Origin of the sequence: Nibrella viscosa (assembly GCF_039541875.1) — a bacterium.
GTDB classification, from domain to species: Bacteria; Bacteroidota; Bacteroidia; order Cytophagales; family Spirosomataceae; genus Nibrella; species Nibrella viscosa.
In genome coordinates this window covers 605,958-721,300 of sequence record NZ_BAABHB010000002.1, presented here as the reverse complement: position 1 = coordinate 721,300, position 115,343 = coordinate 605,958, and the positions used below count along the sequence as shown (strand labels likewise).

The following is a 115,343-nucleotide window of genomic DNA, read 5'->3' as shown; positions in this document are numbered from 1 at the left end:
ATTACCTTCGCCAACACGGGTGTCGAAGCGATATATGGATACCCCTCCAGCGAAGTAATAGGCCGGCCAATTTCCCTTTTTTACTCGCCTGAGGATCTGGCCGGCGGCAAGCTGTTACACGAATTACAGCTTGCCCGGACTATCGGCAACTACGGCGAAGAAGGGTGGCGCAGCCGCAAAGATGGCAGTTTTTTCTGGGCGAACGTGGTGGTTACGCCGATCTATACCGACGAAAAGGAGTTGCTGGGCTTTTCGAAAATTGTTCGTGATCTCACTCAGCGAAAAGCAACCGAACAAGCCCTGAAAGAAAGCGAAGAACGGTATAGGCTAATGGTGGAGGTCGTCAAAGACTACGCTATTTTTATGCTGGACCCCCAGGGGCATATCGCCAGTTGGAACGAGGGAGCCGGGCGATTAAAGGGCTATCGGGCCGATGAGATCCTGGGCAAACACTTTTCGGTCTTTTACACCCCGGAGGATCTGGCGATAAGTAAGCCCAAGTGGGAGCTTGAGATCGCCATAAGCACCGGCAAGTACGAAGAAGAAGGCTGGCGGGTCCGAAAAAACGGCTCGTTGTTCTGGGCGAACGTGCTGATTACGGCCGTTTTTAATTCGGAAAACAAGCTGGTCGGTTTCACCAAAGTTACCCGTGACCTGACGGAGCGCCGGCAAGCCGAGCAGGCCCTTAAAGAAAGCGAAGAACGGTTTCGGTCGCTCGCCGTTGAATTAAGCCATACCAACACCGAACTGGAGCGGGCCAATAAGGAACTGGAAAGCTTTGCCTTTATGGCGTCGCATGATCTGCAGGAACCGCTACGGAAGATTCAGGCCTTTGGCGAGATGCTGCAAACCCAGTTTGCGGAACATCTGCCCCCCGATGGGGCTAACCTGATTCAGCGGATGCAGTCGGCTGCCGGCCGGATGCAGGTCCTGGTACGGGAGCTACTGACCTATTCCCGGTTGAACCGGGGCGATCAACCTCTTGAAGCCGTAACACTCAACCAGGTTGTGACCGATGTGCTGAACGATCTGGAGACGATCATCCGGGAAAAACAGGCGATTGTTCAGGTAGAGTCCCTGCCAACAATTTCCGGCAATGCGATGCAACTGCGTCAGTTGTTTCAAAATCTGTTGTCCAACGCGATAAAATTTACGCGGCCAGGCCAGACTCCTCTGGTACAGATAAAGAGCTATCCGGTGCCTCCCGATCAATTGCCTGTTCAACAATCGATTAATAACAACCAGTGGGTAGCCATTGACGTGACGGATAACGGCATCGGCTTCGACGAAAAATACAGGGAGCGCATTTTTCAGATGTTCCAGCGACTGCACACCCGTAGCGAGTATCCTGGTACCGGTATTGGCCTGGCTATTTGCAAAAAAGTAGCCGAAAATCACGGAGGAACCATTACTGTTGCAAGTGAACCGGGGCACGGAACAACGTTTACGGTATATCTGCCGGCCAGTTAGAACCTGACAGGTAGCTGATTACCTGCCGAAGCTGCTAAACAGGGCCGAGGCATATTTCAGATCCTGCTGATGAGCCGTTACCACATCCATTGTGTCTGGCGACTGTTTTTCGAGGCACTGCTCCAGCACCAGCATGGGGCGTACCCCTATTGCCTGTAGTTCTTTTACGAGCCGTGGATAGTCAATATCGCCTTCGCCGAAGGTTTCGGTCCAGACACCCGCTTTCGACTGCCGCAGGTGCAGTTCGGTGATTCGCTTGCCGTATAGCTTCACAATATCGAACAGGGCCACCTGCGAATTGCCCGCCCCCCGGTAAATCCAGTGTACATCCAGGCAGAGCGACACGTTGGCCGGATCGGTGCCGAGCAGCATGTGGTGAAACTCACGGGCCGAGTTCCGCATCTCCATATCGTGAGTGTGGTAGGCCAGCGTTATACCCCGCTTCCGGAGTTCGGCACCCAGGCGGTTCAGGTTCTGGGCCTGAATTGCCAGATCGGCATCTGACTTATCGGCCGGTGCGCCCCAGCGGAGCGGGCTTGGGTTGGTAACAATAATCTTTACCCCTACCAGTTGGGCGGCATCGGCGATGGCCGTGACGGTCTGGATAGTCTTATCGGCTTCGTCTGTTTTATGCAGGGTGCTGTTCACGTACAGCGAGCGCATCTCCAGCCCGTATTTTTTTAGCAGAGGAACCAGCGTTTTAATATCATCGGCCGCATTGACCGACGGCTCGTAGCCTTTTATACCCGACCGGGCAAAGTCGGCGAGGGAGGCATCCAGATTCGCATACCAGTCTTTGCCGGCACGCTGGTAAAAGGTATGCCAGGTGTAGGCGTTGCAGGCAATGTACAGGGGAGCGGCCGCTAATGCATCGGCCCATACGGGTGAATGGGGCAGGTAAGCCGCCCCGGCCAGGCCGGCCAGCGATTGCATGAAGTTTCGGCGTGTAGACATAAGACGAAAACCGGAAAACGGGTATAAGAAAAGGTCAACCAAGGTAGCCAACTTGCCGGGTATGCACAAGTGGTTATTCGGACAACGCTGTTATAACGGCTGGTGAACAGCCAGAAGGCCTTCTTTCAAGGCATAGGTAGAGACCCTGATCTGCCGGATACCAAACGCTTTCAGCACGTAATCGATCAGGCAGACGGCGACCACAATCATATCGACCCGCAGTTCGATCATTCCGGGCAGTTGCATCCGCTCGTTGTGGTTGCGGGTAATCAGCTGTTGGTAGGAACGGTAAAACTCCGCTAACGGCAGCTCAAACGCCGACTGCCGGGAGTCCGGCCAGTCATTCCGCTCGTGCATATGCTGCATATCCACCAGGGTATCGAACGTGCCCGACGAACCGACCAGCACCGTGGGGCTGTACTGGTGTACGGCATTGGCCAGCGGCAGCAACTGCTCCTGAAAATAGTTGTGCAACCGGCGAATGGCCGTGGAACTGATGGGGTCGGTGGTCATAAACCGCTCCCGCAGCCGCTGACCGCCGATTTCAAAGCTTTGTTTCCAGAAAATACGGTCCCGGTTGCCGATGATAAACTCGACACTGCCCCCGCCAATGTCCATAATCAACGCCGTTTCATCGTCCAGCGCCCCCGACGCCCGAACACCATAATAAATATACTCGGCCTCCTGCTCGCCCGATATGACCTGGATTTCAAAACCGGTTTTTGCCTTTACCGTGCCGATAAAGTCGGTCTGGTTGCCGGCCACCCGGATAGCACTCGTGCCGATGGCCGTTACCTGCTCCGGCAGAATCTCATAGGTATCCAGTACGGTCCGGAAATAGGTAAGTGCCGCCAGCGCCCGGCTAATGGCATCGTCGGCAATAAAACCCTGATTAATACCAGCCTGCCCGATTTTGGCAGGCCGGCTCTCGCGGAAAAGGGTCTGGTAGGTACCGTCGGGTTGCCTGCCGACGATCATCAGGTGAAAGGTATTGGTACCGAGGTCAATGACAGCTTGCTTCACGGTTGATTCTTCTGGATAAAGTGTGCTGCAAGTATAAACCAAGTTTGGGCACAAACCGCGCCGAGGCTTGATTCTTTCGTTTGTATGACGTATCTTTGCTACCCGTTTTGTGTAAAAATTCAATTACTATCCGGATATGATTATTGTTAATGTAAAAGAAAACGAGTCGATTGACAAAGCCCTGAAGCGCTTCAAGAAGAAATTCGAGAAGACTGGCGTTTTGCGCGAACTTCGTTCTCGGACGGCTTTCGAAAAGCCGTCGGTAAAGCGCCGGCATGAGATCATCCGTGCGGTTTACAAAGAGAAGATGTACGGCAAGCACACTGAGCAGTAATCGCCTATCCGTCGGCAAGCGCGCAGCCGGCCATACGCTGATTACCGGTAACAGAAGCATGAGCGGCAGCAGACAGCAATGTCTGCTGCTTTTTTTATGTCTTGAACCCGGATTTTTAGGGGATTAAAAGGATTTTCAGGATAAAAACAGATAGTAGCGGTTGACTTATCCACAATCCTGTTTAATCTTTATAATCCTGTAAAAATCCTGGTTCTTAATCCTGGTTCCGTGAACTTCCTCGACTACATACGCTACGAAAAACGCCTGAGCCACCATACGTTTATGGCGTATAAGAACGACCTGGAGCAGTTTCAGGAGTATCTGCGCGTGCAGTATGAGCTGGACAAACCCGAGCAGGCCGACTACCAGATGATTCGCTCCTGGGTGGTGAGCCTGGTGGAAGAAGGCATGAATAAAACCTCCGTCAACCGCAAGATTGCTACCCTGCGCACCTTCTTTGAGTTTATGCTACGCCATAAAGCTATTGAGGCCAACCCCATGCTGAAAATTCAGGCGCTGAAGGCGAACCGTAAACTTCCCACGTTTGTGGAGGAAAAACCGATGGCTACGCTGCTGGACGACATCGACTTTCCGGACGATTTTGTGGGCCTGCGCGACAAACTGGTACTCGAACTCCTCTACGGCACCGGCATCCGGCTGGGCGAACTCGTTGGGCTGAAAACCACCGACGTAAACCTGTACGAGAAAACCATTGTGGTGCTGGGCAAGCGCAACAAACACCGCCTTATTCCGCTGAGCCAAACGCTGTTTAAACTGGTGCAGGATTACCTACGGCACAAGGAAACATTTTTTGAGGGCAAAGCCGATGCCACCGCCCTGCTCGTGAGTGATCAGGGTATTGCCGCCTATCCGGTGCTGATTCAGCGCATCGTTAAGAAATACCTGACGCTGGTTACCACCCTGGAGAAAAAGAGCCCACACGTGCTGCGGCATACCTTTGCTACCCACCTGCTCAACCGGGGAGCCGACCTCAACGCCATTAAAGACCTGCTGGGGCATACCAGCCTGGCCGCTACGCAGGTTTATACGCACAACAGCATTGAGCAGTTGAAAAAAACCTACGATCAGGCCCACCCGAAAGCGAAGTCCGATTAGATTTGCGGCATGGATACCCTAACCCTCCGCGACACCCTGTTTCGTCTGATTGACCAACAACCGAACGCCGAAAAAGCGGCTGCCTGGCTCGAGCAGCAGGCGCAGGCATTCCGGCAGAATCCGCAAACGGCTTTCTTCTACCGCATCTTTACCTCGCTGCCCCGCTTTACCGGAAAGGCACCCGTAACGGTTCCGGCTGATATTATCGATGAGCTAAATCAGCTCCTGCCTGGTTTCCAGGTACAAAATTGGACGCTGGACCGGCTGGCGCGGGTATGGTGGCTGCTGCAACTCCCGGCCGAAGACGAACCGGCGTACGTGAAAACGATCACCGAACTGTTTAAAGCTGCCGAACTGAACGAACTGGTTGCCTTGTACTCAGCCTTGCCGGTACTGGCGTTTCCGGAAGCCTGGCGCTTTCAGGCATCGGAAGGCGTGCGCAACAACATCGGCGATGTGCAGGAAGCCATTATGCTGCGCAACCCCTACCCCGCCGATTATCTCGACGAACTCGCCTGGAATCAGCTGGTGATGAAAGCTTTCTTTACCGAGAAAGACGTAACGCAGATCATCGGTTTTGATAAACGAGCCAACGAGCGTTTAGCCCAGATCATCATCGACTACGCCCGCGAGCGCAAGGCCGCCGGCCGCACCATTCACCCCCAGCTCTGGCGACTGGTGAAGCCCTTTGTTACCGACCGGAACCAGACTGACCTGGAGCAGCTATTTGACCGGCAAGGGCTGGCGTAGGGGCTATTAAAGCTGCATCGACCCAGCTGTTATCGTCAATTATCATGGTTTCTTGTTATCAGATGAGGCAGAAGAACTTGATAAATATCTTATGTGTGATCTTCTGATTGGCTTGGCAAAAGCTCGTGCCGCCCAGCATTTGGCCTCCTGATGAACCAACACATTTAGGTCAGGATCCACAGACCTAATGTTACGACGCCACGCCGGACACGATGTTGCGCTCCTCCGACACGCGTAATGCCCGCCGGTACGGCGCTAACCCAAAGCCGTAGCAGATCAACGCCAGCAGGCTTCCGGCGGCAATGACGATGGAAAGCGAGTACCGGACGGCCCGTTCATGCTGAAAAACATAGTCCGTCAGTAAGGCAACCGAAGTAGGCCCAAAGCCCATAGCGATCAGGTTCAGCACGAACAGGAAAATGGCCGAGGCCAGCGACCGCGCCCGGTTGGGCATCAACTCCTGAATGGCCGTGGCCGAAGCACCCAGCGCAAAGGCATTGAAAAAAGAGGAAGCAGCCAATACCGCTACAACAACCACAGTATTGTTGAGCAGGGGATGGAACGAAAGCAGCAGCGTTCCTCCGCCCGCGATCAGGCCCACGCGGAGCCGACCATCGGTATAACCTCTGCGGACGAAGCGGTCGGCCAGGCGACCGCCCAGGATGATGCCCGACGTAGCAAATACGGTTATGATGATCCCAAACACCAGCCCGGCCTGGGCCATCGGCCAGTTGAACGTCCGGACAAAAAACGTAGGCACCCACGCAGCCATGCCATACGACACCAGTGACACAAACGTGATGCCCAGGGTAACCGAGAAAAAGGCAGCCCGTTGCCGGCCAATCAATCGCAGCACCTCCCGCACGGTGGGTGTCGCCACGGCTTCACCGGTCGGCGTCAGCAAACCCTGCCGGGCGGGTTCCTTTACCGTCAGCAACAACACGGCAATCAGCAGCCCCGGCAATCCTACGTAAAAGAAGATCTGCTGCCAGGCAAATACCGTTCCCACTACCGGCAAAGTAATCGCCGGTGCATTGCTCAGGGCTCCCACCAGGACCGCTCCGATAAGCATGGCAAAGCCGGAGCCAATAAATACCCCCGCCGAATAGATGCTGATGGCGGTGGCCAGTTTATCCTTCGGAAAATAATCGGCCAGCATCGAGTACGCGGCCGGTGAGAGTGTGGCCTCTCCTACTCCCACACCCATCCGGGCCAGAAAGAACTGGGTGTAGTTGCCGACAATGCCGCACAGGGCCGTCATCAGGCTCCAGAGCGAAATGCCCCAGATGATGAGGTTCCGGCGGTTGGTGCGGTCGGCCAGGCGCCCGAACGGGATACCCAGAAACGTATAGAATAGCGCAAAGCTCAGGCCCATCAGCAGGCTAACCTGCGTATCGGTCAGGAACATATCGCGCTTCATTGGCCCCACGAGCAGGCTCAGGATCTGCCGGTCGATGAATGACGAGATATAGGCTATCTGCAAAATAGCGACGGCATACCAGCCGGCCCGCAAAGAAGGCGTCTGGGTGGATGGAACAGGCATACAGGGCAGGGTTAGGATGTGAGAAACTCGCTTCTTAAAGCTACCGTTTCTCTACATCAAAAGCAATCAACCTTTTACGGTCACCTTCCGGCCTGCTCCACAGGCCTTTTGTAGATCGTGTATTCGGTCAGGCGGAAGACCTCCTGCCGCACTACGTCGAAGGTACGGAGCTGCTGCGTCCGGAGTTTGGCGGCTTCCGGTGCGGGCATGGTGCTCCCGGCCAGATCCGGACTGAGGGCCGCGTTCATGGTAGCCGCGCAGTGGATGACCGCCAGACTATACCCCTTTTCGCTGCCGTTGGGCACCTTCAGGGCCGACAGGCTCCATCCGCCCAGTTGGCTGCTTTTCACCCGATCAGCCGCCAGCCGCTTCGTCGGGCTGACCAGGCTTGCCCAATCGGCCGCCGGGTCGCGGAGCCGTATCAGGTCCAGCACCACAATTGGTGATTTTTCTGGCGTAAAGCCTGGGACGAACACGGCATCTACCGTTTCCCAGATTTCCATTTTCACCACCGGAGCCGTTGCCCGGTCGCGCTTCTGGAGGTCGGCCAGCCGGGCTTGCACACTATCGCCGTAGATTTTAGCCCGGGCGGCCGGTGATGCCCCCTTCAGGGCCATTTCGGAGGAGACCATAACGGTGATGTAGTCATACTCCGCCGGATTTGGGTTGGAGCTCATTTGCTTCACCATCATGTGCCAGCCAATCAGATTGCCTTCATCAACAGCCGCCTGATTCAGCACCTTCCACTCCCGTTCAATGGGAATAGCGTCCTGAATGGTATACCCCGGTGCGAGTTTGTGGTAGATCAGATAGGTGTAGGTCTTCGCCAGGGGATTAGGCTGTTGGCTAAAACCCCTGGCGAAGAACAGGCAAAGCAGCAGGATGAGAAGCTTGTTTTTCATAGATCTGGGACTTTGAAGCAATTTAAGGTAAATGTCTCTTCGTCAGACACATCTATGAGATGAATTAATAAGGCCGGCGCATAGGCTGCCGCTACCCATACGCCAGTCTACGCCAGAGCCATTCCAGCGGCCCGAAGCGGTAGTAACGCAGGCAGAGGGGACTGATGCGGAGGGAATCAGTTGTCAGACAATGTGGCGATTTGCTTATTGATGTGCTCCTCCAATTCCAGTTTCTGCACCCCTTTCTGGAGCCAGTCGGGTGCCGGTTTCCCTTTCAGATGATGGTCGAAGAACTCCATCATGCGCTGGGAGTAATCTTTGCGGTTCGGGAGTTTGGCCAGGCCGTGGTTTTCGCCCTTGTACTGGATCATGACCACCGGCTTTTGCTGACGACGCAGGGCATTGTAAAATTCAACACCCTGGGTAAAATCAACGGCTCCGTCTTTGTCGTTATGCAGCATCAGCAAAGGCGTCTGCACGTTCTTTACATGCTGCATGGGCGAATTCCGGTAATAAGCCTCCCAATTCTCCCAGGGAGCAACCAAACGGCCCTGCGACCCTTCGAAAATGGCCCCGTTACTGCCCCCTGTATTCCAGTAAATGATGTTGTACATGGATACCAGATCGGTAAGTGGGGCACCGGCCGCAGCCGCTTTGAATTGATTGGTTTGCGTGATCAGAAAACTGGTCTGGTAACCGCCCCACGAATGGCCGTGGATGCCCATTTTGGTTTCGTCGATAACACCCGTTTTCAAGGCCGCTTTTACCCCTGGCAGTACGCACCAGACCGCCGACATACCGGGATCATTGAGCTTATACACAATATCGGGAATAAACACGGCGTACCCATGCGAGGTGTACACGGCGGGGTTCCAGCCCGTACCCGAGTAGCCAGGGTTCACGAACGAATGCAGCGTTTGCGACAGCTTTTCGTAGTAATACACAATGGCTGGGTACTTCTTACCCGGCTCATACCCGGCCGGCAAAAACAACGCGCCCTGCAACGTGTCGCCTTTGTCGCTCACGTAATCAATCAGCCGCACACCCGACGACCAGGCATACTTTTCCAGTTGAGGAGCGCTTTTAGTCACCTGCTTCTCACCAGTCAGCCCTGCATTAGTACTCACAAAAATCTCACGGGGCTGGGTAAAGGTCTCGCGGCTAAAGGCGTAGGTAGCGGTTTTCTTCGCTTTCATCAGACCGCCGATCGAGGCATCGGCCCAAGACAGCGGGGTTAGTTTGCCTTTATCAAGCCGGGCTATGCCGCTCTTCTTGGTTCGCTCACCGTATAGGCGAACATAAACCGGCTGGTTCAGGTCAATGCCTTTTTCGTCGGGATCTAACTCAAACCGGTACTGGTAGCGTATTTTGTCCCGCTTGCCGTTCAGGGTTAGGTTAACGGCGGTCTGGGCTTTCCCCCTGGCGTCTGCGGCCTCAGCGGGCACCTGCCAGATGTCCCAGCCGTCGCTGAGCAGCACGTACTTGCTGTCGCTCGACCAGCCGATGACCACACGCGGAGGGGTTGTCTGGTTATGATCATCTTCGGTATTGACAAAGCTGGTTGGAACTCCCCGGGTGATGTTCCTGACCGAGCGGGTCACCATATCGTACACATGAAAATTGATCCCTTCCCAATACAGAAATTTTCGGCCATCGGGCGAAGGCTGGAGCGACGAATTGCCAAACGCTGGAAAGTAGAATTTAGTGAAGAGTTTATCCCGCTTCCCGGTTTTCAGATCATACAGATAGATGTCTTTGTAGTTTTGACCTGTCAGGTTGGCTTCCAGTTCGTAGCTGGAGTCGTCTTCGCCCAGGGCAAATAGCTGTTTGGGAGCGACATTTACCAGGCGAACAGTGCTATCGGCCAGGCGGCTAAATTTGGTAGCGGCTACGTCGTACAGCGCCAGAAAGCTGAAGTTCTTGTCCTGCGTTTCCTGTACCTGCTGCCTCGATTGCAGGCGCTTGTCCTGCCAGTGCCATACCGTCACCTCCGGTTTGTCGGCATCGTCTTTCTTATCGGCAACAGCTTTGGTGGTGTCCGGCTTCAGTTTGGCCAGGGCTTTTTGCAGGTCATCCAGCGACTTGATTGTCGTATCGCCTTTCAGCTTAACCCACGACTCAACGGTCGTAGCCTTGCTGCCCTCCACTTTAGCGGCCGGTTTTGCCTCTTTTTTCTGCGCAGGCTCCAGTTTATGAATTCCGAAAAACAGCCGGCTCAGGTCCTCCGACCAGTAGGGTGTCCGGTTGGGGCTGATAGTCAACTGCTTCGGAAACGTGGTACTATCGGCTTTCGGATCGTAGGTAATCAGTTCGGGCAGGCCGCTCAGGTTTTTAATGCCGAGTACACTGTAGCGTTCGTTTTTGTACTTGTCGTCCTTTACGCCCTTCAGCAAGGCCAGTCCGTCGCTCTTCTCGGTCCAGTTCAGCGACTGGTACCGGGCCTTGTCGCTGTCCATGGTCAGGATTACGCCCGTCGCCATGTTTCGGAGCTGAATACCGTTGCCGACCCGGTCATTGGCGTCGATGGTCATGGCCAGCCAGTTTCCTTTTTTGTCGAACGCCATATCGGCCACGTTGCCGATGTTCTGGGTTTTATTGGTACTCAGATCGTGCAACAACAGGTCTGTTCCGCGAACGGCGTCGCTGCCGGTGGCGCTAACTGGAGCCGCAGCGGCCGGGGCCAGTAAAACGGCCAGGTGCGAGGCTTTTTCGCCGTTGAACGCAAACGACTTAGCCCGGTTGAACTCGATTTTCTTGTTGGTAGTCAGGTCCACCAGATACACGTTGTCGGGCAGCGGCTTACCGCCAGGTTTCGCAGCGGCTTTCTTTTCTTTGTCTTTCGGGAACACTTTAAAGGCAATCCACCGGCTATCGTCTGAAAAGCTTACCTGCGGTGCCGTTACGGAGCCGATTGAATACGTATAGCGGGTGGTGTCGGTGGTTTTCTGCACGATCAGCTCAGCATCGCCTTCGTTGGGAGCCAGCACGTAGGCAAACCACTGGCCATCGGGTGAGAGTTGCGTAACGCCGGGAGCCATTAATTTCCAGGAGGCCACCTCCCGCCAGCTAATAGGGGGTTTTTGTTGTGCCTGCGCCGTGGAAAGGGCCAGCACCAAGAGCAGTAAAAGTAATTTTGCTTTCATAGTGAATGGAGGTTAAAGTAGGCAAAGGTATGTTTCAGGATGATCGAATGCCACCTAAAAAGCTCCGCTATTCATCCAGCACAATAGCAATCCGGTTACCCTGAACAGCCATCCGGGTGATTTTCTTCCGGGGCAGGTTTTCGGGCAAAAGCACCGGTTGCCATTGTTTCGATTTCGGGTCGAACCAGACGATGCCGTTGCCCCAGCTTTCCAGCAGCAGCCCGTCGGATGTCCAGGCATTATAATGGTCAGAGTCGGGCGCACTTTCGGCAAGGTCGGCAAGTCGCTTACTGGCCGGGTCAAACGCCCGAATCATCCATTTACCATCCACCTGCTGAACGAAGCTCAACGCGTTTTGCTGGGGAATCCGGTGCAGCGAACGCCCGATCTGGGTAGCAATCAGGGTATCACGTTTGGTTTTAAAATTCAGGTAATGCAGCGACGCGGGTTCGCCAAGCACAAAAACTACAGCCTCGTCGGTATTCAGCCAGGCCTGGTAGCCAATCTTTCCGGTCTTCTGCGATGCCAGAATCAGTTTCGTATCGGCGGTGTTGCCAATGCGGTATTTGACCAGGTCCTGATCGCCGGAACCTTTCCGCTGGACAATGCAGGAGAGGTAGCGCCGGTCCGGCAACACCGTCGGTGAATACTCCGAGTCGGGGGTGTTGGTCAGTTGCGTCTGAATGCTGGTCCGGAGGTTATACGACCAGATATCAGTTTGATTATCTGCCATCATGGAGGTGTAATACAGCACCGGTTCTGCCGGGTGAAAAAACGGCTGATTGTCGTAGCCTGCCTTTTTCGTTATATTTCTGGGATTACTCAGCACCAGTCGCCCACCCGAAGCAGACAAATCCAGCAGATAAATATCGGTGCCATTTTGGGCGAAAATCGGTATTGACCAGAGCCCAAAAAGTAGTATGTAGCCAATCTTGTTCATCGTTTTTTATCGGAAAGCATTTTCTGCCGCTCTTCCCGCTGCCGGGAAGCAATATACGACTGAATGGCGTCGGCATCGCCATCGCTGAGCAAGTCCGAAAAGCCGGCCATACCGCCGTCTTTCAGCAGGCCGTGCAGCACAATTTGTTTAAAGAGCCGGTGCGTTTCGGGCGTCAGGTACACCAGATTGGGGTAGCCGGTGGTATTATCCCGCACAACTTCGTTATGGCAATGGACACAATGGGTGTAATACAGGTCTTTACCCTTTTTGATGTCCTCGGCGGAAGCGGTAAAAGGGGGCGGCTCCGGAATGGCCGCGAGCGGAGGCTGCTTCGGCGGAAACGGTACAGGTTTACCCCCCAGTTCAAACACCAGGATGCGCCCCAGGTTCTGGTATTCGGCAGCGATGGTACCGGCTTTTACATTCGATTGCCAGGCTCCGCCCAGGCCGGCCATAACGGCAACATATTGTTTTTTACCGACCGTATAGGTCATGGGAGCCGCCATAATGCCGGTGCCGGTCGGAATCTCATGCAGTTTTTCGCCGTTATCGGCCCGGTACACCATGAGTTTTCCGGCGCTGGTTCCCTGAAAGACCAGATTGCCCGCCGTCGACAGGATACCCCCGTTCCAGAGGCCCGGATTTGGTACGCTCCAGACCACCTGCTGCCGTACGGGGTCCCAGGCTTTTAGTTGCTCCCTGACATCAGCGGGTGGCTGCCCTTTCAGGTAAGGCTGGTGTTCCGCTCTAAACGGCGGGGTAGCGGCATCGGCACCCATGTTAAAATCTCCTGGTTTATACGTGAACGTGGGCTGATTGAAATAAAGAAACGGAAAGTCGATGGCGGGAATATACACCAGCCGGGTTTTCGGGCTATACGACATGGGTTGCCAGTTATGCCCGCCGGCCATACCCGGAAATACCAGTTTGGGTTCGTCTTTGTAATTGCCCTGCCCCGTCAGCACCGGTCGGCCGGTTGCCTTATCGACATGGCTGGCCCAGGTTACCTGCACAAATTTTTCTGCCGAGATAAACTGCCCGGTTTCGCGATCGAGTACGTAGAAGAAGCCGTTTTTCGGGGCCTGCATCAGCACTTTGCGGGTACGGCCGTCGATGGGCAGCTCCGCCAGGATCATGTTCTGGGTAGCCGTATAATCCCAGATTTCGCCGGGGGTAGTCTGGTAGTACCACTTCATCCGGCCGTTGTCGGGATTGATGGCCAGAATCGAGGTCAGAAACAGGTTGTCGCCCCCTTTCGGGCTGCGGTGCCAGATCGGGTACGGCGACGAATTGCCGGTGCCGACGTACAGCAGGTTTAGTTCGGGATCGTAAACCATAGCGCCCCAGACGGTGCCGCCCCCACCGGCTTCCCAGGCTGAGTTCGGGTCCCAGGTTTTCGCGGCCAGTTCCATCTCCGGGTGTTCGTAGCCCTTTTCAGGGTCACCCGGCACGGTGAAGAAGCGCCAGGCAAATTTGCCCGTGCGGGCGTCGTAGGCAGAGATGTAGCCGCGAACGCCAAACTCCCCACCCGAATTACCGATGACGATTTTGTCGCCCGCAATATGCGGAGCGCTGGTGATGGTGTACGAGCGTTTGCGGTCGGTGAAGGTATCGGCTTTCCAGAGTTCGCGGCCGGTGCGGGCATCCAGCGCCACCAGGTACCCGTCCAGCGTGGCTACGTAAACGCGCCCTTCCCAGACCTGCAAACCCCGGTTGACCACATCGCAGCAGGCCCGGCGACCGTACGAACCATCGACCACCGGATCGTACCGCCAGCGTTCATTGCCGGTGCGGGCATCCAGCGCATACACCACACCCCAGGCACCGGCTGCGTACATGATGCCGTCTACGACCGTGGGGGTGGCCTCGAGCCCCCGCTGCACCCGGCCCCGGCGCACGCCGGCATCGTACTGCCAGGCAAAGCCCAGCGTTTGTATGTTTTTGTCGTTGATCTGCGCCAGGGGTGAGTAGTGCTGCTCCCGGAAATCCCGGCCGGAGAAGAACCAGTTGCCTGGTTCGGCATCGGCCCGCAACAGACGTTCGCGGGTAATCCAGCCATGCCTGACCGGTGGCTCAGTCGCCAATATACTGAGGCTGAGGGCAACGGTAATCAGGAGGAAGTTTTTGGGAGAGGACATTGGCAGGCTGGTGGGTTGGTACGGATTCAGGCGTGTAGAACGGAAAAGAATACGCCCGGATCAATCTAATCTTCCCGAGCGTATCCCTTCGTACAAGCCCTATTTGGCCGCTAAAGCGGGCTGCTTCACCGCAAATTCCCGCAGAATGTAAATCTCCTGGCGCACCAGGTCACGGGTCTGGTAAATCCGGCTGACGAGCTTATTGACATCCTGACCAGCCATTACTTTCTGGAACGCTTCGCCGTAGCGGGTATCACCCATTTCCTTCGCATTCCCAAAATAGTTTACCGTCGCGTAATTATAGCCGTTTTCGCTGCCCCCCGGATACTTCAGGGCGGCCAGATTCCAGCCGGTAATGTTATTCATCTTTATGCGCTCCTGGTGCAGCTTTTTCATGTCTTTTTCCATCGCCACATACTCAGCGTCTTTGCCGTCTTTCACCCGCATCAGGTCAATTACCCAGATCGGCGATTTATCGGGGGAGAGTTGTTTCTCGTTCCAGACCGCGTCGACGCCTTCCCAGATTTCAACTTTAATACCCTCCTGCACCTCGCCGGTCCGTTTGAGCAGATCGGCCCATTTGTCTTTGGTGGTACTTCCGAAGGTTTTCTCCAGATGACTCTCCGGGTAGCTGTTCCCAAAAACAGCAAAATCCGTAAAGTTTTTGATGGTAACGTAATCGTACGCCTGTCGGTCAGGATTTGAACTCAGGTATTTGGATATTACAAACCAGCCGGAGATATGTCCGTTGTCGAGCTGCACCTGGTGAATTTTCTTCCATTCCTTTTCAATGGCCAGGGCCTCCTCCAGGGTATGCCCTGGCTTAATCTTGTGATACATCACTTCCGAGTATTGCCGTTGCGGAGCAGGTTGCTGCCCGTAGCTACGTGTAATCAGCATCAGGCTCAGAGCAAGAGCCCATCCAGCGCGAAAAAAGAGACGTGCATTCATATAGAGGATTGGTTAAAAGGTGACAGAGGAATAGGTAACCGGCGGTGTGGAGTAGTGGCACAGGGACGGTAGCGGCCTGTCGTTAAATATAGCCACATCAAAAGCTAAGCATACTGATAACCAGAAGTTTTTAGTAAGCGGTCAACCTCCCGATTGCTAAGTCTACGCTCCTGCTAAGTGACTGCTTTTAAAGAATGCTTTTCTGCCATTCGGGTACGCTGCTAAACAATACTCTGTGTTAATACGCACCAGTTTCGGTTACGTATCCCAGCGTAATTCTGAACTCTGTTCCCTCCCCCTCTGTCGACGCTACAAGCATCTCCCCGCCATGCCCCTTGGTCACAATATCATAGCTCAGGCTCAACCCCAACCCCGTGCCCTGCCCCGTGGGCTTGGTAGTAAAGAAGGGCTGATAAATCTTGTTGAGGATCTCGGCCGGTATACCCGTGCCGTTGTCCCACACCCGTAGTTCTACCTTTCCGTTTGCCGCCTGCGTCGTCACCTCAATCTGGGGCTGATACTCCCCTGACTTTCCCGCCTTCGCCCGCTGCTGAACGGCGTAGAAGGCGTTGTTGTAGAGATTGAGCAGCACCCGGCCGATCTCCTGCGGAGCAATGTCGACCGGTTGCAGGTTGGGGTCGAGCTTCAGCCGCAGATCGGCGGTGAAGTCCTGGTCTTTGGCCCGCAGACCGCTGTAGGCCAGCCGCAGGTACTCGTCGGCCAGGGCATTGAGGTCGGTGGGCTGTTTTTCGCCACTGCCTGCGCGGGAGTGCTGGAGCATGCCTTTGACGATGCTGTCGGCCCGTTTACCGTGGTGATGTACTTTTTGCAGACTCTCCTCTAAATCAGTCAGCAATTCTTTCCGAAGGGCCGGGTCGGGATTCGGTTTGTCTTCTTCCTCTTTCAACTCCTCTACCAGTTCCTGACTTACTTCAGTGAGGTTATTGACGAAGTTGAGCGGGTTCTGGATCTCGTGGGCGATGCCGGCGGTGAGCTCGCCCAGGCTGGCTAGTTTTTCTTTCTGGATGAGCTGCTGCTGGGTAGCTTTTAGCTCGGTAAGCGTCTGTTCCAGGTGGTCACGTTGGGTTTCAATCTCTTCTTTCTGCTGGGTTATCTCTTCATTTAGCACCTGTAACTGACGGTTGGCTTTTTGCTTCTGACGGGTATTGCGGTAGAAAATACCCGCCAGAAGCAGCAGAAAGGTTGCCAACGCCAGCAAGCCATAAATCTTGGTCCGGCTTTCTAAGCGAAGCTTTTCTTCCTCCAGCTTTTTGGTACGCTGCTCCTCTTCCAGCAGGGTAGACTGTAGCTGGTTAATTTTTTCCTGGCTAAACAGACTGTCCCTGGCCGCTACCATGATGTTCTGGTATTTGTAAGCGCTATCGGTTTGGTTTAGCTGTTTAAAGGCGTTGACCAGTAGCCTACTGTTGTGTAGAATAGTTCGCAACAGCCTAACCTCCTGGGCGGCCTGTAAGCCCTGCCGGGCCGCGTAGATGCAGGAATCCAGCTGGTTTTGTTGCAGGTACAGCTCACTTAGGCGGTGGTAGGCCAGACTAAGACCTCTTAAGTCCTGAATGTTTTTAAACCTTGCTATGCCTTCTTTGAAATAGTATTTGCCCACATTCGGATCAACTCCTGCTTCGGTCTGCCCTTTAAAGTAAGCGTGAAATGCCGTAGTTATTCCCTCAGGCCACTCCCGTTCCGATGCGGCCATATAGTAGCAGGCCGAATCCGATTGGTTCATACTGGCGTACGCAAAGGCAAGCATTGCTGATGTATTACCGGCTGTAAGTTTACCCCGATTTTCTAAGGCAATACGTATGGACTTTTTAAACAGAACAATTGCCTGTGGGTAATTCGCCAGGTAAAACTGTAAAACCCCCATACCGTAATATATACCGGCCACGGCATTATAATCTTTTTCTTCCAACGCCATCGCTAAGGCGCTTATATACAACCGCATACTTTCAGGCAGGTCCCTTTCGGCTAGAGCAAAGGCTAAGGTATTCTGCGTGTATAGCTTCCCTTTGGCGTAGTTTAGTTTTTCTGCCAGGCGTACACCTTCCCGGGCATACCAAATGGCAGAATCCAGATTACGGCTAGTGTAGACCCCACTCAAATTATCCAAGAGTTGGACCCGGACGGTATCGTGCATAGGGGTGCCGGATGCTCGTCTGAGGCTGTCAATCCGGTTGGTTAAAGACTGCGCCGTCATCACCAATGGAGTCAGAAAAAGCAGCAGCCAAAATAGGTTCTTCTTCATACAGTTGGCCATATGGGGTGTACCCGTCCCCGGAATGATGTTTGCACTCAATTAGCTTCTCTCTCTTTTATTTGTACAGGCAGCACCACCCTAAACTCCGTCCCCTCCCCCTCTTTTGTCTGCACCTGCATCTCCCCACCATGCCCCTTGGTCACAATATCATAGCTCAGGCTTAACCCCAAACCCGTGCCCTGCCCCGTGGGCTTGGTGGTAAAAAACGGCTGGTAAATCTTGTTCAATAGCTCTTTGGGTATACCCGTGCCGTTGTCCCGCACCCGTAGTTCTACCTTTCCGTTTTGGGTATGCGTAGTGACTTCGATCTGGGGTTGGTATCCCTTAGCCGTCGTCTTCGCCTTTTCCTGCACAGCATAGAAGGCGTTGTTGTAGAGATTGAGCAAGACACGACCTATCTCCTGGGGAGCGATGTTGACCCGTTGCAGGTTGGGGTCGAGCTTCAGCCGCAGATCGGCAGTGAAGTTCTGGTCTTTGGCCCGCAGGCCGCTGTAGGCCAGCCGCAGGTACTCATCGGCCAGGGCGTTGAGGTCGGTGGGCTGCTTCTCGCCACTGCCGGCGCGGCTGTGCTGGAGCATACCTTTGACGATGCTGTCGGCTCGTTTGCCGTGGTGGCTCACCTTTTGCAGACTTTCCTCCAGATCCGTCAGCAGCTCCTCTTCCAGGTCTTCATCCCTATCTGCTTTCTTTCTCTCCTCCCTCAACTCCTCCACCAGTTCCTGACTCACTTCGGTGAGGTTATTGACAAAGTTCAGCGGATTCTGGATCTCGTGGGCAATGCCGGCGGTGAGTTCACCCAGGCTGGCGAGCTTTTCCTTCTGGATGAGCTGCTGTTGGGTGGTTTGCAGTTCGCTGAGCGTCTGTTCCAGATTGTCGCGCTGGGTTTCAATTTCTTCTTTCTGGGCCACAATTTCCGCTTTCTGCTTCTGAATTTGCTGCGTTCTGAGTGCCACTTTCTCTTCCAGCAGGCGGTTTTGCCGGCGCAGAGTGCGTGATCGGTACAAAATGTAGCCCCGGAGCGCACCAATGGTCAGCAACCCGTAAAGCAGATACGCCCACCAGGTCTGCCACCAGGGGGGCGCTATTTTCAGCTTAATCGACGTCTCCTCCCGACTCCATATTCCATCGGCATTGGCCGCCTTCACCCGGAAGGTGTAGGTGCCGGGCGACAGAGCCGTGTAGCGGGCCTGCCGCATAGTACCCGCCTGAATCCAGTCTTTGTCATAATTCTCCAGCCGATAGGCATAGGTAACTTCGGGGGAGCGGGTAAAGTGGGGAGCCGCAAAAAAGAAAGTAACCTCATTCTGATCATGAGCCAGCCGGATCTGCGTCGCCAGAGAGATGTCGGCCGACAAGGGAGCTTCGGGGCCAATAGCCGCTTTCTGGCCGAAGATAGCCAGATCCGTCAGTACCACTTTAGGTGGGAATGTGTCAGAAACCATATGGGCCGGGTTCAGAATACTGAGGCCGTGTTCTCCGCCGAAGACCAACTGCCCATTAGTGGCTTTGATAGCCCTGGCCCGAAATATGTTACCGGCCAACCCAAACTGAGCCGAATAGTGCTGAAGGCGGTTGGTAGCCGGATTAAAGCGGCACAGGCCATTGAAGGTACTGAGCCAGAGTAAGCCCTGAGAGTCTTCCAGAATGCTACCCACACTGTTAACCGGCAGGCCATCGGCGGTAGTGTACCGCCTGAACGTACCCTTCTGTAGGTCGAACTGGAATAAGCCGTTCAGATAATCGGCTATCCACAACCGCTGCTTACTATCTTCAGTTATGCCACATACCAGTGACAGGCCGTTGGTTGGGTCAGCGTAATGGGTAAATTGGCTGGTAGCCGGGTCCAGACGGCTCACTCCTTCTACGGTTCCAACCCAAACCTTCCCCTTAGCGTCTTCCAGTATGCCTCCCATAACCGAAATGACGGGTGAAGTCAGGCCATTGAACTCTTTTCGCCGGACCAGCTTGTTTAGCGAATCCCCTTCTGCCTGATTAATGCCCAGCACCCGGATACCCCACCACTCCGGATAAGTCGGAGCAGGAAATCGCCAGTGCCGGTACGCATCGGCTCCATCACTTTGGTAGCGCAGCCGGTAGTTTCCGGCCGGCAGGGTAAGCGTTGCCACCTGAATACGCTGATACATGTATCCTCCGGCATAACGACTTGCCGAATCGGTCTGCTCCCAGACAGTACGGCCCTGACTATCTTCAATCCAACCGAAATCATACCGGGTCTTGGGTCCTAATTCGCCCATCGATACAATGGCTACCCGGGTGGGGGCCGATACGGTAAAGGTTTGCCGTGCATTCACCTGATTGCCGGGCCTCAGGATAGCGGCAACCTGTTTCTGAGGCAGAGCCAGCCGGTACAGATACTTGTAGAGTTGAGGATGGTAAGTCGTGTCGGCTTTATCGTAGCAGGTAAACTGGCCGGTATCTGGCTCAAAGGCGTTCAGCCCCTCACCTGTCCCGACCCAGAGTTTTCCTTTTCGGTCTACCGCCAGGCTGCGAATTCTGTTGTTACTTAACCCCTGGGCAGAAGTCAGACTATGGGTGAACCGGATGAATCCTCCTGTACGACGGTTGAGCAGACATAAACCATTTTCGGTTCCTACCCAAAGTCTGCCCTTCCTGTCTTCTACGATAGCAAAAACGATACCCGGCGTTAGGGATGTCGGCTGGTTAGGGTCATGGACATAGTGAGTAAACCTGCCGGTTCTTCGATCATAACGATCAAGTCCTTTTCGGGTCCCAATCCACCAGACAGAGGGTTCCGACGGTGCTTCATAGATATAATGGACTTCATCGTCCAGCAAGCTGTTGGTGACATAAGGCTGGTGACGAATCGACTCAAAATGGGTAACCCGGCTTTGCTTAAAAATACCTTTACCGAACGATCCCACCCAGAGCAGTTGGGTTCGGTCAATGAGGAAACTCTGTATGGAACGGGCATCGGCAATTTCTCCGGTTTTCCGAATTGTTAACGGACAGGCGTAAAATCTGGCCGCACCGGGGTGATAATAATTAAGCTGAGTGGGCGATCTCTGGAACCAGACTTCACCCGTTGGAGATTCGCCCAGGGGAAGCATCCCGAGCCAACCAGCAGGCGCTGTTTGATTGATGGTGCCGGGGCTAAAATGAGTAATCTGCTGCCGGTCCGGATGCATACGATCCAGTCCTTTGGCGGTTGTTATCCAGAGGTAGCCGGCCCGGTCCTGATACAATACCCGGATGGAGTCGCTCGACAGGCTGTTGGCCTGGTTTGGCTTATACCGATAGTGTTGTTCAACAGCCAGCGTTACCGGATTGATCCGATACAGACCGTGCCCCCGGGTGGGGACCCACAGCAGGCCGCTACGGTCTGCCACAGGAACGTTGACCCGCCGAAAAGCCAGCTCATCCGGATCATTTTCAGGACGTGTGACCCGGATGAAGCGGTCGTTTTTAGCATCGTAGCGGTGCAGAATGGCGTCATGATCGGGCAATCCACCCAGTCGGGTGCTCACCCAGATACGACCTGCCCTGTCTTCATACAAGCCCATCTGCTGACCAGCCGTACCGACAAAATGACTTTGAATATTGTCATGAGCCAGACTGTAGGCGTTAGCCGGGTTATGGCGGTAGTGGGTCCACTGCCCTGTTTTTGGTTGATACCGACTCAACCAATTCTCTATAGTAAGACTCAACCAATTCTCTATAGTAATACGACCACTACTTACAATCCATATATTACCGGACTGGTCTATATGAACGGTAAATACCCGGCGGCTATTGGCAAAACGATCTTTTCCGGTAGGTGAGCAATCGATAAACCGCCCGGTAGCCCGTTCGAAACGGGTCAGGCCATGATCACTACCGATCCAGATATCCCCTGCGCTATCTTCCTTCAATGCATGGGTAAAGTGTCCTTTGTAACTGAATGGGTCATTGGGATTATTCCGGTAAATGATCATATTGATCCCATCATACCGGACCAGCCCGTCCCGTGTGGCCAGCCAGACAAACCCCTGACGATCCTGCAACATGGCATACCCAGCGTTTTCGGGTAATCCATCGGCCGTAGTCAGCTGATCGAACAGAATAGGTATCTGTCCGAAGCAAAACCCGACTGAGGCTAACCAAATCCAGAATATCAGGAAGCGCATAACTTGCGACCAGTTAGAGTGTAGGAATCAGTTACAAGGCACTATAACCAAATGTAAGCGCTACAGAGTCGCAAGCCTAAAAGCAAGCGTTAGAAAAATGTTAGGATAAGAAAAGAATCTGAAAATGAATATAATAGAACCCACCAATACACCTAAATGCACCGTACTGGAGGTGCCGATCAGGCCGGCAATTCAACAATAAACTCCGTTCCCTCGCCCTCCGTTGTGTGCACCTGCATCTCCCCGCCATGCCCCTTGGTCACAATATCGTAGCTCAGGCTGAGGCCCAATCCTGTGCCCTGCCCTGTGGGCTTGGTCGTAAAGAAAGGCTGATAGATCTTGTTCAGAATCTCCGCCGGTATGCCCGTGCCGTTGTCTTTCACCCGCAGGGCCACTTTGCCGTTCCGGGTATGCGTTGCGACTTCGATCTGCGGCTGATAGTCGGTTTGCTGCTTGTGCTTCTCCTGCACAGCATAGAAGGCATTGTTGTAAAGGTTGAGCAGCACCCGCCCTATCTCTTGGGGAGCGATGTTGACTAGTTGCAGGTTGGGGTCGAGCTGCAGCCGCAGATCGGCGGTGAAATCCTGGTCTTTGGCCCGGAGGCCGTGGTATGCCAGCCGCAGGTATTCATCGGCCAGGGCGTTGAGGTCGGTGGGTTGCTTCTCGCCACTGCCGGCGCGGCTGTGCTGGAGCATGCCTTTGACGATGCTGTCGGCCCGCTTGCCGTGGTGGCTCACCTTTTGCAGACTTTCCTCCAGATCCGTCAGCAGTTCCTCCTCCAGGTCCTCATCCCGTTCCTCCTTCCTCTTTTCCTCCCTCAACTCTCCTACCAGTTCCTGACTCACTTCGGTGAGGTTATTGACGAAGTTCAGCGGGTTCTGAATCTCATGGGCGATGCCGGCGGTGAGCTCGCCCAGGCTGGCTAGTTTTTCTTTCTGGATGAGTTGCTGCTGGGTAGCTTTGAGTTGATACAGGGCCTCCTCCAGTTTCAGAGTCCTTTCTTTTAGTTGAGCCGTTCGTTCCGTTACCTGCTGCTCCAGGGCTCGTTGGCGGGCTCTCATCGCATCCAGAGGCCAGGATTCGCCTTCAGCCTGGTCTGAAGAAGGAAACGATACGTGCATATGCACTGCTTGCCATTGTGCTTTTTTCTGCTCAACAATCAGCGTCAATCGGGTAAATAATTCAATTACCTGATCCGCGATTGGAACCAATATCGCAATTTCTGCTGCGATAAGCCCCACAATGCCCATCCGCCGACACTGAAGAGAGTGCACTCGGTAATCGGCACCTTCAGGTGTTTGTTCAAAGTCTCTCTTATGAATTTGAAGATACTGGTCGCGGTTTATGATGTTCTCATCTTTGCCGGTGCCAACCCCCGTAATTAATTCATCGCACATCGCTTCCAGTTTTTCCATCGAATGATCGATCCGATGGAAGAAAGCATCCATAAAAAGAAAGAAGATCTGTTCTAATTCCTGGTCAGCAATTTCCTTTTCAGTCATGTTTATTCTGAGTATTGTCAGTTGTTGATCTCAAAATTCACCTTGAAACGACTGTTTCCGGATAGAAACTTATTCAGGTGCGATTGAATCAAGCCGTTGAAGCATTGCAACATAGGTACTACCGGAGCCGTTGTAGAACAGATCTGTTATTGATAGAGCTATCACCTCACCGCTTCGCTACCGGCAGCGGCATTATCTCCCGCTTTTCCAGATGCTGAAGCACCTCGGCTTTGTCGAGCCAGGCGGTTCGTAGTTTCTTCTGCGACAGCAGCGGCAGTTGGTCGCCAATGTGTTTGCTGCCTGGCTGGGTGGCATTATACAGACAGGGTTTCACCCGGAAAGGAATACCCAGGTCGCGGGCACGGGGTTCGGCAGGGGGCAATCCCTGAGCTAAAACCAGTAGTACTACAAAGAGGTAAGAGATTAGGAATAGTACCTTCATAATGGTTAGAGGTCTCTATTAGTGATTCGCTACCGATTTATTGTGGACTCCTTCCGCCCGGGTCCCCAAAGCGCCCGACCCGGAAACACGCCGGTGTGTTCTCCGCTTTTCAAAACCTGTCTACCGTTTATAAACACATGCTCCACACCTACGGCATACTGGAAGGGATTCTCATAGGTCGCTTTATCGACAATGGTGGCAGGATCAAAGATGACAATATCGGCGAAATAGCCTGATTTGAGCAAGCCCCGGTTGGTCAGCTTATGCTGGGCAGCAGGCAGGCTGGTAAGCCGGCGAATCGCTTCCTCCATCGTAATTACTTTTTCATCCCGCACGTACTTGCCCAGCAGCCGGGCGAAGGTGCCGAAAGCCCGGGGATGAGGAACTCCAAAATCTTTGTTTTCTGCCGCCATGGACATGGCATCTGACCCAAAGGTTACCCAGGGCTGACGAATTCCTTTTCTGACATTCTCTTCCGACATAAGGTGATAGATGGTTTCGACGCGGCTTTTGTCCTCCACAATCAGATCCATGACCGTTTCGATAGGATCTTTTCCCTGAATAGCGGCAACTTGTCCTAAGGTCTTGCCGATATACTTTTTTAGGGAGTCCGTATTGAAACCGACCAGCACAATATTTTCCGGTGAACCAGTCAGCGCGTAAAAATTTTCCCAATCGTTGGTAGGCTGGCGCACCTCTTCGGCTATTTTACGGCGCTCTTCGGGGTTCTGCAGCCGCTTCCATCCGGCCATAAAACCGCCGTTGAAGAGGTAAGGTGGTAAACATGACGTTAATCCTGTCGCCCCCGCCGTATATGTATACATATTTACTGAAACAGCTTGGCCCTGTCGGCGAGCTTCATTGATTCGGGCGATAGCCTGATCCATTTTAGGCCAGTTGCGCTGCCCGGCAGCCTTAAAATGATACAACTCGACGGGTAATCTGGCCAACTTCTCAATCTGGATCAACTCCTCAATCCCGTCTTCCAAACGGTCGCCTTCGCTCCGGATGTGGACAATATAACGCCCTCCGTAGCGGGCGGCCTCTCGGCACAACGCCACCAGTTCATCCCGATCGGCAAAAGTAGCGGGCGGATAAATCAGGGCGGTAGTTACACCCAGGGCACCGCCCTCCATCTCCTCCCGGACAAGAGCCTGCATCTGTGCCAGTTGATCAGGAGTGGGTTTTATAGCTTCCTCACCCAGTACATTGGTCCGGACAAAACCGGCCGACACGTAAGCAGCAACATTTGGGCTGATGCCTTTTTGCTCCAGCTTCAACAAAAACTCATAGAGCATGGTCCAGTCCACCGACACGTTTAATGACGATATCCGTTGTCTGGCAACGTCCGTTTTAACCGGTCCGTAAGAAGACTCCCCAAAAATCTCTGTAGTAACCCCCTGCTTGAGGTCACTTAATGAACGGCCATCCTGTAAGAGCGAGCGAGGGGCATGAGAAAGCACATTTATAAATCCGGGCGCAACTGCCATGCCTTTGGCATCTACTACAACGGCAGCCTTCACATTCGCCAGCCTCCCCAAAGCCACAATATGGTCGCCCCGCAGGGCGATATCTCCTTTGTAGGGTTTCCGACCGGAGCCGTCGTAAATAAGACCATTTCGAATCAGGATGTCGTAGGAGGCTGTTCCAGTCGGTTCCGTCTGACCAATGCCGGTAAGGGTCTGAGCCAGGCAGAGCAGGAGTAGCAGGATGCGGTTCATACGTGTAGAGGATAAGATTAATGGGTGTAGTACAATAGGCAGGTCACATCACCGGCCGGCGGCCGCGCCCCTCCACTGCTCCAGGTAATCGACCGTCAGGTGGCAGAGAGCTTTGACGCCCAGCAGGAAGCCGCTTTCGTCCAGATAGAAATCTGCGGTGTGGTGGGCGGCTACCTCTTCCGGCTTGCGGGCTTTGGGCATGCCACCCAGAAATAAGAATAAGCCTGGCACCTGCTGCTGATAGAACGAGAAGTCTTCGGAACCCGTCCGAAGGGGAATAAGCTTCACGTTTTCCTTACCCGCTACCGCTTCCAGTGTCGGCAGCATCTGATCCGTCAGCGCTGGATTGTTGTAAGTGGCTGGGCATAGATTTTCAATATTTACTTCAGCCTTAGCCCCGGCACTTTCGGCAATGTGGGTGGAAATCTCCTGAATCCGACGGTGGACCAGTTGCTGCGCTTCCTGACTGAAGGTCCGGATACTACCGATTAGGGTAGCTTCTTCCGGAATAATATTCACCCGATTACCTCCCTGAATGGCACCCACAGTCACCACGGCCGGCGCATCGGTCAGGTTGATGTTGCGGCTCACGATGGTCTGCAATCCCATCAACACCTGGGCCGCCGTTACCACAGGATCAACTCCCAGCCAGGGATAAGCTCCGTGTGATCCTTTCCCCTTTATTTTAATTGCATATATATCGGCAGCAGACTGCAAGGCACCAGAACGATACCCGATACTGCCTACCTCTGATCTTGCAGCCATATGCAAACCGAAAATGGCATCGACTTTGGGGTTATCCAGTACCCCTTCCTGCACCATCAGTTTGGCTCCGCCCTCCTCTCCCGGCGGTGCCCCCTCTTCGGCCGGTTGGAAAATGAACTTGACCGTGCCTTTCAGGTCTTTTTTGTTGGCGGCCAGTACCTCGGCCACGCCCATCAGAATAGCCACATGAGCGTCGTGACCGCAGGCATGCATCACCCCCGTGGTCTGCCCGTTGTACTCAGTGGTGGCACGGGACTTAAACGGCACATCCGTCCGTTCGGTAATGGGCAGAGCATCCATGTCGGCCCGGAGGGCGACCACCGGGCCAGGTTTACCGCCTTTCAGCAGACCCACTACGCCGGTATGAGCGACATTGGTTTGCACCTCAATACCTAGAGAACGCAGGTGCGTAGCCACTTTCCCGGCGGTGCGGAACTCGCGGTTGCCCAGTTCGGGATGCTCATGGATATCACGACGCCAGGCGATGACCTTGCTTTCGACAGCATCGGCCTGCTGGTTCAGGCGGGTTTTCAGCGGCTGGGCGTGGACCGGGGTGCTGATCGCAGCCAGGGAGAGGAGCCTTAAAAAAAGGGACAATAGGTGTTTCATAGTTAGTTCTTTTGGAGGGTTAAGGAGCTAGCTATTTTGATGAGCGTTGGAAGACAACTTTTCCCAGCATCTCTACCGTATAAATCATTGGTTTTCATAGCAACTATCAGGTCAAGTTCCGGAAATACGGTTATGCTTTCTGTTAATGGCTTTGATTACACCGCCGGCAGGGCCGGTACCGGGGCGTTCCGCTGCATGGGTTGCCACTTCCAGTAGGTGAGGCTGCGCCAGAGCCATTCCAGAGGTCCAAAGCGGAAGTATTTCAGCCAGAGCGGACTCAGATATAGCTGCACTATCCAGATGACACCTACCAGGTAAAAGAGCTGGTAGTATTGCAGTTCGGCGAAGTAGTTGAGCCCATAGCCATAGAAGAACAGCGTACACACAAGCGTGTGCATGATGTAATTGGTAAAGGCCATCTGCCCAACTGCGGCCAGCCTCCGGGTCAGGCCCTTAAGCAGGCCAGCCCTTACAATCAGGATAATAGCGCTGCTATGCGCCAGCACCAGCAGAATGCGCTGAACCGGGTAGATGAGGCTAACCCAACTAATGGGGTGGGTGTCGTTGTACGCCAGCGCGGCCTCGCGGGTGGGGGTATGTTGTAGGGCGTAGTAAACACTAAAACACACCAGCGGCAGCCCCAGCCCGTACCCAACCAGCATGGTAAGCCGGTACCGGCGCGTAGGCCACGCACCGGACAGGAAGCCCCACTTGTACAGGGCCATGCCCAGCAGCATTAGGGCCAGCACGTCCGGCAGCAGAAAGGGCAGGTAGGTAGTCTGGAACAAAAACGAAAGCGGACGGACCCGTTTGGCCACGCTGCTGTAGCTTCCCTTCATCAGGGCGGTGTTTCGGGCGGCATCTTCCTGGTTGGGCAGCATGGTCTTTTCCAGCTCACGCCAGTCCGCCAGCGCCTGTGTTTGTGAGGCCGTCAGGACGACACCTGTCTGCTGGGCACGGATGGCATCCAGATAGGCAAGATGCTTCTGGGCTATATTTTGGTTAAAAAGAGTACTCCCCACGAAGCCCACTATGGCTATCAGAGGTACCCCCAGGGCCAGGTACAAGGGGCGCACTTTCCGGAACAGGTAAAGCAGCAAGCCGCAGACCCCGTAGCCGTACAGTATATCGCCAAACCACAGGAGCAGATAGGCGTGTACCAGGCCAAACACGATGAGCCAGCCCATGCGCCGGTAATAAAGTCGTACAGCCGACCGGTTGGTTTGTTCTTTTTTGGCTAGAAACAGCAAGACTCCTACCCCAAATACAAACGAGAAGAGCGCCCGCATTTTGCCTTCAAACAACACGGTAATTCCGGTAAATACCCAGAAGTTGGTACTATCCGGATTTTGGGTGAATGCCTCAATAAAATTATCCGGCATGGAAAAGGTCGGGATATTCATGAGGAGAATGCCCAGCAAGGCCACACCCCGCAGAATATCAATCAGCAGAATACGATCGGACTGGGCAACGGGAGCGACAGTCGGTGCCGCAGTGGATGGTGCCGCACTGGATGGTGCCACACCGGATGGTGCTTCGGTATGTGGAGCAGAGGTAGGTTGGTTTTGCATACGTGATAGTTTTTAAAAAAGGAGGTTACCGAATGTTTCACTTCTCCGCCATCAGCCTGTCCAGCTTTTTCCTCGTGTCAGGTAGTGATTTTATGGATAGCGCTTTGGTGTAGTATTCTTTGGCTTTGGCCTTGTCGCCCATAGCGGCATAAAAGTCTCCCAGACGTTCATGCGCATGGGCGCTGGTGGGGTAATTTCTAATGTTGAGTCTGAAACAGGCCAAGGCTTTTTGCGGCTGGTCAATGGTCATGAAGCCACTGGCCAATCTGTCCACTCTTGATTCGGGAGGTAGTGCCAGGTAATGTATTTTTTCAGAAACGTGGTTGAAATGTGCTATCAGGGCACTGTCGGGCTGGTAGTCAGGATCAAGGTAGAGGCCCCATTGGGCTGGAAAATGATAGTAGTCGAAGATAAATCTTAAACCTTCGTAAATGCTGATAAGGGGCACCGAAGCGTGTGAGTCCGATTCATGATAACGGGTCTGAAAGTTCAGAGCCTGGGGAGTTGACGACTGCAACAAGCTGGCAAAATGAAAGTTGGCCCGGATAAATTCGGAGGCACGATTAGTATCCTGGCTAATGAGCAGGCTGTCCATAGGCATTTTGTAAGTGTTGGCTACGGTCAGATACAGTTTTTTATCCTGAAAACTTTTGCTCGTAAAAACCTTTTTTGCCTGTTGAATCATCCATTGGTTATCCCAGCGTAGTCCAGGATCAATGGCCAGGTAAGCCTCAAAAAGTTCGGTATGATGTAGTAACGCATGGATTGTATATAGACCGGAAAGCGAATGGCCGATCAGCATTCGGTATGGAGCGACCGGGTACCTGCTTTCTATCGAAGGGATTAGTTCTTCTTTCAGAAAATGGGTGAAGTTTTCGGCCCCTCCAGTTGTTCGGTACCTCCGTGGCGCATCGCCATACCAGGCACTGGTTGAGTATGTGGGGCTGAAATCGCGGTTTCGGTCGGCATTAACAATCCCGACAAGAATCATGGGAGGGATCAGGTCGCTGCCTTCACTCATTTCCCGGAGTATGGCCCTCACGTAATCGAAATGGTCTTCCCCATCCAGCAGATACACTACTGGAAAACGCTCCAGGGTGTACCTCCCCACCTCGGCCTGCTTCGGCACATATACCCACAGTTTCCGAGTCTCGCCCAGGATGTTGGAGTAGAGGGTGTCTACATGCCCGATGGTGATGCCGGTGGAGGGAGTTTGCGCCTGAGCGGTGAAGGCGATTAGCAGGAGGAAAAGGAATGATGGTTTCATAGCTAATGATTCACTAATTGTTAGTTGAGTTACTTTTCAACAAGTGTAGACTGACCAGCAGGCGGCTGTACCGGTCCTACCCAGCAGGGGAAGCCGTCTTCCCACTTGTTATGCGTGAGCCGGATTACCTTGCCGTCGCTGAGCCGCATGGCGCAGATTTCGCCGTACATCTGCGGGGAGAACAGAATATCCTGCACCAGCGGCTCCTCGTCGTTGATCCCCCCTCGCTCGGAGGCAAACACAATCCACTGCCCATCGGGTGAGAACTGGCTGTGCGCGTCCTGTCCGGGGCTGTCCGTCAGGCGCTTCAGTGTGCCCGGCATACCATCAGGGTTTAAGTGCAGGTGGTAAAGCTCGTAGGTACGTTCGCCTGTCACCGGGTCCCGGTCACCTTCCCGGTTGGAACTGAACACCACTGATTGGCCGTCGGGGGCAATAGCCGGAAAAGCGTCTTTGTCGGGGTGGTTGGTCAGATTGATTGGCCTGGAGCCGTCGCCGTTCATCAGAAAAACGTCGTAGTTCCCGCTCCGGCCACTGCGGAATACCACCCGACTGCCGTCGGCCGAGATACCCGGAAAACCATCATTGCCGGGTGAGTTCGGGGTCAGGTTTACCGTGCCGGTACCATCGGGCCGCATTTTCCAGACATCGGCTTCGGTTTCGGGACCACCAAACATCCGTCCCTTCATGTACACTACCCACTCGCCGTTGGCCGACCAGCCGGCACTGAACCAGGGGCTTTGTTCCGGCTCTATCGTCAGGAGCGTGTCCGTCGGGTCCCCCGCTACATCGGTTTTGATCAGGGTAGGTCCGGGCATTACCGAGTGAATCACCTCATTTCGGAACGGATGAATGATGTTGGTAAACGTACGCAGGGGATACACGGTGGCAGTCCGCTGATCGAACCTCGCCGGAAATTCGGAGCCGGGTACCAGTAGAGGGCCACTGCCTACGACGATGGCGGCCGGTGACGGTGGCAGTTCGTTTTGGGCCGGACCGGTACCATGACAGATGATCGCTCCCGTGCCAGGGTGAAAAACAGGAGACCAATAATGCTGCAGGGTGTCGCTTTCGGCCCGCAGGTCACTACCATCTTCCCGAATCGACATCAGTTGCCAACTGCCGGTAAAACGGTCACCCCGGTTTTGGGTTTCCCGGCCCCCTTTTTTCACGGTAAACAAAACCCGGCCGTTGTTCATGGGAGCCGGCGACAAGGCCGGCAAGCCCTTGGGCGAAATGGCCCGCTGGTTACTGCCGTCGGCGTTCATGGCCCAAATGCGTTGTTCGCCCTCCCGCCGGGCGTAGTAGTAAATGGTCTTTCCGTCGGCCGACCACACCGGCGAACCATCCCAGTCGGGTGCCGTTGTCAGTCGACTGAGGTTACTGCCATCGCGGTTCATCCGGTAAATCTCGCCGACGCGTTGCCGACCGGCCGCCCAGCCGGTGGGTGGCGTATCCCGGTCGGTGGAGAACGCAATGTACCGGCCATCGGACGAGAACGAGGGCCGGAAGTCTCCGCCCGGATGGTTGGTCAGATTCGTAGCCTTATCCATCGACTGGGTGGTGCCGGGCCTGAACGGAATGGTATACACCTCCGCATTGCCGCTGTGCGAACTGACAAACACCAGGGTTTTGCCGTCGGGCGAAAATTGGGGCTGGTCTTCCATGGCTGGGCTTTCGATCAGCTTCCGGGGCTCCCCTCCTTTTTTCAGGTCCAGCACGTAGAGGTCCGGGTTGCTGTGTCGCTCGGCGCAGTACACCACCCACCGGCCGTCGGGCGACATCGCGGCATCATAGTCCAGGTCCGGGTGATTGGTGAGTCGGCGGGGAGAACTGCCGGGTTTTTCAAAATAGTAAAGATCCCAGTTGCCCGGCCGAAAAGAGACATAGCTGATTCGGTCGGGGGCAGAACCCCTATCGGTAGTCGTTTGCGCGTGCAGCGCCGGTGCCGGCAGCAGGCACATCCAGACAAGAAGCTGCTTCAAACTGGTAGAGAGGCTGGATTTAGGGCACATGAATTATGGTGGTTTAACCGTGCAGACAAGGAGGAATGGGCTGTGGTGCCAGTAAGCCGCGCCTGCAAAGTTTAGTGAGTTATCTTAACGGACTCTACCGATCAGGATGGGCCAACTATTGGTCGATGTGAATTGTAAGGTGGCGGAGGAACCGGTAATCTTATAGAGCCGGGTGTTTATTTTGTCATACGTTCCGTCCGGAAACTCTGATGCCGGGTAGTATAAGGTGCCGTCGACATGGAGGTCTACGCTGTTGCTCCACGGCTGTCCATGCTCACCAACACCCGCTACATCCGTCACTTGTGCGGTTGCCAGGTTTATTTTTTTCAATCTTGTTTTGGCGAGTGCAAAGTAGTTGCTTGCATTAATGGGAGCCGGCAGAGGCTCTACTGTTGTGGCCACAACTAATTCATTGTCGTTCAGCAGATAGGCGTGGCTGATCGGACCACCGGCCAGCGCTTTCAAATCCATGAGAAAGTTGCCGTCAAAACTGGGGTTCGGCAAAAAATTGAACCGTATCATTTTTCCGTAGTTCTTGACGTCAGCGTTCTGCCCGAACAACAGGGCGTGATGTTCGTCTCGCGATGGCAGGAAATACACCCTTTTCTGACTGTCCATCACGTTTAAATGGGATGTAGCTTGCCGATCATCCGTTCTGTACGTAACAGCCTCGGCCATTGCGTCAAACCGGGCTATAGTAGTTCTGGGCTCTATTCGCAACCCATTGCCTGGGTCTCTGTTGAATATGCTGAGTACAAACAGCGTACTCATTGCCCGCGGGTTGTCGGCGTGCGAATAAGGGAATGGCGCTTTCACGACCGGTATCGTTTTGGTTATGGTCATGTTCTGCGGATTGAATTCCAGGACTTTTCCATTGACAAAATCAAAAACAAACGCCCGGGTATCAAGCGTAAAGCCGATGGGAGCCTTGTTGGAAAGACCCGCGGAAGCAATATCAAGCGTGCTGACTTTATTCAATCTCAAATCGTTGGTAACCTCCCATTTCGAGATTGTTTTTGAGTCCCAATGAACCGTGTAAACGGAATTATTGTAGATGTAAGCCCGGGAGTTTTTGCCCAGTTCAACCATTTTGGAGCGGTCGGGGTCGCTGGTGGGCATTTCTGAATACACACCCATGTAAGAGACAACCCCATTGGGCGATATTGTATTGATATTGTATAAAATAGCCGGTGTTGGGTCCTGATTGGGAATGACCGTGGCTTTTTCCTCCGTTTTACAACCGGCGAAAAAGAGCAGGGCTAAAATGAGAGCCAGGGCTAAGTTCAGCGTTCTCATACAATGTGAGTTTAAAAGTGAATGGTTTAGCGAACAATGCGGCAGGCAATACAAATGGGTTAAAACCGGAGTCAGGGTAGCGCCTGGTGTTCAAGCAGTCTGATTTGATAATCGAAGTACCACCAGATACCCCAGCCGATCAGCAGAAAGACCAGGATGATCACCAGAAGCATCAGCGGCAGACTAGCCCGCTGCGTAGACCGTTCAGACGTGTGTTTACTGATTGAGCGTTGCATAGTTCTACCGGGTTTATCTGCCCTAATGGTGGGGTCGGGAACAAACCAAAGGTAGTCGTCTGCCGATAGGAGGCTAAAAAACAGGCGTTAGGAAAACGTTAGGATTTCAGAAATGGGGCTGGGAAGGGTGTAGAAAGCAGATAATAGACGTTGGACACTAGACGTTAGACTCAACAACATAGGGTGGATGTGGCAGATTTGTCTAACGTCTGATGTCCAACGTCCTCAGCCTAAGCCCCCCTCAAACGCGCTGGGCGATCTCATCCACACTGACCTCATCGGGCAGGTCCAGCTTGCACCGGATGGTGTGCCGGTACTGGCGGACGGCACCCGGACTCACCCCCAGCATGTGCGCCATCTCCCGCGCCGTATAGCTCAGGCGGCTTAAGGCCATAAACCGCGTCTCTGCCGGTGTCAGGTCGGGTAGTTGCGTCTTTAGCCGGTAAAAAAAACCGGGGTGTACTTTCTCGAACACATCTACAAACTGATGCCAGTCATCATCGGTCAGAATAACCGAATGGCGCAGGTCGTTGAGGAGTTGGTATTGGTTGGAGCCGATAGCCGGACCGTCAGCTGATACGCTGAATTCAGCTTCGTACTGGTCGATGAGCCGGCTTTTCTGCTGCACGCCCTGGCGGAGTTGGTTGAGCAGGGCCTGAGCACTTTGCAGTTCAGCCTCGGCCAGTTGTTTTTCGGCCTGGAGTTGTTGCCGGCGGTGGCGGTCTTTGAGCTGCCGGCGGTTGTAGAGCAGCAGCACCACCAGCAAGCTGAGGATGGTTAACGCCAGCAAAGCATTCCGCAGCAGCAGTTGTCGCTCTTTTTCCTGCTGTAGTTGCTGTTCGCGGGCCTGAAACCGTTCCTGCTCAATGGCAATTTCGGCCCGGTGTTTCAAGGCAATGTTCATCTGCTGTTTCCACTGCGTCTCGGCTACCCGTGCCGAATCTGCATACCGGAATGCTTTTTCATAATTACCCATCGCCCGGTAACAGTCTGCGACCACTTTATAGGGTTCAGCCAGATAGCGCGACAACGGCAAATACTCTCCCACCTCATCCGCTCGTTTAGCCGCTTGCAGTGCCTGTTGGGCAATGGTGTATGCCTGTCGGATTTGCCCGCGCTCCAGATAAATCAACGCTAACTTGGTGCTAAACCGGGGAAAATTGTCCCAAAGACTTGTTTTTCGGGTGAAGTCAATGCCTTTTGTCAGGTAAGAGATGGCCTGATCGTATTGTTTCTGCTCAAAATAGGTCACGCCAATGTTTCCGTTCAGAATACCCTCCCAGGCATCAATGCGATACCTACTGTTCATCCCGGTCGGCACCAATGATAAACTCCAGTGAAAATGCCGACGGGCCTGCTCATACTGCCCCAGCCTCAGATAAGCCATACCCAACATGCAGGCGTTGAAGATATGGCTGTCTTTTACATCCTGCTCCTGAACCTGCATCAGCACCTGACCATACCGGATGGTGTTCTTATAATCGAAGAAGTCGTAGTAGGCCCTGGCCACCAGATAAAGGGCATAGCTACGTTCGGGGTATAGGCGCTCATCAAAGTTTACAACCAGGTCATACATGCGCAGGTAATGCCGAAACGCAGGACCATACTGCTTGAGATGGTTGTAATACAACATACCCAGCCAGTGATGCAGAAAAGCGGTCAGATACGGCTCCCGTATCTGTTCGGCTTCTTTCAGAAATTGCAGTGCGCCGGCGGCTAGCTGCTCATACGTTTTCGGCCCTGTCAGCCCTTTCCTGAACACCCAGATCCGAAACGTGAGTTGATCTGCCTCTGACCCCTTTTCATCAAAAAATTGTTCAAGATCACGAACCAGCCGTTTTGCCTGACTGGTGTCGCGTTTCAGGGCGCTGGTATAATGCCAGTCAATGGCACCATAACGTAGGAGAAGGGGCATGGCCCGCAGTGAATCCGGCCCGGTGGCCATGGCCGTACGTTCTACTCCAAAAAGGAGTGCAACCACCCCCAACCGAAGCAGCCAGTGACGGTTTCCCGCCCAAACAATAGCCCGTATCCCGGCAATAACAACGTGCATACCCGTATGGTTACCTGCCAAACGCTGGCTTAACAGTCCAGTACGAATATATGAAGTTTTGCTATATTCAAAGCGATAAGAACCAAATTATCAATAGGTTGTCTCCGATAAGCGTACCGGCAGCTAAAGACTACACCGCTGAAACTTCAGATGCATGTCGGCAAAATCAGCGTCGGACCGGATTGCGTAAAACGTGTCCTCAACCCGCCGAAGCAGTTGCAACCGGAAATGACGGATGCGTAGCGGACGGCTACTCGTGTAGTAGTCGACCAGGAGCAGCGGCTGGGTGGTCCGGTTCAGGTCTGTGACCGAATCCGGTACCGGAACAACCGACCAACTGCCTGAGGCATTCAGGTCCGGCGTTTTGAGCTCGACCCGGCCGTCTTTGGCAAAAAAGAACTTATCGGTATGCGCACACCACCACTGCCCGGTAAGTAAGCTCACCAGATTGTCGGGTTCCGGCACATCGCGCCGGCAGGCTATCAGACAGAAAGCCACCAAAAGCAGGTAGCCGCAAAGGGTCAGCTTTTGCATAATGTGCGTTGCCTGGTATTAAAGGGACGGAAGATCCAACCAAACACCTATTTTGAACTGATGACCGCCAGTGAGGGCTCGGGTGTATTATTCAAAAAGCCCGCCTTGGCGGTTAGTTATCGCTACCGGGAACCTCCCACAATCCAGGCATTAGTTCCACGTATCCCGATATCAAAGTACCCAACAGCAGGGTTGCAACGGTTAAACCGAGCAGGAACAGGACAATCAGCATGGCCTGAAGCTTACGCTCATCCAGCATCTGGTTCCGGATAGGGTCTGCATTAAGTGGTTTCATAGCTTGTCAGCGGTTAACGAGTTCCGGTCCTGTTTAAGAGCAGCGACAAGCCAAAAGTAACTTTCCATAAATAAGATGCTCAGAAACAGGCGTTAGGAAAACGTTAGGATTTGGGAAAGGCCTCACAAATGCGCAGGAAGAAGGTGTTGGACGCTGGACAGGAGACGTTAGACGTTAGATAGACCCGCTGCGTCTTGTCCGGTCTATAATCTAACGTCCAACGTCTAACATCCAGCGTCTCCTGCCTGGGGGTAGTCTCTCAGATCCGCCGGGCGATCTCTTCCACACTGACCTCCTCCCCCAGGGCCAGTTTGCGCCGGATGGTGTGCCGGTACTGGCGAATGGCCCCCTGGCTCACCCCCAGCATGTCGGCCATTTCGCGGACCGTATAGCCCAGGCGGCTTAGAGCCATGAAGCGCGTCTCGGACGGCGTTAGGTCGGGGAGCTGCGCCTTTAGCCGGTAAAAAAAATCAGGATGCACTTTCTCGAACACATCTACAAACTGATGCCAGTCATCATCGGTCAGAATAACCGAATGGCGCAGGTCGTTGAGGAGTTGGTATTGGTTGGAGCCGATAGCCGGACCGTCAGCTGATACGCTGAATTCAGCTTCGTACTGGTCGATGAGCCGGCTTTTCTGCTGCACGCCCTGACGGAGCTGGTCCAACAGGGCTTTGGCACTCTGTAGCTCCGCTTCGGCCAGTTGTTTTTCGGCCTGGAGCTGCTGCCGGCGGTGGCGGTCTTTGAGCTGCCGGCGGTTGTAGAGCAGCAGCACCACCAGCAGAGCCAGTATGGTCAGGATCAGCAGAAAATTGCGCAGCAGCAGTTGCTGTTGTTTCTCCTGCTGCAGGCGTTGTTCCTTCGCTTTATACCGCTCCTCCTCCAGGGCCATTTCAGCTTTATGTTTCAGAGTGACATCTATCTGCTGCTTCCAGCGGGTGCTGGAAGCAGCGGCTAAATCTGCATAGTACATCGCCTGTTCATAATTTCCTGTAGCCCGGTGATAAGCCGCCATGACCTGGTACGGTTCTGTCACAAACTGGGCCATAGGATACACAAGGCTGTCATTTTTATGCGCGGCATCAAGGGTCTGTAAGGCAAACTGTTTTGCCAGGTTAAACTGCTTACGCTCCAGATGGATCAAGGCTAGTTTAGCCGTAAAACGAGGCACATTATCCCAGAGCGCTGTTTTTTCCGAAAGTTCGGCTCCCCGCTGCAGGTATGGAATAGCCTTGGCATAATCCTTTTGTTCATAGTAAGTCAGCCCAATATTGCCGTTAAGTATACCAACCCAAGCCTCATTATACAGTCTTTTGACAGGTAATCTACGCAGAGCCCATTCAAAATGCATCCTTGCCTGTTGGCATCTGTTTAATTTCAGGTAAGCCATACCCAGCATACAGGCGTTGAAAATATGGGAGGGAAGTGTTTCGGTAATCTGCTCTTTCATCAAGACCTGACCATACCGGATGGCGTTTTCATAATCGAAAAAATCGTAGTTAACCCGTCCAAGCCGATAGATCGTATAAGCCCGATCAGGGTAAGCGGTTTCATCCAGGTTTAGCACCATATGATAGGCTTGTGAATAATGATAAAAAGCCAGGAAATACTGGTGCAGGTGATTATAGTAGAAGAAGCCGAGCAACTCATTCAACTTTGCTTTGGCAAGTAGATTATCCTGCCTTTCTGCCTCTGACAGTAACGGCAGCACTTTGTTCAAAAACTCCTCTTTACGAAATGGAACAGTACTGTCGACAGGGAGCAGAATACTAACCTCGAAGATAAGTTGATCTGTCTCATTCCCCTTTCTGGCGAAAAAATGCCTGAGCTCCCCGGCAAGTTTCAGCGCCTGATTGGAATCGCTCTTCCAGGCCGTCTGGTAAACATTGGTAATTAGTTCGCAGCGTTGCGGGTAGGGTGTATGCAGCAGCGAATCGGGCGATGCGGCTGCGGCAGTCTGGCTCACCCACAAAAAAGTCATCGCCACTACCAGCCGCAGCAGCCAGTGACAGTTTCCCGTCCAAACAATAGCCTGTATTTTGGCAATAACAACGTGCATACCCGTATGTTTGTGTGCCAGCTAGTAGATCACTTCATCTCCAGAAAATCCCTAAGTCCGATAATCACCTGCCGGGTATACTCAAATGTCTTGTCGGGCGAGATGATGTGCAGCGAATACTGACCGGCTTTCAGGGCCGATACGTCGATTCGGCGGCTGTACTTGTCCAGGTTCATAGACTCGGCATAGACATTATGCCCGCTTTGGTTGCGCAGGTAAATGTCGAGCCGCCGGCGGGCCGGGTTGTCGCACCGAACGAGCAGCTTACCCGTGGGTTTGATCAGATGAGCCACAACCTCTACGGCTGCGTAATCCCTGTTGATTTCGGCCGGCACAGCAGTCGGAACGGCTTCGGTGGCCATCGGATCAGCGGAGCCGCTGGGAAAGTCGTACTCTTTAAAATCGGACAGCACCAGTTTATGCGCCACCACCAGGCTCAGCATGGTGTTTATCTGGCTGGTGGTGCGGGCGGTTAGCCGGAGGTATTGCCCCGGTATGGTTTCCTGGTAGATCAACTCGTCGGCTCCCCGGTACAACCGGATCACGCTGCTGCGGGCATGCCGATCGGCGTGCAACCGCCAGTATCCACGACTCGGATTGGCGGGGTCGACATAGTTGACAGGCGTCTGGGCGGCACAGCCATACCCCAGCAGCAGGCCAACACAGCTCAGCAGCAGTAGCCGCCAGGCCACAAATACAGGGAAGTACAGGCCGTTTACGAGCCGGCCGGGCAGGGAGTAAACGCTGTTCACGGTACAAGTAACGGTTTAGGTTTCACCTCCCGGCAGGAGGGTAATAGGACCAGTAAACTGAGTTTTATTTCTTTTTTCGGGTAAGATCCGAAATTTCCGGCCAACCAACTACCACTTTTGGGACAAATCCTGTTGATTTTGGGCCATTTTCCGGAACGATCCGGCAACGGAGCTAATCGGCATCCCCGGAGCCGTTGCCGGCTCCTGCCGACATCAGCCCCCCTGGCTTAGCTGGTTACAATAGTCGGAAGGCGTTTTTTTGTAAACGTCCTTGAAAACAGAGGTAAAGTACGAGGGATTATCGAAACCCACCCGGTAGGCTGTATCTGCCACGGCACAACCGCTGCGGAGCAGTTCGGCGGCCCGCTTCAGGCGGTAGCGCCGGATGAAATCATTGGCCGACATACCGGCCAGCATCGTTAGCTTCCGGTTCAGGGTCCGACGGCTTATTCCGCCTGCGGCAGCCAGCTCTTCAACGCCAAAACCGCTACTATCCAGGTTTTCGTTGATTATCGTGTACAGCTTATTCAGGAACGGGTCTTCGTCCGGTTCCGGAAAGCCGTCTGCTTCGACAACGGGTAGCGGCAGCGAAAAATAGTCCCGCAGCTTCTGCCTCCGATCCAGAATATTTCGGATACGCAGTTGCAGCTCGGCAAAATGAAAGGGTTTAGCCAGGTAATCATCGGCCCCCTGCAACAAGCCTTCTAGCCGGCTTTCGGGGGCGGCACGGGCCGTCAGCAGGATTACGGCAATATGACTGGTTTCCGGTGCGGTCTTCACCAGCCGGCATAGTTCATACCCGTCCATATCGGGCATCATCACATCGCTCAGGATAATATCCGGCAGGTCGAGCTGGGCTCGCTGCCAGCCTTCGCGGCCGTTGGGGGCCGTCAGCACCCGGTACAAAGCGGTTAGCCCCTGCGCCAGCAGCATCCGTAGTTCGGGGTTGTCTTCTACCACAAGCACCACCGGTTTGCCGGTGACCGGCATTCCGGTGGCCGACGCTTCTGGTATCTCCGTCGGATGATCCCAGCCGTTATCCACCGGCATCACCGGAGCCGGTAGCCCGTTATCACTGCCGGCCGGCTGTATGGGCAGGCATAGATCGAAGCGGGTGCCCCGGCCCGGCTCACTAGCCACGGTAATCTCCCCGCCGAGCAGTTGGGTGAGTTCCTTCACCAGAGCCAGCCCGATGCCGCTGCCTTCGTACGACCGGGTGCGGGTATCGTCGGCCTGGTAAAACCGGTCAAAGATATGGGGCAGTTTATCGGCGGCAATGCCAATGCCGGTATCCACCACCTGTAGCTCCAGGTGCTCCGGGTCGGTAATGCGGGCGTGTACCTGAATATGCCCGTCGGGCGGGGTAAACTTCAGGGCGTTCGACAGCAGGTTATACACGATTTTCTCCCATTTATCGGCATCGAACAGGTAATCTGTAGCCGACGGTTCACTACTGAATTCCAGGCGAATTCCTTTTTCCTCGGCGGCCGACCGGAACAGGTCGACCGTCTGCCCAATAAATTCTACCGGCCGCCCTGTTACCTGTGTTACTACCACACTCCCTGCTTCCAGCTTCGATAAGTCGAGCAACTGATTAATTAGCCGCAGCAGCTGGCGGGCGTTGCGGTGAATGCCGGTCAGGCTCCGGCGCACCGGCTCGGGCAGCGTTATGTCCTGCTGAAGTTGCTCGGCGGGCAAAATAATGAGCGACAGCGGAGTCCGGAATTCGTGGGTGATATTGGAGAAAAACCGGGTTTTCAGCTCATCGAGCGCCCGCAGATGGTCGGTCTGCTGCTGCTTGTGCTGGTTGTTCCGGATCAGCACCACCACCAGCGCCAGGGTCAGCAGCACCACGGCCAGCAGCGACCAGAGGATCAGGCGCTGCCGCTTCGTCTCTATCGCCTTAAGCTGATCGTTTTTCTGAAGCAGGGCAATCTGCGCCTGTTTGCTGGCCATATCGCTCTGATTATTCAGTATGGCAATCCGCCGGGTCGTCTCTTCGTTCAGCAGGCTATCCCGATAGGCCAGGTAATGGCCCTGATATTCATACGCTTTTTTGTAATTATTCAGCCGGGCATACGCTTCTGCCAGTACGTTGGCGGCATCCCGGCCGTATTCTTTATGGCCAACTTGCCGGGCAAGCTGAAAGCTCTGCCGGCCCAGCAGAACGGCACTATCGGGCCGGCCGGTGTGCAAATAGGTACGGGATAACAAAGCCAGTATCCAGGCTTTCATAGACTGGCTTCCGGTGGTCTTCAGGTACGCCCACGACCGGTAGCTGTGCATCAGGGCCTCCGGGTAAGTGCCTGTCCGCTCCAGCGCATCGGCCAGATCGCCCTCGCAGGTGGCTATCATGGTAGCACTTCCAAACGGCCGGGCAATGGCCAGTGCCTGCCTGAAATAATCAACGGCGGGCTGCGGTTTATCCTGCGCCAGCAAGGTTTCGCCCGTACGGCTTAGCGCAATGCTTACCAGGTAGGTGTTTCTGAACAGGCGGGCAAGGTCAAGTGCCTTGTGCTGGTAGTCCAGGGCCCTGCCGAAGTCTTTGGTGATGGTGTATAGCAGGCCCAGACTGGAGTTGGCCTGGATAGTCAGCAGGGTGTCCTGGATTTCTTCGGCAACCGACAGGGCAGCCAGTTCATTATCCAGAGCTCTGGCATAGTTTCCCCTGGCTATATACGTATCGGCCGTTTCGGACAAATTCCCGATCAGCAACCTTTTATTACCCAGCGCCTTTACCAGCTTCCGTTGTCGGGCCAGCAGGGCGAGCGCATCATCGTAGCGATCCTGGCTCTGCAACAGGTTTACGAGCCCTGTCTGGATTGTGCATAGCAGTACGGTATCTTTTTTAGCCTCTACCCGTTGCAGCGTTTTCCGGTAGATGGTCTCCGCCATGGCAAACTTTTTTTTCACGCCGGCCAGGTCGGCAGATCGCATCAAACTGTTTACTTCACTGCTCAGGTGGCCAAGCCGCTGCGCCAGCCGGAGTGCTTCGCGGTTCAGCGAATCGGCCGCTGTCAGGTTATGATCGGCCATGACTTTGCTGAGCAGGTTGAGCAGGTAAACGCGGGTTGTATCGGCCGCAGGCCGATGACGCAATACGAAACGCAGACTGTCGGCCATTCTCGTCTGGGCCGGTAACCAACCCGGCCAGAGCAGCAGGCCGACCAGAAAAACGGTAAACCTTTTTGTCATATACGGATTGATACAGTAAAATTATGCATATACGCTACCCCTGCTTACCTGATAGGACAGAAACCCCGGCAGACATTACAGCCCTGTTGCGAGTCCGTTCACCAACCGAAATTAGGTAAAAACCAGGTATGTGCAAATAAAAACCGGAACCTAAGGCTGCGTTTGAGCAGATGCTCCTGAGACAAATTTTCTGAAACAGTAGAAGCATCCGGAAACATACTTTTTACGTATATACCATTACCTCCTGATTGCATCCGGCACCAGTTCACCCAAAAGAAGGATTTTATTGCAAATCCAATTATATTTAGCACTATCGTAACTTGAACAGGCTCTGAAAAAGCCTCTGGTATCGGTTTTTATGACAGCGACACCTTCTCCGATTCCGTCTCACCTGCTCCAAAGCATACTAGACTGCTCCCTGAACGGCATTATGGTCTACCAGAGCCTGTGCAATGAGTTAGAGCAGATCATAGACTTTCGCCTGCTTTTCCTCAATAAACCGGCCGAAGCGGATCTGGACATTCCGGCCCTGCAGGTCGTTGGCCAAACCCTGCTGACACTGTTTCCGGACGCTGCCCGGACGCCGGTCTTCGACCAGTTCCAAACAGTGATCGAAACGGGCAAATCGGCGCGGTTTGAGGTATCTTATCGGTTTCCGGGCCGCTCGTCATCCCAATGGCTCGATATATCGGCGGTGCGGCTGGAGAATTACCTGGTGATGTCGTACCTGGACATCACCGGCCGCAAAACCACCGAACTGCAGCTCCGGCAAGAAAACGACCTCCACAACCATGCCCTCAACAGTACCGCCAACGGCATTGTGCTGTGCCGGGGTATCCGCGACAAACAGCAGCGGCTGGTCGATCTCCAGCCGGTACTGATCAACGAAGCAGGGATTCAGTTGCTGGGCCTGGCGCGGGAAGTGATCATGGAACGGACGGCGCTGATGCTGGTTGATGACAAAAGCTACCACCTGTTTATTCAGCAATTGCTGAACGTGCTGGAAACGGGCCGTGAGCTGCACAACGAGCGCTATGTAGCCTGGACCGCCCGCTGGTATTCGATTCAGGCGTGCCGCTACGACACCGATCTGCTGTCGGTGAGCATCTCCGATGTGACCCATACCAAAAAAGCAGAGTTTTCGCGGGAGGAGCAGAACCGGCTGCTCAGCAAAGTAATGAATACCGTGCAAAGCGGTATTATGCTCTGCCAGGCCGTCCGCGATGCCGATAACACCCTCGTCGACTTCCAGGTAACCTTCTGCAACGAGAAATGCCTGGAGCTGACCGGCTTCAGCCGGCAGCAGCTCCTGACCACCACCATGCTGACACTGGACCCGGCGGGGAAAAATAGCGGCATCTTTGACAGCTATGCCCGGGTAGTTGAAACCGGGGTGCCGGTCCGGACGGAGAACTATTTCGAACAGGCCGGTGTCTGGCTCGATAATTCGGTGCAGAAGTTCGGTGACGGTGTAGTAGCGTCCATCTCCGATGTTACGGCGCTGAAAACGACCGCTATTAATTACAAACAGACAGCCGCCCGGCTACAAAATGTGCTGGATGCGTCGCTGACGGGTATTTCGGTGCTGAAACCGATACGGAACGCCACCGGCCAGGTCTTTGATTTTGTGGTGACCCTCACCAACGAAGCAACGGCATCGACCACGGGCATCACCAAAGAAGCAATTACCGGGCAGTATCTGCTGTCGGTGATGCCTTTTCACCGGGAGTTCGGGCTGTTTGACCGGTATGTTGCCGTAGCAACTAAAAAGAAGTCGGAGCGCTTTAAATGGCATATCGAGCAGGTCGACCGCTGGTTTGATATGTCGGTGATTTACCAGGATGATGAGCTGGTTGTCACGTTTCTGGATATTACCACCTCCAAACACCTGCAGATTGCCCAGCAGAAGCAGGCTCAGCTTCTACAGGGTGTGCTCGACGGTGCCCTCAACAGCATCATTGTGTATGAAGCCGTGCGGGATGACCAGGGGCAAATCGACGATTTCCGGGTTATCCTCTTCAACAAAACAGCGCCCCAGTTTTTTCCGGTTCCGGACAAACAGCTCACTGGTATGCGGCTGACGCAACTGTATCCACCCACCAAAGAGCGGGGTATGTTTGCGCCCTGCGTGCGCGTGGTGGAAACCGGCGAACCGTACCGGGCTATTCTTGAATACCCCGAATATAACCTGGCCGTCGACCTGTCTATCAGCCGGTTCGGCGACGGGATCATTGTCGGGGCCAATAATGTCACCGACATTCGCCGGTACCAGCGCGAACTCGAACGCAGCAACCAGGAGCTGAAACGCTCCAACGATAACCTTGAAGAGTTTGCCTATGTAGCCTCGCATGACCTGCAGGAGCCGCTGCGCAAGATCCAGTCCCTGGGCGATGTTTTGTACACTCATTACCGGTACGATATGCCGGAGCCGGCCACCGACCTGATCAATCGGATGCAGAATGCCTCCCACCGCATGCAAAGCCTGATTCAGGACCTGCTCGCCTACTCCCGTATTTCGACCCAGCAGCAGCCCTTCCAGCCTGTATCCCTGAACCGGCTGATCGGGGACGTGTTGACAGACCTGGAAATGACCGTGGCCGATAAGCAGGCTACAGTTACTGTTGAAAACCTTCCCGACATCACCGGCGACCCGGTCCAGCTCCGGCAGCTGTTTCAGAACCTGATCAGCAACAGCCTGAAATTTAGTCGACCTGGCTTTCCACCCATGATTCGTATTGCCGCCCGGCTGGTCAACTACCTGGATATTCCGGGTGAGCCGGCCACAGGGCAGCAGCAGGCCTTTTGGGAGATCAGCGTTACCGACAACGGCATTGGTTTCAACGAAAAATACACCCAGCGGATTTTCCAGCTATTCCAGCGGCTGCACGGTAAAAACCAGTACAGCGGCACCGGTATTGGCCTGGCCATCTGCAAACGGGTAGTGGATAATCATAAAGGCTTTATCACCACAACCAGCCGCTCCGGCGAAGGTTCGGTTTTTCGGGTATATTTGCCTGAGAAGGTTTAAGGTTTGAGGTTTGACGTTAAAAAGGCTGACGCCAACTTCAGACTTCAAACCTCAAACCTCAAACCTCAAACTAAAAACATGCAGACCAAACAAGACATTCAGGCCGCGATACACAAGGCCGTTACAGACGTTCAGGCTACGATAGAACCCATTTCGGATTCGCAGTTTTTTGAGCCGCTGGACAACGGCAAATGGTCGGTGGCCGAGACGCTCCAGCACCTGTATCTGGTGATCCGGGGGCTGAACCGCCTGCTGCCCGGCCCCCGCGAGGTGTTTGAGCAGTGGGGGAAAGCAGAGCAGCCGTCGAGGTCGTTTGATGTGGTAAAGCATACCTATCAGGCTGGTTCGCTTAAACCCCGGGTGGCCCCCGAGCAGGTTACCCCCCGGGCTGCCGACCTCGACACCGACCGGCAAACCCTTACGGAGCGCTTTGTGTCGGCGCACCAGGCACTGGCGACTAATCTGGACGGCTGGTCGGAGGAGGAACTGGATACCTATCAGGTTCCGCACCTGGTGCTGGGCAAAATGACGGTGCGCGAGATACTCTATTTCACCATCCTGCACCTGTATCACCACCTGGAGCCGACACAGGCCCGGTTAACTAAGCCGGCGTCTTAGTATCTTTGTGGTTCCGACAAAACCACACCGCTATGCTCACCGAGGCTTACTCCGCCGACGCCTTCCGCGCCCAGGCGCATCTACTGGTCGACCAACTGGCCGATTATCTGCAACAGACCGAAAGCCGTCAACTGGAAACGGTTATTCCCTACCACTCGCCCGATGAGAGCCTGGCCTTCTGGCGCAGCGATTTCGCGCAGGGGCCAGGCAATGTTCAGACCTTCTTCCAGACGGTCATCGATCAGTCGACCCACCTGCACCACCCGCGCTACATGGGGCACCAGGTATCGCCCCCGCTCCCACTGGCGGCCGTGGCGGGTTTGCTGACCGAACTGCTCAACAACGGTATGGCGGTGTATGAAATGGGCCTGGTCTCCAACCCGCTGGAGCGAATCATTTCGGAACTGCTGGCCCAGCGAATCGGCTTTGACGAGCAGGCATCGGGATTTCTGACGTCGGGCGGCACACTCGCCAACCTGACGGCCCTGCTGGCAGCCCGCGCCACCAAAGCACCCGGTGATGTGTGGCAGCACGGATCAAAGGAGCGGCTGGCGGTAATGGTAGCTTCTGAAGCGCACTACTGCATAGACCGGGCCGCCCGGATTATGGGCTTCGGCGACGAGGGTATTATCAAATTGCCCGTCAACGAACGGTTTCAGATGCGCACCGACCTGCTGGAGACCTACTACGAGCAAGCCACGGCCAACGGCCTGAGGGTGATTGCCGTGGTGGCCAGTGCCTGCTCTACCTCTACCGGAGCCTATGACGATATTACGGCCGTTGCCGATTTCTGCTCAACGCATAACCTATGGCTGCACGTCGACGGTGCCCACGGCGGAGCGGTGGTGTTTTCGGAGCAATACAAACATCTGGTGAGGGGCCTTGACCGCGCCGACTCGGTGACCATCGACTGGCACAAGATGCTGATGACACCCGCGCTGACTACCTCGCTTATTTTCCGCCGGAACGAAGATTCCTTCCGCACCTTTCAGCAACAGGCGCAGTACCTCTGGGCGAGCGACGCCGACGACTGGTTCAACTCCGGCAAACGCACCTTCGAGTGCACCAAGCTGATGATGAGCGTTAAGATCTACGCCCTGCTGAAAGCCTACGGGGAGGGTATCTTCACCGAAAACATTGATACCCTATACGACCTCGCCCGGCAGTTTGCCGACCTCATCCGGCAGCACCCGAACCTGGAGTTGGCCGTGGAGCCCCAAAGCAATATTGTCTGTTTCCGCGTCACCAATGCACCAACCGCAGACCTGAACCAGCACAACACCACCATCCGCCGGCAACTGCTGCACAACGGCCGGTTCCACATCGTACAAACCACCCTGCACGGGCAGGTGTACCTCCGCGTATCCCTGAGGAATCCGTTGACAACCCTGACCGATCTGGAGGAGCTGATTGATTCATTGGTTAATTTGTTGATTGGCACAAGCGCTAACACACCAGCAAACCAATGAACCAATCAACCAACATGAAGCCACGCATCAAAATCTGCTGCATCAGTTCCATACAGGAAGCGAAAACCGCCATTGTGCATGGTGCCTCCGCTCTCGGCCTGGTCGCGAAAATGCCCAGCGGCCCCGGCCCCATCGCCGACGACATGATCCGCGACATCGCCCAGACCGTACCCCCGCCGATTGCCACCTTCCTGCTCACCAGCGAAACCACCGCCGACGCCATCATTGCCCACCAGCGCCGGGTGCAGACCAATACCATCCAGATTGTAGACGAGTTGACCGACCGCGAATACCGGAAGATACGCGAAGCCCTGCCCGCCATTAAACTGGTGCAGGTCATTCACGTGATTGACGAAAGCTCAGTCGACGAAGCCGTAGAAATCTCGGAGCAGGCAGACGCGCTGCTGCTCGACAGCGGCAACCCCAAACTGGCCGTAAAAGAACTCGGCGGCACCGGCCGCGTCCACAACTGGAAGCTCAGCCGTAAAATAGTGGAGCAGGCCCGGGTACCCGTTTTTCTCGCCGGCGGTCTCAACGCAGGCAACGTTAAAGAAGCCCTCGATCAGGTAAACCCCTTCGGCCTCGATCTGTGCAGCAGCGTCCGCACGGATGGCAGGCTTGACCCGGTGAAGCTGGAAGCGTTTTTTCGGGCAGTTGAGTAGTTAATTGGTTGATTGGTTCGTTGGTTGATTGGACAAGCGCTATTGAACTAATGAACCACTCAACTACACCCAGCCAAATCGCTCCATCAGCCGCTCCTTCTGCTGGCGGGCGACAGGAATGTTGGTGCCGTTGCTAAGGATGAGGTACGTTCCCTCGCCTTTCACCAGTTTCTGGATGTGGTTGACGTTGACCATATACTGCCGGTGAACCCTTACAAAATCGCGGAGTTCGAGCACCTCCTGCACATCGCCCAGCGTTTTGGTCACCATGTACTGCTCCCCACTGTCGAGAAAGAACCGAGTGTAGTTGCTGTCGGCTTCGCAGTAAATGATCTTCTGAATGTCGACAAACACCACGCCACTGGCGTGGGGGAGGGCAATGCGTCCTTTGGTGGTTGGAGGCACACCGGCTGCTCCCGCTGGATGGCCAACGGGAGGGTAGTACTGACGCATGAGCTCCAACTGCTGCGGGTTGATGCGAGCGGTGGTCTCGGCTCGGCGGACAGTGGCAATGAGGTCAACGGTATCGATGGGCTTGAGCAGATAATCCAGCGCACTAAACCGAAAAGCCCGCACGGCGTACTGATCGTAGGCGGTTACGAAGACGATGTGGAAGTTAATCTCCCCCACCCGTTCGAGCAGTTGAAAGCCGTTCATCATCGGCATTTCGATGTCGAGAAACACCAATGCCGGCCGCAGGACCTGAATGGCTTTCAACCCTTCGGTGCTGTCCGTAAATTGGCCAACCAGTTCGACCTGCGGACAGTGCCGGTTCAGTTGCAGCGCCAGCAACCGGACGTTGTCGGGCTCGTCATCAATAATGAGGGCTTTCATATCGGTATCTGTATAATCACTTCCGTTCCGGCAGGCAGGCCATCTGTATCAACAAGGTCCTGAATTTCTACCTGGGTGTGGGTCTGGTACAACTGGTTGACTAAAGCGATCCGCTCGGAGGTCATTTTCATGCCGAACGACTTGCGGTGGCTGGCCGATTTACTTTTCAGTTCGGCGGCTCTGTTACGGCCTACCCCATCGTCGGTGATGGTTAGTTGAAGCAGATTTTCCTGCAACTGGCTGGCCCGTACACGAACGGTGCCGCCTTCGGGCTTGTGCATCAGCCCGTGCCAGATGGCGTTCTCCACGTAGGGCTGTAGCAGCAGGGGCGGAATCTCGACAAAACCCACATCAATATCCGGTTCAACTTCTACAAAAAAGGACAGCTTTTGCTTAAAGCGCATGGTCTCCATATCGGCGTATAGCTGTAGCATATCTAACTCGTTGCGGAGGGTTACCCGCTCGGAACGGGAATTTTCCAACACCAGGCGGATAAGTCGGGCGAACTTGGTGAGGTAGTCTGATGCTTTCTCGGAGTCGTTCTCGGTCGCGTAGAGTTTGATTGAGTTAAGACAGTTGAAGATGAAATGTGGATTCATCTGCGAACGGAGCCCGGTCATCTCGGCTTCGGCAACACGTCGTTCAAAATCTGAGCGGAGCTGACTGACCCGTTGCTCTTCCAGTTCACGCGCCTTCGTCAATACCTCTATTTCGCGTTGAGCCAGTTGACACTGGAGGTCAAGGGCATGTATTTGTTGCAGTTCTTGGTTTTCCTCCAGTTGCTGAATCAATTGCTGCTGGGCCTGGATTTTTTCGTCTCTATTCAGTTGGAAACGTCGTCCTAAAGCCAGCGAAAAACATAATATTTCTACTAACCTGCTAACCGCTATATAAAACAGTGGCATCCGACCCAGGATCTCATTTGTTGCCAGGTTAGTATAACCGACTAAAAACGAAACCCAATCACCACTCACCAATAATATAGTAGCTGTAAGAGCATATCGTTTGAGAACATGCTTACTACGGATAACTCCAAACATAAAAAGCAGCAATCCCCCATAGCTCAAAAAGTTAGTTGCCATGTATAGGTGCAACGAATGCACACCGAACAATTCAGTTACCGAAGCCAGCACAGATAAGGCAATGTATAAATAGAAGTAACGCAACCAACGTTCGAAACGGGGTTGTTGCTGCGGAATTTCAAGGAGGTAGCTAACAAAGCGGATGTAAGATGCCAGTATGCTATAATCCAGAATGACAATCAGACTTAAGAAGATTGGTATATTTGGTACCCTGGCAATTTCTTTAGACCATATACTCATTGCATGCAATAGCCAGATTGATGTCATTGTCAAATAGACAGCGTACCAGCCGTAAGTTGCTTCTCGATTGAGCAGATACTGGGTTGCGCTAAACAATCCTGTAAACATTAATGCCCCAAATACGGCGCTGAAGAAAGCCAAAACCAACATATTGGTTGACGTCTGGCCAGGCACCTGCAATCGGCTTAGTTGTTGATGTAAAGGCTGTCCTTCTTTTATGCCAAGTTGGGTCATATGAGTTAAGGTCTGACCCGGTGTTCGGTTTCTTGCCGACGACTCTTTTGTTAGTCGATTATTATGATGTAGATCAATCGGCCTGGAAAGTTTGTTAGGTAGCTGCCCCCATGCCAGCAGCGGACTAACTACCACCAACAGGAGAATAACGAACCAATGATTTCGTAACGTCTTCATACCGGAATCGTTAAGGTCACCCGTGTGCCGCAAGCTTCTCCGTAGCTATCAACCAAATCCTCAATCTGAGTTGTCGTTCGGATATTATACATCCGGTTAATCATCCGGATGCGATCCGCCGTCACTTGCATGCCGAACGACTTGTGCTTACTTGCCGATTTGCTTTTCAACTCAGCCGCTCTGGCCCGGCCTACCCCATCATCGGTAATCTCGATATGGAGCAGATTATCCTGTGGCTGGCGTACCTCAACCGTTACTGTTCCTCCTTCGGGTTTGTGCATCAGGCCGTGCCAGATGGCGTTTTCCACGAAGGGTTGCAACAGCAGGGGCGGGATACGCAGGTACTGCGGGTCTACCTCGGGTGAGACATGAATCTGGTATCGCAGCTTCTCCTTAAAGCGCATGGCTTCCAGCTCGATGTAAAGCTGTAAGGCTTCCAGTTCATTGCGCAGGGTGACGTGTTCAGAACGGGAGTTTTCCAATACCAGCCGAATTAACCGGGCAAACTTGGTCAGGAAATCGGACGCCTGTTCGGGGTCGTTCTGTAAGGTATAGAGTTTAATGGAGTTCAGGCAGTTGAAGATAAAGTGGGGGTTCATCTGCGCCCTTAGGGCCGTCATCTCGGTATCGGCCAGTTTCTTTTCGAACTCGGTTTCGAGTTGGCGGATGTGCTGCTGTTCAAGCAGGCGGCTTTGCTGCTCAATCTGTTGAGTTCGTTCGCCCAGTTGTGTTTCCAGTTCGTGCGTATAGCGTTCCTGAATTCGACGGTTTTCGAGTTCAATGCGTCGTCCGCGGTAGGCCAGCGCCAGCATGAAGCAGAAGGACTCAATGGCTAACCCAAGTATTATCCAAAATTGAGGATAATTGAAAAAAGCATCAGCTAACGCTGAGGTATCGTGAAAATAAAGGTCGAGCGAACCTGGAATAAAAGAAACGCCCAGCAGACTACTCAGCCCGGTTGCCAGGTAAGGGCGAATCGGAGACCGGCTTTGGAAGTTGATAACCAGCAGAATACCTGTTGCCAATGCGGAAGGCACCATGGCATAGATGTAAACAGCGTTGTTTAGGAACAAAGGCCGTCTGTGAATCCATTCGGCTATCGAGTGAATCTCCTGTATCGTCAGCACCGCCAGCAGTATCTGTAAGATTCGCCAGGTGCGCGGAAACCCTTTTCGTACATTCAATAAGTTGGCAACAAATAAGACGTAAAACGCTGAAATTAAAGCGACGTGAAACGGGCCAAGTATGTCTGAAACCTGGGGCGGAAACAGCCAATCCAAATCGAACGAAAATCGGTAGTTCATACTATACACCGAAAAAAGCGCACTTACCCCTGTGTAGAGTGCATAGAATAAATACGCAATGTCTCGGGATATAAGAAAAGAATAGAAGGCATACAGGCACATCAGGATTAACCATCCGGTGAGTAATGCCATACCCGCCAACAGCATATTCTCCGCAACGCCCCCAGGGCCAAAATGCCAGGCAACGCCTGCCGACGCAGTTATTAACTCAGACGAGATGCGAGTGGGGTGCCAAACGTAGCCGAGAACACGAACGAAATACTTTCGCTCGGTCAGGGGTGGCACGGTGAGGGGCAAGGCATACGGGCTGGGTCGGTTTGGATGCTTAAATGAGATACCGGTTTGCCCGAGCAGCCGGTTATTTTCGTAGAGCGTGATAAATCCATGAACGCCTGTTTTGTGCAGCACATGCAACGTATCGACTGGATGCGTATTGCGAAGGGTAAATCGCAGCCAGGTCACCATTACCGACCGGTCGGCAAAGGTGGTTCGCTCGTTGCGTTTTTCCGCAAAAGGCCGGAATGGATGTTTCTGGATAGCCGATAACGGCAGTGTATCACCAGAGTTATCTTCATAAAATACAGTATACGGTCCAATGTCCATCTGAGGGCCAGGCAGCCTGCCCGGCAGCCCCAGTGGGGCTTGTGCCCAACTCCTTATCCCCATCAACAACATTCCCCAAAACAGACACCAGCGCATAGGTTCGGCATTTGCCTAAAAATACTGATGATTAGAGCCTTAATCTACTTTTTATAGTGTGACTGGTCAGTTTTTTTGAGTGACTGGTCGATTTTCTGATTGGCCTGAGCGAACGGTCAGATTCATTACCATTTGCTTATTAACTCACAATTCCTGCGATCTACACAATAAAAGGCTACGCTTGTCAGCAGTTGTTTTCAGGTGGAAAAGCAACCTTATAGGTTTAGCAGCGCAATACTGTTGCCAAGTACCTGGCTTTCGTCGACTAAACCACAGACGCCCCCTCTACAATCAACAAAGTACCACCATGGAAAAAACGTACAAAAACATCGGCTATCTGTTCATCGCCATCTGGCTGATGGTGCTGATTGGTTTTCACCAAACCTATACGGTTTTCTTCCCCCAGTTTAAAAACTTCCGGTGGGAGCATCACCTCCACGGGGCTACGCTGATGACGTGGCTGCTGATGCTCATGGTACAGCCCTTCCTGATCAAATACGGGAAATATACCTGGCACCGCACCCTCGGCAAGCTGGGCTACGTGCTGGCTCCGCTGGCGTTCCTGTCTATGTTCAGCTTGGTCCGAATGGCTTACCTCCGTGATACTGCTCATCGCCCTGAGCCGGACGTACTGGCCGGATTAGCGATCAGTATTCCACCCATGCTGGCTTTTGGGTTGTTTGCCTCACTGGCCTTTCTGTACCAGAAACAGACCTTTTACCATGTCCGGTACATAACTGCTACTTCATTTCCACTGATTGGACCGGGTCTGGGCCGCGCCCTGATTACGTATGGCGGTGTACCGTTTCCGGTTGCGGTTAGCCTCGTATTCAGCCTGGCTACCCTCATTGCGCTGGTTTTTCTGCTGCTGGACCTGCGGAACCGAAAGAATCCCTATCCCTTACTGCTCATCTTCGGCATGCTCCTGCTAAACCTGTTGTGCTGGCAGTTTCAAACTTCCGGCTGGTGGCTGGCAACGGCCAAAACCTTTGCGTGGGCCTTCTTCTGAGGCAAAATGACCATTTTTTACCACTACACGGGCAGTTTGTCTTTATACCTTTCAGCCATAATGCCTCTCTTTTCTCCAGTTCAGTTATGAAATCCAGTGCTACAACCTTCTTCTATTTCCTTATTTCCGGTTCAGTGTTCAGTCAGTCTATTCGTGGGCAGGTGCAGGATACCGACGGCAAGCCTATGCCCTTCGTGAATGTGCTGCTGCTCAACAGCAAAGATTCTACGCTGGTCAAAGGCACCGTATCCGATGCGGCCGGGGCCTATACCATCGACCAGGTAAAGCAGGGTAATTATGTGGTGTCAGCGTCGATGGTCGGCTACAAGCGGGGCTTTGTGCCGCCGGTAACCGTCACCGACGGACAGGCAGACCTGAAAGCCCCCCTGCTGCAACTGGCCCCGGAGACCCGACAGTTGGCCGAAGTAGCCGTAACGGCCAAACGCCCTTTTGTGGAGCAGCAGATCGACCGCATGGTGATCAATGTGGCCAACAGCATTATCGCCAGCGGCAGTACCGCGCTGGAAGTGCTGGAGAAATCGCCGGGTGTCAGCGTCGACCGCCAGAACGATGCTATTCAGCTAAGGGGGAAAGATGGGGTAATTGTACAAATTAATGGCAAGCAGACCTACCTGGCCATGGCCGATGTGGTGGCACTACTGCGGGGTATGTCCAGCGACAACATCGACCGGATAGAACTCATCACCAATCCCTCCGCTAAATACGATGCCGCCGGTAATGCGGGTATCATCGACATCCGGTTAAAGAAAAACAATAATGTCGGCACCAATGGTACGTTGTCGGTAGCAGGCGGTACGGGGCGATTTAATCGCGAACGGGGCAGCCTTCAACTGAACCATCGTACCCGCTCACTGAACCTCTTTGGCAATTATAGCGGTAATCAGGGTGGCAACTACTGGGATTTTGCTACGTTCCGAAATCAGGCTGACCTCAGTAACCCGGCCAGACCACAACGGAACCTGGCCTATCAGGACTCGTATTTTCGGTTCCTGGAGTGGGGTCATAATGCTACTGCTGGTTTTGACCTTCTCCCCGGCAAAAACACCACGATCGGGCTCGTATGGACAGGTTTCTGGAGCAATCATGACGAAGAGGGACCGGCCGTATCCGCCTTTAAACGGGCGGAAAACGAACCGGTTTACTTTCGGGCTCAAACCGACAAAACCCAGGGCAGCCTGTCATCCAACCACATTGGCAACCTGAACATCCAGCACACATTCGGCAAAAAAGGGGGGCAGGTAAGCGCCGATGTAAATGTGGGTCGTTTTCAGCGTACCTACACAAATAGTTTACTGACCCGAACTGTACTGCCGGAGATCCCTGCTGGCCCACTGTCCGGCTTGTTTATCCTTATGCCGACCACCATTGACCTACGCACCATTAAGGCCGATTACAACCGGACACTGGGCTCCAGCTGGCGCCTGGAAGCCGGGCTGAAAAACAGTTCGGTTCTGAGTGACAACAACATGACGCTAAGCCGTGGCGAAGGTTCTGTTCTACAGCGGGATTCTGCTTTATCAAATCGCTTCCGCTATACCGAAAAGGTAAATGCAGCGTACGTGAATTTTTCGGGAAAACTGGATAGCAGAATGGATATACAGGTAGGCCTACGGGCCGAGCATACGCACTCGGAAGGCAATTTACTGAGCACGCAGCACGTAGTGACCCGAAACTACCTGAACTTATTTCCCAGTCTGTTTATCACCCGGGCGCTGACAAAAGATCATTCGCTGAACGTATCCTACAGTCGCCGGATTGACCGGCCTAACTACCAGAATTTAAACCCGGCCCGATCCTACGCCGACCCCTATGCGTATAGTCGGGGCAACGCCTTTCTGAAGCCGCAGTACACCCATTCGCTTGAGCTGAAGCACGGGTTCCGTAATAAGCTGTTTACCTCTTTTGGCGCGAGTTACACCAATGATCTGATTTATTATCTGATTCAACCCGTGGAGAACAATAAGTTTGAGCGCTATCCGGAAAACATCGGCAAGTCTCAGGCGTATAATTTGACCGTCAGTTTTCCGGTTGCCATTCTGAAAGGCTGGGTCTTACAGACATCACTGTTAGGAATCTACCGGGGGTATGATTTTGTGTATCAGGAAACGCCGGTTAGGGTCAAACAGATTTCCGGACGGATCAACGGCTCCAATGCGATTACGTTAGGAAATGGCTGGACGGCCGAATTAACGGGCTGGCTCAATACACCGGCGGTGGATGCCATCTGGTATTCGCCCTGGATGGGCTCCCTGGACGCCGGCCTGCAAAAAGCAGTGGGTTCCCGGTTAAAGGCTAAACTAAGCGTACAGGATGTCTTTCATACCAACCGTATTCTGGGTACCATTAAAGCGCCTGATTTTACCAGCAACGTTCGGATCGCCCTGGATACCCGGATCGCCATCCTGAACCTGACCTACACCTTCGGCAATCAGCAGATCAAAGGCATCCGCCAGCGCCGGACCGGCTCCGAGGAGGAAATCAATCGGGCAAATTGAGTAGGTCGAGTGGTTCATTGGTTGAGTGGTTAACCTGTACCAGTGATTTGGCTATAAAAGCCGGGCTCGTGTTACTAGACCAGAGCAATAGTACAGGAATAAAACATAGTCTTACCGCTTGCTCAAAAGTCTGATCAGCAGACTGTTTAAATTTTTTAAATTCCGACTAATCAGCTCTTTTAACCAATCTATTCCTCTTTTTCCGCTATGAACCACCGGGAATTTATTCAGCACAGCAGCGTAGACTCGCTCATTCGTAATTCATAACCGTCCACTTATTAACCAATGAACCAATCAACCACTTACCTGCCCAACCTCACCCCGCTGCGGGGGATTGCCGCCCTGCTGACGGTCATTTACCACGTCGACCTCTTCCTGGGTATGGGGGGCGATGTCCTCGTGAAGTTTGCCGATTCGAGTCTGCTTAGCCGGATGTACCTGATGGTTGATTTCTTTTTTGTGCTGAGCGGCTTTATTATGTGCCATGTATACGGCAACTGGTTTACCGGCACCGTCCAGCGCTCCGATTTCAGGCGGTTTACCATCGCCCGGTTTGCCCGTGTCTATCCGCTTCACCTGGCCATGCTGCTGGCTGCGGTGCTCATCTTTGGTGTCTCACGGGCGGCCGGTATCCCCGAAAACCCGGTACTGGAAACCGAGAACTCGGTCTACTCGTTTATTACCAACCTGCTGCTGTTGCAATCGATGAACCTGCACAAATGGTTCTCGTGGGTACACGCGTCCTGGTCTATCTCCACCGATTGGTGGATGTATATGCTGTTTCCGTTTCTGGTCCGGCCGATCTGGCGCATGGGCACCCTGGGGCGGGTAGGCGTGGTAACGGCCTGCATAGCCGGCTACGTCAGCATCATGCTGTTCTTCGTCCCGCAGGTTACCTTTCCGGACTCCCTTTCGTTTTTCAGGACCAGTAACCCTCCGCTCGACAACATCAACGTGGCCTTTCAATATGGGTTTCTGCGCTGCCTGTTTGGCTTCGTGCTGGGCATGATCACCTATCAGGTGTACCGCCGGTATGAAGGCATCGCCTGGCTGGCTAATGGCTATGCCCTGCTGCTGCTCACCCTGGGGGTAGGCCTGTGCCTGCATTTTGGCGTACCTGATGTTTTCACAGTGTCCTGGTACCCGTTCATCCTTTTATCGGCAGCGTACGGCAGCCGGCAGACCGATCGAATTCTGGGCACCCGCCCGTTTCAGCGCATCGGCGACTGGTCTTTCTCCATCTACCTGGTTCACCAGCCCCTGCTGTTTATTTTCAACAACATTAGTGTATATCAGTCGCTGGGCAAACCATCGGCCGGTGGCCCTCCGCCTAAACCTGATATGCTTACGGGCTGGCTACTCTGCCTGATTTTTGTCTGTATTACCCTGCTGGCCGCCCGGTTTACCTACCAGGTTATTGAAGTACCGGCCCGGCGCTGGCTCAACCAGCATTGGGGGCAACGCCCGGTTGCGCTCCCCGCCAACGTGCCGGCCGCCGGGAAAGTCTGACCGAACCGTTTTTCGAAAGCACCGGCGGCCGTGTTCGCGCCAGCCGTTGCTACACTGACCACCGCCATTCGTCAACCCGCTGCCACTATCTATCAATTAGGTCAGGCATCTTAGTGAACAGGCCGTCAACTTTGACTCGACCGGGGCAACAAAAATGGTCATTTTTGTTGCCCCGGATCGCCGAACAAACGACTAATGAGGTAACAGTCCTCTTTCGTTTAATAGCCTGTAGCCTATGGTACCGCTGATTTCAGACAAGACGTTGACGATCGACTCTCCGCTGACCAGAGAAAAAGCCCTCCGCCGGTTACGAGCCAACCTGATCCGGCCCGGCTCGTTTGTTGCCGGCGCCAACCAGGAGCCGGAGTACTTTCAGGGTACGGTCTGGGACTATGAATTTCAGCTTTCCCGCGTTACCTGGTATCCTGCGTGGTTTCTGCCTGCCATCACCGGCCGGCTCTACACGCATCAGGACCGGTTGACCGTTCGGGTAACAATAGCGCTGAGCCCGGCTGCCTGCGTATGTACCACCCTGGGGCTGGTGCTGATGAGCGTCTTCGCCCTTTCTCCGGTTGCCCGGTTCATCTCGTCCGGTCACCTCGATCCGGCGTCCCTGCTGCCCCTCGTACCGGCGGCACTGGTTTACCTGCTGGTCACCATTGGGTTTGCTATTGAAGCGGACCTTGCCACCCGGTATCTGAAACGCCTGCTGGACGCAGAGGCACCGGTCACAACCCTTAGCACACTGGCTTACTCTGGCTAACCGATTACTGGCACCTGTCAGATGTATGCAATTTGGTTGAGTGACCGATCGTCAATGCAGGATGTACAGCAATGAAGCACAGCCTTACAACTGTACTCTCCTTGTTGAGCCACCATAAACTTCAACCCTCATTTATGTATGAAAACGACCTCTCTCTTTCTATACCTGCTGATTGGCGTAGCGGCAGTCGGCTGCCGCTACGCCAATCAGCCGACGACCCGGCAAACCCCAGCTCGCAAACCGAATGCAAACCGCTGGTAGTCAACTATACAGAAGAAAATGACGTATATCTGGACAGGTTTGACTTTCAATACGAGTACAGGGCAGATGGGTTGCTTCTGAAGGAGACCAGCAAAGGTCAGCTAAAAAACAAGCAGATGGGTACAACCTCCGACTACAGTTCGATCACCACCTATACCTATGACGCCGGCGGCTTCCTGACTTCTCAGGTTCATGAGTCCACCCGAACCTATACCGATAACGGCAAACCAATGACTCATCAGACGCGCCACACAACTCAGTATGAGTATAGCAACAATCAGATCAAACGGGAAACAACCCGCAACACCGGCAGCAACGGACAAACCACTACTCAGGTTGTTGACTATGCCTACGATGCCCAGGGAAACCTGATCAGGAAAACGGAAGACGGTTATAACGGAGACAGCTATATCAGTACGTACGAGGGCGGAAAGTTGATCAGCTATGTAAATCGGGCGAGTAACGGTAAGGAATCCAGCCTGTACATCTTCGAAAATGGTCTGGTTAAGCAGCGTATCTCCGATTTCAGCCCAACCTCGTTTACAAAGTACGCATACGATGCGCAGGAGCGCCTGGTGCGGGAAGAATCCTGGTACGACGGTAAGATGACCCGCCTTATTGTGACGGAGTATACCGATGGGCGGTTCCCAATGACGGGCCTGCTCGTTCGGAAAGGATTTCCGACATTGAAAAGCAAATTCGGTACCGAAGGACTGTCTACAAAGCGAACAGAAACCAACGTAATTACCGGCCAGACTGAATACGAGTCTACCTCGACCTACCTCCTGAATGCCAGTGGTTTTCCCACCCAAATTCAGGGAACTTCAGTCTACTCAGGCGCGTCAAAATCGGCTAACCAAATCAAAGTAACCATAAACTACACCCAATGCTCCCGGTAAACCGGTAGCCTGTCAGGTAGCCTCGGCATTTGGATTCATTACTCCAGATGAAACACCCGCTCCAGCGGCTTCACCACCGGCGACGAATCGGCGTTGGTGTCCATCAGGTCGGCCATGTAGGCCCACCAGCGCTGCATGATGTCGGTGCCGGGCAGATCGTCGGCCGTATGGTCGTCGGTGCGTTTCTGCACAGCGAAGAGGGTGCCGCTGGCGCGGTCGAGGTAGATGGAGTAGTCACGGATACCGGCTTCGTGCAGCGCCTGCGACAGTTCGGGCCAGATTTCGTCGTGCCGGCGCTTGTATTCCGCTTCAACGCCGGGTTTCAGTTGCATGGTAAAGGCGAGTTCGTGCATATGTAGAAAAGGTGCTAAAGAATTAGTCTGGCCGGCTTACCTCACCGGATTGGTTACCACAAACTGCACCCGCCCGCTGCCGGCCTGTCCGTCGCGGGTAAGCCCGGTTACCTCCACTACATAGGTACCTTCCTGGTCGGAAGTGTAGAACGGCAGGGCAGTTTTGCCCTGGGCGTTCGGTTGGACCGACGGGTTCCAGTACAGCAGCGTCCGGCCGTCGGGGATGCGGCCGGCGAGCTGGCTCTGGGTTTCGTAGCGGGGGGTGTAGTATTCCCGTGGCACCTGCAGGCCATCGTACGGCTGTTGGACCACATACGAAGGCAGCGAATACCCGGCCAGGTCGCCTTTGTAGGTCATCAGACTGAAGACACCGCTCACAAAATTGGAGTTCACAAAGTAGCGGTTGGTAACTACATCCATCTGCCGGATCTTCAGCGGACTGAACGCCATCAGCTTATCCATATCGAATATCGGTACGCCATCGATCATCACCAGCCCCTGTTCCTCAAAAAACTCCCGGTACGGCGAGTTCGGAATCACCAGCCGGAACGAGCCCTGCCGTTTGCGGGGTAAAATGCCCCGGACGTATTCCCGCAGGACCTCTTCCATCGCCGGAAAACGGGTGTAGTCGTCCAGCCGGTACCGTTCCGAGGGGGTGCCATAAAAAGCCGTGCTGTCGATGGCCGGATACTGGTAGCCCATGAGCTTGTCGCCCCAGTAGCGGCTTTGCACCTGCATGGCTACGCTGCGGTCGAGGAGTTGCTGCGTGTGCTGCTCACTGAAATCAAACGGCGGCAGCCGCGTGGCCGACAGCGCCCCGGCAAACGGGCTGTCGATGGTCAGGCGCAGGCTGCTGTCGGCCGGATTGGGCTGGGCCATGATCAGGTGCGACCCATAAAAATCCTTTAGTTCGAACAGCACCTGCCCGCTCGAATCACTCCGGGAAGCATACAGGCGCAGGAGCTTACCGGGAACCGAGAGGTACACCAGTTTTCTGAAAACAGGTACCTGGGAAAGCGGATCAACCAGCCGGCCCCGAATCAGGTGGCCGTTGTATTCGGGCACGAACGGGAAGGCAGGGCGCGACTGCGTCAGCACGTTTTCCCACCGGAACCGACGCCAGCCGTGGGTCAGCATCAGGTTATCGGTGGCCTCCCGTCTCTCGGCGCTTTCGGCCTGCAGGTAATACTCCGGCGATTCGATGGTGCCCCGCAGGTCGGAGGTCAGCCACAGGTAGCTGAGCATCGTCGCCGACGACAGCGCCGGCAGGGAGTCGAGCCGGTACACCGCCACCGACAGATCGGCTCGCCCACCGGCCGGGGCGGGTACCTCCACCGACAGGTTTACTTTGGTTCGGGCCGCGTACTGGTCCTGATCTGTTTTGAGCTGAATGGTGAGCGGCTGCTCAGGCCGTTTGAAATACAGTCGCTCGCAAACCGGCCGGCGGGCCTGGTCGAACAGGGTCAGGTGCGAAATGCCCTCGCCCAGCGCCTTTTTATCGAGCAGAAAGGTGGTTTCCCGCCCCAGCGTCCGGGTTTCCGCCACCGTAACCAGTTGGCGGGTGTGCCCCAGCAGATGCACCGCTCCGGCATCGGTCAGGTTGGTGCGTACCGTCACCCTCAGTTGGTTACCGATACCCTCCTCGACCCGCATGGTATAGCCCTGCGCGCTCACCGCCGGCAGCGGGCGGGACAGCGTCCGGTTCTGCGCGTCGCGGATGACCGCCCGGTAGGTGGTGTTATCGGCCGGCGTAAATTGAAAATGCCCTATCCCGAACTTGTGCGGCCGGAAACGGGCTACGGTATCGTTCTGCGCGTTGAGCAGCCAGCCCTGGAAGTCGATACCCCGGCCGGCGGCATCCGTCACCCGAAACGCCACCTTGCCGGGCAGTCCGCTCACCAGATTGCCCCCTTCCGGAAAAAACTGCATATCGTATTCCGGCTGAGAAGGCAGATTGGGCAGGCCCAGGCGTTTGAGCGGGTTTACGACGGTAATGGCTTTCTCGAAAAAAAAGTCGGCACCGGCGTTCTTCATCCAGTTGGTATACGCCCGGAGGAGGTAGTGGCCGGAATTGAGCGAATGAGGAAGTGGCAGGGCACCGTTGCCACTGCCCCCGGTCATCGGGAGCTTGGCCTGCAGCACCGGCTGCTGGTTGTGGTCCAGCACGTCCAGGTAAGTGACTTTGCTCATGTCGAGCGGGCGGTGGGTGGTGCCATCCACGCAGTATACCTTGAACCAAAGGGTCTCTCCGGTGAGGTATACCGCCTGGTCGGTATGCACAAACACTTTTTCCTGAAGGGCCTGCCGCCGGTACTGGTCAAACCGCTGCACCACCTCGCGGAGGGCGTCGGCCGGCTGGGCATACCCTACCGTTGTGCTGAGCAGCACCAGAGCTACTGCCCTCAGCCGTATCCATTTAGTCTGATGAGTCTCCGCCTGTTTCATTCGTCCCAGAAAGCCGGTTTTTTGTTGGTGCCGCGCAAACGGCAGTCGACGCAGTAATTATCCGAAGCCAGGTACCCTCCCCCGCCCTCCAGTTCCGATACCGGCTGAAAATTCATCTCGATCAGGTCTTTTAGTGTTTTGGCCGTGTCGAGCCGGCAAAAGCTGTAGCCCGTATTGATCGTCCAGTTGGGCAACTGGTACCGCTTGACGTAAATCCGCCGGGTTTCGACCGAGCCGACGCTGAAGTACCCCAGCACCGGCTCGCTGGGATTGGTGATGCAATGCATATTGCCGGTGAGCAAAAACGGTTGAGGATCAAACAGAGAGCCGATGTTCTGGGTCATTTTGGCGAGCTGCTCCCAGAACGCGTAGGCATCCCGGCTGAGGGCATATTGCCGGACCAGGATGCTGTAGCGGCTGCTCAGCTTCCACGAATCCGCGGGAATGGTGGTCAGGGGAAACAGGCTGACAACGTCCTGACTCAATCGCGCCGTAGACCCAACCATGATGCTTTTTGAGCTTTCGCCCGACCAGCAGCGGTAGGTGTTTTCTGCGCGGGTTATCACTTGTTTGTCTTTTAACTCCAGCGTTGCATTGTAGGGGGTAAAGAACTCCCAGGTTTCGTCGAACTCCCAGCGGTAGTAGCGGGTGTTGTTTTTCGGATCATGCGTATTCACATAGATCTGCAGGCCGTTCGATGTGGGCCGCCAGCTTACACTGTCAATGACCGGCGTGGTCACTACGGTCGTGAAGTCCGACAGGTATTCTACGCCTTTGGCGGTTTTGATACGCAGCCGGTACTTCTGATTGGCCTGCGGCACCAGATCCGTCAGGGTATATACGCCCCCACCCGTCTCGCGAAACGCATACGTAGCCCGGCCTTCGGTCTCTACCGTGACTACGGCTCTGGTCTCGGCCACCGACGTATTTTTTTCCGACAGATTCTGCGTGCGCGACAATCGGATGCTGGTTGTGGTACCCGGCTTACTGTTGAGAAAGCCATCGACCACCAGGTAGTTGTTGGGGGCCGCGATTTCGGGCGGGCGGTAGGGATCAACACAGCCACCCAGGCTCAGAATAGCGACCCAGCCAATGACTTTTTTCCAGTGTTTATAGTGCATAGCGGTGTGGTCAGAATTTAAAGTTGTAGGTAACAGACGGGATCGGCTGGCCGAAAATCGATAGCTGGTAGCCGCGGATAACACCATTCTCCGATTTAAAATAAACGGAGTAGGCATTACGCCGACCCGTCAGGTTATACACGGCCAGGGTCCATGAGCTATGTGCCAGCTTCCGGATCTTGTGGTTGCCCTCGATATTCATGGCAAAATCGGCCCGGTAATAGTCGGGTATCCGGTACTGGTTGCGCTCGGAGTACACCAGCCGCTGGGCGTTGCCGAGGGTGTATTTGGCCAGCGGCAGGGTAATGGGCCGTCCGGTGCTGTAGGTGAAATTGAACGACAGGCTGAACCGCCGGCTAAGCTTATAATTGCTGATGAGCGTAAAATCGTGCGGTTTGTCGAAGTTGCTGGGGTAGAACTGGCCCTGGTTGATCGACTCCGACGCAATGGGGTTCTGCACCCGCAGCAGCGTACGGGCGTAGGTGTAGCTCACCCAGCCGTTGAGCTTACCGGTCAGTTTTTTCACCAGCAGCTCTACCCCATAGGCCACGCCCTCGGCCTGCACCACATCGGTTTCGATATGGTGATTCAGAATCAGGTTGGCCCCGCTGCGGAAATCCAACTGGTTCTGGAGCGTTTTGTAATAGCCCTCTACCGACGTTTCGATGGTGTTGTTCTTGAAGTTCCGGTAAACGCCCACCGAAAACTGATCGCCCACCTGCGGTTTCAGGTGCGAGTCGCTCAGCTTCCAGATGTCGGTCGGCGAAATAGCCGTGGTATTCGACAGCATCTGAATATACTGCCGCATCCGGTTGAAACTTACCTTCACGGATGTTTCCGACGAGAGCGCATACCGGGCCGAGAAGCGGTATTCGGGGCCGTGGTAGGTGCTGATGTTCTGGTTCCGGCCGTATGTCAGGGTATCGGTGATGTTGGCGACCCGGATCGGCAGACCGGGGGCGTAGGTATACACCGCTTTGGGCCCCAGGTGGTTGTACAGTGAATACCGCAGCCCCACATTGATGGCCAGGCGCGGGCTGATGTCGAATTTATCGCCGATGTACACGGCACTCTCCAGCCCCTGCTCAGCCGGCACTACATCCGACAGAATCAGCGATTTGGTGCCGAGTGGCTGAAAATTGCCCGGCAGTAGCCGGTAGTGGGTGGTGCTGATGCCGAAGTCGACGGTATGCTGCGACGTAGGGAAGTAGCTGAAATCGGCCTTCAGGCTTGACTGATGAATGGCAAAATTCAGTTGGTAGGCGTTGACCGGATTAGCCTCGCTCGATACCGTGTACTGATACCCACTATACCCGCCGGTGAAGACACTGTACAGCTTGTTGTTGAAAATATGCTTCCACTTCAGCGTAGCGTTCCGGTTCTGGTAATTAAAAGTGGTATCACTGCCGAGCCGGAAACGATCCTGACTCAGGTAGCCGGTCAGGTACAGCGTATTGCTCTCGTTGATGTCGTGGGTCACGTGCAGGTTGAGGTCGTAGAATGACGCCCGGCTGTTGCGGAAGGTAGGGTTGCGAAGTTGTTTCAGCAGCCAGTTGGAATAGGTCGACCGGCCACCGATGATGAATGACGTTTTGTCTTTAATGATCGGTCCTTCCAGCGTCAGCCGGCCGGTGAGCAGCCCGATACCGCCCGAACCGGCAAACTTTTTCTTGTTGCCGTCGCGGGTGAGCACTTCCAGCACCGACGACAGACGGCCGCCATACCGCGCCGGAATACCGCTTTTATACAGCTCCACGCTTTTGATCATATCCGGGTTGAAGGCCGAGAAAAAGCCGAACAGGTGCGAGGGGTTGTAAATAATGGCGTCGTTGTACAGGATCAGGTTCTGGTCGGTGGCCCCCCCGCGAACGTTGAGGCCGGTGGCGCTTTCGCCTACGGTTTTTACCCCCGGCAGGGTCATCACCACCCGCAGCAGATCGGCCTCACCCATAGCGGAAGGAATTTGCCTGATGGTGCGGATATCGACCCGCTGCTGACCCATCTGGAGGCCGGCCACGTTTACGTCTTTCTCGGCCGAGATCACTACCTCCTTGAGCGGAATCACGTCGTCTTCCAGCTCAAGGTCCAGCTTGCCGTCGTTGTACAGGACAATGCGTCGGCGGGTATCTTTCAGGCCGATGCTGCGAATTTTGAGGTCGTGCCGGCCGCGGGGCAGCGTCATGGAGTAGTAGCCAAACTGATCGGTGGTGGTGCCGATGCGCGGATTGTCGATATATACAGCCGCCCCGATAATGGGCTCACCCGAGGCCACGTTACGCACATGCCCGGCAATAGTAGCCCGACCGGGCCGGATCGGTGAGGTGGGCCGGCCAATATCATACAGCTTATCTTCCGGCTCCACCTGCTTCCGGCGGTTACCCGTCAGGGCCAGCAGTGAATCGGTCCCTGCATCAACACCCCGCTGGAAAAAGCCGATAGGCAGTTCGGTGCGGATGGGCGCATCCAGGGTCACATACACCCGACGGCGACTATCAATGGCGTAGGCGAACGAGGTATTGGCAAAGATTTGCCGCAGCATTGCGGGCACTGTCTGCCGGTCGGCCCGCAGCGTTACCCGCAGGCTATCAACCTCGCCGGGGTTGAAGAAAAACCGGTACGGCGTATTGGCTTCTACCGTGCGGACAAACGAGGAGAAGCGTTCGTTCGTAAACTCCCCGTTGAGCAGCGGTTCGGTTTTGTCCTGCGCAGCAGTGGGATTCGCCAGGCCGGAAACAAGCAGCAGCAATGCACTGATTCGGTACAGTAAAGGCATACTCAGCGGGTTAAGGATTCGTATTCGCGCACAACGCCTGTAATAGCCTCTGCCCGCTGTTGTTTAAACCGGAGCTGGTTTGTTCGCAGGTATTTTCGCAAGGCTTTTTTTTGATCGGCAAACAGGTTGAGCAGGGCCGGCTTTGAGTTCACCTCGTGGTAAATACCATCTTTCATCACAAAAAAGCGATCTTTTACCAGGTAATTTGCCTGGTAGAAGCCCTGCGACACATCTTCTTTGATATACTTTACCCGTTTCACCAGGGCCTTCAGTTTGCCATTGTAAAGGAGTTCATAAAAGCCCGGCCGCATACCCGACAGGCTGTCGCCCGCCAGCCGCACAAACTGCCGGGTAGCCAGCGAAAAAGAATCTACCTGATCGTTTTGCAGCCGGATCAGGTACGCAGCCTCAATGGGGCGCACCACCAATTCGTCGCGCACCACATCGTACAGCATCGGCACCGGCCGGTAGCGCACGCCGTTGTACACCACCTGTCCGACAAGCATACTGTCGACGGGAAAAAACGGGTGAATTTTGATGCGGGGATCGTGGCTGACGTATTCGTTGCCGTTGTACAGGTGAGCCTGCCGGCTATACACCTGCTCGTAGCGGGCAATGGCGTGTTGCCGGGCCTCCTCGATAAACGAAGGGGCGGTATCGGTCAACTGAGCGAAAACGCCCTGGGTACTCAGCAGCAGAAAGGGTAAGGACAGAAAGCGCATACATTACCGGAAAATGTACAAAAAGACCCAAACGCCAAAGCAGGGGTTGTAAGCATCCCTACTCAATTTTGAACCAGGTCGTTGCACTACCGACGGGTAATTTATGCATTTTATGAGTTGAAGGAACGCAGATGACGTGGATTAAGTGAATCAGCACGGATAAAATCTTATAAAATTCGTGTAAATCGGCTCAATCCGCGTCATCCGCGTTTCATTGACCAACACAGGATAATTTTCAAAAGTTTTTCTGTCTTTTCACCCGCACACTTTTTAGATTTAACAGTTGTATTAGCGTGGGAAAACCATATTACCTGCCCCCGCAGACGTTTACGTAAGTAGATAAATAGCTTATATCATTGCTCAACGAATTTCGTTTGGAAGTTGCCGCGTCTCCCTATCTGTTTCTGGGACTGGCACCTGTTTATGCAGAGTCCGGACACCTGGAAAGCGTCCGGGTACAATCGGCGAGCCCGGCCGCCATTGATCTCTTCGGCCTGCCGGAAGAAGCAACCGACCAGCCCCTTACTAATCTGCTCCCGGCCATGCTGTCGGCGCCGGTACGCACCCAGCTCCAGCAGGTACTTGATTCGGGCGACGACCGGCAGTTTGACCTTCAGCTTCTTACACCGACCGGCAACCGCTGGTTCGACGTGCGGGCCAGCCGGGCTTCCGCCACGGATCTCCACCTGCTGTTCTGGGACATTACCCGCCACCGCCGGAAAGCCCAGTGGCTGGAAGATATTCTGGATACCACCCGCAAGGGCGTTGTTGTGTACGAAGGTATCCGTGACGAACGAGGGGTAATCATCGATTTTATTGCGATTTACTGTAATCCGGCGCTGGCCGACATGACCCTGCAAAAGCCGGACGACATTCTGAACCGCACCGTTACGGAACGCTACGCCGATGCTATTGGTGATAAGCTGTTCAACAAATATATATCGGTTCTTGAAACGGGCGTTTCTGTCCGAAAACTACAATATTTGGACCAGCAGGAGCGCTGGTACGAAGTTTCGCTGGAACGTATGCAGGGGTACCTTATCGCCACCTATGAAGAGATTACCAGGGCCCAGCATACCGCCCGGCAGGAAGCGCAGAACGCACTCCTGCTGAACAGCGTTCTGGATGCATCACTGACCGCCATTATCGCTATCGACAGCGTCCGCGACGAAACCGGCACCATCACTGACTTCATCTGCCGAATCGCCAACAATACCTTTATCCGGGTATCGGGCCGGCCGGCAACGGATATTATTGGTCACCGGATGCTGGAGAAGCATCCCCATTTTCTAACCTCCGAAGCCTTCAGCCGCTACGTCGACGCGGTGGAGACGGGGCAATCCCAGCAGTTTGAGCAGCATTTTCCGGGTCACCACGGCGACCGGTGGTTTACTGTTTCGGTGGTTAAAAAGGGCGACGGGCTGGTGCTCTCTTTCATGGAGATTACCGACCTCAAGCACACCCAGCACCAGTTGGAGGCCTCCGTAAATCAGCTCAGCCAGTCGAACTACAACCTGGAACAGTTTGCCTACGTAGCCTCGCACGACCTCCAGGAGCCGCTGCGTAAGATCCAGGCATTTAGCGACCTGCTGATGCACCACCATGCCGAGTTCCTGAATGAAGCCGGGCAGGATCTGCTGCGCCGGGTGCAGGATGCCGCCCGCCGGATGCAACTGCTCGTCCGCGATCTGCTCACCTTCTCCCGGCTGACTACCCGATCGGAAGAGTTTGAGAAAGTCGACCTGAATAAACTTGTGCGGGACGTACTCAATGATCTGGAAATGGGCATTGTCGAGCACAAGGCACATATCAACGTGGGGCCGCTGCCAGAGGTGTTTGGCAGTTCGCTCCGGCTACAGCAACTTATTCAGAATCTGGTCAGCAACGCCATTAAGTTTCATAAACCGGGTGAAGCGGCAGTGGTCAGGATTACCGCCACGGATGTGGCCGGCCATCAGCTACCGCCCCCCCTCAACGACCAGTCCGACAAACGTTGGGTAGCCATTGAGGTGACGGATAACGGCATCGGTTTTGAAGAAAAGTATAAAGACCGCATTTTTCAACCCTTCCAGCGGCTGCACGGCCGGCACCAATATGCCGGTACCGGCATCGGCCTGGCCGTATGCAAGCATGTTGCCGAGTCGCATGGCGGGGCCATCAATGTCCGCAGCCAACCGGGTGCCGGCAGCACATTTACTTTATTTTTGCCGGTATAGAGCCTGTTACCCCTTATTGGTAAATCTGCATGGCGGTTTTCTCAACCAGCCCTTTCGGCATCAGCCAGACCATAAAGGCCCCCAGCTTGTTGATCAGGCCCGGAATGACCTCAGCCTTGCCGGCCAGCATACTTTCGACCGACACGGCGGCCACGGCTTCCGCCGTCATGTTCACTTTTTGAGCGGCTTTCCGTCCTTTTTCACCGATGTTGGCGCGTTGCACAAAATCCGTGTCAGTAGACCCGGGGCTGACGCAGGTCACCGATACCGCACTGCCGGCCAGCTCCTGCCGCAGACCCCGGCTGAAGGTCAGCATAAACGCCTTGGTGGCAGCATACAGGCTCAGCAGCGGCACAGCCTGGTAAGCCGCCGAACTGGCAATATTCAGGATATAGGCCCTGGATTGCTGCCGGAGTTGCGGCAGCAATAACTGCGTCAGTTGCACAGGCACCAGCATGTTCACGTGCATCATGTCCAGGTTTTCCGCCACGGTATACTTCTCAAACGATCCGCTCAGCCCGTAGCCGGCATTGTTCACCAACACCTGAATGGTGTATTGCCGGCTCCGGCACCAGTCGAAAATCTGCTGCGGGGCTTGTGCGCCGGCCAGGTCGAGCGCCAGGTAATCGGCTTTAATCCGGTATTTGTCGGCGAGGTTTTGGGCCAGCGTCTGCAAAAGCGATTCGGAGCGGGCCACCAGCAGCACGTTGAAGTTGCGCCGGGCCAGTTCTTCAGCAATGGCTTTCCCGATGCCTTTGCTGGCACCGGTAATAAGGGCATATGACATGGTCACATCAGGTTTGGACAAAAAAAGAGGCCAACTCCCGTTGGCCTCGTGAATATACAGCCCCGCTGCCATGCAGGCATAGCCGCGAGATGATTATTTATGTACTTTCTGTAGGAAGCGGTGGTACAGCGGAGTTTTGCTGTTCTCGTGCTTGGGCATGAATTTACCCGTCACAACCGGCACATACATCACCCGCCGACGGCTTGCCTCCCCAAAATAAGGCGACTGCTGAACGCGGTGCCATAAACGTCCGTCGTGTACCGTCAGGTCACCGGCGTTGATGTCAAACCCGATTTCGCGGGGGTCCGGATTGTTGTCGATAAAGTACTTTTTGCCGAACAGCAGTTTGAGCATGCCCTGCTTATGCGTGCCGGGAATGACGCGCAGCCCACCGTTCTCGAACGGAGTCGTATCCAGGTGAATGCCCACATTCAGCATGGGCATAATTTTCTGGCCCAGGAAGATATCCCGCGGGCTGTCGGTATGCCAGCCCATCTGCGAAAACCCGCTGTTGTGCGTCCGGACGTAATGGTTCAGCACCAAACCATCTTTTTCGTTCTCCGCAATGCGCCCTTCGTAGGGTTGCAGAAACTCCACAACCGACTGCAGACGGGGGTCCTGCAGAAACTCATGCATAGCGGGGCTGTGCATCGACAGGAAACAAAGTCGCTGGATAATCTTATTCCCCTCTTCGTCCTTACCAAACTTCAGGGGAACACCGTTCACCTTGTCCCGCCCTTCGTCAAGCCACTGCTTTTCAATTCGGGTTAGCTCCTGAATAAAAAGCCGGACTGTATCCGGATGAATGAAATTCCTGAAAATAATGATGCCATGTTTGTCAAAAAAGGCCTTCTGCTCCTCGGTCAACCCCAGGCCTAATTGATAATCCGGACAGTCGAGTTTCCTCATGATAATACTTTTATAATGGTGTCTGTGGTTACAAGTAACAAATGGCAATTGAATATATGCCAATAATAGCGCTAATTAATAAAAGCAAATCAACTCAACCAAATTATTACGCTTAGATTAAGCTTAGATTAATGAGATATTAATACCTTTCCTCTGTAGCGGTTTTTTCATATTTGGCTCCCGTTTTTTTATTATTGCGTAGTCTTGTGCTATTGTTTCTTCTGACCTGCCGATGTAACCTATCGACTTTCAGGGGATTAGGCCATACGGACCTTCTCTATATCGATCGTGTTACCGATTAAACGCCGAATATATCATCTTTACCTGGTGGCTTTTATTTTATTTAGTTACCGGAGCATACAAGGTCAGCCAGATACCACCCGCAGCCACCGCAGCGCCCTGATTCTGCCCCTGGTGTTGCGCTCTATCGAGACCGACTGGTCGTTCGGTGTGGCGGGTTCATTTACATTCCGGCTCAGCAAGGCCGACACACTGACCCGCACCTCCAACCTGCAGACACTGGCCCTGTACTCGGTACGGCGGCAGTTTGTGACGGTTATCAACGGCGCTACATACTTCCCCGGCGAACGGTACATTCTGAACCATCAGTTGTCGTATAGTTATTTTCCCGATAAGTTCTGGGGTTTGGGCAAGCAGGCCCCCGACAGCAATGAAGAGAACTATATTTTCCGGCAGTATTATGTCTACCTCCACCTCCAGCGGCTGCTGGGCCGGAAATTGTTTGCGGGCGTTCTCTACGAATACCAGCGGCTGCTGGAGATTGATTACCTGGCCGGCGGGTTATTTGACCAGCAGGATGTTACAGGCCGGTACAGCTACGCGGTTTCGGGGCTGGGGATGAGCCTCACGTATGATACCCGCAACAACGCCTTTGCCTCCGACCGGGGCACCTTGATGCAGTTTTCCTTTAACAACTTTGTTCCTCTGCTGGGCTCTGATTTCCGGTACACCAACTACGTGATTGACCTCCGCAAGTTTATCCCCTTCTACCGGCGGCAGGTGCTGGCCCTGCAGGCCTATGGGTACTTCACGGCCGGCCAGGTGCCCCTACGGAGTCTGGCCACTCTAGGCGGGGCTACCAACATGCGCGGGTATTACGACGGCCGGTACCGCGACAAAAATCAGCTCGTATTTCAGGGCGAATACCGCGTGCCGCTGTTCTGGCGACTGGGCGCGGTGGTATTCGCCAATGCCGGTAACGTGGGTAGCCGGCTCAGCGAACTCAACCTACAGGATGTAAAGTACTCTTATGGCGGAGGGCTACGGCTTGCGCTCAACAAAACCGAGCGCCTGAACATCCGCGTTGATTACGGCATCGGCCGGGGTACCTCACGCGGGTTTTATTTTCAGTTGGGCGAAGCTTTTTAAGGGGTTAGCTACCCGGCTGGTAGTCGGCAATTTTTTTACCCAGCAGGTAAACAAGATACGTGCCGAGGGGAGCCGCCAGCACATCAACGGTATAATGTACATGTTGCACCAGCAGCATAACACCCACCAGCATGGTACCAATCAGCGCCAGTGCCTTATCGGTCTGCCGCCGGAGGCACAGATACATCAGAAAAATCGTTGAAGTATGTCCCGAAAAGAATAAGTCGCGGGTTACAAAATCGGCACCGTAAAAAGAGTTGCTGATTGGGTCGACGAGTTCGATCAGGTTTACGGGCGGGTCCAGCGCCACGGCCGTGATGGTCACCATCCGGGTGAGTGTCACCAGTACGTAGGACCACAGTAGCGTAAGCAGGATTTCCGGATCACGAAAGGCCCGTAAGACTGTTAGTCCTGCAATGCCCCAGATAATGGCGAAGATAGGGATAGAAACATCATGGGCGGGCAGGGAATCCAGTACCCAGTCGTTCAGTAACACACCCCGCCTGTTTTGAATATACTGAAAAAAGAAAGGTAAGGCCATTAATACCAGCACCAGCAGCACCACACCTGTTATCAATTTTCCACGATACGCCGGCGACTGCCAGGCTCGTTGCCAGTCTGTTCTAATCAAATGCGTATTCAAAGCTTTTACGAACCGTCATATTGGTGTATGGAGGGTAACCACGCTATCCGGCCTTTCGGTTCCGAATTGGCTAAAAAGATGCCTATACGGTGGTGCCCTTTGCAGGAAACCTATGGTGGTCCGGATAAAAACGCATACTTTTATCAGTTAAAACCGCAACGGACATTCTATAGTTTAAGTAGAGTGCCTGATTGCACCCACGACACGATATGAGGAATAAGCCCAATAACTTTACCGTTGTAAGCGGCACCGAGCCGCACCGCATCCGCACCCGGAAAATCATTAAGGCCCATCCGGAGGTCAAAAAACTTATCGGCAAAAACCCCGCTACCTTTCTAATCATTCTGGTTTGCGTGGCCTCCCAGATCGGCATTGCCTACCTGGTACGCGATGCCGCCTGGTACTGGGTACTGGGGGCCGCCTACCTGGTCGGGGCCTTTTTCTCCCACACGCTGTTTGTGACCATTCATGAAGCCGCGCATAACCTGATCTTCAAAAAGCTCTGGCAGAACGTTGCCGCCGGCATTATCGCCAACTTCCCGTCGGTCATCCCGTCGGCAATCTCGTTCAAGAACTTCCATTTGAAGCACCACGTCTTTCAGGGTGTTCACGAACTGGATGCCGACCTTCCCGACTGGTACGAAGCCCGGCTGATCCGCAACTATTCCATCGGCAAAGCCGTCTGGCTGCTGCTGTTCCCCTTGTTTCAGGGTATCCGCACCATCCGCTGCCGCGAAGCTGCGGTGCTCGACAAATACGTCATCAGCAACATCGTGGCTCAGTTGGCCTTTGATGTGGCCATTGTATATTTCTTCGGCTGGGCGGCCCTGGCGTATCTGTTCCTGAGCTTCTGGTTTTCGGTGAGTCTGCACCCGCTGGGAGCCCGCTGGATTCAGGAGCATTACCTGACGCTGGACCCCAACCAGGAAACGTACAGCTATTACGGCCAGTTGAACGGCGTCAACCTGAACGTAGGTTTCCACAACGAACACCACGACATGCCGTCGATTCCGTGGAATAACCTGCCGAAGCTGAAAGCCACGGCTCCGGAGTTTTACGAGCCGCTGCTGGCCCACCGGTCATACACCCGACTGCTGTTCCGGTTCCTGTTCGACCAGGAAATCAGCCTGTTTTCCCGCATCGTGCGTAAGGAGCGTGGCTCGGTTGCCATCACCGATCCCTCAACGCCGGATGTCATGATGCTGCAAAAGCAGGAAGCATAACTGTTATTTTGGATTTCGGATTTTCTGACGGGGAGCTGCGTAATATGTAGAATGACTGTTGGACGTTGACGATTCAGTGATAAAGAAGAAGGGGAACACCGTGGTGTTCCCCTTCTTCTTTATCACTGAATGCGGATTATTTCTTTGCCTGCGACTCCCGCAGCACATACACTTCCCGGTCCAGGGTGCCTTGTCCGGCGGCCGTGACAAGCCGGTCCAGAAGGCCATAGGCCCAATCGGGAATAAACTTACCCTGGGCGGTATCGCCCGTGCGCTCGATCATCACTTTGGGGTAGTCGTATAATTCCCGGCCAAGCCCGAACTGCACGGCGGCCCGTTTCATGGCGTCGCTGATACCGCCTTTGACCGGCTCAATATCGGTGCGGTTGGCCCCGTCCATTTTGCTGACCACCTCCCCACCGGGCAGAATCACCGTGATGGTGCAGAGAAAGCCGCCGTCGATTTCTTTAATTTCGTTGCGCCACCGGTCCCAGCCGAACTGCTCATCGAACCGCTGCATCACGCTGCGGTTGGTAATGTACGGAACCACAATCAGTTTGCTGTTGTCTTTGGTGGTACTCACAATCCGCCACTCAATTTCAGACGGTTGCAGGGGGGCCAGGAGCTTGTCTAATTTGTACGAAGAGTCTGTTGTTATACTGTCCATGTAGTCGTTGTTTATCGGCGCAAAATAACCCTTTTGACGCAGAAAACCGCGATTTGTAACGGAAGCCCGGCTACTTTTCCGGCCCGCCCCTCAGGCCTCAACCACCACCTTTCCGCGTCGGGCAGGCTTTCGCCACCGTCGCCAGCCGAGCCGGACCAGCCAGGAGACGAGCAGCGTAACCAGGACCGTAGCCGCAATGGTCGCCCACTCACCGACAAGGCCGTCGGAGGTACCCTGCCAGTGAACAAACTTCCATTGGCCGTTCTGCCGCACCCAGCCTTCGGTATGGCGCACCCGCGCCAGCATTATGGGACCCGCGTAATATGCCGACCAGCCGGTAAGCAGGGCCGTGTTATCGTCAAGAAAGCGAAATTTAGTATCGCCGAGTTTGTAATCAACAGATAGATTGAGTCCTTTGAGCGGTGGAGCTTTTTTACCCATCCGGCGCATCAGAGCCACCTGTCCGACACGGCCATCCATGAAGCTTCCGTCATGGTTGATGGTGTAGTACTCTGGAGCCAGCAACCGCTCAAAGGCATCGGCATCGCCGGTCATGGCCGCATCGAACATCTGACGTTCCAGTACACGAATGGCCTGCTCGTCGGCGGCATGGTTCTGGGCCCCGGCGGATTGGGCGGAAGCCGTCAGGCTACTACCCAGGAAGAACACCATTGCCCATACGGTACACGTTGCCAGTTGTTGGAATTTCATAATGATCTAGATTTTGCTGATACCGGCAAGGTAAGCCAATGCGCGGCTACTGTATTGTAAATTTGAGACATTTTTACGCTTTTGAGCAACCGGTAAAGCGTTGATCTACCGGCTGTACAGCAAATCGGCAAATTGAAACGCATGGTTGGTCCCAATACGGCAAAACGCGGATATCTATAATGTATTGGCCAATGTAGCGGTTCGCAGCCTTTAGCGACTGACTGACAGGCTGCCTCCGCATTAAAGTTAGCACAGCACAGGAGGTTTGTCAACCCGCTGAGCCAGATAGTGTCTTACCCGGTCACCATAAACTCACTCGGCGTCTGCTGGTAGAACTCCTTGAAAATAGCTGCAAAGTGGCTGGGGCTGTCGTACCCGACCAGATAAGCAGTTTCGGAGACATTGCGCCCGCTGCGCAGCAGTTCGGTAGCCCGGCGCAGGCGGTACCGGCGAATCAGCTCCTGCACCGTCAGATTCGTCAGCGCCGAAATTTTGCGGTGCAGCGTCCGGCGGCTCATGCCGATGGTCACGGCCAGTTCATCTACGCCGAATGTACTGTCGTCCAGCCGCTCCTCAATCAGTCCATACAGCTTCAGCAGGAAAGGGTCGGTCAGCGGCTCGGTTTGGCTGGGCTCCCGGGCCGCCATGAGTTGCCGCTGGAAATAGGCCTGGAGTTGCTGACGGTGCATCAGCAGGTTGCGTAACCGCAATTGCAGTTCGTCGGTGTGGAACGGTTTGGTCAGGTAGTCATCGGCCCCGTGGGTCAGACCCTCCATCCGGCTCTCCTCCCCCGTGCGGGCCGTGAGCAGCACCACCGCTATATGATTGGTGCTCTGATCAGACTTGATTAACTGCGTTAGGGCAAAGCCGTCCAGCACCGGCATCATTACATCACTGACCACCACGTCCGGCACCTCTTGCTGCACCAGTTCCCAGGCTTCCATGCCATTGGCGGCTGTAACGACCCGGTAGCGGTCGGCCAATTCGTCGGCGATAAACTGCCGGAGTTCGGGATTGTCTTCGGCGACGAGTACCAGCGCCCGCTCATCGGTAAGAACCGGCTGCGGGAGTTCGCTCCCGTGCGTTGCCGCAGGCGAAACAGCGGTACGATCCGTCTCCGCCTGCGGTTCGGAGAATAGCGCGTGGGGCTGCAGGGGCAAGGTAAGCCGGACGGTAGTGCCGGTACCCGGTTTACTGGCTATTGTGATTCGGCCGCCCAGCAGGTCGGTAAGTTCTTTTACCAGCGCGAGGCCAATGCCGGAGCCTTCGTAGTTACGTGTAGCCGAATCGTCGACCTGATAAAACCGGTTAAAGATATACGGCAGCTTCTCCTCAGGAATGCCAACGCCCGTATCGGCAATCTCCAGCATGGCCTGATTATCGGCAACGTGTAAGCGGACCCGGACTTCGCCACCGGCGGGGGTATATTTGATGGCGTTGGCCAGCAGGTTGGTAATCATCTTGGTCCACTTATCGGTATCCAGCCGGCAGACTGCGTTGCCCGCGTCACTCGCCCACAGCAGCCGGATGTGTTTGGTTTCCGCCTGGGGCCGGAACAACCCGATAATATCCTCTACCAGCCGGCCGGGACTACTCACCGACTCCACTACCGTCATCTGCCCGGCGTCCAGCTTCGAGAGGTCCAGCAGTTGGTTGATCAGCGACAGCAGTTGGCGGGCGTTGCGGCTAATGACCGACAGCAGCGGCCGGAACTGCGCCGGAAAGCCGGTATCCGCCAGTAGTTTATCGACCGGCGACAGAATCAGGGACAGTGGTGTACGGAACTCATGGGTCAGGTTGGTCACGAAGCGGGATTTTACCCGGTCCTGCTCGCGAAGCTGGTCGGCCTGCCGGGCCAGCACCAGATTCTGCTGCTGGACCTCTTCGGTTCGGTTGCGGACCTGTTGTTCGAGCCGCTCGTTTTCGCCGGCCAGCAGTTGCTGCTTCTCCTGCTCCTGCGCCAGCGTTTTCCGGGAAAGGGCCTGTACTTCGGCCAGTTTCTCGGTCAGTGAGCGGTTGGTACGGGCATAATCGAGAGCCAGCGACAGCGAAAACGAGCCGGTGAGCCACAGCAGGCAACCATTATACAAAATATCCATAGCCAAAGCATTGGTCGGCAGCACATTGAAAAAGAACAGGTGGTATACCAATGTAAGCAGATAAAACCCAACCCAGCTCGCCTGACTCAGTTTCATGTCGACCACACCCCGTTTTATGCCTAGCCGGCTAACCCGTACAGCATCAGCAGAAAGCAGGAGAACATATACCGGTACAAAATAGAGACCGTAGCGAGGAGACCAGTGACTGGCAAAGACGCACAAAAGCATAAATACGGTCACAAAAATAAACCTGAGGCCAATTCGTTGCCGGGCAAAGGCATATACAGCCCTAAGCGCCCACAGAAGCGCTTGTGATTCCAGCAAATTGGATATTGACTCGTACAGGAAAACGGAGACACCCTGGCGGGGCATAAACGCAAATTGAAAGTAAAGGACAAACACCAGGGATAAACTGAGTGAAAATACACTGTAGTACAGGTTTGTCTTCCGAAGTGGATAAACTACGTAAAAAACCAGGTGCAGTATTCCCAGAATCAATAAAAACCCTACTTTGGCAAACTCCCGAAACGTCACATAAGACCGCTCCGAAATGAGATTGTTCACCGCATTTTCCATCCGCTGCAATCGCATCACGAGACAGGGGTTACCCATCCAACCGCTTAGCCGGTAGGCCAGGTTTTGTTTAGTGAATGAATACCGAACGGCAATTACGACATCAGGATGATTCAACCCAGGAAAGGCAAGCGGTACATTATTCGGGTTATAGATAAGCTCCCTGGACCAATCGGCACTTACCCTTCCCAGCCGGTGAATGAGTTTCCCATTGACGTAGATTTCGGACGCACCAGATTGCGTAATGAGCACTGCCAGAGGCACGTTTAGGATCGATGAATCCAGATGAAGATGCAATCGGAACCAGCCGATCTGAGCAGGCTGTAACTGAGTCATCTCCGTAATTCCCCTGGTTGGGTCCACTGGTTGCCAACGTTGGTCATCATAATCCGGGCGGGCCCAGGCCGGATTGTCACCGGCATGAAACCGCCAGCCCTGGTTGAGCAGGACACCGTCTGCCGGCAGCCGTTGGAGTGCCAATCCAGTTGGCGGCAAAGTTTGAGCGAATGCCGGCACAAGCGCCCCCACCAGCAGCAGGTAATACAGGAGCAGATGTCTATTCATGGGGCAGTAAGTAAGCGCTAAAACGTTTCAGCAACAGCGGCTTATCGAATATCCGGTTTTTCTCCGGAAAATGTATACTGGTCTTTCGGAATCAGGTCCTACCCAACGTTTGTGGCAGGACAAGACCTGTTGGGAATGGTTATGGCTTGTGTGCAATGGTAACGAGCAGCACCGGATTGATAAGCCATAGAAAGGCGAAGTCTGTCTGCCCGGCCAGTACCTCGGGCGTGTGGCTGGGAAACAGCTTTAGGAGGGCCTCGACATCGGCTTCCGTGCCACCCCCAGCCTCCATGGCTTCTATCAGAAAGGCGCGGTAGCTGGGTTCTTTAGCCATAGCCTCCCAGCCCTGCAACTCTTCCAGGGCCATGCGGTCGGCCATCCGGTTGTAAGGCGGAAAAGCGTGCGTGACATGGTCATTGATGCGGACATCGGCAATCCTAAACCCCGCTTTGTAGGCCAGAAACGGAACCCGTCCACCCAGTTGCATGTCTCCCTGTCCCAGAACCCGATAGCCTTTCACAATCAGTTGCCCCAAACGCCCCTGTTCGCTTAGCTTTTCGTCATCAGGCATGATATTGCCGGCTTCAATGGGCATATCGGTAAAAAGCAGGTGAAACTCAGCCGCCATAAAGGTACCGCCGGGCTTCAGCACCCGGCTCATCTCCTGAACGGCTCGGGCGGGGTCGCTCAGGTGAATCAGCACCGTCTGACATACGGTGGCATCAAAGCTGTTGTCGGCGAAAGGCAGTTGCATAGCGTCTCCCTCCTGAAACTGAACGTTGGCCAGGCCAAGCTGCCGGGCCTGCGTCTGGGCCGTTGTGGTGAGCGACTCGGTCAGGTCTACACCGACAAACTGCACATCCGGCAGGTGACGCGCCAGCAGTAAAGTCAGCGCCCCGGTACCGGAGCCCACGTCCAGTACCCGGCTGCCCGGTTTCAGGTCCAGCAGCGGCAGCAGAATCTTCGTAAAGTAATCGGCATTCCAAAAGCCATTCAGGCGACTCTCCAGGAGTTTGGCTTCGCCGGAGTTGTTCCACAGGTCGGCATGGGGATTTGAATCGGTTTGCGTTGCTTGCGTTTCCATGTGTATTGAGGTGTTTACAGATTATTAATCGTTGAGGATGAGACCTGTCATCAGCGTCCGGTGTCAGGAAAGTACCGCATCGGACATCGCCTGGGCCGTGCGACGCGCCTGGTTGCGGGCATTCAGGTAGCGCCGGGCCGGCACTTCCACAAACCGGTAGGTCAGCGCCGATACCAGCAGCGTAGCGACCACCAGGGTCGCACATTGCAGCCAGCCATCTGCATAGCTCATTTTGTAATAGCCAAAGCCGTCTATACTGGCAAGCTTCTTCGGATTGTTCAGCAGTATCAGACAATAACCGGCATACACAATCGGAATATGCACCATGTAAATGGAAAAAGATAAGTTACCCAGGTATTGTAAAGGTCTGGTTTCCAGGATCCGCTTTGCCGAACTGGCATTATGAGCAGCCGCCAAAATGACGGGCGGAAATAGCGCCACAATCAGTAAATCACCCGCGCCAAAGTGCATCAGCGTCAGGACACCTCCCAAAAACGCTATAAAGGACCAATCGCTTTTCAGGATTTTACAGAAAACCCGCTCCTGGTATAATCGGTACAGGAGCATTCCCAGCGTAAACCCGGCCACACAACGCAAAAAGCCAAAGTCACCGGTCATGTTCAGCGTCGGCGTAGCCGTCATTAACCCCAGTTTAATCCAAAACCGATTAGCCCAGTGCGGAGCGATGTAATACACCAACGCGAGATACATGGCGGCAATAGCCAGCAACAGGATCAGTTTGCCAACTATTCTCAGGTTCAACAACGGCCGCACCAGCAACGGAAACAGGAGATATACCCACCACTCGGTACTGAGTGACCAGGCAGGACCGTTTAGCGGTGGCTCCGGAAATACGTACATCGACTGAATCAGTAACAGGGAAGCCGGAATGCCGCTCAGGTTGAAAGCCGGCTGAAAGTTTGGCATAATACCGTCGGCCAGCGCCTTTATGCCCAGAACCAGCCCTACGCATACCCATAAAGTAAAAAAGTGGAGCGGATACACGCGGGCAAAACGAGCCAGCACGTAGGTTCGGTAGGAACGCCATTCCAGACGCGTCTCAAACTGGGTGCCGTATACATGAGATAGTATAAAGCCGCTCAGAATAAAGAAGAAATCGACCCAGAGCCAGCCGCTCTCAATTAAGCTAGTGACATTCGGGTCGACAAGGGGAGCCACATAACGGGTTGAATGAAAGACTACCACCAGCAGGGCGGCTATACCGCGCAGGGGCGTCAGGGTAGACAGATACGGAGACGAGTTCATGAATATGTTGGCTTAGTTGACACCGGCAATATTCAGTACCCACCCGCAAACCGGCTGCTGATTCTGGGACAAATGCTGGCGGTTTTGAGACAACCCAGGCTAAATGGCCCTTTTTAGCCTCTTTTTGCAGTCCCTGAGAATATCCTACCCAAATAATAGGGAATGAAAACGGATGCCTGTGCGTTTATATCATATGCGAACTCTTGTCTTTGTATGTCTGCTGGCGTTATTCGGCCGGGCTGAAGCCCAGACGACGGCGCAGGCATTTTTCACCAAATACCAGGCGCAGCTAAAGCAACAGTTTGGCGGTCTGGCCTCGGATGCGGAACTGAAACTGCTGCTCAGCCAGATTATCGACCAGAAAAACCTGGCCGCCGACTATAACGACTATTACAATCCGCCCAACCGTGAGCCGCTGACGCACCTGATTTTTGGCCGGCGGAAGGGTGAAGCGGTTCGTACCCGCCTGACAGGCATCAAACTCAGAGCAGAAAACAGACAACAACTCCAGAGCCTGTTATCCGCTCCGGATTATACCGAATTGATTCGGGTGAAAGACCGGTTGGTATACCCGCTGCTCCGATTTGTAGTCCCTAAAACAACGCCAACGCCAATTGTGGTGGGCAAGCTCACGACGGGTCAGCAGATTGCCGTTTATGCCTACCGGTATTTAGGCGTCCAATACGGTCCGTTGGGAGCCGGCACCTATAACCCCCGAACCGATACCGGGCGGCTCGACTGCTCGGGACTGGTGAATCTGGTGCTGCGCAATCTGGGTATTACTTATCAGCGCGGCTCCGGCGCTAATGCCGTGAGCGGCCTGGTCAACAGTCCCGATTTTGTGACGGTGCAAGGGGTGCCTCAACCGGGCGATCTGCTCATCCGCCAGCAGAAAGGCGGCAATTTTTCGCACGTGGGTATCTACTCCGGCAACAACAAACTCATTGAAGCCCCGTATTCCGGTACGGTGGTTCGTACAACCGATTATAAACCGGAGAAATGGGCGCGTATCATCCGCTATACCGGCGGGAAATGACTAACCGCAGCCTGCTTTTCTCCCTAAAAATCCGTATCTTTGCGGCTGAATTTCAAGGAAGAACTCAATGATCAGTGTATCCAACGTCTCTCTCCGCTACGGCAAGCGGGTCTTGTTCGACGACGTTAATATCAAATTTACTCCCGGCAACTGCTACGGCGTCATTGGTGCCAACGGTGCCGGTAAGTCAACGTTTCTGAAAATCCTGTCGGGCGAAATCGAGCCGCAGACGGGTTTGGTCAGCATCTCTCCAGGCGAACGGATGTCGGTGCTGAAACAGAACCAGTTTGCCTTCGATGAATTTCCGGTCCTGCAAACGGTGATCATGGGCAATGAGCGCCTGTGGGAGATTATGCAGGAAAAAGACGCCATTTACATGAAGGCGGACTTTACGGAAGCAGATGGCAACCGGGCGGCCGAACTGGAGTCGGAATTTGCCGAGATGAACGGCTGGGATGCCGAGTCCGACGCGGCTTCGCTGCTGAGCGGTCTGGGCATTAAGGAAGACCTGCACCAGTCGCAGATGGCCGACCTGAACGGTTCCGAAAAAGTCAGGGTGTTGCTGGCACAAGCCCTGTTTGGTAACCCCGACATTCTGCTGCTGGACGAACCGACTAACAACCTCGACGTTGAATCGAGCATCTGGCTGGAAAACTTCCTGGCCAACTTTAAGAATACCGTGATCGTGGTTTCACACGACCGGCACTTCCTCGACCAGGTGTGTACGCATGTCGTAGACATTGACTTCAGCAAGGTGAAGATGTACGCGGGTAACTATAGTTTCTGGTACGAATCGAGCCAGTTGGCGCTGAAGCAGCGGCAGGATCAGAACAAGCGCGTAGAAGACAAGCGGAAAGAACTCGAAGAGTTTATCCGGCGCTTCTCGGCCAACGCATCCAAGTCGAAGCAGGCCACCAGCCGCCAGAAGCTGCTGGAAAAACTGACGATCGATGACATTCAGCCGTCGTCGCGAAAGTACCCGTACGTGAACTTCAAATCGGAGCGTGAGCCGGGCGATCAGATCCTGACGGTCGAGAACCTGACCTATACCGCCGAAGACGGCACCCGGCTGTTCGAGAACCTGTCGTTCACCATCAACCGCAACGACAAGGTATTCTTCTACAGCCGCGACGGTCTGGCCGTAACCGCCCTGTTCGATATTCTGGCCGGTGAGCGCAAAGCCGACTCGGGCAGCTTCAAGTGGGGCATCACCATCACCCCGGCCTATTTCCCGAACGACAACGGCCGTGACAAGTACTTCCAGAACGACCTGAACCTGGTCGACTGGCTGCGGCAGTTCTCGGCCGAAAAAGACGAAAGCTTTATCCGGGGCTTCCTGGGCCGGATGCTGTTCTCCGGCGAAGAGTCGCTGAAGAAATCATCGGTGCTGTCGGGAGGAGAAAAAGTACGGTGTATGCTGTCGAAGATGATGCTATCCGGTGCCAACGTGGTGATGCTGGACGAGCCGACCAACCACCTCGACCTGGAATCCATCACGGCCCTGAACAACGGCCTGATCGACTTCAAAGGCCCGGTGCTGTTCACCAGCCATGATCACCAGTTTGTGCAGACGGTTGCCAACCGCATCATCGAAATCACCCCGGTAGGCACCCTAGACAAGCTGATGACCTACGACGACTACCTCACCGACGAGCGCGTCAAAGCCCAGCGGGAGGAGATGTACGCGGCAGTGGCGTAAAGAGAGTTTGCAGAACTATACAGAGGGAAGATAATACGGCTTTTGCGGTATTATCTTCCCTCTCTTTGTTTAGATTCAGTTGTTATCTATCTTGTGTAGCAACTCTATTAGTTAAGGTTTCAAACAGCTCTCCCGAAAAAGCTGTTGGTACGAATATAGGATTGTTAATAAAGTAAGAGCTATGGAAACCGTCACAGTCGAAATTATAAACAGCAAAGCGTATCGGCTCCTTGAAGATTTAGAGGCTTTAAATGTGATTCGGCTCCACAAACCCGACAGCGTCAAAATAGCCGAAACACCAGAGTTTGGCTTTGCTAAAGATATGATCAAGCGCATTGACGACGATTTCAATGAACCCTTGTCCGAGTTTTCTGACTATATGCCGTGACCAATCCCGTACTGATTGATACACATGTGCTGCTTTGGTATGCTAAAGGCGATAGCCGCCTTGATCCTGTTGTCCGTACATTAATTCGTGATCCTCAAAATATACCTTACATCAGCAAAGCCAGTTTGTGGGAGATTACCATTAAATCGTCCCTGGGCAAACTGGATTTAGAGGTATCATTCGATGCTTTTTTAGACGAGCTTCCCAAACAGGGATTCCAGTTTTTGGATATTGAACCAGCAGACCTTCGCATTTTGTATACACTGCCAATGCATCATGGTGATCCCTTCGACCGACTCATCATTGCACAGGCCATTGCTCACTCATGGCCGGTCATTTCGGATGATAGCAAATTCAAGCTTTATCCGGTTAAGATAATTACCGGTTGAGTTGCTGGTGAATGAAGCAGGTATTAAAGAAGTAGATGATTTGCTGACCCGTATTGAATACGGCGTTTACTGATGCTGCACCCAGAGAACAGTACAAATCCGGACAAATTTGCAATCGGATTGCAAATTTGTCCGGATTGTATTATATGTAGCCGTCAATACCGCCAAAGCCTGGCTATCGGTGCTGGAAGCCAGTTACGTGGTGTATCTGCTGCCGCCGGTAGTCAGTGAAGTTCTCAAGCACTATTACAACCGGGGACAGCCGGCTCCCTGTTACTACTGGCAGGATAAAACCGGCCGCGAAATTGATTTGCTCCTGGAGACCGACACCGGCTTACTGCCCCTGGAAGTCAAATCTGGCATGACGCTGAACCCGGACTATTTCGATCAGCTTCAGTACTGGAACCGGTTGAGCGGTAACACGCCCGCCAATAGTTATGTGCTTTACGGCGGCACCTTACTACAGCGTACATCGATGGGTACATGTGTCCCCCTGGCCGAACTGAATCGGCTGTTGACCAATGGGCAGTTACCCTGACAGAATTTTCTCACCAACAAACAGCAAAAAGCAATTCGCTTGCTGATCGATCACCTGTACCGCAACGCGATACCGTTCGGGACTTCTCGCGTTCTCCTAGGGCAGTCAGGAATCACCGACGCCGATTTTGAAACAAAGCCTAATTGGTTTTAAGAATATAATTGTGCGAGCCATTTAGGCTTGCCCCTACAGGGCAGTGGTATATTCGCGAACGGTGACATAACTATAAACCGCTGACCCCTCCGGGGTACTTAAATATCTTTTGCTACCCCGGAGGGGTCAGCGATTTATAGCACCTGCTTAAATATCTTTTGATACCCCGGAGGGGTCAGCGGTTTATAGCACCTGCCGATTTGTGCGCTGCTCGCTGCCCTGTAGGGGCAAGCCTAAATGGCTAGCATAATTATTTAAAACCAATTAGGCTTTTTCAGATCATCGGCACCCTTTATATCTCAGAGCTGTGAACGCATACTATACGCGGGCTATAACCAGAAACAGGAGCACCGGTGGCGTGCAAAACACCTGCTACCGGCTCTCCTTTCCGGCTCCGAAACAAGCTACGGCTTGATTATCTTCTTCGTCTGACTCTGCTCCGGTGTACTCACCCGCAACAGCAGCAGACCAGCCGGCACATTACCAATATCCAGCCGCTCGGTATGCTGTTGGCTTTGCACTTCCAGCATCTGTTCCGACACGATTCTGCCTTTTGTATCCAGCAATTGCAACCGCACCGGCTTCTGAGCCGCTCCCTGTATCTGCACCGACACCGAACTGGTGGTGGCCGGGTTGGGGTATACCTCTATCTGCAACGGTGCCGATACTTCCGCGTAAGAGATACCAATTCGGGCAGGAGTTGGATCAGCCATAACCACCGGAGCGCTATTGCTTACCGTGAGGGCAAAGGCGGTAGAGGTGACACTGCCGCAGTCGCCCGTTACTACACAGGAGTAACTACCGCTGGCACTTACCTTCACATTGCTGAGTTTCAGGGTAGTGCTGGTTTGTCCCCCAATTTTGCTGCCATCCTTGTACCACTGGTATTTCACATTACTACCAGTGGCAGATACCGACACAACTACCGTTGACCCCGGCCCTACCACAGACGCACTGGCCGGCTGGGTGAGGATAGCCGTAGCGGGATTAACCGTAAGCACAAAGGCGGTAGAGGTTACATTGCCGCAGAAGCCGCTTACCACACAGGAGTAGCTACCCGCGTCAGCAGCCTGCACATTTACCAAATTTAATGTGGCGGTTGTCTGACCTTGTACCAGCATTCCATTCATATACCATTGGTACTGGAGACTGGTACCCGTGGCCTTTACCGTAGCCGTGGCTGTGCCACCCGGACAAACCGCCAAACCACCGGGTGGCTGCGTGGTAATGGCGGTCGGCTGAGCCGTTGAGAGCACCATCGTTGTCGACAGTGCAGACGAGCTACAATCGCCGGTAATGGAGCAGCTATAGGTTCCCGCGTCTCTGGCCTGCACACCGGCGATGGTGAGGGTAGCAGTAGTCTGGCCCGTAATCCGTTTGCCGTCTTTGAACCACTGGTATTGCAGATTGCTCCCAACGGCACCAACGGCCACCGTATACGGTGAACCGATGCAGGTTGTAACACTACCAGGCAGCGGATTAGTAATAGCGGTTGCGGGCTTAACACTAAGCGCAAAGCTTCCCGATGTCACACTCAGGCTGGCAGAACCGCACAGACTGGTTACCACACAGGAGTAAGAACCGGCATCGCCCGGTTGAACATCGGTCAGCGACAGCGTAGCCGCTATCTGACCAGGTAGCGCATGGCCATCTTTGTACCATTGGTATTGCAGGTTGGTTCCGGTAGCGGTGACGCCGGTGCTGACGTTCGTTCCGGCACATACGGAAGAAGCCGAGGCCGGTTGCGTTGTGATTTGTGGAGCAGCCACCGATGTGCTGCCACCAATGGTCACTGTTGCCGAAGCAGAACAATTGTTGTTGGCTGTCACAGTGACGGTATACGTGCCGGGCTGGTTCACGCTGGCCGTGTTACTGGTGGGGTTCTGGGCTACTACTCCGGGACCGGCAAAGACATAACCGGCAGCATCTGCCGGCGAGGCAGTCAATACTACAGACGGTGTGGTACAGCTCAGATCACCGCTCTTAGCCAGACTGGCGGTTGGAGCAGCGGTATTACTAGTTACCGACGTGGTGGTACCGGTTATACACCCCGCACTGTTAGTAGCCGTTACCGAATAGAGGCCGGGGGTGGATACAGTTGCCTGATTAGGCATGCCGGAAACGGGAGTAGCTCCGGCACTAAAACTGTAGGCGGCCAAACCGGCGGTGGCCGTGAGGGTCACACTCGTTTGTGCGCAGGTCAGCGGACCGTTGTTTGTCAGGGATAGGACCGGGTTGGCATAAACGGTGGCCGTCACCGAAACGGCCGGACTGACGCAGCCCTGATCGATGGTCCGTACGTAGTAGACGTAACTACCCGCCGACGCAGGTGTAGAGACAGGGCTCCCCACGGTAGGGTTGCTGAAGCCGGCATCGGTGCTGAACTCGACCTGCCCCGACGCGGCCGTGGCCGACAGACTAACCGCTGTTCCTTCGCAGGCCGTTAGCTGGGCCGGGGTATTGGTGACTGTCGGTGAAGGTGGCATACTGGCCGTAACGCTTACGGCGGCACTGGTTGAACACCCACCCGAGGTCACGGTGACGGTAAACGTTTGCACCCCGCTTTGCGAAAGCGTGGCACTTACCGCCGACGTAGTAGCCGGTTGGCTCAGATTGACGCTGCCGGGCCCCTGCCAGGCAAAACCGGGTGACCCACTGTTCCCTGTAACAACCGCCGACAGGCTGACGGCAGAGCCCACGCAGGCCGTACCGGAGGAGACAGTAGCCGTGGCGGATAGGGCGCACGCGTTGAACACTAAAAACTGCCCGTATAGGGGCCTGCCCCCATTTGACGCCCCGGCAAAGTCAATAATTCTGGTATATGCATTGTTGGAGGGATTGAAAGAAAAAGCTGTTCCCTTACCAAAACTTCCGTCTTCCTGATTCATCCCGTAAAGCAGATTATTGTACAGGGTCAGTGAGCCTGAAGGAGTAGTTCCATTTGAATTCAAATTTGTAAATGTCCGGAGCCCCGAATAGGTATTGTCGGCGGGATTAAAAGAGAATAATACCCCGAAACCACCCCCTCCCTGTGACGTCAGGCCATAAAGCAGGTTATTATACACGGTCAGTTGCCCGTAAGGAAACCCACCTGTACTACTATTGTTGAAATTGTAGAGCGTCGAAAAGCTGCTGGTGGCCGGATCATACACAAATAACGTTCCGGCATTATTGCTGCCTCCGCCATTGGTCATGCCGTAGATTTTATCGTTATATACTGTTACTGAATTAGTAGGATTAAACCCATCGTTGCCGGAAAAAGTGTGCAGCCTGGTATAATTACCATTCTCTGGATCATAGGAAAACAAAACCCCGGAATTGCTGCTGTTGCCACCGCCGAACGTCATGCCGTAAAGCTGGTTGTTATACAGTGTGAGCGACCCCCGTGGATTGGTTCCATCACCCTGAAGAACCCCATTCACCACCTGATTAAACGTAAAGTACGTAAGCGGACTATAAACATCATTGGCCGGATCATAACTAAACAGAACCCCGGCATCTGAAGCACCTCCGAGTCGGGTCATCCCATAGAGTTTATTACCGTATACCGTCAGCGACCCATGGGGATTGGCACCAGGCGTACTGCCGGAGGTGCCGGTAAAGTCCCGCAGTTTGAGGTAAGTGCCGGTTACCGGATCATAACTGAACAGCACACCAACTCCATTAGCCCCTCCACTGAAGGTCATCCCGTAGAGTTTGTTGTTATACTCGGTTAACGACCCGTTCGGGTTTGCTCCATCCGTCCCGTTAAAATCATATAGCCTGGTGGAATTTCCGTTGGCGGGGTCATACGCAATAATGACCCCCTTATTACTGGTTCCGCCTTCTGAGGTTAAGCCGTAGAGCTTGGCTTGCCCGACGGCCGGATTTGCCCCGATCCATAACAAACCGAAAAGCAGCGCGAATAGTCTGCCAGGCGACGGCTGATTCCATAGCGAAATCCAGCTCCGCCGAGGAGTAGAAAGTAGCATACAGGAAAAATTTAAGTGCTTGTAATAGAGGAATTAAGTTAGAAAAAGAAGTAACATAAACAACTGATTACCAAAAATTTAACCTTCATTAAAAAGGGCATGGCCGGCTGGACAAGTGCCCTGTCTGTCTGACCATACCTCTATTGGTATCAGGTAGCTATCTGAACACTCTTTAACGGATTGGTTTATACGAAGCCCTCGCCGGGCCGGTTGTAAAATCCTTTCGGGATAGCGTGGTCGATTATTTGCTCAAACCCACCCCCGGCCAAACACCTGCCCGACCGCATTGCCCTGCCAGATTGGGGTGAGGGTAGCTGTGTGGTGATGAACAACGGGCAAAGCATACCGGTCTCCCGCAGCCACCGCGACCGGCTGGTCGAGCGCTTCGGCTGGCTTTAAAGGCAAAAGAGCCCTGGGTTCAGCCAGTAGGAATGAGGCCCGGGTCGAAAGAAAGCCGTAGAGACTGCCCGACAAATTGGGGTGGCTACCGGCTTTACTACTGATGCTACCCCGTAAGCTTCCCGGATTTTTGCTGCTTACCAACGCCGACACGGGGTAATCTACCAATCCCGACGCAAAATCCCCCTGGGCATCCAGCGTATTTTCCCTTTCCGGAACGGGGCAATTCCCATTGAGGACCGGTGAAAAGTTGAGGTACTTTGACCTGATCGTTTCACCACCATTCCTCTTTCGCCATGAACCTGTTTTTACCAACTGCCTGCCTGGGGCTGTTTGCCACGCTGAACACTACGGCTCAGTCTGTGCTGAGCGGCCAACTGCACGACACGAAAAACCAACCCCTGCCGTTTGCCGGTATTCTTCTGCTCCGCCTGCCCGACTCCACGTTTGTAAAGGGCGCCGTTAGTACCGAAAGTGGTCTTTTTGCCTTTGAATCCGTGAAAAAAGGACAATACGTAGTGGTAGCCACCTGCCTGGGGTACCGGAAAACAGTTTCGGCCCCTGTCAGCATCAGCGAGGGTATACCCGGCCTGAAGCTCGAAACGCTGGTAATGCCCCCGGAGGTGTATACGCTGGACGATGTTAAGGTACGCGCCCAAAAGCCCCTCTTTGAGCAGCAGGCCGACCGGCTTGTGGTTAATGTGCAGAACAGCATCGTTTCAGCCGGCGGCACGGCCCTCGACGTACTGGAGCGGGCACCGGGTGTTTCGCTCGACCGGCAGGAGAACAAACTCTCGCTGCATGGTAAAGCCACTGTCATGGTCATGATTAACGGTAAGCAGAACCGGATTCCCAAAGAAGCGCTGTTACAGCAACTGGCCGGCTTACCCACATCGGCTATTGAGAAAGTTGAACTGATCGCCAATCCTCCATCGCGTTACGATGCCGAAGGCGACGCCGGACTCATCAACATCATTTTAAAGAAGAACTCGGACGAAGGTCTTAATGGCACCTACACCTTCTCGGCCGGATATGGGTTTCGGGAGAAAATGCTCGCTTCCGGCATGCTTACCTACCGAACCGGCAAACTGGCCATTTACGGTGATTACGCCTATAATCTCGACCGTCTCTGGCAGCAATGGCAGTTTAACTGGCAACTCCGGCACGATTTGCCAACCGACGAACGCCAGACCCGTACGCTGGCAAACCGGCTGGCCGTACTGCCGGTCCATACCGTTCGGGGCGGGTTTGATTACAACCTGACATCCCGGCTCACGATTGCCGGGCTGGTATCCGGCTTCGACAGCCGCTGGGCTATGACCGCCCGGAGCAACGCCCAGTTTGTGCTTCCGTCCGGAGCGGTAAACAGTACCGTAACGACCGACGAAGTTAATCACTGGCAGCACCTGATGGGAAACCTGGGCGTACGCTACCAGACCGGCAAAACGGAACTAACGCTCGATGCCGATTATCTGCACTACACCAATAATCAACCCACTACGTACACCAGCGAGTACACCGCCGGTAATCCCGAGCCGATGGCCTTACCGGTTCAGATGAGCATCGGCAAGCAAACCCCTTTCGGGATGTGGGTCATCAAGACTGATATAGTCCGTCCGCTCCGGAAGGGCTGGAAAGCAGAAGCCGGCCTGAAAGCCAGCGTACTGACCCTGCGCAATACGGTAACCACCCATCGGCTTATATCGGGCAACTGGCAGTACGACTCGCTGTTCAGCCAGCGCACCAGTATGTCGGAGACCATCCTGGCCGGCTATGTATCGGTCAAAGGCCAATTGCCCGGCCGATGGCAGCTTCAGGCCGGTTTGCGCGGAGAAGCAACCCGAACGCTGCTGCTGTCGGACGAAACCATCCGGCTGGTCGACCGGCGCTACGCCAACCTGTTTCCCAGCGTATTTCTCACCCGCGACCTCACCAAACAGAGCAGCCTACAGGTATCCTACAGCCGCCGGATTACCCGGCCGCCTTACAAAGTGCTGGCGCCAACCATGATTTTTATCGGGCCTACTACCCTGAGAACCGGCAACCCGGGAATTCTCCCGACTCTGTCGGACGCCGTTCAAATAAACTACCGGTTTAAAGACGCTTACCTGCTGTCGGTCCGCTACTCGTTCGACCGCAACCAGTTTTTTGACTACCAGCCGCAGATCGACCGGTCGGACCCGCAGGTAGTCCGTCAGGTTTTCAACACCCGCAACATAGACCGGACCCATTCGGTAACGGGCACCTTTGCGCTGCCCTGGAGTCCGGTCCGCTGGTGGCAATCGCAAACGCAGGTGATGGCGGTCTGGCAACAAGCCTCAACGCAATACGAGGGTAGCCTGCTACAGTTCGGGCAGTTGTTCGGCCAATTGAACACCACGCATACGTTTACACTCTGGCCGGGAAGCAGCGCCGAACTGACCGCTTTTTACAATACCCCCAGCCAGACTATGGGCCTGTTCCGGCGCCGGGCGTTTGGCTCCGTAACGGTGGGCTGGCAGCAAAAGCTCAACAAACAGCGCAGCCTGCTCCGCCTGAGTATCAGCGATCTGTTCTGGACAAACAAACGGATTGGCACGTATAGTATTCCGGAGCAGGACATCCGGTCGTATACGGCGGTAGTTTACGAACCCAGGGTGGTGCGCCTGAGCTATACGCATAATTTTGGCAGTCAGACCGTAAAAGCCGCCGGACGGCGCAAAACCGGCTCGGAAGAGGAGCGCGAGCGGGCCAACTGAGTAGGGCTACCATTTTTCACGGCAGCCGTATTTTCGCAAAACCATAGCCTTATATTTGGGTTTTTCCAATATGCTGGCTCTTGCTTTATCAACATTTCTGCTGCCTGTTGCCAACGATTCAATGCCTCTGCCGGAACCCCGGCGCATAATCGCCGTTGCTGATTCCGGCCAACCGGCCGGCCGCCACCGGCCGCTCAGCCCGGCGTTTAACCTGGACTTTCGGGACTCATTCCTGCAACGTCAGCCGGTTAATATCTGGGGGGTTAATGCCGGCATTGAGTTTGGTGCCAAACGCCATCAGCTGACGCTGGGTTATTATTGGCTGGCGTATGCAACTTACCTGCGGCTGATCGACTGGCGACGCGATGCCGCCCGCCGGATCAATCTGGATTACTACACCCGTACCGATCTGTGGTTTGTGAGTATGCTGTACTGGTGGAACCTGGCCAACAACAAAAACTGGATGGTGAGCCTGCCCGTGGAGGTTGGCGGAGGAGTTGCCTATGCCCTCCCGCTTGACTTACAGCGCGATGTTCAGATTGACCGGACCCGGCGCGATTTCTTTGTGCCCGTGCAGGTGGGTGCCTATGGGCAGTGGCGGGCCTCCCGCTGGATTGGTTTTGGCGCTCAGGTCGGGTATCGCTACTCGGTTTTTCAAACCGACATCAACCAGAACTTCAATGGCGTGTACTACAGCGTTGGCGTAACGGTATATCCGGCCCTGTTTCTGGATGTCTGGCGGTGGCTGACCCGAAAAGACCGGATTTCACCCTTTAATCCACCCCAACCCCGAAAAACACCCCAAACCTGAACATGCCGATGCGTTATTATCGGGCGACCTGACGGAAGGGAAATCGTATTTTTAACCAGACCAGCAACTTAAACCGGATAGCCAGCCCAACCAGAACGGCTACGACGGCTACTCCCAGCAAGACAACTCCTATATGCTGCGTAATCACCTCAAAATGCTGCGTGATCACCTCGCCAAAATGGTAGCCGGCCAGACCAATACCTACCGCCCACAGCATAGTACTCACAGTGGCCAGCAGCAGGTAACGAGTAGAACTGACCTTACTCATGCCATAAACGACCGGAATAAGAGCCCGCAGCCCGTACATAAAGTGGTAGACAAGCAAAATACCGGTAGGATTGCGCTCGATCAGCCGGTGTACGCGTTCAGCGCGTTTCAATAAGGAGGGGCGCTTAGCCAGCCAGCGCTGCCCGGCCGACCGACCCAGCCAGAAGTAGGTAAAACTGGTTAGCGTGCTGCCCACAAAAGCCGCCCCAATCACAAACGGCAGAGACAGATACCCCTGGTTAGCGGCAACCGCAGCTGAAAGCAAAGCGGTTTCTCCTTCCAGCACAGAGCCAATCAACACCGCTACGTAGCCGTACTGCTGAAGCCAGACCTCAAAGGCCGATAAAATAAATAACGGACTCAATACCTCATTCATACCCCTCTGCCTTAAACCATCACTGACACCCTCCTCTATTATAACCGTCTCGCAGACTGAATGTTCTGTACAGCGGATTTACAATCGGCAGTAAAGCGGATTGCAAATCCGCTTTACTGATACACCCGCACGTAATCAACCTCAAAGCGGCTGGGGAAGGGGGTAGCAGCCGGGTCACCCCCGTTATCGCCACCAATGGCGAGGTTGAGCAGGATGTAGTGCGGCTGGCGGAAGGGATTGATGCCGGTACCATCCTGATTGATGGTTTCCGAGAGCCATACCGTGTTTAGCAGTTGATCGTCCACGTAGAGCCGGATGGCGGTTTCATCCCAGTCCATGCGCCAGACGTGAAACTGGTTGGACCAGTTGGGGCCGAAAGAAGCAAGGGGTGTTTTGGTGGTGCGCCATTCGGCTTTGTTCCGCTGGGCAGTACCCCAGGCTACATTGGCCAGCAGCATGCCCCGGTAGTATTCCATGATGTCGATCTCGCCGTTGGCCGGCCAGTTGCCCGATACGCCCAGCGTCCAGAAGGCAGGCCACAACCCGGATCGGGTATCAATACGCCCCCGCATCTCAAACCGGCCATACTGCCAGCTATGCAACCCTCGCGTGAGCAGACTGCTGGCTGTGTACTCAATGGCGAAGCGGCTGGTCTTCCAGTTGTCGCTGCCGGGCTGGTAATTGGGGTTCGGGCGTTGTTCGCGCCGGCCTTCAATGATGAGCAGGCCGTTTTCGCAGCGGGCGTTATCAGGCTGATACCACTGTAGCTCGCGGTTCCGGACAAATCCCCGCTCAAATGTCCATTTTGTCGGATCGGGCGGACCGTCGGTGTTGAATTCATCGGCCCAGACCAGTTTCCAGTCCGTTTTAGCGGGAGTGACCTGGGGCTGCTGGGCCTGCGCCCAACCGGCTATACAGATGGCCGTCAGCAGGAAGGCCCCATATAGACCGGAAGGTACAGTCATTGGCGTAAGACGCATGGGTGGCGGTATAATGCTTTTCCGGAAAAGCAACCGGAGTAAGCGCCTTTACTCGCTCTTAAATCCAATCTTCTGGTGGGTACCGTCGCAGTAGGGTTTGTTCCCGCTGCCACCGCACCGGCAGAAGGCTGTCACGTTGCTTTTGACAACCGCTTTACCGGATGGTTCTTTCACCCGCAGGTTACCGTACACCAGCAAGGGTCCGTTCGGCACCGCTTCCACAATGCTTTCGGCGGAGATATCCTCGGGACGCTGGGGCTGGTCGTTGCGGAAGTAGCTAAGCGCCTTCGAAGGGCAACGGTCTACCTGCTGGGCAACGCGCTCGGTGGTTGCTCCATCCATGTTGATCCACGGCCGCTTTTTCGGGTTGAATACCTCAATCAGCCCCGTCCAGCAGATCTTTGAGTGGATGCAAACCGCCGGTTTCCAGACTACGGTGATTTCGCCGTTGGTGTAGGTTTTGGTGATGTCTTCTGCCTGATCCATCGCTTACCTGCGTTTAAAACCAATTTTTATCGCCTAATACCGTTCTCCCCTACTCCTTATCCACCGACTTCTCCACCGCGTGACCACCAAACTCGTTCCGCAGGGCGGCCACCACTTTACCCGAGAAGGTATCCTCCTGCAGCGACCGATAACGCATCAGCAGCGATAGCGCAATTACGGGCGTCGGCACACCCAGGTCGAGCGCCGTTTCCAGCGTCCACTTGCCTTCGCCGGACGAGTGCATTACGCCCCGGATGCTATCCAGTTTGGGGTCTTTGGAGAAGGCGCTATGCGTCAGTTCCATGAGCCAGCTCCGGACCACCGACCCGTGGTTCCACACCTTCGCTACGGCTTCATGGTCAATGGGGAACTGGCTTTTTTCCAGCACTTCAAAGCCTTCAGCAATGGCCTGCATCATGCCGTATTCGACGCCGTTATGCACCATTTTGGTGAAGTGGCCGCTACCCGCCGGTCCCGTATGCAGGTATCCGTTCTCGACCGAAATCTGCTGAAACACCGGCTCTACTTTTTCGACAACCTCCCGGTCGCCACCAATCATGGTGCAGGCTCCTTCCAGGGCACCGCTGGTCCCTCCGCTGGTGCCGCAGTCGATGAAGCCCACGCCCAGTTCTTTTAATTGCTGATACCGACGAATGGAGTCCTGGTAGTGGGAGTTGCCGCCGTCGATGATAATGTCACCAGCCTGCAAAAAAGGCAGCAGTTGCTCGATAACTTTATCTACCAGCGGCCCGGCCGGGATCATCAGCCACAGAATGCGGGGAGCCGGCAAGGCGTTATAGAGGGCCTCCAGCGTATTGACGCCCTGTGCGCCTTCGGCTTTGATGTCGGTCACTAAGGTTTCGTTGATGTCGTACCCGACAACCTCATGGTTATGTCGCAGCAAATTCAGAACAAGGTTGAAGCCCATTTTACCCAGGCCGATAAATCCGATGTGCATAGTGTAGGGATGGTGATTAGTATAATATGATGAGGCAAAGTAATCGGAAATTTTTTACTAATCCGTACGGACCGGGCTTAAGGCGGCCGCATTTGATGTAACAATTTCGTCGGCCAGACCAATACGCCGGGTATGTTCCATAGCTTCGGTACTGTGTTTGAAATAGCAGACGGCCACACCGGCGGCTTCAATTTGTGTCATAAATCCTTTTGTTCGCCCGATATGCGCTGCTTTCACCTGCCGGATATACACGCATAAGATCTGGTGCGGAAAATGGGAGACAATAGACGCGTAGATATTGGGGTCCTCCTGGGTATCGTCGCCCAGCAAAACAAATTTCAGCTTAGGATACGACAGCAGAATCCGGGCAATGCGGGTAAATTTGGTAGCGTGTTTGTTCTGCCCGGTTTTCAGAATCTCACTAAACCGCTTCAACTGGTTGAGCAGGTATATGCCGGACGGTAAGCCGTTTTTCTCCGAGAATCCCAGAATGTAATCGTACAGGTTCCACTCACTGCTCGATACGTAAAAGAAGGGATTGGGAGCCTGCACAATGGTTCCCGCATGCGACAGTATCCGGTAGTGCTCCACCACCCCGTCGAACGGGTCACGGCTGTGGGCATTTTCCGTCAGCAGCACCTGCAGGCGCTTTAATTTGGTGGCCGAGTGCGAAATCAGAAACGTATCATCGATGTCGGAGATACAACCGTACTGCGTTGGGTGCGGTACATACACGGCACCGATACAGCGGGCAATGACCGCGTCGGCCGACCACCGGTCAGGTGCCTTGTCCAACCATTTCCGACCGTCGGCATAGGGCGTATTTTCCGCCAGCAACTCCACCGTTATGGCGTGCCAGCCGGGATTCATGGGCGTTTGGGGGGTCCACTCCAGGTTAAAATAGCCATCTTTGTCGGCCTGTCCCTGAATGTCCTGCCCTACCCAGCATACCCGCACGGTAGCGTTGGGAATGGGCCGTACGATAAATAGCCGCAGCAGGGCCAGGGTATTTGTCAGCACATTGTTTCTAAACTTTTTACGGGGCAATGGGCTTAAACTAAACACATGCCCATGCACCATCAGCTTATCGGCATGACCGTAGCCCCGGTAAACTTTTATTTCGGGCTGGTCGGTCAGGTGTAACCAGCCTAAGATTTTCTGCTTCCACGTATCTTTCCGGCTCATTCTTTGTTTACTGTTTGTCGACCAGACAAGTTTGATGAATTTATCAATTGGTACTCATAGCTGATAACATGCAGCCCCCCCAGAAGTTAAAATTATTGTTTGCGATTAACCCGGTATCCGGCGGCCAGTCAAAGGAAAGCTGGGAGGAATCAATCAAAACGTATTGCGAAGACCGGCCGCACGAGCTGAATCTGCTTATGCTGAACGGTGAGGACGACGAGGACCGGCTCACGCAGGAAATTGAAACATATAAGCCCGACCGGGTTGTAGCCGTGGGTGGCGACGGCACCGTCAAGATGGTAGCGGAGCGACTGCTTAACCGGAATATTCCCCTGGGCATTTTGCCCGCGGGTTCGGCCAACGGCATGGCCCGCGACCTCGCCCTGCCGACCAATGCGGAAGAGGCCCTGAATGTGATCGTGAACGGCCGCGTCCAGCCCATCGACCTGATCTGCGTGAACGACAAAGACCTGTGCCTGCACCTGAGCGACATTGGTCTGAACGCCCAACTGGTCAAGTACTACCACGACAACAACTGGCGGGGTAAGCTGGGCTACGCCCGGGGTGTTTTGCGAGTGCTGCTACGGAAACGGCCCATGAACGTGGAGATTTCGACCGCAAAGGGCATGATGCGCCGGGAGGCCTTTATGGTGGCCCTGGCCAACGCCCGGATGTACGGCACCGGGGCCGTTATCAACCCCGAAGGTGATGTGTCCGACGGGTATTTTGAGGTAATCATCATCCGCCAGTTCTCCTGGCCCGAGTTCCTGAAAATGTTCTGGCGCTACCGCCCCTTCGACCCGAAAAAAATCGAGGTCTTTCATGCCAAATCCCTGACCATCGAAACCCGTAAACGAGCGTATTTCCAGATCGACGGCGAATACCGCGGCCTTATCAAACGCCTGGATGCCCGCATTCTGCCGGGGCAGTTACAAGTGATGCTGCCGCAGGAAGAAGAGGAGGTTTGATCTTGTTTTTTTATGACGGTAAAACCCTACATCTTACAATCGGCCAGAATCTTCTGGTGATTCTTGATGTAGGCATCATCGCCCGCTTTCTGGGCGAGTTCGAGGCCCTGCTGGGCGTCGGTCCGGGCCGCTTTGCAGTCGCCCATTTTGGCGGCAATCTTGGCCCGCAGGTAATACGTCCAGTACTGCTTGTCTTTGTCGACTACCTTGTTGGCCCAGGCCAGGGCCTGCTTCATGTCGCGGTTGGTCTGGTAGTAGTAGTCGGCTGCGGCAAAATAAATTCCGGTGCCGGCCTCGGGTTTGGCAGTCTGCTCCTGAATCTGGGCCATGATGCGGGCGTCCGGGTCGTGCTTCACCGGAATGGTTACCCGCGTAGTTTCCCACTGTAGCGCCAGGTTGGCCGTTGTCGGGCTGAAGTCGGTAAACGCAATGGTAAAGTATTCGACGGGAGACGTCAACCGCTCCGGCTTCACCGTAAAGCGCATGACGTCGTTTTCGGGCTTGTAGTTGAACGCGCCAAACGCATTGGCGTCTTTATTGAGGATGATGGTCCACTCATTGGCGTTCGGAATGGTGTAGATCCCATAGCTGCCGGCCGGCAGTTTCTGGTTGTTCACCATGACCTCATCGGAAACGGTCAGTTTGGTAATCATATTGGCACCGGTGCGCCAGACTTTTCCGTACGGCACCTGGTCACCAAACATCTTCCGGCCTTTCAGCGCGGGGCGGCTGTAGTCGACCGTTACCTTAGCCAGACCAACCGTCTGGGCTACCGTAGCCGCCGGGCTGGCAGCGGGCGTAGTAATCTGGGCCTGCGCGAACGAGATTAGTGAAAGGAACAGCGCGGCACTGAACACAAGCTTCTTCATAGGCGAATTGGACGCAATCGGACGAATGAGAAATAATGCCGGGAGCACCCGGTGGTGATACATTTAGCCCTCAATATTCGGCATTCATCCGGCATTTTCCAACACTGTTTACCCACCCCGTAAATGGTCCCTACCTGTATATGGCAGAGACTCCATGCCACCCCGGCAGCAGTAGCTACTTACAACAAATTGCAAAACAGCCGGTTAGTAAGGCATGAGGTTACTATTGACTGTAAAAACATGCCACTATGAACACACTGGATTTAAACAAGCAGAAGATTCTGGAACTGGCCGACCAGGCCAATCATCACTGCATCTCTATTTATCTGCCCACCCATCGTAAAGGCTTTGAAGTCAACGAGGGGTACGATACCCTCCGGCTCAAAAACCGGATTCAGGAACTTCGGCTGCTGCTTCCTGAGCGCGGGCTGAAAAGCAATGAGATTGCCGATTTGCTGAAACCCATTGAAGCCTTACTCGACGACTGGGTGTTCTGGCGCTACCAGTCCGAAGGGCTGGCCATCTTCCGCAATCAGGATTATTTTGAGTTTTTCCACAGCCCGGTTGCTTTTGAGGAACACATGGAGGTGAGCCAGCGGTTTAGTATCAGGCCGGTGCTGCGGTTTGCCCAGCCACCCCGTCAGTATCACCTGCTGCACCTGGGCAAAAACGGCTGCAAGCTCTTTAAAGCCGATGAGTTTTTTATCCGCGAAGTCGAAACCGGTCATCTGCTGCCGGAGGGCATTGAAGAAGTGACGCAGTACTACGATTTTGAAGAGCAGTTGCAGGAACGCACCCGTGCCCGCGCAACCGCCGGGGCCGTGTACCGCAGCGACGATGCCAGCCTGGTGAACAAAGAGAAAGATCACCTGCTGGCCGATTATTTTCGGATGGTGGATGAAAGCCTCCGCCCTATTCTGGAACCCGACAACCTGCCGCTGGTTGTGGCGTCGGTCGAATACCTGCAGCCGATCTACCGGCAGGTCAATACCTATCCGCACCTGCACGAAACCGGCCCAACCGGTAATTTCGACCATACGCAGCCCGGTGAACTCCACCAGATGGCCAACGAACTGCTGGGCGATTACTTTGTGGGTATCCGCGATAAACGCGTAACGCAGTACCAGAACAGCAGCGGCAACGACCGGGTGTCTAAAGACATTAGACACATTCTGGAAGCCGCCGTTACCGGCCGGATCGATACGCTGTTTGTGCGGCAGGACGCTCAGATCTGGGGTCATTTCGATGAGCAGACCCTACAGGCCACCCTCCACGATGAGCAGCAGGCGCAGGATGAAGCGCTGATCGACAAAGTGGCCCTGCTTACCCTCCGCAACGGGGGCGAGGTGTACCTGATGGAACAGGTAGATCTGCTGCCCGATCAGGAAAATCTGAAGGTAACGGCCCTTTATCGCTTCTAACCGAAAACAAAACGGCCCTTTCCGGTTTTATAGAGAACAACGAAACCAACAACGTTATGGCAAATCAGGAAAACGAAGACAAAGAAGACATCATCCGTGCCAAGCAGGCGATCTCGCCTGATGGTTTAGCCGATCGGTCAGGAGCCGACTTACCCGGTTCAGAACTCCCCGAGGAGGACATTCCCGATCTGCCGCCCAACGAATACGAAGATAAATACATGACCGGCGACAGCATCGGCGAAAACGTTCGTGAAATGAACCCCAACCGCAACCGCGACGGCAAACCCGACCTGGACAAGCCGGCTTACGGGGGTGGGCATTAACGAAAAAGGCAGCTTTGCTGCCTTTTTCGTTATTTATCATCCATGCGGACGATTTTGGGGGTGAAGGTGCCGACGACATCGACCAGGTCGCGCTGGAAGGCCATGACCTGGTTGATGTCTTTGTAGACCATAGGCGCTTCGTCGAGCCCTCCGCCCAGGAGGGTGATGCCGTTATGTTTCAGCACGTCGTTGACCTGGTTCCAGGTAATGCTGTTTTTGGCCGCAGCCCGCGACATCCGGCGACCGGCCCCGTGCGCGGCCGAATCCAGCGACGTAGGCTCTCCCCGCCCCCGCACAATAAAGCCGGGATGTGTCATGGAGCCGGGAATAATGCCCAGGACACCCTTGCCGGCCGGGGTAGCGCCTTTGCGGTGAACAATCAGTTCTCGCCCTTCATGCTGCTCTTTCCAGGCAAAATTATGGTGGTTCTCCACCAGGGCTATTGGGTTTTCGCCCAGCGCCCGGCCTACCTTGCGGTGAATCTGATGGTGGCAGGCGGAGGCATAATCGCCGGCCAGGTTCATGCAGGCCCAGTACTCCTGCCCGTCGGCCGAATCCAGATCCAGCCAGGCCAGGTGTTTGGCTTCGCGGGGCAGCGGGGTGCGGTACATGGCCACTTTTGTGAAATGATCGGCAATGCTGGCCCCCAGGCCCCGCGAGCCCGAATGCGACAGCAGGGCCAGGTACCGGCCGGGTGGCACAGCAAACCCGTTTTTTTCGTCGGTGATCTCCACCACCCCAAACTCCACAAAGTGATTGCCCGAGCCCGACGAGCCGATCTGTCGCACCGCTTTAGCGTGCAAACCGCGCAGCAGCGGAATCTCTTTAAATTCTTTGCGGGCCAGCACCTCATCATCCATCGGTTTGGGAAATTCCCGCCCGGCCCCGAACAAAGTCTCGCGCTGAAGAATGTTTTTCAGCCGGCTGGTTTCACTGTAGAGCCTATGCTCCGGCAGGTCATACAGGGTGAGGCACATGCGGCAGCCAATATCGACTCCTACCCCGTACGGGATAACGGCGTTTTCGGTTGCCAGTACGCCACCGATGGGTAAGCCGTACCCCTGGTGAGCATCGGGCATGAGGGCACCGGCGGTAGCTACAGGCAGGCGCATAGCGATTTCCATCTGGTTGATGGCCCCGGTTTCAATATGGTCCGCGCCAAAGACGGTATATTCTTTGCGCGATTCACTGAGCGGTATTTCATCGGGACCGGCTTTGGGTTTTGGTACGAGTTCGGCCGCAATTTTTCCCAAAGTCGGGTTTTTCAGGTAATCACCGGGATTTTCGCGGACTTTCTCCAGCAGTTCCAGGGCTTCCGACGGTTTGGAATGTTTAAAATGCTGCTGCATCACCTGTAGCGCAATGCTGATGACCTTGCCTTCCGGGTAACCAATACGCCGGAGGTCTTTGCCGGTGAGGTTATGTGTTCTGCCCATGTTTCCTGCAATTGAGTACTATCTAATACGCGGCCGGGCAAAAATGTTTAGGCTACCCCTGGTTGAGACCGTTCCGGAGCTTGTGGTCTAGGTAAATTTTGCTTACTTAGGCGTCGTTAACCATACGAAACAGCAGGGCTTTTCAACCATTACGCATTGTTTATGCCTGGTCAGATTCTGGTGGTCGGTAGTTCGAATACCGACATGGTCGTAAAAACCGAAAAGCTACCCGCCCCCGGCGAAACCGTGCTCGGCGGCACCTTCCTGATGAACCCCGGTGGCAAAGGAGCAAATCAGGCCGTAGCGGCCGCCCGGCTTGCCGGAATAAGCAGCCGTAGCGCGGTTACGTTTGTAGCCAAAGTAGGCAGGGATCTGTTTGGCGAGCAGGCCATCCGGCAGTTTGCCGAGGAAGGCATCCGGACAGCCCACATGGTCACCGACCCGGACGAACCTTCAGGCGTCGCCCTCATCAACGTTGATGCCCGGGGCGAAAATACGATTACGGTTGCTTCGGGGGCTAACGCCAACCTGCAGCCCGACGAAACCGACGCAGCTCTGGAAGCCACCGAACCCGACACCATCGTGCTGCTGCAACTGGAAACACCTATAGAGACGGTGGAGCACGTGATCCGGCGCAGCTACGAACGCGGCCTGCGGGTAATTCTGAACCCCGCCCCCGCCCGACCGCTGCCGTTTGGCCTATATCCCTTTCTGCACCTGATTACCCCCAACGAAACCGAAGCCGGCCTGCTCACGCATACGGAGGTCACCGACGAAGAAACCGCCGGTATTGCCGCCCGGCGACTGCGGGCGCTAGGCGTTGCCAACGTCATTATCACCCTGGGCCGTAAAGGCGTTTACCTGCATACCGAAGCGCTATCTACGATTATTCCGGCTCCGGCCGTTACTGCCCTGGACACAACTGCCGCCGGCGACTGCTTTAACGGTGCCCTGGCAGTAGCGCTGTCTGAAGGGATGCCCCTGCCCGATGCAGCCGCCTTCGCCTGTCAGGCTGCATCGCTCTCCGTTACGCGCCTGGGTGCCCAGGCCAGTATGCCCACGCGGGCGGAACTGGAACGTATCGACGGTGAGCCGTCAACACAGGTTCTACCTGTAAACGAGGAGCGTAACACGGAATAGAATATGGATAACCGGAATGAAATTCCGGTTTACAACAGCACAAATAACCGGAATGAAATTCTGGTTCACCTATGTCAAAAGCTCTTCTATTTTTCCTGTTCATGACGGCGGCCCAGGCCCAGAAGGCCCCGGTCATGCACCCCGACCCGCAGGGAGCGCTGGCGGTATACCGGCAGAACCTCGCCTTGCTACGGCAGGAATATACCCGGCAGCGGGAGTTGCCGGATTTACCGTTTTTCCTGTTCGGGATGGGCAACCGGACCAAGCTGATTTACCAGCAGGGCCGGCTGGTAGAAGCCCTTACCGGTCATATAGTGGAGCAGTGGCGGGTGCAGCAGGCCCTGATCGTGCCGTCGGAATACCTGGTTCACCTGACGCTGATGGACAGTACCACCGTTCAGCTCCGGGAAGACGAAACCGGCGTCTGGATGTATCAGCCGGGCAAGGCTCCCCAACTGGTCAAAGGCACTCGCAGCCGTATCTCCCTACCCGCTTTTTCGGATAAGAAATATGGGCCGGTACTGCGGGTGCTGCACCACGAAGTACTGATTAACGTAATTGGCGGCAAACCGGTACCCAACTTTCTGGTATACGCCACACCTTGGTTCCGCGATGCTGCGCTAATGGGCATGGTGATGCAGCAGACCAGCAACCTGCACCTGATCCGAGACTGGATCCTGAAAATCCGCGACCCGTTCGACCGGAACAATCACGGTATCAGCGAACCCGACAACCTCGGGCAGGTGCTGTATCTGGTATCTCTCGTCTCGGACCAGAAACATCCGGCAGTGAGGATGGTGCTCGACTCCGTACAGCGGTTTTCCAAACCCTTCCCGGCCGGCCCAGCCGACACTGTAACCGTCAGGTCGGTTTCTCAACCCTCCCCGGCTTCCCTGTCGCCACAAGCGCTGTACCTCACCGGCCAGACCGACTACGCCGAACACCCGGTTTATCAGACCAAATGGCTGAAATTTGGAATGCAATCGCTTGGCCTGCCCGACTCGTTTTCTATTCCGAAAGTATACGACAGTTACTCCGCCCTGTTCTGGTGGGCCTATACTGACCAGCATGTTCCGGGCAAAGAATTTGACGAGGGCTCCGGCAAAAACTACCCGTATCTGGTGTGGGCCGAAGACCATTTCAACCGGCGTACCGGTACCCCCACCCGGCGGGGTCTGGTGGGTAATTTAAGTTATCCGCTATCGTGGGAGCAGCAGGCCAGTAATGCCAGGTATGCCGGTATGACCATTCTGGATAAAAGCCTGATGAAGCAAAAGCTCAGCTTCCCCCACACCTGGCATGCCGCCGAAATGTTTTTATTTTTAGCTGATAGTCAATAGCCGTTAGTAGTGCCTGTTTATGCGAACGACTATCGATAACCTCTAACCGCTTATGTTTACCATCCAAACCGGTAGGCATCGGGCTGGCGCTGGCCATCGGGTTGATGGTAAATTACCTGGGCTCGCCGGTTGGCTACACCAACTATTTCCGGGGTAATCGGCGCAGTCATCTGATGGGCATTATTGGGGGTATTGTCTGGTGCATAGGTATGTCGTTCAGCATCATGGCGTCCGGCAAGGCGCGCCCGGCCATTTCGTATGGGTTGGGGCAGGGGGCTATCGTCGTGGCTGCCCTATGGGGTATTTACCTCTGGCACGAGTTCCGTAACACCCCCAAAGGCATTCATACGCTGCTCAACCTGATGCTCCTTTGTTACGATGTCGGTCTGGGCCTGATTATTGCCGCCCGATAGGCAATATTTTACAACCCGAAACCAGGTTTTGCCTTCAATCGCGTAAATTTGACCTCTTGCATTAAGCTTTATTCATGAATTGGCTTGTCCAAACGTTTCTCTTCGTTTTGCTTTCTTTGGTCGCTTTTGCCCAACCGGTCATCATCAACGCCCCCGCCGACGACCACCTGGAGCCTGAGGCCGGTTACTTTGCCGATTTTAACTTCAGACACGAGTACTACCCACATATTCGCAACCTGCTACTCAAAAACCTGAGTCAGAACCCGGTAGCGCGGGTGTTGGTGCTGCCCACCTTTGCGCCTGAGTACGTAATCTCTATCGAAAAAGATAAGCGGTGGGATACTTACTTCCTGATTTGTGCCGAAGCCAGGGAGAACATCTTTCAGCAGCCGGCCAAAGAAGGTATAGAGGTGGTGGTGCGCCGTATTCAGCTTCCAAAGGACCTGGCGCTGCAGCTCAACAAACTGTTTATGACGGCTATTGGGCAGGTCAGCTACCGGCGCAATCAGGCGTGGGGGGTCGATGGCACTACCTTTCATTTCACGGCATACAACGTGGGTGAGGGCGTCCGGAGTGGCTGTACCTGGTCGCCCCAGCGGGGTTCGCGCATGCACGACCTGGTACAGGTAACACAGCTACTTCAAAAAATGGCAACCGCCAAAGAAAACAGTCCGATTGCTCAGGAATTAGCCGTTCGCTGTGAGAACCTGATGAAACGAATCAGCGTTACACCTTAATAAACAGGCTGTTGTTTACCCTCCTCTATGCTTTACATGTATTTTCTGCTCGCTTTCCTGACCGGCATTGCCAACAGTACGCAGTCGGGTGTTAACTCTCAGCTTCGTCAGGGCCTTGCCAATCCGATTATGGCGGCCATCGGCTCCTTCGGAGTTGGTTTTCTGACCCTGATGGGCATTCAGCTGCTCACTGGTAACGCCACGCCATCGCTGGAGACGGTCCGCAGCATCAGTTGGTGGAAGTGGACGGGTGGTCTGCTGGGTGCCTTTTATGTCACCACCGTGATCTTCACCGTGCCGCGCATCGGAGCCGCCAGCCTGCTCAGCCTCAGCATTGCCGGCCAGCTACTAGCCGCTGTTCTGTACGACCATTACGGCTACCTGGGTTTCCCGCTCCACCCCGCCAATGTTTGGCGCGTGCTTGGCGTAGTACTGATAATTATGGGCGTAGTGCTGGTGGTGAGGAATTAAGAGTTAAGAATTAATGCTTGCGCAAGCTTTTTAACTCTTAATTCATAACTCTTAACTCTTAACTAAAAAAAGTATGGACATCCGCTATCGTATCTACCCGACGCTGCTGAATGTGTTCTCGCGGTACCTGCGCGGGGGTGGCCTGACTGTGCAGGAACTGCTGGATACGATAAATCGGGTACCGGCACCCACCACGGCCGCGCAGGAGCGGGGCGTTTCGTTTGAAGCAGCCGTGATTAAGGGCGAGGACGAAGAGCGGTTTGATCCGGTGATTTTGCAGAAGGTTCGTAAGCTTCTCCCCCGCCCCATTGTAGAAACACAGGTCTACTGCCAGTGGCAGATCGATGATGTTTTATTTTACGGCTATGTTGACCTGATCGGCAAGTTTAAGGCGGTCGACATCAAGACCACGGCCTCGTATCAGCCACAGCGCTATCTGTTTAACCACCAGAACCTGTACCTCCACGCCCTGAAAAAGCGGGGTATCAAACTGATGGAGTACGTCATCACCGACTTCACCGATGTCTATGTGGAGAGTTATCCGCTTACTCACCCTATTGAGAAGCAACTGGAAGAGATCCGGCAGTTTAAACAGTTTCTGGACGAACATAAAGACCTGATCACGGATCAGAAGATCATGGTGCGGGAAGAGCCATAGCCGCCTGTTGCCGGCCGCCCTGTTTGCCCGTCTACCTATATTTATATCCTTTTTTTAGCAATCTACTATCACCGACTGGACCGAAGTTATTCCCGTTCCGGACAACTGCGTACTAAACATCCACCAACTGCTGGCCGACTAGAATAGTAGCTGCTAAGCGCTCTCTGCCTTTAATCTGTTGCCCCAATAAGTTACTGATATTTAAATTCGATAAATTACTTGTTAAAAATAACATAAAATATCTATATTTAGATCTTAATTTAATGGGCGTACATGCTGTCCGGTTGCTGACCCCTACAGAGTGTAGCCGGATTCATTGCTGTAAATGTAAAAATTAACACTATTTCAGTTTTTGATTTCTTACCAGGCTATCAGTATGAGCTCGGAGCAAGTAGTAATCAAACCCCCATTTACGACTCGTTTCTTTATTGAGGATCAGGATAACAGGTTACGTACCTTACGGTTTCAGTACACCAACAGCATCCATATGATCCGCTTTGAAGTAGGGGATTTTGTGTGGTTACCAACCTGGCGGGAGGTGCCTTTGCAGGAGCGCTACCAAGTAATCCGGGTTGTTTTTTCACTAGAGTTGGTCGATAAAGATGACCCGCAAAGTTCTATCTTCACGCATCAGAGCATTTATATCGTACCGGCCTCCGTAACTGATCAGGACCAATACACCTACGACCAGTACATCATGAGTCCGAATGAGGTTTTTACCAGTATTCCTACCGAGCACAGTACGCCTATTATCGTACCGATTGCCCGCTGGAAACCGGCTTCTACCATCATTAAAAACCTAACTAATCCGTTTCAGTCCTGAGCCGGCGGGTCGGTATCCGGCTACAGAGTACCAGCAGCGCTTTTTTGAAACGCCACCAGCCCTGAATGGGCCAGGAAACCTACCCACCTGACAACCAAAAAGCGTCTGCGCCCGAAGCGCAGACGCTTTCCCGGGCGATAAAGACCTTACCTTACCCGGCGGTTCTGGTATAGGAAGTTTTCGTTAAAACAATCCTGGTTATAGAAATTTTCATCCTCGTTTTTGTCGTAGGCGATGATCGGGTCATCCTGATTACCCGTTGTCTGATCACCATGAGCACCGGTTGTGGTTCCGGTTGAGGTTGTCGGCTTGTTCCGGTATGCGCCGGTATAGTAATCTACAACCGACCGCTCATAGTCTCTGGTAATGACACGGCCGGTTGAGCGGGGGTAATGACGTACTTCGTCGGTAGTCGTGATACGGTCGACATATACATCATCATCGTCTTCGTCCAGTCGGGCGGCTCCCACCGGCACCAGCAGGTGCATGTCTGTGCCGTCGCTGTTTGCCTGATACTCATTGTCCAGTTCCAGGTCAATATACCGCACCTTTTCGGCAACCGTATCCACCACCAGGTCTTTTACCCGCCCAATGGTTTTACCGTCTCTGCTTTTAACTTCCCAACCCCGGATGTCGGCGCTGTGATCGGCAACTTTATAATCGTCCAGTTCATTGAGCCGGTACAGGGTACTACCCACCGAACCCCGATTTTCCTGATTATTCCAATCTTTATGTTCTGCCATGACTTTATCAGTTTTGAGGTGACAAATTTGTTTACCTGCTTACGGGTATGCGGTTAACTACCCAGATTTCGGCTCATTTTCTCCAGTACATCAGCCGATTCGCGGAAAACATCTTTTACTTTGTTCTTCTGATCCAGCGTGAGGGTATTGGTATCCATCTGCTCAACCGCCTGCCGGACGCTGGCCACATCCCCGTTCAGGTTAGGAAACGAGCTTTGCTGCAACTCGTCAAACACATCGACAGAAGCCTGAAACGCCCGTTTTATCTTATCGGCATGCTGGGTGCTTTCCCAGTTGTCGGTAATATCATTGGCCATAGTGCGCATCCGACTCAGCTTGTTGTCGACTTGCTGCCTATTTACATTCGGTGCCTTAAGGGACACGGCCGCCAGGGCATCGGCCAGGTTCATAAGGCCCGTACGGGTAAACTGATGATCTAATCCCATTTCGCCCTGCACAGATATAGACGTTGCCCAATCGACATACGACCGCACGGCTGGTGCCATTGTCCCTGTTGTGGTTACGTCTTCAGTTGCGTAGGCATTACTGGTCCCGACCCGTTGCTCGGTATTATCCGTAACAGCCACCTCGTCCCGGGTATTATCGCGTGGCCAGAAAATAAACGCCAGTACTGCTATCAGAAGCAGTAGTCCCAGAAGCCAGGGCCACACCGTGCCCCCACTCTTCTTCTCAATATCAATATTCGCCATAACGTTGGAAAATTTAGTTAAACACTAAGCACCCTTCGCTTCTCTCCCGCAGCCATGTGCCTGTCACTACGGGTAGTTATGGCGGCAAAGGACCGGCTTACATCTTAGAGTGGGCTTAGAATCAAATTAAAATTTCGTTTAAGCAACCTGGGAAAGTAATAACCATTTGGCCCTGATCCGGTCCGATCTACTTAAATGCTACCGGATAAAGGAGCCCGCCCAGGCATAAATGCCTCATTCTAAGGAAATTCTAACACCATCTTAAGCCTTTTCTTATGGATAGTCAGGTTTACTCACAAGACGGTTGTTTGCCCGGCCAGGACAAACCGGCTTGTGGGCAAAGGCCGATTAGTTTATTATCAACACTCCTTCGGGAGTAAAACTTACCGTTATCTATGATGAAAAATGTCTCTTTAGCTCTGCTGGTAGTGGGAATTGCCGGAGCTAACCTGGCGTATGGCCAGCGCGACACACGCATGTATGATTACAACACAGCAACTCGCTACAACAACCAGAACATACGGTCGGGAAGTGTATCCCTGCAGCAGCATGAGGAGGGGCTTATCGATGCCTACAAAAAAGGGTATAAAGACGGCATGGAAACGGGGAACAAACTGAACAGAACAGCCACAACGGACCGCCTGAACACCCGCGAACGTCGAATGTATGCGGACCCTGAGCGGACCGGAACAAACGAAACCATTCGCCGAGACAATGACAACTCTTCTACGTCCCAGAGTCTGAATGCTGCCGAACGCCGGCGCTACGAGAACCTGCTGGCCGCTGAGGCTGAACGCAACGAGAAGAAAGAAAAGGAAGTTATCGTTACAGAAAAACGGGTACTGCCTTATCAGGCCTTTACCGGTGGTTTTTACGGCGGTCTCAATACAACCCGCTACCTGGGCGAAGACATCGACCCCGGCAACCTGTCTGGCCGGCTGGGCTATCAGTTAGGGGTGTTTACCCGCTTTGGTGGTCGGCTTTACGGGCAGCTCGGAGCCGAATATTTTGCATCCAGCTCCAACTTCTTTGTACCGGGCGGAGGGCAGAGCCTGCAGGACATCTCCGGCCAGATCAACACCCAGTGGCTACAGATTCCGGCCTATGTCGGATTTAAGCTGACCGAGTCTGACCGCGGTATTTCGGGCATTCGTCTGGCCGTAGGAGCCGAGTATGCCAACCGCCTGGGTGGCAGCAATACGGTTCAGATCAACAGTGCATCCTTCCGGAACGGCAGCTTCCTGGGTCTGGCTAATCTGGGCTTCGACCTGGGTCCGGTAATGATCGACCTGGTGTATCACCACGGATTCTCAGACCTTATCAGCGGATTCAACAACTCACAGCGCCGGTCATTTGGTGCCAACGTTGGGTTCAAATTTTAAACAACAAACCAGATCAACGTGATGAAAAAGACACTATGGCCCGTAGCAGCCCTAATAGCCGGGCTGCTGACAATGTCCTGCGAGACCAGCCGGAATGTAACAACCTCCCGGGATCGATCGGATCGCTCCGGCCAGGATTCATATACCAGCACCCAGCGGACCAATCAGGATCAGGATAGCTACAGCTACTCCTCCACCGGAAGCGAGAACCGGCAGTCGGACATGAGTAATATGACCCAGGACCGGCAGAGTGATACGGAGAAAAACAACATGCGGTCGGGTACCTACTCAGACCAGGGAACGTCGGATGACGCGCTCTCCGACAGCCGCATCCGGCAACGGCTGGGGCTGAGCAATGGACAGTACAACGATTCATACTCCTATTCTGACAATAACCGCGATCAGAACCGCAGTTATAGCGACAATCAATACGGCAATCAGAACCGTTCCTACGATTCGATGAATGACCGGAATACCTACGGTGGGTACCCGGATTACCGGTATCAGAATAACATGTATGGCTACCCGAACAACAACTACGGGAACCAGCCCTACCGGGACGAACGCTCCATATACGGCAATCAGTACAGCCATATGCAGTACGATCGCTACCCTGGCAACTCATATCCCGGTTATCAATACCCGGGTTACCAATCTTCCGGCAACCAGTATCCTGGCAACCAGTACGCCGGAGACCAGATGACTACGACCAGATCGACCAATAACCGATCAACCGGTAACCAGTCAACCAGTTATCAATCGACCGGCAACCGCCTGAATATAGAACGTCGCCAGCTTGCCGATCAGATCGACGAAATGGTGCAGAATCTGGACCGCTACCTGAAACGGATGAAGACCGACACACGCCGGGCGGCCGACACCCAGCAGCAGACCACGCAGCAGGAACTTGCCCAGCAACGCGACGAGCTAATCAAAGCCTATTATGAAGTGCAGCACGGATCTGAACAGCAGTGGAAGCAAACCCGGCGGCAGGCCAACCGGCTGGTGTATGATGTAGAAGAAAAGTTGGAGAAGCTGGACAAACCGGCGAAGTAGCCAACCCATTACGCTGCCGGTAACAGACCAGACTTAACTGATTGCGCCAGAGCCCGTGTGTATAGACGGGCTCTGGCGCAACCATAAACAATTCTGTATCAGCGATGTTGTATTAGTGCGAATAAAACGTCCAAACCGTTATGAAAAACCGCCAGCATTCTTTTTTCCGTCAAGTGTTCTCCCTGCTGTTAATTGTGTGTATAGGGATAAGTCTCAGTAGCTGCGAGATAATCGGCGATATATTTAAAGCCGGTGCCTGGTTCGGTATCATCCTGGTTGTTGGTATCATTGCCCTGGCCATCTGGCTGCTTTCCAAGCTCTTCAGGCGGGGGTAGGTTTTGCTTAGCCGGTTACACTGCGTATCCCACGCCGTTTTGATATTCTCTGCCTCATACCCTGTATCTGACGACAGGACTCAGCTCTCACCCTCTACCTGCCGCTATAGTATCATATGTACTGTGTCCGGTAAAGTTTTATCCTCCGGGAAACGTACCAGCTCATGCTGGCTGCTGGTTTATAAACGAGCTGCCGGATACAATCGCTACAAGTCTTACCCAGTACCGGAAATTACCCCCGAACAGGCCCGGCAACGTGTTGTGGGCCGGACACCCTGCAGACCTTAAAAACTCCTTAGAAAGAAAGGGCATCCCCACCAAAAACACTTTTATTAAAAACTGACAGCCAGTCACTTACAAAAAAGTCCAATAACATTGGTTTCGATTCGGTGTTTACGTAATGGTCAACACGCTGACAGCGTTGTACAAAAGCGGAAGAGACATGCAGGTAGTAAAGCTAGTGTATTTACAACAACCCGTTCAGCAACAAGCCACCGAGGGTCTGAAAACCATCTGGCAGGCGTTTCGGGAGATGGGCGAATCGGTGCTGGAGCGTCTGCCCTATGTGGGTGTTGGCGTTATCGTCTTTTTTCTGTTTCTGCTCATCAGCCGTCCGATTCGGTCGGTCGTCCGGAACCTGGGTACACGCATTCACGCGCTGGATGTTTCGTTGGCCGACCTGTTAGGTAAACTGGCGGGGGCGCTTACTGTGGTTTTGGGGTTCTTTGCGGCTGCGGTTGTGATCTTTCCGGCTTTCCGACCGGGTGATCTGATCGCCGGTCTGGGTATCACCTCCGTAGCCATCGGTTTTGCGTTTAAAGACATTCTGCAAAACTTCTTTGCCGGCATTCTGATCCTGCTTCGGCGACCGTTTAGGGTCGGTGATCAGATTCGGGTCAAAGATTTTGAAGGTACCGTTGAAGAAATAACTACCCGCTCAACCCGGCTGAAAACCTACGACGGCGAACGGGCCATTCTGCCCAATGGCGATGTATATACCAGCGCGGTACTGGTCAGAACGGCATACGAAAAGCGCCGGGCCAAAATGGTCATCGGCATCGGGTACGAAGATTCCATTGACGAAGCCCGGCAGATTATCCGGCAGGTGGTTGAGTCAACCGAAGGTGTACTGCCCGACCCTGGTCCGTGGATATACGTTTCCGAACTGGCTCCATCGTCGGTTAATTTTACGGTATACTTCTGGGCTGAGTCTCACCAGGCCAATGTGCTGAAGGTAAGCGATCAGGTTATGAGCCGCATCAAACTGGCACTGGATCAGGCTAAGATCGATATGCCTTACCCGCACACCGTACTGCTGATGAAAAGTACGCTCGATAACTCCCCTGATAATGACCTGCCGGCTACCCCTCAGAGCAACCAGCGGCATAACGGAACATGAAGTACTGGTCGCCATGCCCAGTTCGGGCACGTGGCAGCCGGTACAGATAACCATTACCACACAGAAATATTGGTTAAGCCCATTAGCAGCAGGGCTATCAGCAACAGGCCCGTGACCAGCCAGAGCAGCCAGTCGGGGCCGGAGGGTGTCGGCTCATTAGGCGGACCCGTCATCATCGGACGGGACCGGACACCCGGGGGCGTAAGGTAAGAACGCATGAAAAACAAATCGGTCATTATCCGGTTGGTTCCTGGGGAGACAAATGTGTATGGTACAAAAAAAAAACAGGACGCTTAAGGGCCGCTGAGAAACTGATTAGAATCTGCTTAAAGCCCTGGCTGGTAGGGAAGCCGTACCTGGAAGGTGGTGAGCCGCTGGTCCGACTCCGACCGGACCTGTAACCGGCCGCCGTGCAGCCGCACAATCCGGTCGACCAGCGACAGCCCAATACCGTATCCTTTTACCTCAGCCGTTTGCTGACTGCGGTAAAACGGCTGAAAAATAAAGGGCAGTTCCTGATCGGGAATGGGATCGCCTTCGTTTGACACCGTAACCTCAATACTGTCTTTGTCGAACTGCCCGTGTACCATAGCCCGGCCGTCAACGGAAAACTTACAGGCATTTTCAACCAGGTTCTTGAGCGCTGTTTTCAGCAGGGCGGTATTGCCCGGCACGGCCACCCGCTCAAAATCGTCGGGCAGGGCCTCCAAATCTACTTCTACCGAGTAGCGCTCATTGAGCCGGGAAACTTCCTGCTGCACATCCCACAGCACTTCGTCTACCCGCACCGACTCGGTCAGCAGCACGGTAGCATCTTCCGAACTTACTTTAGAGAGCTGGAGCAGCTCGTGTGTAAGGCTGGTCAGGTCCCCCACATCGTCGAGCACCGACCGGATCACCCGCTCGTATTCGGCCGGGGTACGCTCCCGCAACAGCAGCACTTCCAGTTGGGAACTGATCTGGGTAAGCGGGTTCCTCAGTTCGTGGGAGACATTGGCCACAAACATCCGCTGGAGTTGGAACGATTCTTCAATGCGGTCGAGCAGGCGGTTGATGGTGCCCGACAACCGGCCCGGCTCGTCGGTGGTATCAGCCACCAGCCGCTCGTTCAGTGTACGGGGGAAAATCAGATTCAGGTGATTTTCTATGCGTTTCATAGGCAGCAGCGCATCGCCGGTATATAGCCAGCCTGAAAAGCCTACCAGGGCCGTAATGGCCAGGAACAACAAGCCCATCATCTGCGCCATCCGGTCCAGAAAATCGTCACCGATAGAATTCCGGGCGGTTGCCACCACCACATACCGGCCAACCGGGGTGGTATATAATACCCCGGTTCCGTAGGTATTTCCCACCCGGAAGGCAGCCCGCTTCTCCTGCCGGATTCGGTCCAGCACCGTCTTTTTGATTACCCGTACCGCCGAATCGCCGGTTCGGTATACCGGCACATTCGCCTGATTATACACCACCACCTGCTGACTGGGCAGATGATCTCTCCGCAACTGACTGAGCTCGGCCAGTAGTTTGGCATCTACCTGCCGCTGCAGGAGCAGATCGCCGGTAGTAACGGCTTTCCGGTCGAGCCGGCGGTAGAAATCAGAAGACAGAAAATACCAGCTAACCCAGTACATACTGGCAAATGTAACGGCCAGAATAGCCGTTACCAGCAGGGTAAACCGCAATGTCAGCCGCGTCCGGATCGTCATGGGCTACTCCTCCCGCAAAACATAACCCATGCCAAACTGGGTATGAATCAGTTTACGCGGAAAGTCTTTATCAATTTTTTTCCGCAGGTAATTAATATACACCTCCACTACATTGGTATTCGAATCAAAATTCTGGTCCCAGACGTGTTCGGCTATTTCCATTTTCGACAGCACCCGGCCCTGATTCCGGACCAGAA

At 54.2% G+C, this 115,343-nt stretch carries 94 protein-coding genes (2 of these 94 cut by a window edge); 38 read left to right on the top strand and 56 right to left on the bottom strand.

Going from position 1 to position 115,343, the window contains the following annotated elements:
• Positions 1 to 1,470 carry the 3' portion of a sensor histidine kinase gene (locus tag ABD931_RS07530; RefSeq protein ID WP_345265555.1) on the top strand. 78 nt of this gene lie to the left of the window's left edge, so 1,470 of the gene's 1,548 nt are visible here — the last part of the coding sequence; its start codon lies beyond the left edge, outside the window; its stop codon occupies positions 1,468 to 1,470.
• An 18-nt stretch (positions 1,471 to 1,488) separates the two neighbouring features.
• Here ABD931_RS07530 and ABD931_RS07525 read toward each other — a convergent pair whose 3' ends face one another.
• Positions 1,489 to 2,424, bottom strand: coding sequence for a sugar phosphate isomerase/epimerase family protein (locus ABD931_RS07525; protein ID WP_345265553.1), 936 nt, complete (start codon positions 2,422 to 2,424; stop codon positions 1,489 to 1,491).
• Positions 2,425 to 2,514: 90 nt separating this feature from the next.
• Positions 2,515 to 3,447 carry a Ppx/GppA phosphatase family protein gene (locus ABD931_RS07520; RefSeq protein ID WP_345265551.1) on the bottom strand — a complete coding sequence of 311 codons (933 nt, stop codon included), beginning with the start codon at positions 3,445 to 3,447 and terminating at the stop codon, positions 2,515 to 2,517.
• A gap of 136 nt (positions 3,448 to 3,583) precedes the next feature.
• On the opposite strand from ABD931_RS07520, the gene rpsU reads away from it, so the two are divergent.
• The 3 genes from rpsU (at position 3,584) to ABD931_RS07505 (ending at position 5,647) form a co-directional block, all read left to right on the top strand.
• Complete coding sequence (gene rpsU / locus ABD931_RS07515) at positions 3,584 to 3,781, top strand: 30S ribosomal protein S21 (protein WP_345243012.1); 198 nt, start codon at positions 3,584 to 3,586, stop codon at positions 3,779 to 3,781.
• 228 nt (positions 3,782 to 4,009) lie between these two features.
• The gene (locus ABD931_RS07510; protein ID WP_345265549.1) at positions 4,010 to 4,897 is read left to right on the top strand and encodes a tyrosine-type recombinase/integrase; all 888 of its coding nucleotides are present in this window, start codon (positions 4,010 to 4,012) and stop codon (positions 4,895 to 4,897) included.
• 9 nt (positions 4,898 to 4,906) lie between these two features.
• Positions 4,907 to 5,647 (top strand): EboA domain-containing protein, encoded by a 741-nt coding sequence (locus ABD931_RS07505; RefSeq protein WP_345265547.1) that lies wholly within the window; start codon positions 4,907 to 4,909, stop codon positions 5,645 to 5,647.
• A gap of 190 nt (positions 5,648 to 5,837) precedes the next feature.
• Here the strand turns inward: ABD931_RS07505 and ABD931_RS07500 are convergent, their stop codons facing one another.
• The 24 genes from ABD931_RS07500 to ABD931_RS07390 all read right to left on the bottom strand — a co-directional run bounded on the left by ABD931_RS07500 (position 5,838) and on the right by ABD931_RS07390 (position 41,996).
• Positions 5,838 to 7,190 (bottom strand): spinster family MFS transporter, encoded by a 1,353-nt coding sequence (locus tag ABD931_RS07500; RefSeq protein ID WP_345265545.1) that lies wholly within the window; start codon positions 7,188 to 7,190, stop codon positions 5,838 to 5,840.
• 80 nt (positions 7,191 to 7,270) lie between these two features.
• The gene (locus ABD931_RS07495) at positions 7,271 to 8,092 is read right to left on the bottom strand and encodes a hypothetical protein (RefSeq protein WP_345265543.1); all 822 of its coding nucleotides are present in this window, start codon (positions 8,090 to 8,092) and stop codon (positions 7,271 to 7,273) included.
• A gap of 91 nt (positions 8,093 to 8,183) precedes the next feature.
• Positions 8,184 to 8,258 carry a DUF418 domain-containing protein gene (locus ABD931_RS29245; protein ID WP_370469312.1) on the bottom strand — a complete coding sequence of 25 codons (75 nt, stop codon included), beginning with the start codon at positions 8,256 to 8,258 and terminating at the stop codon, positions 8,184 to 8,186.
• A gap of 10 nt (positions 8,259 to 8,268) precedes the next feature.
• The gene (locus ABD931_RS07490) at positions 8,269 to 11,235 is read right to left on the bottom strand and encodes a S9 family peptidase (RefSeq protein WP_345265541.1); all 2,967 of its coding nucleotides are present in this window, start codon (positions 11,233 to 11,235) and stop codon (positions 8,269 to 8,271) included.
• 67 nt (positions 11,236 to 11,302) lie between these two features.
• Positions 11,303 to 12,175 carry a TolB family protein gene (locus tag ABD931_RS07485; RefSeq protein WP_345265540.1) on the bottom strand — a complete coding sequence of 291 codons (873 nt, stop codon included), beginning with the start codon at positions 12,173 to 12,175 and terminating at the stop codon, positions 11,303 to 11,305.
• Entirely contained in the window at positions 12,172 to 14,313 is a 2,142-nt protein-coding gene (locus tag ABD931_RS07480; RefSeq protein WP_345265539.1) for a PQQ-dependent dehydrogenase, methanol/ethanol family, read from the bottom strand. Before ABD931_RS07480 ends, ABD931_RS07485 begins: the two co-directional genes overlap by 4 nt.
• A 99-nt stretch (positions 14,314 to 14,412) precedes the next feature.
• Positions 14,413 to 15,264, bottom strand: coding sequence for a hypothetical protein (locus ABD931_RS07475; RefSeq protein WP_345265538.1), 852 nt, complete (start codon positions 15,262 to 15,264; stop codon positions 14,413 to 14,415).
• Positions 15,265 to 15,502: 238 nt separating this feature from the next.
• Entirely contained in the window at positions 15,503 to 17,527 is a 2,025-nt protein-coding gene (locus tag ABD931_RS07470; RefSeq protein ID WP_345265537.1) for a sensor histidine kinase, read from the bottom strand.
• 47 nt (positions 17,528 to 17,574) lie between these two features.
• Positions 17,575 to 21,684, bottom strand: coding sequence for a sensor histidine kinase (locus ABD931_RS07465; protein ID WP_345265535.1), 4,110 nt, complete (start codon positions 21,682 to 21,684; stop codon positions 17,575 to 17,577).
• A gap of 179 nt (positions 21,685 to 21,863) precedes the next feature.
• Complete coding sequence (locus ABD931_RS07460; RefSeq protein WP_345265533.1) at positions 21,864 to 23,186, bottom strand: sensor histidine kinase; 1,323 nt, start codon at positions 23,184 to 23,186, stop codon at positions 21,864 to 21,866.
• Between the two features lie 166 nt (positions 23,187 to 23,352).
• On the bottom strand, positions 23,353 to 23,628 hold the full coding sequence (locus ABD931_RS07455; protein ID WP_345265531.1) for a hypothetical protein: 276 nt from the start codon (positions 23,626 to 23,628) through the stop codon (positions 23,353 to 23,355).
• 29 nt (positions 23,629 to 23,657) lie between these two features.
• Positions 23,658 to 25,349, bottom strand: a complete 1,692-nt coding sequence (locus tag ABD931_RS07450; RefSeq protein ID WP_345265529.1) for an N-acyl-D-amino-acid deacylase family protein — start codon at positions 25,347 to 25,349, stop codon at positions 23,658 to 23,660.
• Positions 25,350 to 25,397: 48 nt separating this feature from the next.
• Positions 25,398 to 26,723, bottom strand: coding sequence for an amidohydrolase (locus ABD931_RS07445; protein WP_345265527.1), 1,326 nt, complete (start codon positions 26,721 to 26,723; stop codon positions 25,398 to 25,400).
• Between the two features lie 155 nt (positions 26,724 to 26,878).
• A complete protein-coding gene (locus tag ABD931_RS07440; protein ID WP_345265525.1) occupies positions 26,879 to 28,294 on the bottom strand; it encodes a DUF418 domain-containing protein in 1,416 nt (471 codons plus the stop codon).
• 37 nt (positions 28,295 to 28,331) lie between these two features.
• Positions 28,332 to 29,561, bottom strand: coding sequence for an alpha/beta hydrolase-fold protein (locus ABD931_RS07435; RefSeq protein WP_345265523.1), 1,230 nt, complete (start codon positions 29,559 to 29,561; stop codon positions 28,332 to 28,334).
• A 29-nt stretch (positions 29,562 to 29,590) separates the two neighbouring features.
• The gene (locus tag ABD931_RS07430) at positions 29,591 to 31,546 is read right to left on the bottom strand and encodes a hypothetical protein (protein WP_345265521.1); all 1,956 of its coding nucleotides are present in this window, start codon (positions 31,544 to 31,546) and stop codon (positions 29,591 to 29,593) included.
• Positions 31,547 to 31,660: 114 nt separating this feature from the next.
• Positions 31,661 to 32,872, bottom strand: coding sequence for a hypothetical protein (locus ABD931_RS07425; protein ID WP_345265519.1), 1,212 nt, complete (start codon positions 32,870 to 32,872; stop codon positions 31,661 to 31,663).
• Between the two features lie 71 nt (positions 32,873 to 32,943).
• Positions 32,944 to 33,108: a hypothetical protein gene (locus ABD931_RS07420; RefSeq protein WP_345265517.1), complete on the bottom strand. Its 165-nt coding sequence runs from the start codon at positions 33,106 to 33,108 to the stop codon at positions 32,944 to 32,946.
• A 241-nt stretch (positions 33,109 to 33,349) separates the two neighbouring features.
• Positions 33,350 to 35,161 carry a tetratricopeptide repeat protein gene (locus tag ABD931_RS07415; RefSeq protein WP_345265515.1) on the bottom strand — a complete coding sequence of 604 codons (1,812 nt, stop codon included), beginning with the start codon at positions 35,159 to 35,161 and terminating at the stop codon, positions 33,350 to 33,352.
• 123 nt (positions 35,162 to 35,284) lie between these two features.
• Positions 35,285 to 35,695: a hypothetical protein gene (locus ABD931_RS07410; protein ID WP_345265513.1), complete on the bottom strand. Its 411-nt coding sequence runs from the start codon at positions 35,693 to 35,695 to the stop codon at positions 35,285 to 35,287.
• Between the two features lie 112 nt (positions 35,696 to 35,807).
• On the bottom strand, positions 35,808 to 35,990 hold the full coding sequence (locus ABD931_RS07405; RefSeq protein WP_345265511.1) for a hypothetical protein: 183 nt from the start codon (positions 35,988 to 35,990) through the stop codon (positions 35,808 to 35,810).
• 259 nt (positions 35,991 to 36,249) lie between these two features.
• Entirely contained in the window at positions 36,250 to 38,049 is a 1,800-nt protein-coding gene (locus ABD931_RS07400) for a tetratricopeptide repeat protein (protein WP_345265509.1), read from the bottom strand.
• Positions 38,050 to 38,078: 29 nt separating this feature from the next.
• A complete protein-coding gene (locus ABD931_RS07395) occupies positions 38,079 to 38,801 on the bottom strand; it encodes a T9SS type A sorting domain-containing protein (protein WP_345265507.1) in 723 nt (240 codons plus the stop codon).
• 213 nt (positions 38,802 to 39,014) lie between these two features.
• A complete protein-coding gene (locus ABD931_RS07390; RefSeq protein ID WP_345265505.1) occupies positions 39,015 to 41,996 on the bottom strand; it encodes an ATP-binding protein in 2,982 nt (993 codons plus the stop codon).
• 358 nt (positions 41,997 to 42,354) lie between these two features.
• On the opposite strand from ABD931_RS07390, the gene ABD931_RS07385 reads away from it, so the two are divergent.
• The 4 genes from ABD931_RS07385 (at position 42,355) to ABD931_RS07370 (ending at position 47,773) form a co-directional block, all read left to right on the top strand.
• A complete protein-coding gene (locus ABD931_RS07385; protein WP_345265503.1) occupies positions 42,355 to 45,024 on the top strand; it encodes an ATP-binding protein in 2,670 nt (889 codons plus the stop codon).
• A gap of 78 nt (positions 45,025 to 45,102) precedes the next feature.
• Positions 45,103 to 45,642 carry a DinB family protein gene (locus ABD931_RS07380; protein ID WP_345265501.1) on the top strand — a complete coding sequence of 180 codons (540 nt, stop codon included), beginning with the start codon at positions 45,103 to 45,105 and terminating at the stop codon, positions 45,640 to 45,642.
• A gap of 32 nt (positions 45,643 to 45,674) precedes the next feature.
• A complete protein-coding gene (locus tag ABD931_RS07375; RefSeq protein ID WP_345265499.1) occupies positions 45,675 to 47,111 on the top strand; it encodes a pyridoxal phosphate-dependent decarboxylase family protein in 1,437 nt (478 codons plus the stop codon).
• Positions 47,108 to 47,773 carry a phosphoribosylanthranilate isomerase gene (locus ABD931_RS07370; protein WP_345265497.1) on the top strand — a complete coding sequence of 222 codons (666 nt, stop codon included), beginning with the start codon at positions 47,108 to 47,110 and terminating at the stop codon, positions 47,771 to 47,773. Before ABD931_RS07375 ends, ABD931_RS07370 begins: the two co-directional genes overlap by 4 nt.
• A gap of 63 nt (positions 47,774 to 47,836) precedes the next feature.
• Here the strand turns inward: ABD931_RS07370 and ABD931_RS07365 are convergent, their stop codons facing one another.
• The 3 genes from ABD931_RS07365 to ABD931_RS07355 are packed head-to-tail and all read right to left on the bottom strand — an operon-like array spanning position 47,837 to position 52,247.
• Entirely contained in the window at positions 47,837 to 48,607 is a 771-nt protein-coding gene (locus tag ABD931_RS07365) for a LytR/AlgR family response regulator transcription factor (RefSeq protein WP_345265495.1), read from the bottom strand.
• Entirely contained in the window at positions 48,604 to 50,340 is a 1,737-nt protein-coding gene (locus ABD931_RS07360) for a histidine kinase (RefSeq protein ID WP_345265493.1), read from the bottom strand. The genes ABD931_RS07365 and ABD931_RS07360 overlap by 4 nt, the downstream gene beginning before the upstream one ends.
• On the bottom strand, positions 50,337 to 52,247 hold the full coding sequence (locus tag ABD931_RS07355; RefSeq protein WP_345265491.1) for a sensor histidine kinase: 1,911 nt from the start codon (positions 52,245 to 52,247) through the stop codon (positions 50,337 to 50,339). Before ABD931_RS07355 ends, ABD931_RS07360 begins: the two co-directional genes overlap by 4 nt.
• A 403-nt stretch (positions 52,248 to 52,650) precedes the next feature.
• On the opposite strand from ABD931_RS07355, the gene ABD931_RS07350 reads away from it, so the two are divergent.
• The 6 genes from ABD931_RS07350 (at position 52,651) to ABD931_RS07325 (ending at position 59,300) form a co-directional block, all read left to right on the top strand.
• Positions 52,651 to 53,352 (top strand): hypothetical protein, encoded by a 702-nt coding sequence (locus ABD931_RS07350; protein ID WP_345265489.1) that lies wholly within the window; start codon positions 52,651 to 52,653, stop codon positions 53,350 to 53,352.
• Positions 53,353 to 53,438: 86 nt separating this feature from the next.
• On the top strand, positions 53,439 to 55,868 hold the full coding sequence (locus ABD931_RS07345) for an outer membrane beta-barrel protein (protein ID WP_345265487.1): 2,430 nt from the start codon (positions 53,439 to 53,441) through the stop codon (positions 55,866 to 55,868).
• A 285-nt stretch (positions 55,869 to 56,153) separates the two neighbouring features.
• Positions 56,154 to 57,377 carry an acyltransferase family protein gene (locus tag ABD931_RS07340; protein ID WP_345265485.1) on the top strand — a complete coding sequence of 408 codons (1,224 nt, stop codon included), beginning with the start codon at positions 56,154 to 56,156 and terminating at the stop codon, positions 57,375 to 57,377.
• A 235-nt stretch (positions 57,378 to 57,612) separates the two neighbouring features.
• Positions 57,613 to 58,140 carry a hypothetical protein gene (locus tag ABD931_RS07335; RefSeq protein WP_345265483.1) on the top strand — a complete coding sequence of 176 codons (528 nt, stop codon included), beginning with the start codon at positions 57,613 to 57,615 and terminating at the stop codon, positions 58,138 to 58,140.
• Between the two features lie 138 nt (positions 58,141 to 58,278).
• Complete coding sequence (locus tag ABD931_RS07330; protein WP_345265481.1) at positions 58,279 to 58,401, top strand: hypothetical protein; 123 nt, start codon at positions 58,279 to 58,281, stop codon at positions 58,399 to 58,401.
• A 116-nt stretch (positions 58,402 to 58,517) separates the two neighbouring features.
• Positions 58,518 to 59,300 (top strand): hypothetical protein, encoded by a 783-nt coding sequence (locus ABD931_RS07325; RefSeq protein WP_345265479.1) that lies wholly within the window; start codon positions 58,518 to 58,520, stop codon positions 59,298 to 59,300.
• Between the two features lie 38 nt (positions 59,301 to 59,338).
• On the opposite strand, the gene rhaM is transcribed toward ABD931_RS07325, so the two are convergent.
• Genes rhaM through ABD931_RS07300 form a run of 5 tightly spaced genes read right to left on the bottom strand, consistent with a single transcriptional unit; the run spans position 59,339 to position 66,714 of the window.
• Positions 59,339 to 59,653 (bottom strand): L-rhamnose mutarotase, encoded by a 315-nt coding sequence (gene rhaM, locus ABD931_RS07320; protein WP_345265477.1) that lies wholly within the window; start codon positions 59,651 to 59,653, stop codon positions 59,339 to 59,341.
• 36 nt (positions 59,654 to 59,689) lie between these two features.
• Positions 59,690 to 62,098 carry a hypothetical protein gene (locus tag ABD931_RS07315; RefSeq protein WP_345265475.1) on the bottom strand — a complete coding sequence of 803 codons (2,409 nt, stop codon included), beginning with the start codon at positions 62,096 to 62,098 and terminating at the stop codon, positions 59,690 to 59,692.
• A complete protein-coding gene (locus tag ABD931_RS07310; protein ID WP_345265473.1) occupies positions 62,095 to 63,219 on the bottom strand; it encodes a DUF4249 domain-containing protein in 1,125 nt (374 codons plus the stop codon). Before ABD931_RS07310 ends, ABD931_RS07315 begins: the two co-directional genes overlap by 4 nt.
• A 10-nt stretch (positions 63,220 to 63,229) precedes the next feature.
• Positions 63,230 to 65,992 (bottom strand): carboxypeptidase-like regulatory domain-containing protein, encoded by a 2,763-nt coding sequence (locus ABD931_RS07305; protein ID WP_345265471.1) that lies wholly within the window; start codon positions 65,990 to 65,992, stop codon positions 63,230 to 63,232.
• A gap of 2 nt (positions 65,993 to 65,994) precedes the next feature.
• Positions 65,995 to 66,714 (bottom strand): hypothetical protein, encoded by a 720-nt coding sequence (locus ABD931_RS07300; RefSeq protein WP_345265469.1) that lies wholly within the window; start codon positions 66,712 to 66,714, stop codon positions 65,995 to 65,997.
• Between the two features lie 374 nt (positions 66,715 to 67,088).
• Here ABD931_RS07300 and ABD931_RS07295 point away from each other — a divergent pair, with 374 nt between their 5' ends.
• A complete protein-coding gene (locus ABD931_RS07295) occupies positions 67,089 to 68,930 on the top strand; it encodes an ATP-binding protein (RefSeq protein WP_345265467.1) in 1,842 nt (613 codons plus the stop codon).
• Between the two features lie 13 nt (positions 68,931 to 68,943).
• Here the strand turns inward: ABD931_RS07295 and ABD931_RS07290 are convergent, their stop codons facing one another.
• Complete coding sequence (locus ABD931_RS07290; RefSeq protein WP_345265465.1) at positions 68,944 to 69,717, bottom strand: SDR family NAD(P)-dependent oxidoreductase; 774 nt, start codon at positions 69,715 to 69,717, stop codon at positions 68,944 to 68,946.
• Between the two features lie 93 nt (positions 69,718 to 69,810).
• The gene (locus ABD931_RS07285) at positions 69,811 to 70,626 is read right to left on the bottom strand and encodes a phytanoyl-CoA dioxygenase family protein (RefSeq protein WP_345265463.1); all 816 of its coding nucleotides are present in this window, start codon (positions 70,624 to 70,626) and stop codon (positions 69,811 to 69,813) included.
• Positions 70,627 to 70,953: 327 nt separating this feature from the next.
• Between ABD931_RS07285 and ABD931_RS07280 the strand changes: the two genes are divergently transcribed.
• Positions 70,954 to 72,015, top strand: a complete 1,062-nt coding sequence (locus ABD931_RS07280) for a BamA/TamA family outer membrane protein (protein WP_345265461.1) — start codon at positions 70,954 to 70,956, stop codon at positions 72,013 to 72,015.
• Between the two features lie 4 nt (positions 72,016 to 72,019).
• Here the strand turns inward: ABD931_RS07280 and ABD931_RS07275 are convergent, their stop codons facing one another.
• Positions 72,020 to 72,646, bottom strand: coding sequence for a phosphatase PAP2-related protein (locus ABD931_RS07275; protein WP_345265459.1), 627 nt, complete (start codon positions 72,644 to 72,646; stop codon positions 72,020 to 72,022).
• A 221-nt stretch (positions 72,647 to 72,867) separates the two neighbouring features.
• Here ABD931_RS07275 and ABD931_RS07270 point away from each other — a divergent pair, with 221 nt between their 5' ends.
• Positions 72,868 to 73,881: a fatty acid desaturase gene (locus ABD931_RS07270; protein ID WP_345265457.1), complete on the top strand. Its 1,014-nt coding sequence runs from the start codon at positions 72,868 to 72,870 to the stop codon at positions 73,879 to 73,881.
• Between the two features lie 136 nt (positions 73,882 to 74,017).
• Here the strand turns inward: ABD931_RS07270 and ABD931_RS07265 are convergent, their stop codons facing one another.
• The 5 genes from ABD931_RS07265 to ABD931_RS07245 form a co-directional block, all read right to left on the bottom strand.
• Entirely contained in the window at positions 74,018 to 74,548 is a 531-nt protein-coding gene (locus ABD931_RS07265) for a Rad52/Rad22 family DNA repair protein (protein WP_345265455.1), read from the bottom strand.
• 90 nt (positions 74,549 to 74,638) lie between these two features.
• A complete protein-coding gene (locus ABD931_RS07260) occupies positions 74,639 to 75,259 on the bottom strand; it encodes an SgcJ/EcaC family oxidoreductase (protein WP_345265453.1) in 621 nt (206 codons plus the stop codon).
• A 293-nt stretch (positions 75,260 to 75,552) separates the two neighbouring features.
• Positions 75,553 to 78,495: a hybrid sensor histidine kinase/response regulator transcription factor gene (locus ABD931_RS07255; RefSeq protein WP_345265451.1), complete on the bottom strand. Its 2,943-nt coding sequence runs from the start codon at positions 78,493 to 78,495 to the stop codon at positions 75,553 to 75,555.
• A 139-nt stretch (positions 78,496 to 78,634) separates the two neighbouring features.
• Positions 78,635 to 79,579: a class I SAM-dependent methyltransferase gene (locus tag ABD931_RS07250; RefSeq protein WP_345265449.1), complete on the bottom strand. Its 945-nt coding sequence runs from the start codon at positions 79,577 to 79,579 to the stop codon at positions 78,635 to 78,637.
• A gap of 63 nt (positions 79,580 to 79,642) precedes the next feature.
• Positions 79,643 to 80,845, bottom strand: coding sequence for an acyltransferase family protein (locus ABD931_RS07245; protein WP_345265447.1), 1,203 nt, complete (start codon positions 80,843 to 80,845; stop codon positions 79,643 to 79,645).
• Positions 80,846 to 81,038: 193 nt separating this feature from the next.
• On the opposite strand from ABD931_RS07245, the gene ABD931_RS07240 reads away from it, so the two are divergent.
• The 5 genes from ABD931_RS07240 (at position 81,039) to ABD931_RS07220 (ending at position 84,895) form a co-directional block, all read left to right on the top strand.
• The gene (locus ABD931_RS07240) at positions 81,039 to 81,881 is read left to right on the top strand and encodes a C40 family peptidase (protein WP_345265445.1); all 843 of its coding nucleotides are present in this window, start codon (positions 81,039 to 81,041) and stop codon (positions 81,879 to 81,881) included.
• Positions 81,882 to 81,948: 67 nt separating this feature from the next.
• Positions 81,949 to 83,580, top strand: coding sequence for an ABC-F family ATP-binding cassette domain-containing protein (locus tag ABD931_RS07235; RefSeq protein WP_345265443.1), 1,632 nt, complete (start codon positions 81,949 to 81,951; stop codon positions 83,578 to 83,580).
• 181 nt (positions 83,581 to 83,761) lie between these two features.
• Positions 83,762 to 83,968, top strand: coding sequence for a hypothetical protein (locus ABD931_RS07230; protein ID WP_345265441.1), 207 nt, complete (start codon positions 83,762 to 83,764; stop codon positions 83,966 to 83,968).
• Positions 83,965 to 84,357 carry a type II toxin-antitoxin system VapC family toxin gene (locus ABD931_RS07225; RefSeq protein WP_345265439.1) on the top strand — a complete coding sequence of 131 codons (393 nt, stop codon included), beginning with the start codon at positions 83,965 to 83,967 and terminating at the stop codon, positions 84,355 to 84,357. The genes ABD931_RS07230 and ABD931_RS07225 overlap by 4 nt, the downstream gene beginning before the upstream one ends.
• A 109-nt stretch (positions 84,358 to 84,466) precedes the next feature.
• The gene (locus tag ABD931_RS07220; RefSeq protein ID WP_345265437.1) at positions 84,467 to 84,895 is read left to right on the top strand and encodes a DUF4143 domain-containing protein; all 429 of its coding nucleotides are present in this window, start codon (positions 84,467 to 84,469) and stop codon (positions 84,893 to 84,895) included.
• Between the two features lie 557 nt (positions 84,896 to 85,452).
• Here ABD931_RS07220 and ABD931_RS07215 read toward each other — a convergent pair.
• Together ABD931_RS07215 and ABD931_RS07210 are read right to left on the bottom strand one after the other, a co-directional pair.
• Entirely contained in the window at positions 85,453 to 89,019 is a 3,567-nt protein-coding gene (locus tag ABD931_RS07215) for a choice-of-anchor tandem repeat GloVer-containing protein (protein WP_345265435.1), read from the bottom strand.
• Between the two features lie 249 nt (positions 89,020 to 89,268).
• Positions 89,269 to 89,424 carry a hypothetical protein gene (locus tag ABD931_RS07210; RefSeq protein ID WP_345265433.1) on the bottom strand — a complete coding sequence of 52 codons (156 nt, stop codon included), beginning with the start codon at positions 89,422 to 89,424 and terminating at the stop codon, positions 89,269 to 89,271.
• Positions 89,425 to 89,714: 290 nt separating this feature from the next.
• On the opposite strand from ABD931_RS07210, the gene ABD931_RS07205 reads away from it, so the two are divergent.
• Positions 89,715 to 92,156 carry an outer membrane beta-barrel protein gene (locus ABD931_RS07205; RefSeq protein WP_345265431.1) on the top strand — a complete coding sequence of 814 codons (2,442 nt, stop codon included), beginning with the start codon at positions 89,715 to 89,717 and terminating at the stop codon, positions 92,154 to 92,156.
• A gap of 70 nt (positions 92,157 to 92,226) precedes the next feature.
• Entirely contained in the window at positions 92,227 to 92,967 is a 741-nt protein-coding gene (locus tag ABD931_RS07200; RefSeq protein ID WP_345265429.1) for a hypothetical protein, read from the top strand.
• A gap of 16 nt (positions 92,968 to 92,983) precedes the next feature.
• Here the strand turns inward: ABD931_RS07200 and ABD931_RS07195 are convergent, their stop codons facing one another.
• The 5 genes from ABD931_RS07195 to ABD931_RS07175 form a co-directional block, all read right to left on the bottom strand.
• Positions 92,984 to 93,610: a DedA family protein gene (locus ABD931_RS07195; protein ID WP_345265427.1), complete on the bottom strand. Its 627-nt coding sequence runs from the start codon at positions 93,608 to 93,610 to the stop codon at positions 92,984 to 92,986.
• Between the two features lie 113 nt (positions 93,611 to 93,723).
• A complete protein-coding gene (locus tag ABD931_RS07190) occupies positions 93,724 to 94,575 on the bottom strand; it encodes a glycoside hydrolase family 16 protein (RefSeq protein ID WP_345265425.1) in 852 nt (283 codons plus the stop codon).
• A gap of 63 nt (positions 94,576 to 94,638) precedes the next feature.
• Positions 94,639 to 95,076 (bottom strand): (4Fe-4S)-binding protein, encoded by a 438-nt coding sequence (locus ABD931_RS07185; RefSeq protein WP_345265423.1) that lies wholly within the window; start codon positions 95,074 to 95,076, stop codon positions 94,639 to 94,641.
• 49 nt (positions 95,077 to 95,125) lie between these two features.
• Complete coding sequence (gnd, locus tag ABD931_RS07180) at positions 95,126 to 96,034, bottom strand: phosphogluconate dehydrogenase (NAD(+)-dependent, decarboxylating) (RefSeq protein ID WP_345265421.1); 909 nt, start codon at positions 96,032 to 96,034, stop codon at positions 95,126 to 95,128.
• Between the two features lie 57 nt (positions 96,035 to 96,091).
• The gene (locus ABD931_RS07175; protein ID WP_345265419.1) at positions 96,092 to 97,219 is read right to left on the bottom strand and encodes an App1 family protein phosphatidate phosphatase; all 1,128 of its coding nucleotides are present in this window, start codon (positions 97,217 to 97,219) and stop codon (positions 96,092 to 96,094) included.
• A gap of 68 nt (positions 97,220 to 97,287) precedes the next feature.
• Between ABD931_RS07175 and ABD931_RS07170 the strand changes: the two genes are divergently transcribed.
• The gene (locus tag ABD931_RS07170) at positions 97,288 to 98,187 is read left to right on the top strand and encodes a diacylglycerol/lipid kinase family protein (protein ID WP_345265417.1); all 900 of its coding nucleotides are present in this window, start codon (positions 97,288 to 97,290) and stop codon (positions 98,185 to 98,187) included.
• A gap of 26 nt (positions 98,188 to 98,213) precedes the next feature.
• On the opposite strand, the gene ABD931_RS07165 is transcribed toward ABD931_RS07170, so the two are convergent.
• Complete coding sequence (locus ABD931_RS07165; RefSeq protein WP_345265416.1) at positions 98,214 to 99,056, bottom strand: DUF2911 domain-containing protein; 843 nt, start codon at positions 99,054 to 99,056, stop codon at positions 98,214 to 98,216.
• A 248-nt stretch (positions 99,057 to 99,304) separates the two neighbouring features.
• On the opposite strand from ABD931_RS07165, the gene ABD931_RS07160 reads away from it, so the two are divergent.
• Entirely contained in the window at positions 99,305 to 100,477 is a 1,173-nt protein-coding gene (locus ABD931_RS07160) for a baeRF7 domain-containing protein (RefSeq protein ID WP_345265414.1), read from the top strand.
• A gap of 56 nt (positions 100,478 to 100,533) precedes the next feature.
• A complete protein-coding gene (locus ABD931_RS07155; protein WP_345265412.1) occupies positions 100,534 to 100,800 on the top strand; it encodes a hypothetical protein in 267 nt (88 codons plus the stop codon).
• 29 nt (positions 100,801 to 100,829) lie between these two features.
• Here ABD931_RS07155 and ABD931_RS07150 read toward each other — a convergent pair whose 3' ends face one another.
• Positions 100,830 to 102,236, bottom strand: coding sequence for an RtcB family protein (locus ABD931_RS07150; protein WP_345265410.1), 1,407 nt, complete (start codon positions 102,234 to 102,236; stop codon positions 100,830 to 100,832).
• 162 nt (positions 102,237 to 102,398) lie between these two features.
• Between ABD931_RS07150 and rbsK the strand changes: the two genes are divergently transcribed.
• The 7 genes from rbsK to ABD931_RS07115 all read left to right on the top strand — a co-directional run bounded on the left by rbsK (position 102,399) and on the right by ABD931_RS07115 (position 107,818).
• On the top strand, positions 102,399 to 103,376 hold the full coding sequence (gene rbsK / locus ABD931_RS07145; protein WP_345265408.1) for a ribokinase: 978 nt from the start codon (positions 102,399 to 102,401) through the stop codon (positions 103,374 to 103,376).
• 71 nt (positions 103,377 to 103,447) lie between these two features.
• Positions 103,448 to 104,716, top strand: a complete 1,269-nt coding sequence (locus tag ABD931_RS07140; protein WP_345265406.1) for a hypothetical protein — start codon at positions 103,448 to 103,450, stop codon at positions 104,714 to 104,716.
• On the top strand, positions 104,713 to 105,129 hold the full coding sequence (locus tag ABD931_RS07135; RefSeq protein WP_345265980.1) for a GRP family sugar transporter: 417 nt from the start codon (positions 104,713 to 104,715) through the stop codon (positions 105,127 to 105,129). Before ABD931_RS07140 ends, ABD931_RS07135 begins: the two co-directional genes overlap by 4 nt.
• A 74-nt stretch (positions 105,130 to 105,203) precedes the next feature.
• Positions 105,204 to 105,866 carry a hypothetical protein gene (locus ABD931_RS07130; protein ID WP_345265404.1) on the top strand — a complete coding sequence of 221 codons (663 nt, stop codon included), beginning with the start codon at positions 105,204 to 105,206 and terminating at the stop codon, positions 105,864 to 105,866.
• 27 nt (positions 105,867 to 105,893) lie between these two features.
• The gene (locus ABD931_RS07125) at positions 105,894 to 106,337 is read left to right on the top strand and encodes a DMT family transporter (RefSeq protein WP_345265402.1); all 444 of its coding nucleotides are present in this window, start codon (positions 105,894 to 105,896) and stop codon (positions 106,335 to 106,337) included.
• A 73-nt stretch (positions 106,338 to 106,410) separates the two neighbouring features.
• A complete protein-coding gene (locus ABD931_RS07120) occupies positions 106,411 to 106,995 on the top strand; it encodes a PD-(D/E)XK nuclease family protein (protein ID WP_345265400.1) in 585 nt (194 codons plus the stop codon).
• A gap of 376 nt (positions 106,996 to 107,371) precedes the next feature.
• Positions 107,372 to 107,818, top strand: coding sequence for a hypothetical protein (locus tag ABD931_RS07115; RefSeq protein ID WP_345265398.1), 447 nt, complete (start codon positions 107,372 to 107,374; stop codon positions 107,816 to 107,818).
• Between the two features lie 146 nt (positions 107,819 to 107,964).
• Here ABD931_RS07115 and ABD931_RS07110 read toward each other — a convergent pair whose 3' ends face one another.
• Together ABD931_RS07110 and ABD931_RS07105 are read right to left on the bottom strand one after the other, a co-directional pair.
• Positions 107,965 to 108,561, bottom strand: coding sequence for a PRC-barrel domain-containing protein (locus ABD931_RS07110; protein WP_345265396.1), 597 nt, complete (start codon positions 108,559 to 108,561; stop codon positions 107,965 to 107,967).
• A 53-nt stretch (positions 108,562 to 108,614) separates the two neighbouring features.
• The gene (locus ABD931_RS07105; RefSeq protein WP_345265394.1) at positions 108,615 to 109,271 is read right to left on the bottom strand and encodes a hypothetical protein; all 657 of its coding nucleotides are present in this window, start codon (positions 109,269 to 109,271) and stop codon (positions 108,615 to 108,617) included.
• A 395-nt stretch (positions 109,272 to 109,666) separates the two neighbouring features.
• On the opposite strand from ABD931_RS07105, the gene ABD931_RS07100 reads away from it, so the two are divergent.
• The 4 genes from ABD931_RS07100 (at position 109,667) to ABD931_RS07085 (ending at position 113,443) form a co-directional block, all read left to right on the top strand.
• Positions 109,667 to 110,653 (top strand): PorT family protein, encoded by a 987-nt coding sequence (locus ABD931_RS07100; protein WP_345265392.1) that lies wholly within the window; start codon positions 109,667 to 109,669, stop codon positions 110,651 to 110,653.
• Positions 110,654 to 110,674: 21 nt separating this feature from the next.
• The gene (locus tag ABD931_RS07095; protein ID WP_345265390.1) at positions 110,675 to 111,709 is read left to right on the top strand and encodes a hypothetical protein; all 1,035 of its coding nucleotides are present in this window, start codon (positions 110,675 to 110,677) and stop codon (positions 111,707 to 111,709) included.
• Between the two features lie 140 nt (positions 111,710 to 111,849).
• Entirely contained in the window at positions 111,850 to 112,044 is a 195-nt protein-coding gene (locus ABD931_RS07090; protein WP_345265388.1) for a hypothetical protein, read from the top strand.
• A gap of 442 nt (positions 112,045 to 112,486) precedes the next feature.
• Positions 112,487 to 113,443 (top strand): mechanosensitive ion channel family protein, encoded by a 957-nt coding sequence (locus tag ABD931_RS07085; protein ID WP_345265386.1) that lies wholly within the window; start codon positions 112,487 to 112,489, stop codon positions 113,441 to 113,443.
• A gap of 53 nt (positions 113,444 to 113,496) precedes the next feature.
• On the opposite strand, the gene ABD931_RS07080 is transcribed toward ABD931_RS07085, so the two are convergent.
• The 3 genes from ABD931_RS07080 to ABD931_RS07070 form a co-directional block, all read right to left on the bottom strand.
• Positions 113,497 to 113,661, bottom strand: coding sequence for a hypothetical protein (locus ABD931_RS07080; RefSeq protein WP_345265384.1), 165 nt, complete (start codon positions 113,659 to 113,661; stop codon positions 113,497 to 113,499).
• Between the two features lie 108 nt (positions 113,662 to 113,769).
• Positions 113,770 to 115,146: a sensor histidine kinase gene (locus ABD931_RS07075; RefSeq protein ID WP_345265382.1), complete on the bottom strand. Its 1,377-nt coding sequence runs from the start codon at positions 115,144 to 115,146 to the stop codon at positions 113,770 to 113,772.
• A gap of 3 nt (positions 115,147 to 115,149) precedes the next feature.
• On the bottom strand, positions 115,150 to 115,343 hold the 3' portion of the coding sequence (locus ABD931_RS07070) for a response regulator (protein WP_345265380.1). Its footprint extends 484 nt past the window's final position; only the last 194 of its 678 coding nucleotides appear in the window; its start codon lies beyond the right edge, outside the window; the stop codon is at positions 115,150 to 115,152.

Bases quoted from the DNA above. Each gene is read 5' to 3' on its own strand.
- ABD931_RS07125 (WP_345265402.1), top strand. From the start codon at position 105,894: ATGCTTTACATGTATTTTCTGCTCGCTTTCCTGACCGGCATTGCCAAC.
- ABD931_RS07380 (WP_345265501.1), top strand. From the start codon at position 45,103: ATGCAGACCAAACAAGACATTCAGGCCGCGATACACAAGGCCGTTACA.
- rbsK (WP_345265408.1), top strand. From the start codon at position 102,399: ATGCCTGGTCAGATTCTGGTGGTCGGTAGTTCGAATACCGACATGGTC.
- ABD931_RS07285 (WP_345265463.1), bottom strand. From the start codon at position 70,626: ATGAGGAAACTCGACTGTCCGGATTATCAATTAGGCCTGGGGTTGACC.
- ABD931_RS07100 (WP_345265392.1), top strand. From the start codon at position 109,667: ATGATGAAAAATGTCTCTTTAGCTCTGCTGGTAGTGGGAATTGCCGGA.
- gnd (WP_345265421.1), bottom strand. From the start codon at position 96,034: ATGCACATCGGATTTATCGGCCTGGGTAAAATGGGCTTCAACCTTGTT.
- ABD931_RS07525 (WP_345265553.1), bottom strand. From the start codon at position 2,424: ATGTCTACACGCCGAAACTTCATGCAATCGCTGGCCGGCCTGGCCGGG.
- ABD931_RS07250 (WP_345265449.1), bottom strand. From the start codon at position 79,579: ATGGAAACGCAAGCAACGCAAACCGATTCAAATCCCCATGCCGACCTG.
- ABD931_RS07400 (WP_345265509.1), bottom strand. From the start codon at position 38,049: ATGCACGTTGTTATTGCCAAAATACAGGCTATTGTTTGGACGGGAAAC.
- ABD931_RS07370 (WP_345265497.1), top strand. From the start codon at position 47,108: ATGAACCAATCAACCAACATGAAGCCACGCATCAAAATCTGCTGCATC.
- ABD931_RS07205 (WP_345265431.1), top strand. From the start codon at position 89,715: ATGAACCTGTTTTTACCAACTGCCTGCCTGGGGCTGTTTGCCACGCTG.
- ABD931_RS07425 (WP_345265519.1), bottom strand. From the start codon at position 32,872: ATGAGAACGCTGAACTTAGCCCTGGCTCTCATTTTAGCCCTGCTCTTT.
- ABD931_RS07140 (WP_345265406.1), top strand. From the start codon at position 103,448: ATGTCAAAAGCTCTTCTATTTTTCCTGTTCATGACGGCGGCCCAGGCC.
- ABD931_RS07460 (WP_345265533.1), bottom strand. From the start codon at position 23,186: ATGACTGAAAAGGAAATTGCTGACCAGGAATTAGAACAGATCTTCTTT.
- ABD931_RS07240 (WP_345265445.1), top strand. From the start codon at position 81,039: ATGCGAACTCTTGTCTTTGTATGTCTGCTGGCGTTATTCGGCCGGGCT.
- ABD931_RS07200 (WP_345265429.1), top strand. From the start codon at position 92,227: ATGCTGGCTCTTGCTTTATCAACATTTCTGCTGCCTGTTGCCAACGAT.
- ABD931_RS07215 (WP_345265435.1), bottom strand. From the start codon at position 89,019: ATGCTACTTTCTACTCCTCGGCGGAGCTGGATTTCGCTATGGAATCAG.
- ABD931_RS07465 (WP_345265535.1), bottom strand. From the start codon at position 21,684: ATGCGCTTCCTGATATTCTGGATTTGGTTAGCCTCAGTCGGGTTTTGC.
- ABD931_RS07350 (WP_345265489.1), top strand. From the start codon at position 52,651: ATGGAAAAAACGTACAAAAACATCGGCTATCTGTTCATCGCCATCTGG.
- ABD931_RS07175 (WP_345265419.1), bottom strand. From the start codon at position 97,219: ATGAGCCGGAAAGATACGTGGAAGCAGAAAATCTTAGGCTGGTTACAC.
- ABD931_RS07290 (WP_345265465.1), bottom strand. From the start codon at position 69,717: ATGTCATATGCCCTTATTACCGGTGCCAGCAAAGGCATCGGGAAAGCC.
- ABD931_RS07390 (WP_345265505.1), bottom strand. From the start codon at position 41,996: ATGACAAAAAGGTTTACCGTTTTTCTGGTCGGCCTGCTGCTCTGGCCG.
- ABD931_RS07475 (WP_345265538.1), bottom strand. From the start codon at position 15,264: ATGAATGCACGTCTCTTTTTTCGCGCTGGATGGGCTCTTGCTCTGAGC.
- ABD931_RS07270 (WP_345265457.1), top strand. From the start codon at position 72,868: ATGAGGAATAAGCCCAATAACTTTACCGTTGTAAGCGGCACCGAGCCG.
- ABD931_RS07120 (WP_345265400.1), top strand. From the start codon at position 106,411: ATGGACATCCGCTATCGTATCTACCCGACGCTGCTGAATGTGTTCTCG.
- ABD931_RS07440 (WP_345265525.1), bottom strand. From the start codon at position 28,294: ATGCAAAACCAACCTACCTCTGCTCCACATACCGAAGCACCATCCGGT.
- ABD931_RS07500 (WP_345265545.1), bottom strand. From the start codon at position 7,190: ATGCCTGTTCCATCCACCCAGACGCCTTCTTTGCGGGCCGGCTGGTAT.
- ABD931_RS07335 (WP_345265483.1), top strand. From the start codon at position 57,613: ATGGTACCGCTGATTTCAGACAAGACGTTGACGATCGACTCTCCGCTG.
- ABD931_RS07300 (WP_345265469.1), bottom strand. From the start codon at position 66,714: ATGCGCTTTCTGTCCTTACCCTTTCTGCTGCTGAGTACCCAGGGCGTT.
- ABD931_RS07080 (WP_345265384.1), bottom strand. From the start codon at position 113,661: ATGCGTTCTTACCTTACGCCCCCGGGTGTCCGGTCCCGTCCGATGATG.
- ABD931_RS07340 (WP_345265485.1), top strand. From the start codon at position 56,154: ATGAACCAATCAACCACTTACCTGCCCAACCTCACCCCGCTGCGGGGG.
- ABD931_RS07455 (WP_345265531.1), bottom strand. From the start codon at position 23,628: ATGAAGGTACTATTCCTAATCTCTTACCTCTTTGTAGTACTACTGGTT.
- ABD931_RS07160 (WP_345265414.1), top strand. From the start codon at position 99,305: ATGAACACACTGGATTTAAACAAGCAGAAGATTCTGGAACTGGCCGAC.
- ABD931_RS07490 (WP_345265541.1), bottom strand. From the start codon at position 11,235: ATGAAAGCAAAATTACTTTTACTGCTCTTGGTGCTGGCCCTTTCCACG.
- ABD931_RS07305 (WP_345265471.1), bottom strand. From the start codon at position 65,992: ATGCCTTTACTGTACCGAATCAGTGCATTGCTGCTGCTTGTTTCCGGC.
- ABD931_RS07450 (WP_345265529.1), bottom strand. From the start codon at position 25,349: ATGAACCGCATCCTGCTACTCCTGCTCTGCCTGGCTCAGACCCTTACC.
- ABD931_RS07235 (WP_345265443.1), top strand. From the start codon at position 81,949: ATGATCAGTGTATCCAACGTCTCTCTCCGCTACGGCAAGCGGGTCTTG.
- ABD931_RS07415 (WP_345265515.1), bottom strand. From the start codon at position 35,161: ATGCACGTTGTTATTGCCGGGATACGGGCTATTGTTTGGGCGGGAAAC.
- ABD931_RS07245 (WP_345265447.1), bottom strand. From the start codon at position 80,845: ATGAACTCGTCTCCGTATCTGTCTACCCTGACGCCCCTGCGCGGTATA.
- ABD931_RS07315 (WP_345265475.1), bottom strand. From the start codon at position 62,098: ATGAAACAGGCGGAGACTCATCAGACTAAATGGATACGGCTGAGGGCA.
- ABD931_RS07505 (WP_345265547.1), top strand. From the start codon at position 4,907: ATGGATACCCTAACCCTCCGCGACACCCTGTTTCGTCTGATTGACCAA.
- ABD931_RS07355 (WP_345265491.1), bottom strand. From the start codon at position 52,247: ATGGACATTGGACCGTATACTGTATTTTATGAAGATAACTCTGGTGAT.
- ABD931_RS07075 (WP_345265382.1), bottom strand. From the start codon at position 115,146: ATGACGATCCGGACGCGGCTGACATTGCGGTTTACCCTGCTGGTAACG.
- ABD931_RS07410 (WP_345265513.1), bottom strand. From the start codon at position 35,695: ATGCAAAAGCTGACCCTTTGCGGCTACCTGCTTTTGGTGGCTTTCTGT.
- ABD931_RS07155 (WP_345265412.1), top strand. From the start codon at position 100,534: ATGGCAAATCAGGAAAACGAAGACAAAGAAGACATCATCCGTGCCAAG.
- ABD931_RS07255 (WP_345265451.1), bottom strand. From the start codon at position 78,495: ATGAATAGACATCTGCTCCTGTATTACCTGCTGCTGGTGGGGGCGCTT.
- ABD931_RS07420 (WP_345265517.1), bottom strand. From the start codon at position 33,108: ATGCAACGCTCAATCAGTAAACACACGTCTGAACGGTCTACGCAGCGG.
- ABD931_RS07260 (WP_345265453.1), bottom strand. From the start codon at position 75,259: ATGAAATTCCAACAACTGGCAACGTGTACCGTATGGGCAATGGTGTTC.
- ABD931_RS07375 (WP_345265499.1), top strand. From the start codon at position 45,675: ATGCTCACCGAGGCTTACTCCGCCGACGCCTTCCGCGCCCAGGCGCAT.
- ABD931_RS07480 (WP_345265539.1), bottom strand. From the start codon at position 14,313: ATGTCCTCTCCCAAAAACTTCCTCCTGATTACCGTTGCCCTCAGCCTC.
- ABD931_RS07085 (WP_345265386.1), top strand. From the start codon at position 112,487: ATGCAGGTAGTAAAGCTAGTGTATTTACAACAACCCGTTCAGCAACAA.
- ABD931_RS07105 (WP_345265394.1), bottom strand. From the start codon at position 109,271: ATGGCGAATATTGATATTGAGAAGAAGAGTGGGGGCACGGTGTGGCCC.
- ABD931_RS07435 (WP_345265523.1), bottom strand. From the start codon at position 29,561: ATGAAACCATCATTCCTTTTCCTCCTGCTAATCGCCTTCACCGCTCAG.
- ABD931_RS07095 (WP_345265390.1), top strand. From the start codon at position 110,675: ATGAAAAAGACACTATGGCCCGTAGCAGCCCTAATAGCCGGGCTGCTG.
- ABD931_RS07090 (WP_345265388.1), top strand. From the start codon at position 111,850: ATGAAAAACCGCCAGCATTCTTTTTTCCGTCAAGTGTTCTCCCTGCTG.
- ABD931_RS07110 (WP_345265396.1), bottom strand. From the start codon at position 108,561: ATGGCAGAACATAAAGATTGGAATAATCAGGAAAATCGGGGTTCGGTG.
- ABD931_RS07445 (WP_345265527.1), bottom strand. From the start codon at position 26,723: ATGAAACACCTATTGTCCCTTTTTTTAAGGCTCCTCTCCCTGGCTGCG.
- ABD931_RS07345 (WP_345265487.1), top strand. From the start codon at position 53,439: ATGAAATCCAGTGCTACAACCTTCTTCTATTTCCTTATTTCCGGTTCA.
- ABD931_RS07495 (WP_345265543.1), bottom strand. From the start codon at position 8,092: ATGAAAAACAAGCTTCTCATCCTGCTGCTTTGCCTGTTCTTCGCCAGG.
- ABD931_RS07365 (WP_345265495.1), bottom strand. From the start codon at position 48,607: ATGAAAGCCCTCATTATTGATGACGAGCCCGACAACGTCCGGTTGCTG.
- ABD931_RS07265 (WP_345265455.1), bottom strand. From the start codon at position 74,548: ATGGACAGTATAACAACAGACTCTTCGTACAAATTAGACAAGCTCCTG.
- rpsU (WP_345243012.1), top strand. From the start codon at position 3,584: ATGATTATTGTTAATGTAAAAGAAAACGAGTCGATTGACAAAGCCCTG.
- rhaM (WP_345265477.1), bottom strand. From the start codon at position 59,653: ATGCACGAACTCGCCTTTACCATGCAACTGAAACCCGGCGTTGAAGCG.
- ABD931_RS07470 (WP_345265537.1), bottom strand. From the start codon at position 17,527: ATGAAGAAGAACCTATTTTGGCTGCTGCTTTTTCTGACTCCATTGGTG.
- ABD931_RS07360 (WP_345265493.1), bottom strand. From the start codon at position 50,340: ATGAAGACGTTACGAAATCATTGGTTCGTTATTCTCCTGTTGGTGGTA.
- ABD931_RS07385 (WP_345265503.1), top strand. From the start codon at position 42,355: ATGACAGCGACACCTTCTCCGATTCCGTCTCACCTGCTCCAAAGCATA.
- ABD931_RS07230 (WP_345265441.1), top strand. From the start codon at position 83,762: ATGGAAACCGTCACAGTCGAAATTATAAACAGCAAAGCGTATCGGCTC.
- ABD931_RS07185 (WP_345265423.1), bottom strand. From the start codon at position 95,076: ATGGATCAGGCAGAAGACATCACCAAAACCTACACCAACGGCGAAATC.
- ABD931_RS07330 (WP_345265481.1), top strand. From the start codon at position 58,279: ATGAAAACGACCTCTCTCTTTCTATACCTGCTGATTGGCGTAGCGGCA.
- ABD931_RS07485 (WP_345265540.1), bottom strand. From the start codon at position 12,175: ATGAACAAGATTGGCTACATACTACTTTTTGGGCTCTGGTCAATACCG.
- ABD931_RS07165 (WP_345265416.1), bottom strand. From the start codon at position 99,056: ATGAAGAAGCTTGTGTTCAGTGCCGCGCTGTTCCTTTCACTAATCTCG.
- ABD931_RS07115 (WP_345265398.1), top strand. From the start codon at position 107,372: ATGAGCTCGGAGCAAGTAGTAATCAAACCCCCATTTACGACTCGTTTC.
- ABD931_RS07150 (WP_345265410.1), bottom strand. From the start codon at position 102,236: ATGGGCAGAACACATAACCTCACCGGCAAAGACCTCCGGCGTATTGGT.
- ABD931_RS07310 (WP_345265473.1), bottom strand. From the start codon at position 63,219: ATGCACTATAAACACTGGAAAAAAGTCATTGGCTGGGTCGCTATTCTG.
- ABD931_RS07325 (WP_345265479.1), top strand. From the start codon at position 58,518: ATGGGTACAACCTCCGACTACAGTTCGATCACCACCTATACCTATGAC.
- ABD931_RS07195 (WP_345265427.1), bottom strand. From the start codon at position 93,610: ATGAATGAGGTATTGAGTCCGTTATTTATTTTATCGGCCTTTGAGGTC.
- ABD931_RS07190 (WP_345265425.1), bottom strand. From the start codon at position 94,575: ATGACTGTACCTTCCGGTCTATATGGGGCCTTCCTGCTGACGGCCATC.
- ABD931_RS07405 (WP_345265511.1), bottom strand. From the start codon at position 35,990: ATGAAACCACTTAATGCAGACCCTATCCGGAACCAGATGCTGGATGAG.
- ABD931_RS07130 (WP_345265404.1), top strand. From the start codon at position 105,204: ATGAATTGGCTTGTCCAAACGTTTCTCTTCGTTTTGCTTTCTTTGGTC.
- ABD931_RS07170 (WP_345265417.1), top strand. From the start codon at position 97,288: ATGCAGCCCCCCCAGAAGTTAAAATTATTGTTTGCGATTAACCCGGTA.